Annotated in this window: 118 protein-coding genes, 2 pseudogenes and 1 riboswitch (1 of these 121 running past the window's edge); of the genes and pseudogenes, 108 read left to right on the top strand and 12 right to left on the bottom strand. The window is 33.4% G+C overall.

Annotation, left to right across the window (positions count from 1 at the left end; genetic code table 11):
• The 15 genes from fur to BN349_RS23745 form a co-directional block, all read left to right on the top strand.
• Positions 1–301, top strand: partial view of a ferric iron uptake transcriptional regulator gene (gene fur, locus BN349_RS09760; protein ID WP_019242115.1) — the 3' portion only. Its footprint begins 158 nt before the window's first position; 301 of the gene's 459 nt are visible here — the last part of the coding sequence; the start codon falls outside the window, past its left edge; the stop codon is at positions 299–301.
• A 165-nt stretch (positions 302–466) separates the two neighbouring features.
• Positions 467–694, top strand: a complete 228-nt coding sequence (locus tag BN349_RS09755) for a YqzK family protein (protein ID WP_019242114.1) — start codon at positions 467–469, stop codon at positions 692–694.
• A 5-nt stretch (positions 695–699) separates the two neighbouring features.
• Positions 700–1,593, top strand: coding sequence for a site-specific tyrosine recombinase XerD (gene xerD / locus BN349_RS09750; RefSeq protein ID WP_019242113.1), 894 nt, complete (start codon positions 700–702; stop codon positions 1,591–1,593).
• 425 nt (positions 1,594–2,018) lie between these two features.
• Positions 2,019–3,206, top strand: a complete 1,188-nt coding sequence (gene deoB / locus BN349_RS09745; protein WP_019242112.1) for a phosphopentomutase — start codon at positions 2,019–2,021, stop codon at positions 3,204–3,206.
• Between the two features lie 12 nt (positions 3,207–3,218).
• Positions 3,219–4,031: a purine-nucleoside phosphorylase gene (locus BN349_RS09740; RefSeq protein WP_019242111.1), complete on the top strand. Its 813-nt coding sequence runs from the start codon at positions 3,219–3,221 to the stop codon at positions 4,029–4,031.
• A 20-nt stretch (positions 4,032–4,051) separates the two neighbouring features.
• On the top strand, positions 4,052–5,356 hold the full coding sequence (locus BN349_RS09735) for a pyrimidine-nucleoside phosphorylase (RefSeq protein WP_019242110.1): 1,305 nt from the start codon (positions 4,052–4,054) through the stop codon (positions 5,354–5,356).
• Positions 5,357–5,548: 192 nt separating this feature from the next.
• A complete protein-coding gene (locus tag BN349_RS09730) occupies positions 5,549–6,676 on the top strand; it encodes a D-alanyl-D-alanine carboxypeptidase family protein (RefSeq protein WP_051024227.1) in 1,128 nt (375 codons plus the stop codon).
• A 119-nt stretch (positions 6,677–6,795) separates the two neighbouring features.
• Positions 6,796–7,146 carry an anti-sigma F factor antagonist gene (gene spoIIAA / locus BN349_RS09725; RefSeq protein ID WP_019242108.1) on the top strand — a complete coding sequence of 117 codons (351 nt, stop codon included), beginning with the start codon at positions 6,796–6,798 and terminating at the stop codon, positions 7,144–7,146.
• A gap of 1 nt (position 7,147) precedes the next feature.
• Positions 7,148–7,588: an anti-sigma F factor gene (gene spoIIAB / locus BN349_RS09720; RefSeq protein WP_019242107.1), complete on the top strand. Its 441-nt coding sequence runs from the start codon at positions 7,148–7,150 to the stop codon at positions 7,586–7,588.
• Positions 7,589–7,601: 13 nt separating this feature from the next.
• On the top strand, positions 7,602–8,360 hold the full coding sequence (sigF, locus tag BN349_RS09715; protein WP_019242106.1) for an RNA polymerase sporulation sigma factor SigF: 759 nt from the start codon (positions 7,602–7,604) through the stop codon (positions 8,358–8,360).
• Between the two features lie 349 nt (positions 8,361–8,709).
• A complete protein-coding gene (locus BN349_RS09710; protein ID WP_187370316.1) occupies positions 8,710–10,029 on the top strand; it encodes an NCS2 family permease in 1,320 nt (439 codons plus the stop codon).
• A gap of 222 nt (positions 10,030–10,251) precedes the next feature.
• Positions 10,252–11,373 carry a GAF domain-containing sensor histidine kinase gene (locus BN349_RS09705; RefSeq protein ID WP_019242104.1) on the top strand — a complete coding sequence of 374 codons (1,122 nt, stop codon included), beginning with the start codon at positions 10,252–10,254 and terminating at the stop codon, positions 11,371–11,373.
• Positions 11,374–11,393: 20 nt separating this feature from the next.
• The gene (locus tag BN349_RS09700) at positions 11,394–12,035 is read left to right on the top strand and encodes a response regulator (RefSeq protein ID WP_187370318.1); all 642 of its coding nucleotides are present in this window, start codon (positions 11,394–11,396) and stop codon (positions 12,033–12,035) included.
• 125 nt (positions 12,036–12,160) lie between these two features.
• Positions 12,161–13,372, top strand: a complete 1,212-nt coding sequence (locus BN349_RS09695; RefSeq protein ID WP_019242102.1) for an MFS transporter — start codon at positions 12,161–12,163, stop codon at positions 13,370–13,372.
• Between the two features lie 391 nt (positions 13,373–13,763).
• Positions 13,764–16,496, top strand: coding sequence for a dynamin family protein (locus BN349_RS23745; protein ID WP_019242101.1), 2,733 nt, complete (start codon positions 13,764–13,766; stop codon positions 16,494–16,496).
• Positions 16,497–16,763: 267 nt separating this feature from the next.
• Here the strand turns inward: BN349_RS23745 and BN349_RS09685 are convergent, their stop codons facing one another.
• Entirely contained in the window at positions 16,764–17,675 is a 912-nt protein-coding gene (locus BN349_RS09685) for a pseudouridine-5'-phosphate glycosidase (RefSeq protein ID WP_019242100.1), read from the bottom strand.
• A gap of 14 nt (positions 17,676–17,689) precedes the next feature.
• Complete coding sequence (locus tag BN349_RS09680; protein ID WP_019242099.1) at positions 17,690–18,787, bottom strand: carbohydrate kinase; 1,098 nt, start codon at positions 18,785–18,787, stop codon at positions 17,690–17,692.
• 322 nt (positions 18,788–19,109) lie between these two features.
• Between BN349_RS09680 and BN349_RS09675 the strand changes: the two genes are divergently transcribed.
• The 5 genes from BN349_RS09675 (at position 19,110) to lysA (ending at position 23,678) form a co-directional block, all read left to right on the top strand.
• Positions 19,110–19,739, top strand: a complete 630-nt coding sequence (locus tag BN349_RS09675) for a stage V sporulation protein AA (RefSeq protein WP_019242098.1) — start codon at positions 19,110–19,112, stop codon at positions 19,737–19,739.
• Complete coding sequence (locus tag BN349_RS09670; protein ID WP_019242097.1) at positions 19,720–20,142, top strand: stage V sporulation protein AB; 423 nt, start codon at positions 19,720–19,722, stop codon at positions 20,140–20,142. The genes BN349_RS09675 and BN349_RS09670 overlap by 20 nt, the downstream gene beginning before the upstream one ends.
• A gap of 23 nt (positions 20,143–20,165) precedes the next feature.
• On the top strand, positions 20,166–20,744 hold the full coding sequence (locus tag BN349_RS09665; RefSeq protein ID WP_019242096.1) for a stage V sporulation protein AE: 579 nt from the start codon (positions 20,166–20,168) through the stop codon (positions 20,742–20,744).
• On the top strand, positions 20,728–22,209 hold the full coding sequence (locus tag BN349_RS09660) for a spore germination protein (RefSeq protein WP_019242095.1): 1,482 nt from the start codon (positions 20,728–20,730) through the stop codon (positions 22,207–22,209). Before BN349_RS09665 ends, BN349_RS09660 begins: the two co-directional genes overlap by 17 nt.
• A gap of 149 nt (positions 22,210–22,358) precedes the next feature.
• The gene (lysA, locus tag BN349_RS09655) at positions 22,359–23,678 is read left to right on the top strand and encodes a diaminopimelate decarboxylase (RefSeq protein ID WP_019242094.1); all 1,320 of its coding nucleotides are present in this window, start codon (positions 22,359–22,361) and stop codon (positions 23,676–23,678) included.
• 129 nt (positions 23,679–23,807) lie between these two features.
• Here lysA and BN349_RS09650 read toward each other — a convergent pair whose 3' ends face one another.
• Complete coding sequence (locus BN349_RS09650; protein WP_019242093.1) at positions 23,808–24,116, bottom strand: hypothetical protein; 309 nt, start codon at positions 24,114–24,116, stop codon at positions 23,808–23,810.
• Between the two features lie 254 nt (positions 24,117–24,370).
• Positions 24,371–25,246 carry a DUF1002 domain-containing protein gene (locus BN349_RS09645; protein WP_019242092.1) on the bottom strand — a complete coding sequence of 292 codons (876 nt, stop codon included), beginning with the start codon at positions 25,244–25,246 and terminating at the stop codon, positions 24,371–24,373.
• A 471-nt stretch (positions 25,247–25,717) separates the two neighbouring features.
• On the opposite strand from BN349_RS09645, the gene BN349_RS09640 reads away from it, so the two are divergent.
• A complete protein-coding gene (locus BN349_RS09640) occupies positions 25,718–26,086 on the top strand; it encodes a GNAT family N-acetyltransferase (protein WP_019242091.1) in 369 nt (122 codons plus the stop codon).
• 282 nt (positions 26,087–26,368) lie between these two features.
• Here the strand turns inward: BN349_RS09640 and BN349_RS09635 are convergent, their stop codons facing one another.
• Both BN349_RS09635 and BN349_RS25350 read right to left on the bottom strand, forming a co-directional pair.
• The gene (locus BN349_RS09635) at positions 26,369–26,902 is read right to left on the bottom strand and encodes a DUF309 domain-containing protein (RefSeq protein ID WP_019242090.1); all 534 of its coding nucleotides are present in this window, start codon (positions 26,900–26,902) and stop codon (positions 26,369–26,371) included.
• 414 nt (positions 26,903–27,316) lie between these two features.
• Complete coding sequence (locus tag BN349_RS25350; protein ID WP_019242089.1) at positions 27,317–27,418, bottom strand: YjcZ family sporulation protein; 102 nt, start codon at positions 27,416–27,418, stop codon at positions 27,317–27,319.
• 174 nt (positions 27,419–27,592) lie between these two features.
• Between BN349_RS25350 and BN349_RS09625 the strand changes: the two genes are divergently transcribed.
• The 17 genes from BN349_RS09625 to BN349_RS23740 all read left to right on the top strand — a co-directional run bounded on the left by BN349_RS09625 (position 27,593) and on the right by BN349_RS23740 (position 44,602).
• Positions 27,593–28,351: a segregation/condensation protein A gene (locus BN349_RS09625; RefSeq protein ID WP_019242088.1), complete on the top strand. Its 759-nt coding sequence runs from the start codon at positions 27,593–27,595 to the stop codon at positions 28,349–28,351.
• Complete coding sequence (gene scpB, locus BN349_RS09620; RefSeq protein WP_019242087.1) at positions 28,344–28,910, top strand: SMC-Scp complex subunit ScpB; 567 nt, start codon at positions 28,344–28,346, stop codon at positions 28,908–28,910. Before BN349_RS09625 ends, scpB begins: the two co-directional genes overlap by 8 nt.
• Before the next feature lie 62 nt (positions 28,911–28,972).
• Complete coding sequence (locus tag BN349_RS09615; protein ID WP_019242086.1) at positions 28,973–29,422, top strand: hypothetical protein; 450 nt, start codon at positions 28,973–28,975, stop codon at positions 29,420–29,422.
• A gap of 51 nt (positions 29,423–29,473) precedes the next feature.
• Positions 29,474–29,962: a DUF3907 family protein gene (locus BN349_RS09610; protein ID WP_019242085.1), complete on the top strand. Its 489-nt coding sequence runs from the start codon at positions 29,474–29,476 to the stop codon at positions 29,960–29,962.
• Positions 29,963–30,526: 564 nt separating this feature from the next.
• Positions 30,527–31,390, top strand: coding sequence for a superoxide dismutase (locus tag BN349_RS09605; RefSeq protein WP_019242084.1), 864 nt, complete (start codon positions 30,527–30,529; stop codon positions 31,388–31,390).
• Positions 31,391–31,559: 169 nt separating this feature from the next.
• Positions 31,560–32,705, top strand: coding sequence for a D-alanyl-D-alanine carboxypeptidase family protein (locus BN349_RS09600; protein ID WP_019242083.1), 1,146 nt, complete (start codon positions 31,560–31,562; stop codon positions 32,703–32,705).
• Positions 32,698–33,291 (top strand): nucleoside recognition domain-containing protein, encoded by a 594-nt coding sequence (locus BN349_RS09595; RefSeq protein ID WP_019242082.1) that lies wholly within the window; start codon positions 32,698–32,700, stop codon positions 33,289–33,291. Before BN349_RS09600 ends, BN349_RS09595 begins: the two co-directional genes overlap by 8 nt.
• 2 nt (positions 33,292–33,293) lie before the next feature.
• A complete protein-coding gene (locus BN349_RS09590; RefSeq protein WP_019242081.1) occupies positions 33,294–33,827 on the top strand; it encodes a spore maturation protein in 534 nt (177 codons plus the stop codon).
• A 308-nt stretch (positions 33,828–34,135) separates the two neighbouring features.
• The gene (gene rluB, locus BN349_RS09585; RefSeq protein ID WP_019242080.1) at positions 34,136–34,867 is read left to right on the top strand and encodes a 23S rRNA pseudouridine(2605) synthase RluB; all 732 of its coding nucleotides are present in this window, start codon (positions 34,136–34,138) and stop codon (positions 34,865–34,867) included.
• Positions 34,868–34,957: 90 nt separating this feature from the next.
• The gene (resA, locus tag BN349_RS09580) at positions 34,958–35,488 is read left to right on the top strand and encodes a thiol-disulfide oxidoreductase ResA (RefSeq protein ID WP_019242079.1); all 531 of its coding nucleotides are present in this window, start codon (positions 34,958–34,960) and stop codon (positions 35,486–35,488) included.
• An 18-nt stretch (positions 35,489–35,506) separates the two neighbouring features.
• A complete protein-coding gene (gene resB / locus BN349_RS09575) occupies positions 35,507–37,129 on the top strand; it encodes a cytochrome c biogenesis protein ResB (RefSeq protein ID WP_019242078.1) in 1,623 nt (540 codons plus the stop codon).
• Between the two features lie 14 nt (positions 37,130–37,143).
• Positions 37,144–38,322, top strand: coding sequence for a c-type cytochrome biogenesis protein CcsB (gene ccsB / locus BN349_RS09570; RefSeq protein ID WP_019242077.1), 1,179 nt, complete (start codon positions 37,144–37,146; stop codon positions 38,320–38,322).
• Positions 38,323–38,646: 324 nt separating this feature from the next.
• The gene (locus BN349_RS09565) at positions 38,647–39,363 is read left to right on the top strand and encodes a response regulator transcription factor (protein ID WP_019242076.1); all 717 of its coding nucleotides are present in this window, start codon (positions 38,647–38,649) and stop codon (positions 39,361–39,363) included.
• Positions 39,363–41,165 (top strand): ATP-binding protein, encoded by a 1,803-nt coding sequence (locus BN349_RS09560; RefSeq protein WP_019242075.1) that lies wholly within the window; start codon positions 39,363–39,365, stop codon positions 41,163–41,165. The genes BN349_RS09565 and BN349_RS09560 overlap by 1 nt, the downstream gene beginning before the upstream one ends.
• A 348-nt stretch (positions 41,166–41,513) precedes the next feature.
• Positions 41,514–42,074: an RNA polymerase sigma factor SigX gene (gene sigX / locus BN349_RS09555; RefSeq protein ID WP_019242074.1), complete on the top strand. Its 561-nt coding sequence runs from the start codon at positions 41,514–41,516 to the stop codon at positions 42,072–42,074.
• Positions 42,040–43,278, top strand: a complete 1,239-nt coding sequence (locus tag BN349_RS09550; protein ID WP_019242073.1) for a hypothetical protein — start codon at positions 42,040–42,042, stop codon at positions 43,276–43,278. Before sigX ends, BN349_RS09550 begins: the two co-directional genes overlap by 35 nt.
• Before the next feature lie 529 nt (positions 43,279–43,807).
• Positions 43,808–44,602, top strand: coding sequence for a peptidoglycan DD-metalloendopeptidase family protein (locus BN349_RS23740; RefSeq protein WP_019242072.1), 795 nt, complete (start codon positions 43,808–43,810; stop codon positions 44,600–44,602).
• Positions 44,603–44,674: 72 nt separating this feature from the next.
• On the opposite strand, the gene serA is transcribed toward BN349_RS23740, so the two are convergent.
• On the bottom strand, positions 44,675–46,249 hold the full coding sequence (gene serA / locus BN349_RS09540; RefSeq protein ID WP_019242071.1) for a phosphoglycerate dehydrogenase: 1,575 nt from the start codon (positions 46,247–46,249) through the stop codon (positions 44,675–44,677).
• 203 nt (positions 46,250–46,452) lie between these two features.
• Positions 46,453–46,590: riboswitch (FMN riboswitch) on the top strand.
• A gap of 161 nt (positions 46,591–46,751) precedes the next feature.
• On the opposite strand from serA, the gene BN349_RS09530 reads away from it, so the two are divergent.
• Positions 46,752–47,321 carry an ECF transporter S component gene (locus BN349_RS09530; RefSeq protein WP_019242069.1) on the top strand — a complete coding sequence of 190 codons (570 nt, stop codon included), beginning with the start codon at positions 46,752–46,754 and terminating at the stop codon, positions 47,319–47,321.
• 229 nt (positions 47,322–47,550) lie between these two features.
• On the opposite strand, the gene BN349_RS09525 is transcribed toward BN349_RS09530, so the two are convergent.
• Entirely contained in the window at positions 47,551–47,799 is a 249-nt protein-coding gene (locus BN349_RS09525) for a ferredoxin (protein ID WP_019242068.1), read from the bottom strand.
• A gap of 253 nt (positions 47,800–48,052) precedes the next feature.
• On the opposite strand from BN349_RS09525, the gene BN349_RS09520 reads away from it, so the two are divergent.
• From BN349_RS09520 to BN349_RS09475, 10 genes are all read left to right on the top strand, one after another.
• Positions 48,053–49,123: a helix-turn-helix domain-containing protein gene (locus tag BN349_RS09520; RefSeq protein WP_019242067.1), complete on the top strand. Its 1,071-nt coding sequence runs from the start codon at positions 48,053–48,055 to the stop codon at positions 49,121–49,123.
• Positions 49,120–50,640 carry a RecQ family ATP-dependent DNA helicase gene (locus BN349_RS09515; RefSeq protein WP_019242066.1) on the top strand — a complete coding sequence of 507 codons (1,521 nt, stop codon included), beginning with the start codon at positions 49,120–49,122 and terminating at the stop codon, positions 50,638–50,640. The genes BN349_RS09520 and BN349_RS09515 overlap by 4 nt, the downstream gene beginning before the upstream one ends.
• The gene (locus BN349_RS09510; RefSeq protein ID WP_019242065.1) at positions 50,627–51,220 is read left to right on the top strand and encodes a CPBP family intramembrane glutamic endopeptidase; all 594 of its coding nucleotides are present in this window, start codon (positions 50,627–50,629) and stop codon (positions 51,218–51,220) included. Before BN349_RS09515 ends, BN349_RS09510 begins: the two co-directional genes overlap by 14 nt.
• A 78-nt stretch (positions 51,221–51,298) precedes the next feature.
• Positions 51,299–52,027: a LysM peptidoglycan-binding domain-containing protein gene (locus BN349_RS09505; protein ID WP_019242064.1), complete on the top strand. Its 729-nt coding sequence runs from the start codon at positions 51,299–51,301 to the stop codon at positions 52,025–52,027.
• A 76-nt stretch (positions 52,028–52,103) separates the two neighbouring features.
• Positions 52,104–52,565, top strand: coding sequence for a YpbF family protein (locus BN349_RS09500; RefSeq protein ID WP_019242063.1), 462 nt, complete (start codon positions 52,104–52,106; stop codon positions 52,563–52,565).
• Positions 52,566–52,586: 21 nt separating this feature from the next.
• Positions 52,587–53,219 (top strand): CBS domain-containing protein, encoded by a 633-nt coding sequence (locus tag BN349_RS09495; RefSeq protein WP_019242062.1) that lies wholly within the window; start codon positions 52,587–52,589, stop codon positions 53,217–53,219.
• A gap of 415 nt (positions 53,220–53,634) precedes the next feature.
• Positions 53,635–54,405 carry a metallophosphoesterase gene (locus BN349_RS09490; RefSeq protein WP_026089258.1) on the top strand — a complete coding sequence of 257 codons (771 nt, stop codon included), beginning with the start codon at positions 53,635–53,637 and terminating at the stop codon, positions 54,403–54,405.
• A gap of 404 nt (positions 54,406–54,809) precedes the next feature.
• Entirely contained in the window at positions 54,810–55,391 is a 582-nt protein-coding gene (locus BN349_RS09485; protein ID WP_019242060.1) for an adaptor protein MecA, read from the top strand.
• A gap of 179 nt (positions 55,392–55,570) precedes the next feature.
• Positions 55,571–56,842, top strand: coding sequence for a Glu/Leu/Phe/Val family dehydrogenase (locus BN349_RS09480; protein WP_019242059.1), 1,272 nt, complete (start codon positions 55,571–55,573; stop codon positions 56,840–56,842).
• Between the two features lie 310 nt (positions 56,843–57,152).
• Entirely contained in the window at positions 57,153–58,142 is a 990-nt protein-coding gene (locus tag BN349_RS09475; protein ID WP_019242058.1) for a YpdA family putative bacillithiol disulfide reductase, read from the top strand.
• A gap of 207 nt (positions 58,143–58,349) precedes the next feature.
• Here the strand turns inward: BN349_RS09475 and BN349_RS23735 are convergent.
• A pseudogene (locus tag BN349_RS23735) lies at positions 58,350–58,838 on the bottom strand (asparaginase); the annotation flags it as partial.
• A gap of 194 nt (positions 58,839–59,032) precedes the next feature.
• On the opposite strand from BN349_RS23735, the gene BN349_RS24860 reads away from it, so the two are divergent.
• From BN349_RS24860 to BN349_RS09450, 4 genes are all read left to right on the top strand, one after another.
• Entirely contained in the window at positions 59,033–59,977 is a 945-nt protein-coding gene (locus BN349_RS24860) for an ABC-three component system protein (RefSeq protein WP_019242056.1), read from the top strand.
• A gap of 31 nt (positions 59,978–60,008) precedes the next feature.
• Positions 60,009–60,227 carry an ABC-three component system middle component 6 gene (locus BN349_RS09460; protein ID WP_148335222.1) on the top strand — a complete coding sequence of 73 codons (219 nt, stop codon included), beginning with the start codon at positions 60,009–60,011 and terminating at the stop codon, positions 60,225–60,227.
• Positions 60,218–61,948, top strand: a complete 1,731-nt coding sequence (locus BN349_RS09455; protein WP_019242054.1) for a DUF2326 domain-containing protein — start codon at positions 60,218–60,220, stop codon at positions 61,946–61,948. Before BN349_RS09460 ends, BN349_RS09455 begins: the two co-directional genes overlap by 10 nt.
• A gap of 286 nt (positions 61,949–62,234) precedes the next feature.
• Positions 62,235–63,200: an asparaginase gene (locus BN349_RS09450; protein ID WP_019242053.1), complete on the top strand. Its 966-nt coding sequence runs from the start codon at positions 62,235–62,237 to the stop codon at positions 63,198–63,200.
• Between the two features lie 486 nt (positions 63,201–63,686).
• On the opposite strand, the pseudogene BN349_RS23725 reads toward BN349_RS09450, so the two are convergent.
• A pseudogene (locus BN349_RS23725) lies at positions 63,687–64,178 on the bottom strand (asparaginase domain-containing protein); the annotation flags it as partial.
• A 173-nt stretch (positions 64,179–64,351) separates the two neighbouring features.
• Between BN349_RS23725 and prsW the strand changes: the two are divergent.
• The 10 genes from prsW (at position 64,352) to fni (ending at position 72,457) form a co-directional block, all read left to right on the top strand.
• Entirely contained in the window at positions 64,352–65,020 is a 669-nt protein-coding gene (gene prsW, locus BN349_RS09440) for a glutamic-type intramembrane protease PrsW (RefSeq protein WP_019242051.1), read from the top strand.
• 161 nt (positions 65,021–65,181) lie between these two features.
• Positions 65,182–65,985: a spore cortex-lytic enzyme gene (gene sleB, locus BN349_RS09435; protein ID WP_087960624.1), complete on the top strand. Its 804-nt coding sequence runs from the start codon at positions 65,182–65,184 to the stop codon at positions 65,983–65,985.
• 14 nt (positions 65,986–65,999) lie between these two features.
• Positions 66,000–67,352, top strand: a complete 1,353-nt coding sequence (gene ypeB / locus BN349_RS09430; RefSeq protein WP_019242049.1) for a germination protein YpeB — start codon at positions 66,000–66,002, stop codon at positions 67,350–67,352.
• 199 nt (positions 67,353–67,551) lie between these two features.
• On the top strand, positions 67,552–67,770 hold the full coding sequence (locus BN349_RS24855) for a flagellar brake protein (RefSeq protein WP_232423544.1): 219 nt from the start codon (positions 67,552–67,554) through the stop codon (positions 67,768–67,770).
• 23 nt (positions 67,771–67,793) lie between these two features.
• On the top strand, positions 67,794–68,201 hold the full coding sequence (locus tag BN349_RS24850) for a flagellar brake protein (protein WP_051024222.1): 408 nt from the start codon (positions 67,794–67,796) through the stop codon (positions 68,199–68,201).
• 46 nt (positions 68,202–68,247) lie between these two features.
• Entirely contained in the window at positions 68,248–68,433 is a 186-nt protein-coding gene (locus tag BN349_RS09420; RefSeq protein WP_019242048.1) for a YpfB family protein, read from the top strand.
• A 432-nt stretch (positions 68,434–68,865) separates the two neighbouring features.
• The gene (gene cmk, locus BN349_RS09415; RefSeq protein WP_019242047.1) at positions 68,866–69,540 is read left to right on the top strand and encodes a (d)CMP kinase; all 675 of its coding nucleotides are present in this window, start codon (positions 68,866–68,868) and stop codon (positions 69,538–69,540) included.
• Between the two features lies 1 nt (position 69,541).
• Positions 69,542–70,129, top strand: coding sequence for a lysophospholipid acyltransferase family protein (locus tag BN349_RS09410; protein ID WP_019242046.1), 588 nt, complete (start codon positions 69,542–69,544; stop codon positions 70,127–70,129).
• 157 nt (positions 70,130–70,286) lie between these two features.
• Complete coding sequence (gene rpsA, locus BN349_RS09405) at positions 70,287–71,417, top strand: 30S ribosomal protein S1 (RefSeq protein WP_019242045.1); 1,131 nt, start codon at positions 70,287–70,289, stop codon at positions 71,415–71,417.
• A gap of 14 nt (positions 71,418–71,431) precedes the next feature.
• Positions 71,432–72,457, top strand: coding sequence for a type 2 isopentenyl-diphosphate Delta-isomerase (gene fni, locus BN349_RS09400; protein ID WP_019242044.1), 1,026 nt, complete (start codon positions 71,432–71,434; stop codon positions 72,455–72,457).
• Positions 72,458–72,835: 378 nt separating this feature from the next.
• On the opposite strand, the gene BN349_RS25345 is transcribed toward fni, so the two are convergent.
• On the bottom strand, positions 72,836–72,973 hold the full coding sequence (locus tag BN349_RS25345) for a YpzI family protein (RefSeq protein ID WP_019242043.1): 138 nt from the start codon (positions 72,971–72,973) through the stop codon (positions 72,836–72,838).
• A gap of 106 nt (positions 72,974–73,079) precedes the next feature.
• Here BN349_RS25345 and BN349_RS09390 point away from each other — a divergent pair, with 106 nt between their 5' ends.
• From BN349_RS09390 to BN349_RS09200, 38 genes are all read left to right on the top strand, one after another.
• Entirely contained in the window at positions 73,080–73,673 is a 594-nt protein-coding gene (locus BN349_RS09390) for a YphA family membrane protein (RefSeq protein ID WP_019242042.1), read from the top strand.
• Positions 73,674–73,676: 3 nt separating this feature from the next.
• The gene (locus tag BN349_RS09385; protein WP_019242041.1) at positions 73,677–74,567 is read left to right on the top strand and encodes a YIEGIA family protein; all 891 of its coding nucleotides are present in this window, start codon (positions 73,677–73,679) and stop codon (positions 74,565–74,567) included.
• Between the two features lies 1 nt (position 74,568).
• Complete coding sequence (locus BN349_RS09380) at positions 74,569–74,754, top strand: capping complex subunit for YIEGIA (protein ID WP_019242040.1); 186 nt, start codon at positions 74,569–74,571, stop codon at positions 74,752–74,754.
• Between the two features lie 197 nt (positions 74,755–74,951).
• The gene (der, locus tag BN349_RS09375) at positions 74,952–76,262 is read left to right on the top strand and encodes a ribosome biogenesis GTPase Der (RefSeq protein WP_019242039.1); all 1,311 of its coding nucleotides are present in this window, start codon (positions 74,952–74,954) and stop codon (positions 76,260–76,262) included.
• Positions 76,263–76,278: 16 nt separating this feature from the next.
• Positions 76,279–77,322 carry an NAD(P)H-dependent glycerol-3-phosphate dehydrogenase gene (locus BN349_RS09370; protein ID WP_026089257.1) on the top strand — a complete coding sequence of 348 codons (1,044 nt, stop codon included), beginning with the start codon at positions 76,279–76,281 and terminating at the stop codon, positions 77,320–77,322.
• 401 nt (positions 77,323–77,723) lie between these two features.
• Positions 77,724–77,924 (top strand): DUF2768 domain-containing protein, encoded by a 201-nt coding sequence (locus BN349_RS09365; RefSeq protein ID WP_019242037.1) that lies wholly within the window; start codon positions 77,724–77,726, stop codon positions 77,922–77,924.
• Between the two features lie 15 nt (positions 77,925–77,939).
• On the top strand, positions 77,940–78,656 hold the full coding sequence (locus tag BN349_RS09360) for a hypothetical protein (RefSeq protein WP_019242036.1): 717 nt from the start codon (positions 77,940–77,942) through the stop codon (positions 78,654–78,656).
• A 282-nt stretch (positions 78,657–78,938) separates the two neighbouring features.
• Positions 78,939–80,417: a stage IV sporulation protein A gene (gene spoIVA, locus BN349_RS09355; protein WP_019242035.1), complete on the top strand. Its 1,479-nt coding sequence runs from the start codon at positions 78,939–78,941 to the stop codon at positions 80,415–80,417.
• A gap of 823 nt (positions 80,418–81,240) precedes the next feature.
• Entirely contained in the window at positions 81,241–81,513 is a 273-nt protein-coding gene (hbs, locus tag BN349_RS09350; protein WP_019242034.1) for a non-specific DNA-binding protein Hbs, read from the top strand.
• 445 nt (positions 81,514–81,958) lie between these two features.
• Positions 81,959–82,162, top strand: a complete 204-nt coding sequence (locus BN349_RS24845; RefSeq protein WP_019242033.1) for a hypothetical protein — start codon at positions 81,959–81,961, stop codon at positions 82,160–82,162.
• Between the two features lie 30 nt (positions 82,163–82,192).
• Positions 82,193–82,381: a hypothetical protein gene (locus tag BN349_RS24840; protein ID WP_019242032.1), complete on the top strand. Its 189-nt coding sequence runs from the start codon at positions 82,193–82,195 to the stop codon at positions 82,379–82,381.
• Between the two features lie 324 nt (positions 82,382–82,705).
• Positions 82,706–83,272, top strand: a complete 567-nt coding sequence (gene folE, locus BN349_RS09340) for a GTP cyclohydrolase I FolE (RefSeq protein ID WP_019242031.1) — start codon at positions 82,706–82,708, stop codon at positions 83,270–83,272.
• A 30-nt stretch (positions 83,273–83,302) separates the two neighbouring features.
• Entirely contained in the window at positions 83,303–83,527 is a 225-nt protein-coding gene (gene mtrB, locus BN349_RS09335) for a trp RNA-binding attenuation protein MtrB (protein ID WP_019242030.1), read from the top strand.
• A gap of 340 nt (positions 83,528–83,867) precedes the next feature.
• Positions 83,868–84,686, top strand: a complete 819-nt coding sequence (locus BN349_RS23710) for a heptaprenyl diphosphate synthase component 1 (protein ID WP_019242029.1) — start codon at positions 83,868–83,870, stop codon at positions 84,684–84,686.
• Between the two features lie 3 nt (positions 84,687–84,689).
• A complete protein-coding gene (locus BN349_RS09325) occupies positions 84,690–85,394 on the top strand; it encodes a demethylmenaquinone methyltransferase (protein ID WP_019242028.1) in 705 nt (234 codons plus the stop codon).
• A gap of 39 nt (positions 85,395–85,433) precedes the next feature.
• A complete protein-coding gene (gene hepT, locus BN349_RS09320) occupies positions 85,434–86,396 on the top strand; it encodes a heptaprenyl diphosphate synthase component II (RefSeq protein WP_019242027.1) in 963 nt (320 codons plus the stop codon).
• A 105-nt stretch (positions 86,397–86,501) separates the two neighbouring features.
• Entirely contained in the window at positions 86,502–86,948 is a 447-nt protein-coding gene (gene ndk / locus BN349_RS09315; protein ID WP_019242026.1) for a nucleoside-diphosphate kinase, read from the top strand.
• A gap of 477 nt (positions 86,949–87,425) precedes the next feature.
• Positions 87,426–88,199, top strand: coding sequence for a CheR family methyltransferase (locus tag BN349_RS09310; RefSeq protein ID WP_019242025.1), 774 nt, complete (start codon positions 87,426–87,428; stop codon positions 88,197–88,199).
• A 102-nt stretch (positions 88,200–88,301) separates the two neighbouring features.
• On the top strand, positions 88,302–89,474 hold the full coding sequence (gene aroC / locus BN349_RS09305; protein WP_019242024.1) for a chorismate synthase: 1,173 nt from the start codon (positions 88,302–88,304) through the stop codon (positions 89,472–89,474).
• Between the two features lie 3 nt (positions 89,475–89,477).
• Positions 89,478–90,557, top strand: a complete 1,080-nt coding sequence (gene aroB, locus BN349_RS09300; RefSeq protein WP_019242023.1) for a 3-dehydroquinate synthase — start codon at positions 89,478–89,480, stop codon at positions 90,555–90,557.
• A gap of 225 nt (positions 90,558–90,782) precedes the next feature.
• Entirely contained in the window at positions 90,783–91,160 is a 378-nt protein-coding gene (gene aroH, locus BN349_RS09295) for a chorismate mutase (protein ID WP_019242022.1), read from the top strand.
• A 198-nt stretch (positions 91,161–91,358) separates the two neighbouring features.
• Positions 91,359–92,474, top strand: a complete 1,116-nt coding sequence (hisC, locus tag BN349_RS09285; RefSeq protein ID WP_019242020.1) for a histidinol-phosphate transaminase — start codon at positions 91,359–91,361, stop codon at positions 92,472–92,474.
• Positions 92,475–92,488: 14 nt separating this feature from the next.
• A complete protein-coding gene (locus BN349_RS09280) occupies positions 92,489–93,592 on the top strand; it encodes a prephenate dehydrogenase (RefSeq protein ID WP_019242019.1) in 1,104 nt (367 codons plus the stop codon).
• A 21-nt stretch (positions 93,593–93,613) separates the two neighbouring features.
• A complete protein-coding gene (aroA, locus tag BN349_RS09275; protein ID WP_019242018.1) occupies positions 93,614–94,906 on the top strand; it encodes a 3-phosphoshikimate 1-carboxyvinyltransferase in 1,293 nt (430 codons plus the stop codon).
• A 503-nt stretch (positions 94,907–95,409) separates the two neighbouring features.
• Complete coding sequence (locus tag BN349_RS09270; RefSeq protein WP_019242017.1) at positions 95,410–96,273, top strand: hypothetical protein; 864 nt, start codon at positions 95,410–95,412, stop codon at positions 96,271–96,273.
• Between the two features lie 32 nt (positions 96,274–96,305).
• Positions 96,306–97,565 carry a tetratricopeptide repeat protein gene (locus tag BN349_RS09265; protein WP_019242016.1) on the top strand — a complete coding sequence of 420 codons (1,260 nt, stop codon included), beginning with the start codon at positions 96,306–96,308 and terminating at the stop codon, positions 97,563–97,565.
• Positions 97,566–97,680: 115 nt separating this feature from the next.
• Entirely contained in the window at positions 97,681–98,226 is a 546-nt protein-coding gene (locus tag BN349_RS09260) for a ReoY family proteolytic degradation factor (protein ID WP_019242015.1), read from the top strand.
• A gap of 192 nt (positions 98,227–98,418) precedes the next feature.
• Positions 98,419–98,877: a YpiF family protein gene (locus BN349_RS09255; RefSeq protein WP_019242014.1), complete on the top strand. Its 459-nt coding sequence runs from the start codon at positions 98,419–98,421 to the stop codon at positions 98,875–98,877.
• 165 nt (positions 98,878–99,042) lie between these two features.
• Entirely contained in the window at positions 99,043–99,555 is a 513-nt protein-coding gene (locus BN349_RS09250; protein ID WP_019242013.1) for a ubiquinol-cytochrome c reductase iron-sulfur subunit, read from the top strand.
• A gap of 3 nt (positions 99,556–99,558) precedes the next feature.
• On the top strand, positions 99,559–100,233 hold the full coding sequence (gene qcrB, locus BN349_RS09245; RefSeq protein WP_019242012.1) for a menaquinol-cytochrome c reductase cytochrome b subunit: 675 nt from the start codon (positions 99,559–99,561) through the stop codon (positions 100,231–100,233).
• A 64-nt stretch (positions 100,234–100,297) separates the two neighbouring features.
• Positions 100,298–101,065: a menaquinol-cytochrome c reductase cytochrome b/c subunit gene (locus tag BN349_RS09240; protein ID WP_019242011.1), complete on the top strand. Its 768-nt coding sequence runs from the start codon at positions 100,298–100,300 to the stop codon at positions 101,063–101,065.
• 435 nt (positions 101,066–101,500) lie between these two features.
• A complete protein-coding gene (locus tag BN349_RS09230; protein WP_019242010.1) occupies positions 101,501–102,178 on the top strand; it encodes a response regulator transcription factor in 678 nt (225 codons plus the stop codon).
• Complete coding sequence (locus BN349_RS09225; RefSeq protein ID WP_019242009.1) at positions 102,175–103,560, top strand: HAMP domain-containing sensor histidine kinase; 1,386 nt, start codon at positions 102,175–102,177, stop codon at positions 103,558–103,560. Before BN349_RS09230 ends, BN349_RS09225 begins: the two co-directional genes overlap by 4 nt.
• Before the next feature lie 304 nt (positions 103,561–103,864).
• Positions 103,865–104,959: an ABC transporter permease gene (locus BN349_RS09220; protein WP_019242008.1), complete on the top strand. Its 1,095-nt coding sequence runs from the start codon at positions 103,865–103,867 to the stop codon at positions 104,957–104,959.
• Positions 104,959–105,651, top strand: coding sequence for an ABC transporter ATP-binding protein (locus tag BN349_RS09215; protein WP_019242007.1), 693 nt, complete (start codon positions 104,959–104,961; stop codon positions 105,649–105,651). Before BN349_RS09220 ends, BN349_RS09215 begins: the two co-directional genes overlap by 1 nt.
• Before the next feature lie 232 nt (positions 105,652–105,883).
• On the top strand, positions 105,884–106,474 hold the full coding sequence (locus BN349_RS09210; RefSeq protein ID WP_019242006.1) for a DUF1405 domain-containing protein: 591 nt from the start codon (positions 105,884–105,886) through the stop codon (positions 106,472–106,474).
• Between the two features lie 74 nt (positions 106,475–106,548).
• Entirely contained in the window at positions 106,549–107,328 is a 780-nt protein-coding gene (gene ypjB, locus BN349_RS09205; RefSeq protein ID WP_019242005.1) for a sporulation protein YpjB, read from the top strand.
• Between the two features lie 71 nt (positions 107,329–107,399).
• A complete protein-coding gene (locus tag BN349_RS09200) occupies positions 107,400–108,080 on the top strand; it encodes a zinc metallopeptidase (RefSeq protein WP_026089253.1) in 681 nt (226 codons plus the stop codon).
• A gap of 244 nt (positions 108,081–108,324) precedes the next feature.
• Here the strand turns inward: BN349_RS09200 and BN349_RS09195 are convergent, their stop codons facing one another.
• Positions 108,325–109,197 carry a YitT family protein gene (locus BN349_RS09195; protein WP_019242003.1) on the bottom strand — a complete coding sequence of 291 codons (873 nt, stop codon included), beginning with the start codon at positions 109,195–109,197 and terminating at the stop codon, positions 108,325–108,327.
• 443 nt (positions 109,198–109,640) lie between these two features.
• On the opposite strand from BN349_RS09195, the gene BN349_RS09190 reads away from it, so the two are divergent.
• The 7 genes from BN349_RS09190 to BN349_RS09160 are packed head-to-tail and all read left to right on the top strand — an operon-like array spanning position 109,641 to position 115,211.
• Positions 109,641–109,982: a nucleotide pyrophosphohydrolase gene (locus tag BN349_RS09190; RefSeq protein WP_019242002.1), complete on the top strand. Its 342-nt coding sequence runs from the start codon at positions 109,641–109,643 to the stop codon at positions 109,980–109,982.
• Position 109,983: 1 nt separating this feature from the next.
• Positions 109,984–110,784 (top strand): 4-hydroxy-tetrahydrodipicolinate reductase, encoded by an 801-nt coding sequence (gene dapB, locus BN349_RS09185; protein ID WP_019242001.1) that lies wholly within the window; start codon positions 109,984–109,986, stop codon positions 110,782–110,784.
• Between the two features lie 13 nt (positions 110,785–110,797).
• Entirely contained in the window at positions 110,798–111,190 is a 393-nt protein-coding gene (mgsA, locus tag BN349_RS09180; protein WP_019242000.1) for a methylglyoxal synthase, read from the top strand.
• Positions 111,191–111,206: 16 nt separating this feature from the next.
• A complete protein-coding gene (bshB1, locus tag BN349_RS09175; protein WP_019241999.1) occupies positions 111,207–111,917 on the top strand; it encodes a bacillithiol biosynthesis deacetylase BshB1 in 711 nt (236 codons plus the stop codon).
• Positions 111,917–113,059 carry an N-acetyl-alpha-D-glucosaminyl L-malate synthase BshA gene (gene bshA / locus BN349_RS09170; protein ID WP_019241998.1) on the top strand — a complete coding sequence of 381 codons (1,143 nt, stop codon included), beginning with the start codon at positions 111,917–111,919 and terminating at the stop codon, positions 113,057–113,059. Before bshB1 ends, bshA begins: the two co-directional genes overlap by 1 nt.
• Positions 113,056–114,249, top strand: coding sequence for a CCA tRNA nucleotidyltransferase (locus BN349_RS09165; protein ID WP_019241997.1), 1,194 nt, complete (start codon positions 113,056–113,058; stop codon positions 114,247–114,249). The genes bshA and BN349_RS09165 overlap by 4 nt, the downstream gene beginning before the upstream one ends.
• A complete protein-coding gene (locus BN349_RS09160; protein ID WP_019241996.1) occupies positions 114,234–115,211 on the top strand; it encodes a biotin--[acetyl-CoA-carboxylase] ligase in 978 nt (325 codons plus the stop codon). The genes BN349_RS09165 and BN349_RS09160 overlap by 16 nt, the downstream gene beginning before the upstream one ends.
• The last annotated feature ends 132 nt before the right edge of the window (positions 115,212–115,343 follow it).

Genomic DNA, 115,343 nt, shown 5'->3' with positions numbered 1-115,343 from the left:
AATTGGATTAGCTACTGTATATAGAACATTAGAATTATTAACAGAATTGAAGATTGTTGACAAAATTAATTTTGGTGATGGAGTATCTCGCTATGACCTTAGACAAGAAGGAGCTGCTCACTTTCATCACCATCTTGTTTGTATGGAATGTGGATCGGTGGATGAAATTCAAGAAGATTTGTTAGAAGATGTTGAAGCAGTTGTTGAGAAAAGATGGAAATTTAGAATCAAGGACCATCGTCTTACCTTTCATGGCGTTTGCCATCGTTGTCAGTCAAATGATGAAAGTGAAGGTATGTAATAACATAAGAAGATGCTGATAAAACTTTTAGGTGATAATAATCATCACCTTGTTTCATGAGCATCTTTTTTGTATGGAAAAGCACAATGAAAATACAAATTGTATGTATAGTTTTCTAAAAGATTGGCATAGATTGAAATAGATATGTTAATTCGGAGGGAAATTATGAAATCTCTAGTTTGGGAATTTGTACATGCACTGAAAATATTTGTTTTATTTGTGAGTTTTACCATACTCTTTTATATAGGGATGGTATGGTTGAACCGTGAATATGAAGACTATAATCGTTATGATCAACCTGATGGAACATCTTTAAAAGTATCCACGAATCAGGAAGATATGGATATAACCTGGTTTGAGAGGCTAAAGTTGTTTTATTTGAACGGAGAGTAATCAGTATGGAAGATGGATTAAGAGATTTTATTCACTTTTTAACAGTGGAAAAAGGCCTAGCAAAAAACACACTAGTTTCGTATGAGCGAGATTTAAGATCCTATTTAAAGTATATTCAAACAGTTGAACAAATCACTACATGGAACGATGTACATAGGGTAACAATTATTCAATTTTTAGCTAAACTTAAAGAAGAAGGAAAATCTTCGAGAACGATTGCGAGACATATCGCATCGATACGATCTTTGCATCAATTTTTGTTAAGAGATAAACAGACTGAGCAGGATCCTTCCGTACATATTGATACGCCTCAAAAAGAAAGAACACTACCAAAAGTATTAAGTATGGAAGAAGTTGAAGCCTTGATGGAATCTCCAAAAGGTTCAGATGGATTTGGATTACGTGATCAAGCTATGTTAGAAATTATGTATGCCACTGGAATGCGCGTCAGCGAGCTAATTCAATTAAACCTATCGGATGTTCATAGTGCTATGGGTTTTGTCAGATGTGTTGGTAAAGGGAATAAGGAAAGAATTATTCCAATTGGGCAAACAGCATTAAAGGCAGTCGATCGATATTTATCGAAAGGGAGACCTATGCTCGCAAGAAAGCAATATACGACTGATGCATTATTTTTAAATCATCATGGGCAAAGACTATCTAGACAGGGATTTTGGAAAATATTAAAAAGATTAGCTCAAGAAGCAAATATTCAAAAGGAATTAACACCACATACCTTTAGACATTCATTTGCCACACATTTATTAATGAATGGTGCTGATTTACGTTCTGTCCAAGAAATGCTTGGCCATGCAGATATTTCAACAACACAAATATATACACATATTACAAATACTAGACTTAAGGATGTTTATTCAAAGTATCATCCAAGAGCCTAATAGGTTAATAGAATTAGTGAACAAGGCATGTAATAGATGAGAATCATCATTATACATGCTTTTTTATTAGAAAATAAGTTGCTATAAGTTGGAGAGCGTAGAAATGATAATCTAAACATTAGCATAACAAGGTAATGTCGTATTAGAATAAAAGTACATCTTTTGTATTAGCGGTTTGATAGCATATTATTACAATTATTAATGGAACGTGAAAAGTACTTTAATAAAGTAGAATTTTTATATTGTGCAGTCGTCAGACATCTGACTATAATAGAGTGTATCTTATATATAAAGCATAATTAAAACTTTATGTGTTGGGTAATATATGTATATTATGAATGGTAGATGGTCTATGGGTTTAGTAAAAATTTGCTTTTCGTGATATGGACGACAGTAGTGGTAGACAGAGTATAGGAGGATTAACAATGAGTGAAAAAAATAAATTTAATCGTGTATTTTTAGTGGTCATGGATTCAGTGGGCATTGGCGAAGCTCCTGATGCGAAGGAATTTGGCGACGAGGGATCACATACATTATTACATATTGCAGAAAAAATGAATGGTTTAAACATGCCGAACATGGGAAAATTGGGTTTAAGTAATATTGAGCAAATTCCTGGTGTAGAAAAAGCAGAAAAGCCATTGGCTTACTATACAAAAATGCAAGAGGCTTCAAATGGGAAAGATACAATGACTGGTCATTGGGAAATTATGGGCCTTAATATCCCTACACCATTCCGAGTATTTCCAGACGGTTTCCCTCAGGAATTACTTACCGAGTTAGAGGAAAAAACAGGTCGAAAAATCATTGGAAACAAACCTGCTAGCGGAACAGGGATATTAGATGAACTTGGTCAAGAACAAATGGAAACAGGAGCAATCATCGTCTATACATCAGCTGATTCTGTTCTGCAAATTGCTGCGCATGAAGATGTTGTACCTCTTGAAGAATTATACTCTATTTGCAAAATTGCTCGAGAATTAACATTACGTGAAGAATATATGATTGGTCGCGTCATCGCACGTCCGTTCGTGGGTGAACCAGGAAACTTCACAAGAACGCCTAACCGTCATGATTATGCATTAAAGCCATTTGAACGTACTGTAATGAATGAATTAAAAGATGGTGGCTACGATGTGTTAGCAATTGGTAAAATCTCAGACATTTATGATGGAGAAGGGGTTACGAAATCTCTACGAACTGTATCTAATATGGATGGAATGGATAAGTTAATGGAAACTTTACATACAGATTTTACAGGTTTAAGTTTTCTAAATCTTGTAGATTTTGATGCTATGTATGGTCATAGAAGAGATCCAATTGGTTATGGAAAAGCATTAGAAGAATATGATGCACGTTTAACACAAGTACTTGATGAATTAAAAGAAGATGATCTATTAATTATTACTGCAGACCATGGAAATGATCCTGTACATCATGGAACAGATCATACACGTGAATATGTACCTTTATTAGTGTACGGAAAAAAATTAACAGACCCAAAACAACTACCTGTTAATAAAACATTTGCTGACATTGGAGCAACAATTGCTGACAATTTCAATGTAACAATGCCAAAACATGGGGAAAGCTTTTTATCACAATTAAAATAAGGGGGAGCAAGAATGTACGATCGTGCGAAACAATCAGCAGAATTTATTAAAGGAAAAATTACAGAAATTCCTGAAATTGGTTTGATTTTAGGATCTGGTTTAGGTATTTTAGCCGACGAAATAGAAGATGCGGTGGCTATTTCTTATAGTGATATCCCGAATTTTCCAGTTTCTACCGTTCAAGGGCACCGTGGCCAATTAGTAATTGGAAAAATTGCAGGAAAAGTAGTACTGGCTATGCAAGGTAGATTCCATTATTATGAAGGTTATTCTATGGAGACGGTTACGTTCCCAGTTCGTGTAATGAAATTATTGGGTATTGAAAAATTAATCGTTACCAATGCAGCTGGTGGTGTAAATGAAAACTTCACACCAGGTGATTTAATGTTAATTACAGACCATATTAATTTTATGGGTGATCATCCTCTTATCGGACCTAATGATGAGAGATTTGGTCCTCGTTTTCCGGATATGTCAAAAGCCTATGATCCTGAATTCCAAGCGTTAGCAAGAAGAGTGGCGAAGGAATTAAATATATCGATTCAAGAGGGTATTTATTTAGGGTTAACAGGTCCTACATATGAAACTCCTGCAGAGGTAAGAATGGTAAGAACATTAGGAGGGGATGCTGTAGGTATGTCGACAGTTACAGAAGTAATTGTGGCAAACCATTGTAGCATGCGTGTCCTAGGAATTTCTTGTATTACGAATATGGCTGCTGGTATTTTAGATCAACCTCTTAATCATGAAGAAGTTATTGAAACAACAGAAAAAGTAAAAAGCACTTTCCTTCAATATGTTAAAGAATTAATTAAAAATCTGTAAGAAATCTGGGTGGTGTTAGTATGAGAATGGTAGACCTCATAGCTAAAAAAAGAGATAATCATGAATTAACTACAGAAGAAATTCAATTTATCATTGAAAATTATACAAATGGTACAATTCCAGATTATCAAATGAGCAGTATGCTTATGGCTATATATTTTAATGGTATGACAGAAAAAGAACGAGCAGATTTAACACTTGCAATGGTTCATTCAGGTGACGTTATCGATTTAAGTGCGATCGAAGGAATAAAGGTGGATAAACATTCTACAGGTGGGGTAGGGGATACTACGACATTAGTATTGGGACCACTTGTTGCAGCAGTGGGAGTTCCTGTAGCGAAAATGTCTGGAAGAGGTTTAGGACATACTGGAGGAACTATTGATAAATTAGAATCAGTAGCTGGTTTTACAGTTGAAATTTCTAAAGAGAAATTTATCGAGATAGTAAATGACAGTAAATTAGCAGTTATCGGACAGACAGGAGACTTAACACCGGCGGATAAAAAGCTATATGCTTTGCGTGATGTAACAGCTACTGTTAATAGCATCCCATTAATTGCAAGCTCAATTATGAGTAAGAAAATTGCTGCTGGAGCCGATGCCATTGTTCTTGATGTTAAAACTGGAGCAGGCGCTTTTATGAGAGAAGAAGAAGATGCTGTAAAACTTGCTGAAGCGATGGTAAGCATTGGGAATAATGTGGGGCGTAATACAATGGCTATCATTTCTGATATGAGTCAGCCGTTAGGATTTGCGATAGGTAATGCATTAGAAGTTAAAGAAGCGATAGACACATTAAATGGACATGGACCAGAAGACTTAACAGAATTATGCTTATCATTAGGTAGCTATATGGTTTATTTAGCTAAAAAAGCATCCTCATTAGAGGAAGCTAGAACAATGCTCGAAGAAGTTATTGCTAATGGAAAAGCATTGCAATCGTTTAAGACCTTTTTACAAGTACAGGGTGGAGATGCATCAGTTGTAGATCATCCTTCTAAGTTGCCAACAGCTTCTTATACTTTTGAATTACCAGCTAAAGAAAGTGGTTTTGTAAAAGAATTAATTGCTGATGAAATTGGAACAGCAGCTATGATGCTAGGTGCTGGTCGTGAAACAAAAGAATCGATTATTGACTTAGCAGTAGGAATTGTTCTTCAAAAGAAAATTGGCGATGCTGTAAGTGAAGGAGAATCACTACTAACCATTCACTCAAATACAGAAGATATAGAGCGTGTTAAAGAATTACTATATAAGAGTATTGTTATCAGTAAAGAAAAGGTGGAAGCACCTAAATTAATCCATAGTCATATTACTAAATAGAAGGATATGTAAAAAGTAACGAGTCATTTTCTGAAAAGAGAAAGGCTCGTTATTTTTTTTTCTGTCCTTATGGAATTATTTGTATAAAAGTATAATGTTTGGAAAAAATGAAAAATATAAAGATTGGAGGGTTTGGGCTTGAAGAGTAAACAAATTTCTATCACCATTTTACTAACTTTCATCATTTTTAGTATGACAATACAACCGAGCTATGCTGCTGAAAAACAAAAATCAGAGCTTGAGCTAGCAGAAGAAGCAAAATCCGCAATTTTAATTGAGAGAGATACAGGAGCTGTTCTTTACGGGAGAAATCAAAATGAAAAGCTTTCTCCAGCGAGTATGACAAAGATCATGACGATGCTCTTAATCATGGAAGAAATAGATAAAGGAAAATTATCATTTAATGAGAAAATACGTACTAGTGAATATGCAGCGTCGATGGGTGGTTCACAAATTTTCTTAGAGCCAGGTGAAGAAATGACCGTTCATCATATGCTACAAGGTATTGCAATTGGTTCAGGAAATGATGCTTCGGTTGCAATGGCAGAGAGAATTGCAGGTTCAGAAGAGGCATTTGTAGAAATGATGAATAAAAAAGCGAAGTCACTAGGATTGAAGAATACTTATTTTGAAAATGCTACAGGTTTGCCTGCAACTAATCATTATAGTACGGCCTACGATATGGCGATGATTGGTAAAGAATTATTAAAGTATGGTGAAATTACTAAGTATACAGGTACTTATGAAGCATTTTTACGTGAAAATACAAAGAAGAAATTTTGGCTAGTTAATACTAATCGATTAGTTAAATTTTATCCAGGTGTAGACGGATTGAAAACAGGTTTTACGAATGAAGCGAAATATTGTTTAACTGCTACAGCAAAAAAAGGAAATATGAGAGTTATAGCAGTTGTTTTTGGTGCTCCAAATCCTAAAACAAGAAATGCTGAGGTAACGAAAATATTAGATTACGCTTTTTCACAATATATGACACATCCCGTATATAAAAAGAACCAAACTCTAAAAAAAGTAATGGTTAGCAAAGGAACAGAAAAAACGGTTACTGGTGTAACGAGTGAGCCAATCTCACTTTTAACAAAAAAAGGTGAAAATACAAAAGATTATAAAGTAAAGGTTACGACAAATAAGAAAGTTGCCGCACCGATTCAAAAAGGTGACCAAATTGGGACATTGACTGTTAAAAAAGATGGAAAAACAATTGTAAGTTCACCTATTGTTGCTAAAGAAACAATTGATAAAGCTACCTGGTGGCAATTATTTAAAAAATCGATGGGTCTATTTACACATGGTGGAAAATAGGAAATAACTCGAATCATAAGGGAAAAATAAGAATAACCACTAGTTTTGTCAAGAGGAAGGAAAAGGCAATCTATTTATAGAAAGACCTTATACAGAATATTGAAGGGAGCTGTATAATTTTGAGTCTTGCTATAAATATTGAAAATAAAGGAGCAGTTCTTTGTATTAGACTGATGGGAGAGCTTGATCATCATTCAGCTGAGGAGCTAAAGGATCAAGCTACAAATGCAATAGAAAAATATAAAATCAAACATATTATCTTAAATCTTGAACAACTGACATTTATGGATAGTTCAGGTCTAGGTGTTATTCTTGGACGTTACAAACAAATTAAACAAAAAAAAGGTGAAATGATTGTGTGTTCGATTTCACCTGCTGTGAAAAGATTATTTGAAATGTCAGGTCTGTTTAAGATTATTGCGCTTGAATCTTCAGAAAATAGTGCTTTACAAAGATTGGGGGCTGCCTAAATTGAGAAATTCAATGTCATTAGAATTTTCCGCGTTAAGTCAAAATGAGTCTTTTGCAAGAGTAACAGTTGCAGCATTTATCGCACAATTAGATCCGACTATGGATGAGCTAACAGAAATTAAAACGGTGGTTTCAGAAGCGGTTACAAATGCCATTATACATGGATATGAAAGTAATCCAAATGGAACCGTGAAAATTGAAGCAAGTATTGAAGATAACGTTATTGATTTAATGATTAAAGATGAAGGTGTTGGTATATCTGATATAGATGAGGCTAGACAACCGCTATTTACAACAAAGCCTGAATTAGAACGATCAGGTATGGGTTTTACGATTATGGAAAATTTTATGGATGAATTAAATATCGTATCGCATCCCGGTGAAGGAACCATTATTCGATTGAAGAAACATGTAACTAATAGCAAAGCCTTGTGCAATTAAGGGAGACATGTGTATGGATGTGGAGGTTAAAAACAATAAGAATGCTGTTCAGTTGAAGGATCATGAAGTAAAAGCCTTGATCCGAAATAGTCAGGATGGCGATCAGGAAGCAAGAGACACTATTGTGCAAGCTAATTTACGACTTGTATGGTCAGTCGTTCAAAGATTTTTAAACAGGGGATATGAACCCGATGATTTATTTCAAATTGGGTGTATCGGTCTGCTGAAATCAGTTGATAAATTTGATTTGTCTTTCGATGTTAAATTTTCCACATATGCTGTACCAATGATTATCGGAGAGATTCAACGATTTTTAAGAGATGACGGTACTGTAAAAGTAAGTCGTTCGATAAAAGAACAAGGTAATAAGATTCGACGAGCTAAAGAAGAATTATCAAAAGTATATGGAAGGGTACCTACAGTCAATGAAATAGCAGAGTACCTTGATATGACTGCTGAGGAAGTTATCTTTGCTCAAGATGCTAGTAGACAACCATCTTCTATTCATGAAACTGTTTATGAAAACGATGGAGATCCTATTACATTGTTAGATCAGATAGCTGATAATAATGAAACGAAATGGTTTGAAAAAATTGCGCTAAAAGATGCTTTAGAAGAACTTGATGAGAGGGAGAAGCTAATTGTGTATTTGAGGTATTTTAAGGATCAAACACAATCTGAAGTAGCTGAAAGATTGGGTATTTCACAAGTTCAAGTATCAAGATTAGAGAAAAAAATATTGAATCAAATCAAAATCCGTATGAATGAATAATTCATATGGTTTTTTTGTTTATCTATTATTACTTAAATAGTTATTATTTCTGAATGTACAATATATTTAAAATCAGGAAATCGTGTGTACAAACAAGCAGTCGAAAGTGAGTCCGTGCACATCATAAAAACATTATGTAAAGAACCCTTTGAATAAAAATAAAAGTAAGGTAAAAGTTAAGAGTAAAGGGGATTTCTTAAGTAAACACAGTCGGAAATATCAGAAAGAACAAAAGAGTTGGAAATTATAACTGGAAAAAAATACGGAGAATTATAGCTTGAAAATCAATTTAAAAACGAATATTATAATATAGTTCGTTAAAAAACATTCGTCATTTTAACTTTGAGAAATGACTAGCTACTCGGAGGTTAAGATTTTGTTAGACAAATTTTTTGGTATTAAGAAACATAATTCAACAGTAAAAACAGAAGTTTTTGCAGGGATTACAACCTTTTTTACAATGGTTTATATCATTTTTGTAAATCCTGCTATTCTTTCATCAGTTGGGGTACCATTTGATCAGGTATTTATGGCTACCATTATTGCTACTGTAACAGGTACTTTAATAATGGGTCTTTTAGCTAAATATCCAATAGCTATCGCTCCAGGAATGGGTTTAAATGCATATTTTGCTACAATTGTTGCTACTCAAGGTTTAAGTTATCAAACTGTGTTTGGCGCCATTTTTATTGCAGGTATTTTATTTATCATATTAAGTGTAAGCAATCTTAGACAAATGATTCTAGAAGCGATTCCATCAACAATTAAATATGGAATCACATCAGGTATTGGACTATTTATCGCCTTCTTAGGTTTTAAGCAATCGGGTATCATTGTGGGGAACGAAAGTACATTAGTAGCAATTGGAGATTTAACTGCGCCAGTAACCATCCTATCTATTGTTGGATTATTCATTACTTTAATTCTAATGGTAAGAAGAGTTCAAGGGGCATTTTTCATCGGAATGATCATTACGACAATTATTGGCTTCTTCTGTGGAATGCTTGAGTTTAATGGTCTTGTAAGCTTACCACCAATGCCAACGTTTTTTGATTTAGATCTTGGTGGGGTATTTACGAATGGTTTATATGCAGTTATCTTTGCTTTCTTATTAGTTACTATTTTTGATACGACGGGCACAATGGTTGCTGTTACTGAGCAAGCAGGCTTAATGGAAAATGGAAAAATTGTAAGAGCGAAAAAGGCATTTATGGGAGATTCGATCGCAACTACTGTAGGAGCTATGTTCGGAACAAGTCCATCAACTGCTTATGTTGAATCAACAACAGGTGTAGCTGCTGGAGGAAGAACTGGATTAACAGCAGTAATCGTAGCTGGTTTATTCATCCTTTCTATGTTCTTTTCACCGATTATATCAGCTATTTCTAATTTACCTGCTATTACAGCACCAGTATTAATTATTGTAGGTTGCTTTATGATGGATGGCCTTACTAAAATTAATTGGAAAGCTTTTGATGAAGCATTTCCAGCATTCGTTATTATTTTATCGATGCCATTAACTTCAAGCATTTCAACAGGAATTGCTTTTGGTTTCATTACGTATCCAATATTAAAAGTATTTAGTGGAAAAGCAAAATCCGTACATCCTATCATTTATATTTTCAGTGTACTATTTTTAATTCAAATGATCTTCTTCCCTGCACATTAAAAGAAAAACCGTCACCGGTCCTTTGAGGAAGATTGTAAGAAAAAGCCGATTCAAGCATTTTACGTTTGAATCGGCTTTTTTCTTTAGGATAAATTGATCTTACTTTTTTAGAGTGTCATCCTAAATGGGTCAGTCAATAGAAAGGTGATGTTTTTTTTGGTACTATTAAATTAATTTGGAATCAATGCTAATTATTGTAATTGTTGGTGAAGAGGTGTACTGATGAAGGAGCGTAGAGATTATTTGTCCAATTTACTTCTATTAAAAGAAATTGCAGAAATATTAAATAATAGTATCAGCTTGCAAGAGGTATTAACAGAAGCGTTACCTCGTTTATTAAAAGTCACTAAATTTGAAAACGGTTGGATTTTTTTAATGAATGAAAAAGGTGATTTAGAGCTGAAAACATCTGTGCATTTACCTCCTGCTTTATTAAATGAAAAGGAAAAGCCGATGTGTGGGCAAGATTGTTATTGTATTGAGCGATTTCAGGATGGACGATTACAAAAGGCAGTTAATGTAGTGGAATGTAAGCGTCTGAAAAGAGCCAAAGACAATGATTGGGGTAATACATATGGATTAACACATCATGCATCTGTAGCACTTAAATCAGGTAATGAAAATTTTGGAATCTTAAATGTAGCATCAACTGGGAAGGAATATTTCAAAGAGGAAGAATTAGCCTTACTAGAAGCGGTGGCCTTTCAAATGGGTACTACTATTAAACGAATTCGATTATCGGAAAAGAGTCGTAGATTAGCGGTTCATGAAGAAAGGAATAGGCTAGCACAAGATTTACATGATTCAGTTAACCAGCTTCTATTTTCTGTTAATCTCCTGGCCAAATCAGGTCTATCAAGTAAGAAACGTGAGAATTCGTTAAAGTTATTTCAAGAAATACATATGATTGCAGAAAAAGCTCAAACAGAAATGAAGACTTTAATATGGCAACTTCATCCTAAAGGACTAGAAAAGGGACTAGTATGCGCTCTATCTGCATATGGGGACATGCATAAAGTGAATGTGAGAAGCAATGTCGAAGGTACAGCAACTATTCCAAAACATATTGAAGAACATCTTTGGAGGATTGGTCAAGAAGCGATCAATAATTGTAAAAAATATGCGGGGCAAATGGAAATTACAATCAATTATTACTTTCATGAAAATAAAATTGAAATGAGCATCGAGGATAATGGAAATGGGTTTGATTATAATCCTAATATCGAAATTCCTACTAATGGAATAAGTAATATGAAGAGTAGGGTAAAGGTTTTGCAAGGAGATTTTCAATTTTTTTCAAAGCTTGGTAAAGGCACGCTTATAAAGGTTTCTATTCCTTATTAGGAGGTTAAGTGATTTTGAGAATAACAGTAGTCGTTGTTGATGATCATCCAATTGTAAGAAAAGGATTGGTTACTTTTTTACAAACATATGAGGATTTTGAAATTATCGGGGAAGCTGAGAATGGACAAGAAGCCGTAGAATTAGTACGTAAATTAAATCCTGATATCCTATTAATGGACTTATTAATGCCAGTGATGAATGGTGTGGAAGCGACGAGAATAATAAGTAAAGAAAACAAGCAATTGAAAATACTAATTTTAACAAGCTATTCAGATCAAGAATATGTAGTACCGGCAATAGAGGCAGGGGCGAATGGCTATTTATTAAAAGATAGTGATCCAGAAGCAATCGCGGAAAGTATTATCAACATATCTCGTGGTGTTCAAGTTTTGGATTTAAAGGCAACCTCGCAGCTTATGGATCATGTAAGAAAGAAAAGAGAGAGTTCCCTAGTAAATTCACAAAATGAGAGACTAACGAATCGTGAAAAAGAAGTGTTACAAGAAATAGCGAAAGGTAAAAGTAATAAAGAAATAGCAGATTCCCTTCAAATTACAGAGAAAACAGTAAAAACACATGTCTCTAATATATTATCTAAACTGCAGCTTCAAGATCGTACACAAGCAGCTATTTATGCGCTAAAACAAGAACTGCATGAATAGCTATCTACGACTTAGGATGTAGGAACGATAGAGATTTGTCGATATAAAGAATGAAATAAAATTCAAAATAAAGACTGATGTGTTAAAAAATTTCTTCCTTATAATTATAAGCAAGGAGGGAGAAAATGACATCAATTTACCAGAGTAAGAAATTTCAGTATATTATTGCAGCAAATATTGCATCTTCAATAGGATCAGGAATAACAATGATTGCTGTGCCGTGGTTACTCGTTACATCGAAAGATGGGAATGAGATATTTGGATATGTTACGTTAGGTATGACGATCTTTAATTTCTTTATTACACCTTTTACTGGTGTATTAATTGATAAAATATCTAGAAAAAACTTGTTGATTGCAGGAGAATTGTTAAGTTTTATTATTATTTTTGCTTTTATGGTTGCCGGTTTTGCTAATATAGATTATGGCTTGTGGCAATATATCGTGATCTATGTAACCGGAAGCTTATATTACACACTTTTCTTTCCGACGATGTTTGCCTTTAATCAAGAAGTATTTACAAGTGAACAATATAAGCAACTTAACGGAGCTATGGAAGTGCAGAGCCAATTCTCTAGTATGGTAGCTGGAGGTATTGCAAGTATACTTATTACAAGGTGGAATTTAGAATATATCTTATTCTTAAATTCTTTAACCTATTTAGTTGCTATATATTATTTCAAGAAAATTCAATATAAAAAAACAAACTCAAGTTGTGAGGAGGAAACTAATCCAATTAAACTGACAGAAGGTATAACTTTTTTAATGAAACGCCCGATTATGTTTATCTTTTTATTAGCGTCTTATATCCCATTTATAGGTGTTATGGTAACAAATTATTTATTTCCGGTCTATATAAATGAGGTTTTACAAGGCGAGGGCTGGGTTTATGCATTAGAAAGTGTTATATATTGCATAGGCGCTGTTTTCGCTGGAATTATGATTCCAATAATGGTTAGAAGAACTAAAAATGAAATCGTTATTATATTTGGTGTAATTTGTTATGCTGTGGCCATCTCACTTATTCTTTTTGCTAATCTACCCTTATATCTATCTCTTATGTTTTTTCTTGCTCTTGGAAATGCTGGTGTTAGGGTGGCGAGAAATACATTATTCATGAATAGTATTCCGAACGAAATTATGGGGAGAGTAGACAGTGTATTTCGATTAGTGGGTCTATTAATGAGAGTAATTATACTATCTTTTTTTACAAAAATGGTCTCAGAAGAGAATATTGCTATTTGTTTGATTGTATTAAGCGTTATTTCCTTATTTGCGGTATTAGCTGTGTGTGTTTCTTGGAAGAAAGGAATTTATATTAGTGTTAAGCCAGAATGAAACAGTACGTTTTTTGTAGTGGCCTTGCATGGACTTCAATTTTTATGAGTCGCAGGGCTCTTTTTTGTTGATAGAATTTTGTTTAATATCAAATAAATTACAGAAATATCTCGAAATGTCTCGTAATTGATAGCAATTTGAAATTAAATGTGTAAAAATGTTTGTTAAAATAGAAATATAGGGTAAAAGTAGAGGAGGCTTGATATGGCTTATTCTTTATTAGTTATTTGAAGATACTAGTATATTGATTTATAAATAGTTGTGCATTTTCAGTTATCAAAATAAAGAAAAAGTGTATCGTAAAAAAGGGTAAATATACATAGAAAAACCTTTTAAGATAGCCACTTACATAATTGTTCTATTAAAAAGTAAATTTAAGGGGGTTTTCAATATGACATTAGAGAACCATTTAAGTAAGAAAACATATTTTAAAACATTATGTAATGAAGAAAATACGGCTACTTCAATGGAGAAGTTAGGTCAAATGTTTCTTGAGGAAAATAAAAAAGAATTTGCAGATTTATCATATATACGCTTTGCACAAGGTGAGGTTTATTATCAATATCGAGATTATGAAGCAGCCATTTTTAAATGGGAGAACATATCAAATGAGCTGGAATCTTGGGCAAAGAAAAACGTAGGAGATGCCTATTTTGAATTGAATTTATTACCTACGGCCATTGAAACATTAAAAACGATTCAAACAGATAATATCACACTTCAAACAGAAATAGACTTAAAGCTTTTTCAAATATATATTGAACAAAGCAATCATGAGCTAGCTGTCAAGCACATTAAGGCTGCTGTTTCATTGAATCCAGAATATCAACATATTACTGAGATTGCTAGAGCATACTTTGAGCAAAATAAAGATTGGGAAAACGCTGTAGAATTGGCTGTATCAGAGGCAAATCGTACGGATGATGTTTATTGGATTGATATATTAATTGATTATGCTCAAAATGGTAATACACAAAAAATTAGTCCATCCTATTTTACTTCCGTATTAGAAAATGTGCATAGAATCGACGATACACGTTTTGAGAAATTAACGTGTTCTTTATGGAAAAGTTATCAGTTTGATGATCAATATGTGCAATGGATTATAACCATTAATGAGCTATTAGCAAGTATATCTAATAATGAGTCTTCCATATGGAAAGAGCTTTCAAAAGTTTTTGAGGAAACTTTTATTGATTTAATTAGTGGTGGAAGATATGAATTAAAAGAATTGACAAGCTTTTTGCCGATGGCATTGGAGAATTGGGTAGATATAGTAAAACCTTCTCAAGGCTTAATGGCATATTCCGCATTGCTAGCTTGGAATGAATTCTTCCCTGATACGATCTCGCAACGTGCTGTTCAATTCTCAGAAAATAATATTTGGGAAAGTGCGAATAACCCTCATGTCTTAGAGGACAGTCTAGAGCTATTCTATGAACTAACTGAATGGGCTAGTGAGCAAAATGTTGAGATCACAACACGATTACGCTGGTTAATACAAGAAATATTAGATCTTACGAAACAAAATGTTTTAGTAATTGGTGTTAATAGAACGGGAAAATCTACATTTATTAATTCGGTATTAAAAGAGCAATTATTCTTAACGGAAACGAAAAATACCGTAAGAGTCAAGCATGGAGAACATATAGAAATGAATCTAGTGTCCGATCAAGAGGTGTATACAGATTCAGATTTAAACCATGTTCAAGAAATGATAAATCAAGATGAAAAACTTCATTCGACTTTTATAACTGATGTAGCTATTCCGTCAGATTTGCTTGAAAAGTATAGTGTGACTCTGATTGACACACCTGGCTTTAGAGGGAAAAAAGACGAAGAGGAAGTAACGGATTTTTTACCTTTGGCAGATAGTCTATTATTTGTGTTAGATGCTGAGGATCCATTTACAGAGCAAGAAAGAGATATATTATTAAATATTAAACAACAGGCTCCCCATCTTCCAGTTTCGTTTGTCGTGACAAAACTAGATACGATTTATAATAAACAAGAAGCTAAGAGAATGGTAGAAGAAACAAAAGAAAGAATTGCTCAATACGAGCCAAATGCGAAGGTCATTTCTTTTTCGTCTAAATATGAAATAGCAGGTCAAGAAAATGAAATGACTAATCTATTCGCTTCTCTAGTAGTACCTTCTAATCAAAAAGAAAAACGTGCAATTAAGTTGCTCCAAGTTATTCGAAGAACAATTTTTTATTTGTTACAAAAGCGTCAGGATAAAGAAATTGGACTCGAGCAAGCAATTCTTTGGAATGAAGATATGCTTAAAAAGTTAAATGGGGCCATTAATCAATTGCAGGATTACGAAAAAGAATCAGCGGATGTGGTTACGAGTAAGTATCGTCTTTTAAAATCTGATATGAAAACTGAGATGGAAGAATATATTCCGAAAATGCTCAAAGATTGTGGAGAATTGTTAAAAGAAGATAGTGACTTTAGAAAAGTTCATTTACAATTAAATGAAGAAATGAATTCAAAGATTCAACTATATATGGAAGAGCGTCTTGCTCCAAGGTTTTATCAATCGCTTCAAGAATGGATTTTAGATGCAACATCCGAATTAGAACGCTGTAAATTATTTTTTGAAGAAATGTCAGAAAGCTTTAATGGCTTATATAATGAAGAAAAAGTCAACTTGCAAGGTGACTTTAGGGTTTTAGATGATTGGAATAGAGATATTCGTCGTATGACAAGCGGAGTAAGAATTGAGAGAGAAAATATTCTGTTACGTCATACCCCATCACAATTTTTATTAAAGAGTGCAGGTAAGCTTTTTGGAGCTTTACCACAAAATAAAACGATGCTCTATAATCAATACAAGAAATTTATTGAAAATGAAAATTATGCTGAAACTACTAACTCTGTTATTTCTAAATTTATGCTTTCGTTTGAGATGTTTGAGAAAGCGATTGAAAGAGATATTCATTTATTCTTCTCGACTGCTATTAAAGAAATGGAAGATCGAGTAAAAGAAGCTCATGTGGAAATTAATACAAACGAAGAACTATTAAACGAGATGAGAGAGACTCCTGAAATTTATAAGAATGCTCTTACATTGTTTGAAATTAGACTTCGTCAATATGAATGGATGATAGGGGATTAATGATAAAAGAGGGTCCACTGAAAAGTGATAATAAATCACTTTTCAGTGGACCCTAATGTGTTTATGGGGTGAATCTTTGAGTTAAAGTAAGCCTGTGTGCTGAGGATGAAAAGTCGAGTATCCTTAACAGACTTTGCGAAAATAGTCAAAAAAGCCAATCTATCCATAGGTTTCTGGATAGATTGGCTTTTGCTAATCAGGATTCCTTATAAAGTGAAGAATAAGCAAGTTTTCTGTTCTTCTTATAGTAAGGAGTATTTACAATTTTTATTTTTGTAAAGAAGCAGCGATTTTTGCTCCAACTTCTGCATTATGCTTAACAAGAGCGATATTAGCAACTAAGCTTGTTCCCTCAGTTAATTCTTTTACTTTACCTAAAAGGAAAGGTGTTACTTTTTTACCTGTGATATTGTTTTCTTTTGCTTCTTGAAGAGCTGTTTCAATCACATTAGTAATATATGCTTCATCTAAAGCATCTGCTTCAGGAATAGGATTTGCGATGATTACTCCGCCTTCTAAACCTAAATCCCATTTTGTACGAATCATATTAGCTGCTTCTTCTGCTGTATCAACACGGAAGTTGACATTATAAGGACTAGTTCTAGTGTAGAATGCTGGAAGTACATCCGTTTCAAACCCTACAACCGGAACGCCGTATGTTTCTAAATATTCAAGAGTTAATCCGATATCTAGGATTGATTTAGCGCCTGCACATACAACAGCCACATTCGTTTGCGCTAATTCTTGTAGGTCAGCTGAGATATCCATAGTGTTTTCAGCTTCACGGTGAACCCCACCAATTCCACCAGTAACGAATACTTCGATATCAGCTAATTGAGCACAAATCATTGTAGCAGCAACTGTTGTTGCGCCATGTTTCTTTTGAGAAATAAGGTATGCAAGGTCACGACGACTAGCTTTTTCAATTTCTTTACTTTGTGCTAAAAACTCAAGTTCTTCCTCGTTAATCCCAATTTTGATAACGCCATTAATAATAGCAATGGTTGCAGGAACTGCTCCATTTTGACGAATGATCTCTTCTACTTCTTTTGCCGTTTCAACGTTTTGTGGATATGGCATACCATGTGAAATAATCGTTGATTCTAAAGCTACGATTGGTTTATTGGCTTTTTTTGCTTCTAAAACTTCTGCAGAATATTCAATATAATTTTTTAACATAAGTAATGATCTCCCTATTTAAAGTATTGTTGAACAGCATCTAAAATTAACTGTTCAGATAGATTTGAATGAACTGTTTCCTGAGACTGAAGAGTAAGTGCTGAACAAGACATACCAAGTTTACACGCTTCTTCAATGGATAATGAATGTAAATGACCATATATAATGCCTGAAACAAGTGAGTCTCCTGCTCCAGTTACATCCTTAATGTTAATCGATGGTGGTGAAAGAGTACCTGATTGCCCGTTTGAGCTGACGAAATATAGTCCATCTTTTCCTCGCGTAATCACTACATTTTCTACACCTTTTTTTAAAATAATTTCCCCAGCAATAGCTAAATCATTTTCATTAGAGATGCTCATTTTCGAAAGAGCTTCCGCTTCATCTCGATTTAATACCAACCAAGTGACCCCATGTAAATCTTCTGGGAGTTTTTTAATTTTGGGAGATGATACTGGTGTAATGCATAACGGTATGTTTGATGTATGACAGCGTTCAATAATATGCTTTAAAACAGCTGCTGGAAAATTTGTATCAAGTACAATTATTTCTGAAGAGGCGAAATATCCCCACTTTTTCTCAATATAGTCTGTTTCAACATCGTCATAAATAAACATATCAGCTAATGCTATAGCCATTTCACCATTCTTATCTAATACCGCCGTATAGGTCCCCGTGGAGGCATTAGGCTTTATGTGAGACGGTGAGACATCAACAAAGGCTTTTGTGTAATCTAAAAGCCACTCTCCTTCTTGGTCTTTTCCAACGACAGTCAATAGAGCCGTTTGACAACCTAATTTTCCAAGGTTTTCAGCAATATTTCGAGCAACTCCACCTGGTGATTGAGAGCTTTCAGCTGGATTAGATGTTCCAAATTCTAATGTTTCTAGAGCATGTATCTTTCGATCGACATTTGCTCCACCAATACAAAGAACTTCTTTTTTGTTAGGAAGTATGTAGGCCCTGCCTAGTAAATATCCTTCTTTTGTTAAAGAAGATATATAGCCGGCAACAGCTGAACGTGAAAGTCCAGTTTTTTCTGAAAGCTCATTTTGTGTAACAAAAGGATTTTCCTTAATTAATTGCACAATGAGAGATTCTTTTTCATTCATTGGAAATTCCGCCTATCATTAAACTTTTGTTTTAATAATAAACATTTGTTTGAAAATTTGCAAGTGGATATATATGGTTGTATGTTGTTTTCCTTCTCTATCCATACTAGACATATAAAGTTATACATGTAGTTTTTTCTTGATTTCTTTAAATGCCATTTTTTTATGAATGGAAGCTCTGTAAAAGGGAACAGCTAGCACGAGAATGAAAGCTGTCTCCATTACCTTGGTTTTTCAGAGGTCTACATCCATACCACTTCAAATGCACCATTACTCTTTTATAACAATGCTTAAGAATAAGAAATGTTAGTGGGGTGATAATATGGAACAAATTATATACCTAAGAATGCGGAACCGAATCAAAGTAAATGGTGGGCAACAAATATTTATCAAAGACGTTGCAAAAATTATTGGTCCTAAAGAGAAATTATTAGCGATAGGAGATATTCATTTATATGAGATAACCAAAAAGGATCGAAATATTGTCATTATTGATTTTATCCAGGTAATAGAAAAAATTTTAGAAGTATATCCACAACTTGAAGTTCAGGGGATTGGTACTGCCCAATCTATTATTGAAGTAAAAGTAAAAAAGCGGAATTTTGATGTCATATTTTTTATTTTAGTATGGTTGCTTTTGTTTATTGGAGCTGCTTTAACAATTATGAATTTTCATGAAGATGTCAGTATGCCAGCAGTGCATAAAAAATTATACACATTATTAACTGGAAAAGTTGTCGAGAAACCGCTGATTTTACAAATACCATATAGCTTAGGTTTAGGTGTAGGTATGATCTTATTCTTTAATCATTTTTTTAAGAAACGCTTTAATGAGGAGCCAAGTCCGTTAGAGGTAGAAATGTTCAATTATCAACAAGATTTAGATCAATATGTCATGATGAATGAAAATAAAGAAAGTATGGTTGAAATCGATGACCATTCTAATCGTTAGTATTCTTTTTATTGGTCTATCTGGTGGTTTTGCTGTTGGAGCTGGTTTTGTTGCTTTTTTAACCGTTTTAGGTGTCATCCCTCGCTTAACTCAATTGACAAAAACACAATCTAAAATTCGTTATTATGAATTTGCTGTCGTACTCGGAGTTGTAATGGGTGGTTGGTTTAGTTTAAATGAAGCGTACTTTTCAATCCCGCTATTATTGATTGCCTTTATAGGGGCATTAAGTGGCATTTTTAATGGTATGTTGGCAGCAGCTCTTACCGAAGTTTTAAATGTATTACCGATATTAGCAAAAAGAATTGGCGTTCAAGAAAAAATCATTTATTTATTGATGGCGTTAGTTTTAGGGAAAATTTTTGGTTCATTATTTCAATGGCTGTATTTTGTCGATTTGTAAACAAAATGAAAGGAATAACCATAATGAGCAAGAAGTCTAAGGTCATATTAATTACGGATGGCGATGAATATGCAAAACGTACAGTAGAACTTGTTGCTAAAGAAGTAGGAGGAAGATGTATTTCTCATTCACAAGGAAACCCAACCCATATTACGGGACCAAAGCTTGTGGAACTAATTAAACAAGCGAAACATGATCCGGTATTAGTTATGGTAGACGATAGTGGTTTTGTAGGTGAAGGCTCTGGAGAAAGAGTTATGAAATATTTAGTGAAGAATACAGAAATTGAAATATTAGGCATTATTGCTGTTGCATCAAAAACAAGGCAAAGAGAATGGACAAAGGTAGATGTCTGCATTGATCGAGATGGTAATTTAACACCGTATGGAGTAGATAAGTATGGTTTAGCTGAAATGGAAATCGGTCGAATTACAGGAGATACGGTATATAACATTGATTCTCTACATGTTCCTATTGTTGTCGGGATAGGAGATATCGGTAAGATGGCGATGCAAGATGATTATAAAAAAGGATCTCCTATAACAAAGCTTGCTGTTGAATTAATTCTTGAAAGGAGCGGATATAATGACAACAAAAAGTGAAGAGAAGAAACCCTTACCTAAGAAACTAGAAGAAACTGAACAATTCATGAAAGAACATGTTGGATTAGGGGTTAGTTTTGATTTAGGAGTGCGTAAATTCAAAGTATTAAAAAAAGATGTCAATTTATACTATGTTAATGGACTATGCGATACGAACTTCATCATTCATCTTTTAGAAGAATTAGTAGAATTAAATGATCATGAAAGAATGAATCACAATATTTTTTCCATCATAGAAAACCGTTTAGTAAATCAATCTGTTGCAACGATACATACAATAGATGAATTGGTGGATCAAGTATTAACGGGTTTGGTTGTTTTCTTGGTAGAAGGAGAAACAAAAGGTCTAGTAGTCGATGTTAGAAGTTATCCAGGGCGGACACCTCAAGAACCTGACACAGAAAAGGTTGTAAGGGGGTCTCGAGATGGTTATGTAGAAAATATTATTATTAATACAGCTTTAACAAGAAGAAGAATACATGATGAAAGACTACGTTTCGAAATTATTAAAGTAGGAGAACGTTCTAAAACCGATGTAGCAATAGGGTATATTAAAGACGTTGCAAACCCAGATCTAGTAGAAACGATACGGAAAAAAATTGAGTCAATAAAAGTTGATGGTTTAACGATGGCGGATAAGACGGTAGAAGAATTTATGGTTAAACAAGGCTATGACCCGTATCCACTAGTAAGGTATACAGAGAGAGCGGATGTTGGAGCGACTCACTTATTAGAAGGACATGTTTTAATTTATGTAGATACTTCTCCTAGTGTTATTATCACTCCTACTACGTATTTTCATCATGTTCAGCATGCGGAAGAATATAGACAATCACCTGCTGTCGGAACGTTTGTTAGATGGATTCGTTTTTTAGGGATTTTTACATCGGTATTTTTACTGCCATTATGGTATTTATTTGTGATAGAGCCAAATATGCTTCCAGCGAGTTTATCTTTTATTGGACCGAATGATGAAACAAATATTCCAATACTTATTCAAATTATTATCGCGGATATTGGTGTGGAATTTTTAAGGTTAGCCGCCATTCATACGCCTACACCACTTTCAACTGCCATGGGCTTAGTTGCAGCTGTTTTGATAGGTCAAATTGCTATTGATGTAGGTCTTTTTGTTGGAGAGGTTATTTTATATGTAGCAGTTGTAACGTTAGGAACATTTGCAACACCAAGCTTGGAATTAAGTGTTGCGAACAAGCTAGCAAGGTTATATTTAGTTTTTTGTGTCGCTCTTTTCCATGCACCTGGATTTGTTGTAGGTACTACCATTTATATCTTGTATTTGGCTCGGATTAAATCATTAGAAACACCGTATTTATGGCCATTACTTCCATTTAATCCAGCTGCCTTTATGCAAATCTTAGTAAGAAAATCAGTACCAGGTTCTAAAATTCGCCCAAGTATAGTACATCCGAGGAATCGCTTCAAGCAACCTGAAAATTCGTAATCCATCCCTTGAAGTTGTATTAATATTATGTTAATTTAATAATTATTTAGCAACTATTAAAAAGGCAGGTCATCGTGATTTCTGCCTATTTTCTTTTACATTTGTCAAATTATCTAATGAATCAAGCGTTAAAAGAAGGGATGAGGATCATGTATTTTTACGGAACAAGTAGAACAAACAGCAAAGGACATCTTGAAATAGGGGGAAAAGATACTGTTGAGCTAGCACAAAGCTATGGAACGCCATTATATGTCTATGATGTAGCCCTAATTAGAGAAAGAGCCAAAGGATTTAAGCAAACTTTTGAGAAATTGGGAGTATCATCACAAGTAGCATACGCTAGTAAAGCATTTTCATCCATTGCAATGATTCAATTAGCTGAAGAAGAAGGCTTATCATTAGATGTTGTTTCTGCAGGAGAATTGTATACAGCGCTTGCAGCCGGTTTTCCAAAAGAAAAAATTCACTTTCATGGAAATAATAAAAGTGAAGAAGAGTTATTAATGGCAATAGAAGAGAATATCGGATGTATAGTAGTTGATAACGATCGTGAATTATTCGTATTAGCAGAAATGTGTGAAAGAAAAAATAAAAAAATGTCTATATTACTGCGAGTAACACCAGGTGTTGAAGCCCATACCCACGATTATATTGTAACAGGTCAAGAAGATTCTAAATTCGGCTTTCATTTAGAAAATGGACAAGCTGAAAAAGCAATGTTATTCGCACAAAATCATCCATTTATTGATTTATTAGGTTTGCACTGTCATATTGGTTCGCAAATTTTTGAAACAGCTGGCTTTTTATTAGCAGCCGATAAATTAATGGGGAAATTAAAAGAATGGTTCAATCAATACCAATTCCAAGCAAAAGTTCTTAATTTAGGTGGCGGATTCGGTATTCGATATACTTCAGAAGATTCACCTCTACCTCCAGCAGATTATGTAGAAGAAATTGTGAAAGAAGTTAAGAAGCAATCTGAAAGCTTAGGGATTCCTGTACCCGAAATATGGATTGAGCCTGGTCGTTCGTTAGTAGGGGATGCAGGTACAACTCTTTATAAAATAGGCAATTATAAAGAAATACCTGATGTAAGAAAATATGTAGCGATTGATGGTGGAATGAGTGATAATATTCGTCCCGCATTATATGACGCAAAGTACGATGCTGTGCTAGCAAATCGTATGGAAGATGAAGTCGAAGAAACAGTATCAATTGCTGGAAAATGCTGTGAAAGCGGAGATATGCTCATATGGGATCTTCCACTTCCTAAAGCAAAAGCAAATGATATTTTAGCTGTATTTTGTACAGGTGCGTATGGATATGCTATGTCGAATAATTACAATCGAATTCCGAGACCGGCAGTTGTATTTGTGGAAAATAGTGAAGCAAAACTTGTGATTAAAAGAGAAACACTGCAAGATATCATTAAACTAGATTTGCCATTAGGGGAAAAAGTCAATAAATAACGGATTTGAAAGTGTTCAAAATAATAGAGGTGTCTAAAAGTGATTAAACAAACGTTTTAGACACCTCTTTATTTTAATTTACGATATAAATGTTACGAAAATCGATAATCTAATCTACTTTAAATGAGTTTATCTAACGGTAAACTCCGTAATTTCACGAATACTGATTATTACTTCTGCGAACGTTTCCGTTTGTGTTTGATTGTTACAAGTACAAATTTGTTTAGCAGGAGTATTTGGGTTACCTGGAGTATTTCCTAAAATAAGAACATTGTTCCTTACTTCTCTTATAGTACCGAAAGCACGGTTACCATTTCTTTCATAAATAACAACGTCAAGTCCTATTCTATTTCTTAGTTGTCTTGCTAATCCTTCGGAACTTTGAGAGTTACTTTCTTGACTTGCAAGATAATCCTCGTAATCATTAATTCGAGACATTAAACATCAACCTACCTTTAAGAGTATTTTAATAGTATTTGTAAGTTAATATATTCACAGAAATTCGATTTAGCTTATACATTTGTCTCTGATGAAGAATATTTTTTACTATATTAATGATCTTTCAGAGTTTCACAATATGAAAAGTAGCCGACATAGTTTTTATTTATACCAAGCAGTATGTATAGATAAGCAAAACCCCAGGATCATATATTATCCTGAGGTGTGATTGTAAAGCTATAATAGTTTTCTATTTAAGAAAATAATGATTTGATTGCATCGATAATGCTTACAAAGAAAGCTTTCACTTTATCAAGAAAGCCTTGACCTTCTTCAGATTGGAAAAACTCAGTTAGTTTTTCCTTGGCTTTATTCAATTGGTCACCAACAGCGTTCCAATCAATATTTAAATCTTTTAACTTGTTAAATAAATCTACTAAGCTTTGTTTTTGTTCGTCTGTTAATGAAATGTTTAAATCCTGTGCTGCTTGATCTACTACTTCTTTTACTTCAGCTTCCGTCTGTGGCTTGTTTTCTGAAATGCCTTCTTTAATTTTTGTCATTAGAGCTGAAGCTTCATCAGTTCCAATTTGATCTCCAAGTTTTGCTGCTGTAACCATTTCTTCATTTGCCGCTTGTTTGACCTCTTCAGGAATAGCTTTATCTGCCGTTACTTCATAGGCTTTAATAATACCTGTTAAAGCTGCAGTTCCTGAAACTTCAAATGGAGCTGTTACATATATTTCAGCATCTTTAACACCTGCGGTAGCAAGGGCATTAATAAACATTTCTTCACTAACCCAGTTAATGTTATTTGTTTTTACAATTAAACCAGAGTTCTTTTTACCTAGAGTAATTTTTGATGATGAAATAGCTTTTGTGCCAATTAATCTTTTAGAAATGTAATCTCCTAAATATTCATGTTCTTCAGCATTTGAAACTGTTACGATTTCAACATCCGCAGGAACATCCATTTCTTTTAGCAACTGATCCTTTTGTTGAGCCGTTAAATTTTCTCCTAATGTGACGATAACATCGCCAGCTTGAGCATCAGCGAATGCTTGTATTGGAAGAAGTAATAGACATAACATCGTAATTGTTAATATAAATTTTTTACTCATTCGTTTCATGTATTTAACCTCCTATTACCTTATAGACGAATGTGATTAGAAAAAAGATGCACTTTGTCAAAAAAAGTTCATCTTTTTTTGAAGTAGACAATCACTAATCAAGCATAATGAATTGAACCTAATAAATCAATATGGCTGTAGATGTATTATTTCCTAAACTCTCTACATAATTGATGAAATATTTATTTTTTTGATATTATTTTTTATATTCAGTTATGGTAGTATTAAATTGTTGTGATAATGAAGTAAGCGTTTTAACAATTACTATTGTTTATGTCTTATTCTATTGATTAAGTGACTTATTTGTTGTGAAAAGTATGGATAGTAGTATTTAATGTATGATAATAGGTTATGAATAGAATACCTAAAAGAGTACAAGTTGATTGAAGGTCTTTTTTTTTGTAAAATGTATACATAATATTAAATCAATTATGTACTAAAAAATGTTCTTCAATATAAAGAGGTAAGAATATGCTGATACGATATAAAAAGAATTTAGAGAAAATAGCCATGGGTTTATTATCATTTATGCCGAATGAAAAAGATGTTAAGAAACTTCAAGCTACTATAAAGCAATATGAGTCTTTAGACGATTGGCAGCTGTTTTTATGGAAAGAAGACGATGATATTATTGGTGTGATTGGGATCATTCTTGATTCAAGTAACAAAATTACTATACAACATATTACCGTTAATCCTTCTTTTAGATATCAAGGAATCGGGAAAAAGATGCTTCTTCAAATTGAAGAGATGTATAGTGATAAACAAATAGAAGCGACAGATTTAACAACGGGCTTCTTGGAAAAGTGTTTAGTCGATGAAGAAAGAGAACCAAAATAGGCTGGTTTAAATGTCAGGCGAAATCTTTATGATTTCGCCTTTTTCTTGTGTAGATCTGACATATATTACTGTTAATTTATAAGAAATAATAAACGGGTGGAATTCTGTGAAAATCCTATATGAACTAGTAGGCTAGGCATTCGTCTATGAAATAAGAAAAGACAGCATTGGCAACAATGACCAGGAGATTGAGAAGTCAGTTTCAGGCAAACCTCATGACGTATATAAAAATATATAAAAGCCCTCCTAGTGAAAACATTTCAGGAGGGCTTTTACTGTCATTCATTTAAAATGGCTGTTTTCTTTTCGTAGTTCTTTTTGATATTCGCGCTCTTTAATTACTTCACTTCGATCTCTTAACATATGACGATGAATAATCCTATCATCTATTATGTGCTGCTTACTCCATGGCAAGCCTTTAGAATTACATTCTATTCGGCATAATTGTAATAATTGATCATTGTTTATTGGAAGGTTAAAGCTTTCGTAGCTTTTCCCATTTTGTATATTTAATAAGCAAGCATTCATACATGTAAGAAGTTGAGCATAACTAAGACCTAAGGATGTAATAATCTCTGGAGTGATATTTTCCATTATGGTAATAGCTTTTTTCATCGATTTTTCTGCACCAATAAAATTTTCTCTTCGATGATGATAGGCGGAAACAGCAAGTAAAATAAAACCTACCCAATGAGATTTTTTGTTTCGAGGATCAACCTCTTTCCAATATTCTTCTAAAATTTCATGACACTCAAAATAGTCACGACTTCCATGGAATTGTACAAGGTATGAGACAAATTCTGCTGGGAAAGTCATATTATCACTCCTCTCCTTGAAATTGTAGCAAATATTTACCTGTAAAGAAATAAATTTACTGTAGAAGGTGTCATATCAAACGCGCTGGTCATTCACTTGATATACTCAGGACATAAGCTACCCGTTTTCGACAATCAAACACGAAGTTGTTCCAGCATATGAATGATGCTGATCGAGAATTACAAGCCACTGTAGCATTTGTTTTGTGTGGCTGTTTTCTAAAAGTTTGTTGTTATCAATACCATATGGAGAGAGCGGCTAGACAAGTGAGACGCAACAGCTTATGAACCAAGAATCCGCCTCTCTGCGGTATTCCACTCGGTTCTCAGTCTATATTTGTTACTGGTTCATAGGCAACTTTAAAAATAGCCTTATGTAAAAAGACCCGGTTATTGTTTACCGGGTAAAAAAGAGTTAGCAAATCCAAGCTGCACCAACAATTATTAAAAGAATAAAAAGTGTTACAATAAGCGCAAATCCGCTTACGTTACCTCCACCACAACATCCATCACTCATATAAATACCTCCTTAAAAGGTTTACTTCTCTGTCAGCATATGAATCAACTCGATAAAACGTATAGGCTATTGCCTATAATATAATGATTTCTCTTTGAAATTATATTGGATAAACGATGGAAATCATCTATACTAAGATTTATACAGTAATAAAATGTAATGGTGGTATAATTAATGATTTATAACGTGAAAATTGATGCTTTCGAAGGTCCGCTTGACTTACTATTGCATTTAATCCACACATTGGAAATTGATATATATGATATTCCGGTTGCTGAAATAACCGAACAGTATTTGTTATACATTCATACTATGAAGGAACTAGAGCTCAATGTTGCAAGCGAGTATTTAGTAATGGCAGCCACTTTATTAGCAATCAAAAGCAAAATGCTTTTACCAAAATATGAAGATGAACTAGAAGAAGAAAATGATTTTTCATATGAGGAAGATCCTCGAGATGAACTAGTAGAAAAACTAATCGAGTATAAAAAGTATAAACAAGCAGCAGTTGAATTAAAATCGCTTGAGGAAGAAAGAAGCCTTATGTTCTCAAAACCACCAAGTGATTTAACTTATTTATTGAAGGAATTAGAACCTCAAAAGGTAGATATTAATGTCTCGATATATGATATGCTTGGCGCTTATCATAAGTTATTACGTCGAAAAAAATTACAAAAGCCATTACATACAAAAGTGGCAAGGCAAGAAATATCTATTGAAAATAGAATGAATGAAATTCTACATGAAGTACGTTCCATTTCAGGAAGAGTGAGTTTTTTTAAGCTGTTCCCATATCAAGATAAAGAGCATATTGTCATTACATTTTTGGCGATATTAGAATTGCTTAAACGCGATGAAATATACGCTGAACAAGAGAATAATTTTGCTGATTTATTTATTGCTAACAAGGAAGGTGTAATGACAAATGGATAAAAAAGAAACCTATGGAATATTAGAAGCATTGTTATTTGCTGCTGGTGATGAAGGTATCTCGTTACAACAAATAACAACTGTGCTAGATGTTACCGTGTTGGAGGCAACAAGCCTTTTAGAATCATTAAAGGAACAATATAAAAAGAAAGAAAGAGGCTTAATGATTATAGAAGTTGGTGGTGTATTTCAGCTCGTTACAAAAAAGAAACACTCAGGTTACTTAAAGAAGCTAGTTGAATCACCAGGAAGCGCTATTCTTTCACAGGCAGCTTTAGAAACGTTAGCAATCATTGCCTATAAGCAGCCAATTACAAGAGCTGAAATCGAAGAAATTCGAGGTGTGAAAACGGATCGATCACTACAAACCTTAACTGCAAAAGCATTAATTAAGGAAGTAGGCAGAGTAGATGGTCCCGGCAGAGCCATTTTGTATGGAACTACGAAAGAGTTTTTAGATTGTTTCGGGTTAAATACTATTCAAGAATTACCTCCGTTAGATGATTTGCCAGACGATTCAACTGATGAAGAAGCAGATTTGTTTTTCGGATTGCCTAATTAAACAGATAACGTTTACTAGAAATTATAGGTATGACAGAACTTTCCATCTTGTGGTAATATGAGATGGAAAGTTCTATTCATCTAGAATATTTTCTTCGTTCTATCATTCTTTTCGTATTAGAAAGTAATGTTGGAGGGATTTTATTGTTAATAAAGGAATGTAAGGGATATGAGTTAGAAAAAGAAAAAACAAATTCTCCAGAAGATAATTTTACTAGATCAGAAGTTATTTATATGGAAAATGGTCAAGAAAAAAAGCTACATGTACTATATGTTAGATTTTTTGAAGAATCATTTGAACAGTATGTACCTTATACGTCCAATCCGCTTTTTAAAGTGGGTGAAAGAGATATTTACTTTAAGGACATAGTGGCGTTAGTTTGTTTATTGCACAATCCGAGTAATTATCAACGTAAGAGAATTTTTATTAGTTCACAGCTTGAATTCGCGAAATATTTTAAAGATATAGATTTTGAGAAAGTTGAATTATTGGTCAAACAAACTGTAGACTAAATAATAAAGATATAGGAAAATCAATTATCATTTTAAGTGGGGGAATTCAAAATGGGAAATACAATCGTTAAGACACAGCTTGAGGAAGTAACAAAGTTTTTAGCATCTACTGTAACTGTTTTAGAAGAGTATATCAATAAAACGACAATCAGTAGCCTTCAAGAAGAGCAAAGTGGAGATGAACATTATTATAAAAGCTTACTTGCAAATTTGCGAAGATTAGAAGTGTTTTGTGCTGAAGGCTATGAAGCTTGTAAAATCATAGTGAGTAACGAAGTATTTCATAAAGGTGCAGCTGAAAAAACACTTTATAAGATATATCATCAGTGTATTGAAGAATTTTTCTCTCCAAAAAATGATGCATGGTTTGAAGATAGTCGTTCAGCTTATACAGGAAGAAATTCAATCAAATTTCATAAAGAAATTGCTGTTTCATTTTCAACATTGATTAAACAGCTTGAAAGTGGATTTCAGACTATACGAGAAGAACTAGAGTACTACGAAACAGATTATCGAACAAAAATGTTACAGTCTAAGTAGAACAAAATCATTTTAAATAGGTTGTCTAATAAAACTTACATTTGAGACGTAGTTCTAAGAGTGAATATTTTCTTTAAGAACTACGTCTTCTTTGTTAGTTAAAACCCGAATGATAACGATCACTATTTATAGCGCATAGCAGAGGCTTTTCTAAGAAATGAGAAATACATCAATAAATGAAGTGTTTTCAATATATAAGCGTCTTATAAAGCATAGGAGACTCAGCGCCCGTGCAGTGGAAAATGAGCATTCTGAGCGGAATTCAATTCAGCCCATATTCGTTACTTGTTCATAGGCAACAAAGCATGTGAAAACAGTCTTTTGTGAAAGCAAAGATATAAAGCTAAACACATAATATAAACGCGAAACATCCGCTTTTATTTAGAAGTAAGAATAAACGTAAAACAAAACATACTTTTTTAAAATCATACAAAATGAAGCGTAGAGGCGTTTAAAAAGGGATTGAAAAGCCCTTTTTAAACAGCCTCTTTTTTTTTCTGGAAGAACTTATTTATTCATGTTTTTTTCTTTCCTTTCATAAAAGTAGAAAAGGAGGCTGATATTATGATGTATTTTATTGAATATGTGAAACAAGTAAAAAGTTGGATTACTGAGGTTAAGCGTTATTCCGGAGGAAAAGATGTTAAAAGTGAAGAGCTTGAAAGAAGTATAGAAGGGGTTGAGGCCTGCATTAGCCAATTAAATGAAGACGACTTGCGAGAAATGGATATTATCCATTTGCAATCTTTAGTTAACCAAACAAATACATTTTTAATGGATGATGACGAAACGAGACAATTATTTGTTCCAATTGGTCAACATACCTTACCTCCACTGCCCTATGGATATAATGCTCTAGAGCCATACATTTCTGAAGAAATTATGAGGTTACACCATGACAAGCATCATCAATCTTATGTAGATGGCTTAAATAAGGCCGAAAAGAAAATGCAGGAAGCTCGCCAAACAGATGATTTTTCACTGTTGAAGCATTTGGAACGAGAAGCGGCTTTCCATGGTTCTGGCCATTATTTGCATACGATTTTTTGGGAGATTATGAGACCGAACGGTGGCGGTGAACCAAAAGGAGCATTGTTGCAGCAAATCATTAAGGATTTTGGAAGTTATAAAGCATTTAAAAAACAATTCTCTGAAGCAGCCAAGCAAGTAGAAGGGGTTGGTTGGGCCATACTAGTCTGGTCCCCTCGTTCTAGAAGGCTTGAGATACTTCAAAGTGAACGGCATATGCTCTTAACTCAATGGGATACTATTCCACTACTAGTTTTAGATGTATGGGAGCATGCCTACTATTTACAGTATAAAAATAAGCGTGGAGATTATGTGGACCAATGGTGGAATATTGTGAATTGGCCAGCTGTCGCAATTCGTTTTCAAAAGGCACAGAAGTTACAATGGTCTCCATATTAAAAAATTTTTAGTCTGTTAAAAAAGGCTTCTTTTCTCTTTTGACAGACTATTAGTTTTTAAGGTTTTTTTAATTTTAAAAAAAGTGATTGATTTTTTACAGTAACCTCTTGTCATAACACTTGTCCTTTTGCATAGACTTGTACAAAACAAGAAAAGGATGAGGTCCTTCATGCACATAAAAAAGCTACTAATTATGCTGGTTACTTCACTATTAGTTTCCACGCTAATCCCCATCATACATACAAAAGCAGCTTCTGTAAGTGCGGTTAATGCTGTCTTAATGGAGCAAGTAAGTGGGAGAGTACTGTTCGAAAAAGAAGCACATCAAAAGCAGCGTATTGCGAGTATAACAAAAATTATGACAGCTATTTTAGCAATTGAATCTGGTAAGCTAAATGACATGGTAACAGTAAGCGGAAACGCATTTGGTACCGAAGGATCTTCATTGTTTTTAAAGCAAGGTCAAAAAATGAAGCTTGAAGATTTGGTCTATGGTTTAATGTTACGATCCGGAAATGATGCAGCAGTAGCAATAGCAGAGCATGTAGGAGGAAGCTTGGATGGATTTGTCCTTCTAATGAATCAAAAAGCTGAAGAAATTGGGATGGAAAATACATCATTTACCAATCCTCATGGTTTAGATAATACTAAGAATCATTATTCCACTGCCTACGATATGGCTCTATTAACAAGGTATGCCATGAATAATCCGAAATTCGCTGAAATATCTGGAACAAAAAATCATAGAGCACCAAACTTAGAAGAAGACTGGAACTACTCTTGGACAAATAAAAACAAAATGTTGAAATTATATAAATATTCCACTGGAGGAAAGACGGGATTCACGAAATTAGCGCGACGCACACTCGTTTCTACAGCTGAAAAGGATGGATTATCTTTAATAGCGGTTACTTTAAATGATTCAGATGATTGGAATGATCACATGAATCTATTTGATCAAGGTTTCAAAAAATATCAATTAACAGAAATTCTACCTTCGGGGCAAATGAAAAAAATTAAGAATCGTTTTTATAAGAATAAGATTGCAATTCACTCTGCTTTTTTATACCCATTAACTAAAAAGGAACAAAAGCGAGTTAGTATTGAAATTCAATTGTTTAAACCAAAAAAGAGCTGGAAAGATGAAAATCATATACCTGAAAAGGTTGGAAAAGCTTATATCATGCTTGGAAGTAAGGTAATAGGTCAACGAAATATATTTTATAGTGAAAAAAAACATGCTGAACAAACGAGTTTTATTCAGCATTGGAGCAATATTTTGTTTATGATGTTGGATTTGAAGCACAATGGTTAATTATATATGGGTAGGCATGTTAATAATAGGTTTCGTTTTTGCTCTTTTCAATGGAACAATTGATCAAGTGAATGTTGCTCTTTTTAAAGCGGCAAAGGATGCTGTAACTATATGTTTTGGATTAATTAGTGTTTTGGTATTTTGGCTTGGCTTAATGAAAATAGCTGAAGAATCGGGGCTGTTAAAGAAGATGACCTCTTTATTTAAGCCGTTTATCGCGAAGTTATTTCCTGATGTTCCTTCGAATCATCCAGCTCTTGGCTATATCCTATCAAATATGATGGCAAATATATTTGGATTAGGGAATGCTGCAACACCTCTTGGAATTAAGGCAATGGAACAATTAAAAGTCTTGAATAATGGTAGAAATGAAGCAAGTCGCTCTATGATCACCTTTTTAGCGATCAATACTTCATGTATTACATTAATACCAACAACGGTAATCGCTATTAGAATTACTCATCATTCAGCTTCCCCGACGGATATTGTACTGCCAACTATCTTAGCGACTATTATTTCTATGATTGGTGGTATATTAATTGATCGTTTATTTTATTTGCGAAGGAAACGTAAGGGAGGTGGCTAAATGTGCAATGGTTTATTTCAATCTCAGCGTGGATTCTACCCGTTTTAATAGCAAGTATATTGCTATATGGTTTAATAAAGAAAGTTCCTACTTATGAAACTTTTGTAGAGGGTGGTAAAGAAGGAATTACGATTTCATTTGAAATTATTCCATATCTAGTAGGTATGCTAGTGGCCATTGCCGTTTTTCGAGCTTCTGGAGCAATGGATGCATTTGTTCATTTGGTAAAGCCAATCTTTTCGATATTCGGAGTTCCTTCAGAAATTGTTCCTTTAGCAATCATTCGCCCTATTTCAGGAAATGCCGCCTTAGGTTTAACAAGTGATTTAATGGCAACCTATGGCGTAGATTCATACATAGGTCGTTTAGCGGCAACTATACAAGGGAGTGCCGATACAACTTTTTATGTTTTAACAGTCTATTTCGGAGCAGTAGGAATCAAAAAAATGGGAGATGCACTAAAGGTAGGATTACTAGCTGATTTAGTAGGGTTTATTGCTGCTATTGTTGTTGTAATTATCATTTTTGGTTATTAAAAAGGATGTCTCAAAGATGCTACTTTTGTTGACATCTTTTTTTATTGTCTGAAAAATTCAATCAGGTAGATTAGTATGAGGTAGGTTAAAAGGTAATGCTATAAGAGATAGCTTATTTTTTGTTGTTCTTAAAAATTCGTTATCTTTTACTCTTTACTTTGAACAATCGAACACGTTAAAAAAGATAGATTATTCTGTCTTTTTGTTTATTTGAAAGAAAACTTTTTCTTTTGTGTAGGAATATGACATAATTGTATATCGCTTGTTTATTTTTCTGGCAACAAGTAATATGTAAGAGGTGATAAATAATGGAAAGATTACAAAAAGTAATTGCACACTCTGGAGTAGCTTCAAGGAGAAAAGCAGAAGAATTAATAGTTGAAGGTAAAGTTAAAGTGAACGGACAAGTAGTTCGTACTTTAGGTACGAAAGTTGGTCCAAATGATAAAGTAGAAGTAAATGGTGTACCATTAGAAAATGAAGCACCAGTATATTTTATGCTAAATAAACCTAGAGGTGTTATTTCAGCTGTTCAAGATGATAAAAATCGAAAAGTTGTTACGGATTTCTTTCCGATGATAGAAGAAAGAATATACCCGATTGGTCGATTAGATTATGACACATCGGGCTTGTTGTTATTAACAAATGATGGCGAGTTTGCTAATCAATTAATGCACCCTAAGAATGAAGTAGAAAAAATCTACATCGCCAAAGTGAAAGGAATTCCTTTAAGAGAGCAGCTGAAGAAGTTACAGAAAGGTATCAAGCTTGAAGATGGAATGACTGCGCCTGCTAATGTTAAGTTTATTTCAGCCGATAAAAAGAAAAATACGGCAATTATTCAAATTGGCATTCACGAAGGAAGAAATAGACAGGTTAGAAGAATGTTTGAAGCAATTGGGCACCCAGTTATGAAACTTAAACGAGAACAGTATGCATTCCTTACTTTGAAAGGTTTAAAACCTGGTGATGCAAGAGAATTGACTCCTCATGAAGTTAAACAATTACGCGTATTAGCTACAAATATTCGTAAAAAATAGAAAATTTTCACATAAGGTTCATTATTGTAAACAATTTCATGATGTTGTTAAATGATATAATGGGGTTAACTGGTAATAAGGGGGAGAAGAATGGGGGCAAAGAAACGACGGCTAATCATGAGAACGGTGATTCTTGTCGTATTAGGGATGGCACTTGCGTACACTTTTTATGCTAAATTAACGAAAGATGAAAATAAAGTCGTACAGATTGACAAAGAAGTGCCTGACTTTGTTTTAACAGATTTAAATGGAGAAACACATCGACTCTCGGATTACAGAGGGCAAGGGGTATTGTTAAATTTCTGGGGCACGTGGTGTAAACCATGTGAAGCAGAAATGCCATACATAAATAATCAGTATAATGAATATAAGGACAAAGGTGTACAAGTTTTAGCAGTCAATATTGGAGAAACTGAGTTGGCAGTGAAAAATTTTGCAAATAAATACGGCTTGGAATTTCCTATCGTCTTAGATAAAAAGAAAGAAGTGATGGAATATTACGGCGTTGGTACTCTTCCAGCAACATATTTAATCGACCAAGATGGAAAACTAGTGGATATTATAGTGGAAAGTCTGACAGAAGATAAAATAAAGGGGTTAATGGAAGCAATTAAACCATAAACAATGGGGAGTTAAAACATGAAAGAAGTGAAATGTGAGTGCGGGCATGTAAATCCACACGGAACGATTTTATGTGAATCATGTGGAATATTGCTAGCAGAAGACAAAGATAATCAACTTGTTGACATGCGCTACGAGGGGACAGCAAGGAGATCTCAAACGTATAAAAAAACAATCATTGATCAAATATGGAATTTTTTTTCGTCTGTTAAAGTCGGAGTTTGGCTTATTATTATTACACTTATCGCATCAGCGTTAGGAACTATTTTTCCTCAAGAAATGTACATACCTTCAACCATACCTGCAAAAGATTATTATCAACAAGAATATGGATTTTTAGGAGAAATCTTTTATACTTTAGGTTTCCATAATTTATATGATTCTCTATGGTATAGAACTTTGGTTTTCTCTATAGGTGTTTCTTTAGTAATCTGTAGTTTAGACCGTTTTATTCCTCTATATCGAGCGTTAAAAACACAAAGAGTAGACCGAAATGAGAGCTTTTTAAAGAGACAAAGAGTATATGGTGAAACAATAGTAGAAGATCAAGAGATTGATTTAGAAGCGTTTAAGGCTCGTTTAAAAGAACGCAAATACAAAGTGAAAGAAGTTAATAATAGTATTCTCGCAGAAAAAGCAAGATTTTCTCGTTGGGGTCCATATGTGAATCATATTGGATTAATCATTTTCCTTATAGGAGTGCTTTTACGCTCTGTTCCTGGTATGTATTATGACAAGCTTCTCTGGGTTAGGGAAGGAGAAACAATGGAGATACCTGGAACTAAGGGGAAATATTTTGTAGAAAATAAACAATTTACATTAGAAGTATATGATAAAGAACAAGAAAAAGAAGTCTTTGCAGAAGCGATCGATAAATCCGGATCAGTAGCAAAAAACTTTCAAACAGATGCCATTTTATATGAACGAGTTGGCAAACAAATACCAGGTGAAAAGCCACAATTGAAGAAAGTAAAAGAGCATTTTATTCGTGTGAACCAGCCCTTAAAGGTAGATCGCATCGCTTTATATCAAGTTACATACAAGTTAGATGAGCTAAGTAAAATGTCTTTCCATCTGACTGAAAAGAAATCAGGGAAAGACCTAGGCTTAGTTACCATTGATTTGAATAATCCAGAAAAAAAATATAAAGTTGCCAATGACTATTCTATAGAACTAGTAAATTATTATCCGGATTTTGAAATGGATGAAAAAGGGGAGCCTAAAACAAAATCACCTGTACCTAATAATCCAGCATTTGTCTTTAAGATGATGGGACCAGAAAATCCAAAAGGTGATGTAAGTTTCGTAGCTATCCAGAAAACAGTAGAAGCATCCAATGATAATACATATAAAATGGCTTTTGCTGGAGTTGAAACGAAAAATGTAACCGCTTTGACAGTAAGAAAAGATTTAACAATTCCAATATTGTTCGTTGGTGGTTTTATATTCATGGTAGGCGTAATCCAAGGAGCCTATTGGAATCATCGTAGAATTTGGATTCAAAGACGTGGTAATCAAATATTGATTGCAGCACATACGAACAAGAACTGGCACGGATTAAAAAGGGATCTTTCGAAAACAATTGAGGGAATGGGTTTAAATGAACCTGTAGACCGGACAGAGAAGACCGAATCTTCGTAATAGGGGGAATTTTAATGGCTGAACTTAGCGGTAATCTTTTATTTTTAGCGTTTATTTTATATTTAGTTGCAACGTTATTTTTTGGCGGTGCTATTAAAGGCAAAAATAAGGATGCTATGCAAAACTTAAGTAAATGGTCGTTAATTGGTATCATTTTAACTATCATAGGTTTTATTTCACAACTCGGTTATTTCATTACAAGATGGATTGCTTCGGGACATGCACCAGTAAGTAATTTATTTGAATTTACGACGTTTTTTGGGATGATGCTTGTTGGAGCATTTATTGTTATTTTCTTCATCTATCGAGCAAATATATTAGGGGTTTTTACATTACCAATTGCAGTGTTAATTATTGCTTTTGCAGCTATGTTTCCAAGAGAGATTACTCCTCTTGTTCCATCATTACAAAGTCATTGGTTGCAAATTCACGTTACAACTGCTGCAGCAGGCCAAGCTATTTTAGCAATTAGCTTTGCAGCAGGTCTTATTTATTTAATCAAAACTATTGATCAATCAAAAAGTAGTAAGAAAACATTCTGGCTAGAAACTACGGTGTTTTTCCTAGTCATTACTTTAGGATTTGTTATTATTTCATCGATTTTTTCGATTGATGGCTATAAAGCTGAGTTTAATTGGATAGATAAAAATGACAAGGAAACAAAAGCAGAGTACCGTTTGCCAGCACTTGTTGGTCCACATCAAGGTGAATTATTAACAGCAGGTAAAATGGAACCATTAATTGAAATGCCGGCCTTTATAAACGCAGTTAAACTAAACACTGTTGTATGGTCATTTTTTGTAGGAACAATCATATACGGATTAATAAGAATTATTTTCAGAAAAAGAGTTAGTCAGCTCCTGCAACCATTAGCTAAAAAAATCAGCCTTGATTTAGTAGACGAAATTAGTTACCGCTCGGTTTTAATAGGTTTTCCAGTATTCACTCTTGGTGCATTAATTTTTGCGATGATTTGGGCACAAATAGCTTGGACTAGGTTCTGGGGATGGGATCCGAAAGAAGTATGGGCATTGATAACATGGCTTTTCTATGCAGCCTTTTTACATTTACGATTATCGAAAGGTTGGCATGGAGAAAAATCTGCTTGGTTAGCAGTTATTGGTTTTGGAATAATTATGTTCAACTTAATTTTCGTAAACTTAGTAATAGCAGGTCTTCATTCATACGCTTAATACGAAAATCAACTATTCTAAAAAACCTTCACCATTTATACTGTTGAAGGTTTTTTGTTTATAATATTGTAAATTAAATTTCACTTTATTTTAATAGAAAAATAATAAACTCAATTAGATTTTGAAATAATATTCATAATTTCTTATATGAATATGTTTTATATAGTAAGAAGTGAATAAAGGTTATTTCTATTTTGTCACTTTTTATATATAATAAAAGTGTTCAATACATAGAAATATTATTTTTATATTACTTAGCACTTCAAAATTTGATGAAACTTATAACCAACATTTTGTAGTTTGTACAAAAGGGGAGGAAGTTAGATGGAGAACGAAATTAAAATTTTAGTAGTGGATGATGAGGAGCGTATTCGTCGATTACTAAAAATGTACCTTGAAAGAGAAGAATATGTAATAGATGAAGCAGAAGATGGAAATGAAGCTTTATTAAAGGCTACAGCAAATGATTATGACTTAATTCTTTTAGATATTATGATGCCAGGAAAAGATGGAATAGAAGTATGTAGAGAATTAAGAGAGAAAAAATCTACACCTGTTATCATGTTAACAGCAAAAGGTGAAGAGATTAATCGTGTACAGGGCTTTGAAGTCGGTACAGATGATTATATTGTAAAACCATTTAGTCCGCGTGAAGTTGTTTTACGAGTAAAAGCTTTATTAAGACGTTCTTCTAAAACAAATTATGTTCAGTCTGATACTACTACGAAAGACGTAATCGTTTTACCACATTTAACGATTGATAATGATGCTCATAGAGTTACAGCTGATGGGAAAGAGGTTTCCTTAACACCGAAAGAATACGAATTATTATATTTCCTAGCTAAAGCACCAGATAAAGTATTTGATCGTGAGCAACTTTTAAAAGAAGTATGGCATTATGAATTTTTTGGTGATTTAAGAACGGTTGATACGCACGTGAAACGCTTAAGAGAAAAGTTAAATCGTGTTTCTGAAGAAGCTGCTAAAATGATTGTGACTGTATGGGGAGTGGGATATAAATTTGAGGTTGTGAATGAATAATGATCTTCCTGAGGAGTGTCGTTGGTAAGCTTTGGTTTACGATTTTACTTTTAGTTTCATTTGTGTTGCTAATTTTAACGGTGCTCCTTCTTGAGTTTTTCGAGAATTATAATGTACATCAAGTAGAAGATGATTTACTTCTTACGGCAAATCGGATAGTGAATATACTTGAAATTCATGATGATCCTGATGATACGTTAGAAATATCATCACAACTTCTGGGGCATTCGAAAAATATTCTCGTTTTTCAAGGAGAAAATCAAATATTTCCTTCTGAACCGTCAAATTCTGATTTTGAATTATCCATTGCCACTATAAAAAAAGATAAAGATCTTTATCGAGTTTTCACTGACGGCAAAGTTGTATCAAAGGAGCTTAATCTTAAGGAGACTGGAAAAGAGTTACATACATCATCCGTTAAAATAGTAGGTGTACCATTAACATCGTATCATGGTAAGAGTGGTGTTGTATTCGTGTTTCAATCGTTAGAGACAATGAAAGATTCTGCTCAATCGACAACGAAGTTCATTTTGTTGGCAGCGGGTGTTGCAATTATTTTAACGACAATCTTTGCATTCTTTCTTTCGACACGGATTACAGCTCCTTTACGAAAAATGAGAGAAGCTGCGTTTGAGGTAGCAAGAGGTAAGTTTGATACTAAGGTTCCTATACTTTCTAATGATGAAATTGGGGAATTAGCTACGGCTTTTAACCAAATGGGTAAACAATTGAAGTTTAACATGAATGCCCTTAGTCAAGAAAAAGAAAATTTATCTAGTATTTTAAGCAGTATGGCCGACGGAGTTATTACCATAAATATTGATGGGACTATTCAAGCAACAAATCCACCAGCCGAACAATTTCTTCAATTTTGGTATACTGAGGTGAGGGAGAGAGGTGCTCAATCACCTGAAGCTCCAATGGAATTGATGAAGCTGTTTCATCAGTCTGTTGAAACAGAGCAAGAACAAATTGGGGAAATTAATTTAGGAGATCATTATTGGGTTATAATTGTCAGTCCATTATACAATAATAAAAATATTCGTGGTGCAGTTGCAGTACTTCGGGATATGACAGAGGATCGTAAGCTAGAAAAAATGCGGAATGATTTTATCGCAAATGTATCTCATGAATTACGCACGCCTATAAGTATGTTACTAGGCTATAGTGAAGCAATCATTGATGATATTGCGAAGACTGCTGAAGAGAAAAAAGATATCGCTAGAATAATAAATGATGAGTCTTTACGAATGGGTCGCTTAGTAAATGAATTATTAGACTTAGCAAGAATGGAAGCAGGTTATACTAATTTAAATTATGAAAATATTCAATTAGGTCCATATATAAATAGAATTACCGGAAAATTTTCAGGATTAGCACAAGAGAAAAATGTGAAAATCCATTCTGAGATTCATGATTATTCTGTTTTCTGGGCGTTTGATGGAGATCGTATCGAACAAGTACTTACGAATTTGATTGACAATGCATTACGCCATACACCAGATGGCGGTACTATTTCAGTGATTGAATATATTAATGATCAATCACAACTAGTAATATCAGTTAAAGATACTGGTGTTGGCATTGCACAAGAGGATTTACCATTTGTTTTTGATCGCTTTTATAAAGCAGATAAAGCAAGAACTCGAGGAAGGTCAGGAACAGGGCTTGGATTAGCGATTGCTCATAATATTGTGAAAGCTCATAGTGGAGAGATATTTGTAAATAGTGTTGTGAACGTTGGAACGACATTTACATTCCTTATACCTCAAAATACGAGTTTTGTTGATAAAAATAAATAGAATTGACGAAAAATATTGTTACATGAGAAACAAAAAGGGAACTAGCAAGTAGATTAGTGTAATATATAGAAGCTGCTGTGTAAAAAGTATATCTAAAGCACGAATTCTGTTTTTTTACTGAGAGAATTCAGTTAAAATAGAATTTAATATGTAGATGTGCTTTAAGACATAATCTCTTCTATGAATTTCCATTTGAATCGAATCAAAGAGAGTGTCATAAAAACGATAATGATTTTATGGCACTCTTTTTCTTTGTATCAATAGAAATTGTAAAAATTGTATAATGTATCATGTAACTTTTTACAAGGGAATTTCGACAAATAATAAACGGAGGAGGAGGAGAATTAGATGGACTCCGTTTTTCAACGGCTGTATGAACAGTATCACCAAGATGTTTTTCAGTTTTTATTTTATACAGTAAAAAATAGAGAAACTGCTGAGGATCTGATGCAGGAAGTATATATAAAGGTTTTAAATTCGTATCATCGATTTGAAGCCAAAAGTAGTGAACGAACGTGGCTTTATTCGATAGCGAGAAATACCGCTATAGATCATTTTAGAAAGCAAAAAAGTTGGAAGCAAAGAATTTTTGAAAATTTTGATTGGAGTAGGGAAACGATTCCTGATGTTCAGCCTCTTCCAGAAGAAATTGCTGAATTAAATGATGAGATGAAATTGATTTATCGTAGTTTAGAAGAATGTAGTATTGATCAGAGAATGGTATTAATTTTACGTTATATACAATCATTATCCATTAATGAAACGGCTGAAATACTTGGTTGGACTGTGAGTAAGGTGAAGACAACTCAACATCGAGCATTAAAAGCTGTAAGGATAATATTAGAATCTAATATAGGAAAGGAGGAAAGTTATAATGCGAAAGCCGGAGGAGAAAGAAAAAGAAATTGAATGGTTGCTTTCTAAATTGCCAAAAGTTAAGGATGAGCGAGATCCTAACATCATATACTCGCAAATACAAAGTCGACGTGTTCAAAAAAGAAATAGAAAGATTCGCTGGATGCCTATTATTACTTCTGCTTGTGCATTGTTTATATTTTCAATTCTTTCCGTTTCCTACCTATTCGATGAAGAAAAAACGTTTAATAAGGATCAGCAAGACCAGAAATCAATGGATATAACAATGAATGAACCAGAAGCTACAAGTGAAAAAAAAGAAGCAAGTCATAAAGAAGAAGTAGTAAAAAATAATGCTCGTTCAAATGAGCCTTCAAAGAAAGAGTATACGAATGATAAAGGAATAAATCGAAGTAAACCATTTACCACTGCTTCCTCTTCCAAAACATCTCTATTATTTTCGGACTCTTTAGCAGACGAAAGTTATTTTACAGTTGCTATTCCTGACGAACAGTCTCAATACATTGTACCTGTTACATTTTTAACTCAAAAGGGAAATTTTGATGAAAACCTTATGGATATGATGCAAGTATCGACATCTTTTAATGAAACTGAATACGGATTGAGTGACTTTTTTCCTTTACAAGCTTCGTTAAAATATATCCCGGAAAATAAATCAGTCAATATAGATGTTGCAATGAACAGCCCGTATATTCAACAAGATCGGGTATTTATCGATGTATTAAGCAGAAGTTTTGCATATCAAAATAAGGTGGAGAAAATCACTTTATCAACAGATGGCAAAGCTGGTGTTGAGTTCGCAGATTATGGACTTGAAGAGCAAATAGTAATAGATAAAAATCCAAAGCATGCTATGTTAGTGTACCAATTAAATGATACTTCTCCACAGTTCTTTGTACCTTCAATCAATAGCTATCCTTCGATAAGTGAAGCATTGGATGCAATGAGAGTGGATGATGAAAGCTTTCATGTAACAGCTGCAATCCCTTCTACAATGACTTTTGAGAAGATTGAAGATAAACAAGGTCAACTAGTGCTTTATCTTGCGGCAGGAACGGTGTTAGAGAATAATGAAACGTATATTCAAGCGATAGAAGCTATACTATTAACAGCAAAAGAATTTGGTTATGAGACAGTATTATTTCAAAATGCCAATATATTGGAAGTGGGTTCATACCGTTTGGATCAAATATTACCAGTTCCATTAGCTCCAAATGTAATTCGGACAATAGATTGATTCCTATCGGTTGGATTTTGGTTGAATAAAAACATATCTAATAAACATCATTATATATAAGCAATCTATATAAGATTTCTTCATTATGATGATGTTTATTTTTTCTGTTTTCTAAGTGATTTATAGATAAGTTTGGAGAATAAAATGAGCTGCTAAAGCGGTTGATCATTGAACGTAATGTTGCCGCCAGATTCCTATGGAAGGCAAAGGCTATAACGGACGGATAAGTGCTGATAAGGCTCTCGCCGGCCCTAGCGGAAAGCTAGCATCCTTGAGTAGAATCAGTCATACCAACTCCTTGATAATAGTCATGAAAAGTTTATATAAATAAAAAAACTCCGTAATAAGCATTTTCTGAGTATACAGTATGCAAACATATTTTTATCCTTTATTAAATGCATAAATTATTATTGGATAGTGAAGTCTAGATAAAGTGACTGTTAAAGGAGGAAAGATTTTCTTTTAATACAGTTCTACAGTCAGGCTAGTCCACATAAAATATGAAAACAATGTCAATAGGAGGATTAATATGCTTGATTATGGAAAACGAATACTAATTGTATTAATTATAGCAGTTTGCATTGGAATTATGTTTTTAGGTGGCACACATAGTAGAGCAGCTGCGAGTGGTCTACCTGAAGGATGGATTTGGCCAACGAAAGGGAGTATTACAGATCATTTTGGTGCTCGAAATGGAAAACATAAAGGAACCGATATAGCGAATGCTTTACATACGAATATTATGGCTGTTAGTGATGGTGTTGTAAGTAAATCTTATTTATCAAGTAGTTATGGAAATGTAATCTTTATAGATCATGGACCAGAAGGTTATGAAACCGTTTATGCTCACTTAAACAGTAGATTAGTAAATGAAGGTGAACATGTTAGAAAAGGACAGGTTATTGGGAAGATGGGCAATACAGGTAATTCTAGAGGGGTTCATTTGCATTTTGAAGTTCATAAAAACCATTGGACCGTCAATAAAGAAAATGCCATAAATCCACTAATTGTCTTAGGAGAACAGCGTAGTGTTGAAGTATCCGAAAATAAAAACAATCGAGTAGATCAGAAGGTGGTAGAAGTTGTATCTCATGCAAATGACAATAAGGGAGAGGTGATACAAGGGTATTATACCGTTAAAAAAGGCGACACTTTATGGGAAATAGGCAAAAGGTACGGTGTAACGGTAGAGTTTTTAAAAGAAAATAATCAGCTAACTTCAGATCTTATTTTTATAGATCAAAAGCTTTCTGTGAAAAAAAATGTGACGATCAGTATGGTGCAAATGAATAAACAAAAAGTCATAGAGGAGTATTTAGATTGATATTGGGGATATTTTTCTCTTAAATGAAGAGAAAAAGGGAATCCTATAATAGGACTCCCAATATAAGATTCATTATAAGGAAATACGATACATAAAAGAAATATCATCTAATGCCAGCATAGCATCATACATTTCATCTGAAAGTGGCTTATCGAATGATAATACCATAATGGCTTCTCCACCAACTTGTTTACGACCTACCTGCATAGTAGCGATATTAATGCTGTTGTCTCCTAGAATTTTACCAACTCGTCCAATAACACCAGGACGGTCAGTATGTTGGATATAAAGGAAGTCTCCTTCAGGAGTGAAATCGATATCGAAGTTATTAAGACTTACAATACGTGGGCCATAATGGTCGATGTACGTACCTTTTACTTCGAGTTGACGATTATCGCCTTTCACACTAACAGTGATTGTATTACTATAACCAGAAGTGTTTTGAGAAATCTTTTCACCTGTTGTAATACCTAGTTCTTTAGCAACTAACATTGCGTTAACTTCATTCACAGGCTGATCAATTCTTGAATTTAGAAATCCTGATAATAGAGCTTTCGTAAGAAGGCTACTATCAAATTCAAGTACATTACCTGCATAGGTAACAGATATTTCACGGACTCCTTCTTTCATACATTGAGAAGACACACTACCTAATTGTTTCGCTAAACTATAAAATGGTTGGATCTTTTCGAAAACTTCTTTAGAAATCGCTGGTAGATTAATAGAGTTTGACACTGGATTTCCATTTAAAAACGTTAATACTTCTTGAGCTACTTGTGTAGCGACATTTAGTTGAGCTTCCTTCGTTGAAGCACCTAAATGTGGTGTTGCGATTACTTGATCTAATTCAAGTAATCTGTTACTAGTTGCTGGCTCTTCAACAAATACATCTAATGCAGCACCTGCAACATGACCTTCTACAATACTCTCGTAAAGTGCATCTTCATCAATGATACCTCCACGAGCACAGTTAAGAACGTAAAGTCCTTTTTTAGCTTTCAATAGACGATCTTTATTGATAAGTCCTTTGGTTTCTTTTGTTAATGGTGTATGAACTGTAATAATATCAACTTTTTCCACTAGTTCATCTAATGGTAATGCAACAACGTTCATTTGCTTCGCTCTTTCTGCTGTTAGGAAAGGATCATATACAAGAACATTCATACCAAATGCTTTAGCTCTTTTGGTAATTTCCCCTCCAATTCTTCCCATACCAACAATACCTAGTGTTTTACCGTTCAACTCAGTACCTGAAAACGAAGAACGTTTCCATTCGCCATTTTTTAATGAAGCGCAAGCTTGAGGGATATGTCTCATTAATGAAGCCATCATGGCAAAAGTATGCTCAGCAGTTGAAATGGTATTTCCATCTGGAGCGTTAACAACAACTATACCCCTTTTAGTAGCTGCCGGTATATCTACATTATCAACTCCAACTCCAGCACGAGCAACAATCTTTAAGTTAGGCATTTTGTTCATCAATTCTTCTGATACCTTAGTAGCACTTCGTACTAAAATGGCTTCAATTTCATGTAGTTTGTCAGCTGCTTCTTCAACTGTTTCTTGAATTAATTCAATTCCAGAAGCGTTTAGAAGAGGAGTAAGCCCTTCAGGTTTAATCGCATCAGCTACTAATATTTTATACACCAATAACACCATCCTAATTAATTTTATAAAATTTTAAATATTTATTAAATTATCGCTTATTCTACAAAACATTGCAAGAACTGTCAATTTGCTAAGCGCTTACAAAAAATTAATTATGAAATAATGTTAAAAAATTATGAAATAAGTAATTTTTCTTCACTTCCTTAAACTTTTCCGATATAATTTAGGTATAAATTAAATAGATCTATCTTCGGGGCAGGGTGAAATTCCCGACCGGCGGTGATGAAGATGTTTTTCTAAGCCCGCGAGCTGTGATTTTTGCAGCAGGATTTGGTGTGATTCCAAAGCCGACAGTACAGTCTGGATGGGAGAAGGTGGAGGTTCGAGCGTTTGTTCTATTTTTATAATAGCTACAATAAACGTTTATTTGACCTTGGAATTTTTCTCCCTTTAGCGTATTTGCTAAGGGGTTTTTTAATGCCATTGTCAGAACCAATCCTCTTTTCGTGGAGTAGATCTCACAAAAGAAGGAGAGATTGAAATGAAGCAAGGAAATTTAAGAAAATTTGTAGCAATTGGGATGTTTAGTGGAATAGCGTATATTCTTTCGCTACTCAGTTTTCCATTCCCAGGGTTCCCACCGTTTTTAACAGTAGACTTCAGTGATATTCCAGCGGCTATTGGAGCGATTGTTTTTGGCCCTATAGCTGGTATTACGATTGAACTGTTAAAAAATATTTTAGATTATGCAATGACTGGAAGTGAATCAGGTGTCCCTATTGGACATATAGCGAATTTTATTGCGGGTATTGCATATGTATTGCCAACATACTACATTTACAAAAAAATCAGCTCTAAAAAAGGTTTGATTATTGGTTTAAGCGTAGCTACAGTTTTCATGGCAGTATTTATGTCGATTATGAATTACTTTTTCATTCTGCCAGCTTATGCACTATTTATGAATTTAAACTTCGGTGACGCTAAACAACTAATAGCTACAGGGATTTTACCATTTAATATAATAAAAGGTATTTTAGTGGCCATTGTATTTGTTTTGTTATTTGGGAAGCTACAAAATTGGTTAACAAAGCTTGTACCTGTAAAACAATAATATAATAAATATAAAAAAGGTATGGAGAAGACTTTTTCTCCATACCTTTTACTATTTGGTAGATTTCGGATATTCAAATAGAGAAATCTCTATAATGTATATAAAAGAAAAAAGACTATAGAAAAACTCAGAGAAATTCGAGTTTGTCTATAGTCTGAAACGGCGTATTTTATCGCCGTTTTTCTAATATGTTATTATCGTTGTGTGATAATTCACATATAATGGTTTATTATTCAAATTTTAATGCATCGCCATCAAATGGTTCATCAGCAATTTTGATTGATTCTGTTGGGCAACCTTCAAAGGCATCCATCATATCGTCTTCTAGCACATCAGGAATTTCAACAATACCTTGATTATCGTCTAGGGTTACAAATGCAATACCTTCATCATCGTAATCGTAGATATCTGGTGCTGCTGCTCCACAAGCTCCACAAGCGATACATGTATCTTTGTCGACAATAGTATACTTAGCCATAATATAACCTCCCCTTACTTATGTATTATAAACAGCTCTTACTTTTTCAGAAAGAAACCTTTTACTAAATCTTATTGTATACATCGCTGATTAACTTTTCAATAGTATTTCCATTATGAATTTGATTACACTTAAAAAGAGTGTAATTGGTATAAGCCACAAATTGGAATGATAAATGTTTTTCAGCAAGAAACGGCAAATTCTGATAAGATATAAGGTAGGAATAAGTATTATTATAGGAGTGTGATTCGAATTGTTATGCTCTTATCTTGAAGCGATTATTTTACACTGTTTATATAAAATTAATGAAGAAAGAACGGTATATTCAGTATATCATTTGATAAATGGCAAAAAATCCTCTCAGACTATACAAGACAGTCATATTTATAAAATTTCTCAATATTTTCGGGTTTATCCAATGCTTACACGTGACAAATTCCAACAGGTACTGACTCATCTGGATGAGGAAGGACTTCTATTATTTATTGATCGTGAAAAAGGGACATATAAATGTACGGTAAAAGGTAAAGAAGCTTTACAAATAGTTGAAATGACACATAGAAAGCTACCAAATATAAATGGTATACAATATCATATGCTAGCGCCATTGTTTTGGAGACGATTTTCTTTACTTTTTCAAGTTCTTTCTAACGCGGTCTATAATAATTCAAGATATTATTGTGTTCAACGAGATTTAGCGATTCAAAATTGGGTAAAGGTATATCTATCACAGAATAATAAAAAGAAAACTCTTGCAAAGGCTGTCCATGATGAGTTACACCGTTTGTTATCAGAACTCCCTAACAAACAAGCACAAATCTTTATGTTAAAACTTACTGGTTATGAAAGAATAGGGTATAGTGATCGACAAATTGCAGAATGTCTACAATTAAATGAAGAAGATATTTATTTTTATTTCATTGATACGTTGCATTTTTTATTGAATTCAGTGAAACAACTACGAAATGACTTCTCTACCTTATATTCTGTCTTTCATGATATTCAAGAAAATCATGCATTACCTGTTACGCAAAGCAGTTTAATTACATTAGGTTATTTAAGACAGGGATTAACTATAGATGAAATCTCAGCGGCAAGAAATTTGAAGAATAATACGATTGAGGACCATATTGTGGAGTTGGTACTTTACACAAATGAAGTAGACCTTTCTTCATATGTAAGTGATGCATTAGTGAAAGATATAATACAAGCGGCAATCAAATCGAAAACAAAGCAGCTAAGAATCATTAAAGGTGCACTATCTGAGCAAGTTAGTTATTTTCAAATTCGTCTAGCTCTAATAAAAGGAGGTTTGTTGTCTTGAATTTAGAAGAGCACTTATCCAAGTATTTTGGTTATGAATCCTTTCGAGATGGACAAGAAGAAACGATTCGTTCTATTTTAAATGGACAACATACACTAGCAATGCTAGCAACGGGTACCGGGAAATCAATTTGTTATCAACTTCCCGTGTATATTATGAAGAAACCGGCCATTATCATTTCTCCACTTGTCTCATTAATGCAAGACCAGGTAGAACAATTAAAGTTAAATGGAGAAAAAAGAGTAATTGCTATTAATTCCTTTTTAAGTCATGAAGAAAAGATGAAAGCATTCAGAAATATAAACAGTTATAACTTTATCTTTTTATCTCCTGAAATGCTCGCTTTTTCAAATATGATAGAGGTTCTGAAAAAAATTGATATTGGTTTATTTGTAGTGGATGAAGCTCATTGTATATCACAGTGGGGGTTTGATTTCCGACCAGATTATTTACGCATAGGAGAAATGAGAGAGCAGCTGAATAATCCTTTAACACTTGCATTAACGGCCACAGCAACGAAAGAAGTCCGTCAAGATATTCAACAGTTTTTACATCTCGAACAGGTGCATGAAGTAGTTACAACAGTTAATAGAAGTAATATTGGAATTTTTACGGAAACCTATGCTACTTATGAAGAAAAAGAAAAAAGAATGGTTGAATTGGTAACAAAGTTGAAAAAGCCAGGTATCATCTACTTCTCAAGTAAAAAAACAGCGGAGTTAGCCAGTGAGGTTCTACAAGCAAACGGTATAAAAGGTGTAGGCACTTATCATGCAGGAATAGATCAAGACCAAAGAGTACTCATACAGCAACAATTCTTGCAAAATCAGTTACAAGTTATTTGTGCGACCAGTGCTTTTGGAATGGGCATTAATAAGGAAAATGTTCGTTTTGTTATTCACTTCCATATGCCGACTAGTTTAGAAGCTTATTTACAAGAAATAGGTAGAGCTGGTCGTGACGGAAAACAAAGCGCTGCAGTTCTTTTGTATTGCCAAGGTGATGAAGGCTTACCACTTTTTCTACTTGAAAATGAAACCCCTTCTGAACAACAATTATCTCATTTGTTCGAAGAACTAGTTGCTCACTATGGTGAACAACTAGTAGATATATCGAGAAAAGAGTTACAAACGGTTATTTTAAGAATGGGGTTTACCGATAATCAAGAACGATTATTGAATTACGCCTTGGAACAAAGGAATGGAAATATTAAAGAAGCTATTCGCTTTTTAAGCAAACATATTGACGATGTTGTAGAAAAAAAACGAATTCAGTGGGCAAAATTTTATAATTGGCTTTTTCGAAAAGAGTGTTATCGAAAAGGGATTACAGAGTATTTTAATGAGCAGCCAACAATAGACCAAGAAATATGTTGTAGTAACTGTGACTGTAATCTTGAGATTTATTTCACAAATGGTGAAGAATATAATCCATTTCCTTATGAAGAAGAGTTAGATTGGCAAAAAGTATTATCTGATTTTCTACTAACGAAAGATGCTGAATATGATGAAAAATAAACAAGCGGAATTAATTAAAAACATGGATGATAAGGTTTTAGTATTAAATGTTTGGTTAACTCAATTAATCTTATTGGTCATTTCAGTCGTATTGGGATTTTTTTTATTTGATCATTTTAACGATTTTTGTTCACTTTTTGAGTGGAATGACCGAAATATTATTATATGGGGAGTATCTGTAGGAATAGGTATTGTATTAATAGATTTGCTACTAATGAAAATTATCCCTTCAAGCTGGTACGATGATGGAGGAATTAACGAGCGAATATTCAGCTCTTTGCCGATTTGGCATATCTTTCTCGTCACATTAGCAGTTGCTGTTGGAGAAGAGATTTTATTTCGTGGTGTTATTCAACACCACACGAATATTTGGATAGCAAGTATTATATTTGCTATAGTTCATTACCGATATCTATTTAAACCTTATCTATTTATAAATGTAACGGTTTTAAGTTTATTTATTGGGTTTATTTTTCAAGAAACGAATAATTTAATGGTTACTATTACAGCACATTTTTTAATAGACTTTCTTTTAGGTTTATATATAAGGTTGAATTATTTACATAAAATAAAGAATTAATGCTTAACGAGTATCACTGTATATCGTTGAGATAGAAAAGAATTATATTGGTAGAGTTAGAAAAAGTGAGGGATATATGTGAAAGATTTAGAGTATAAAGATCAAGCTGATTCTTTACGAAATGAAGTTAAATCAGCAGAAGAAGATACTTTTGAGTACAGTACTTCTTCATTACCTTCGAGAAAAGAAATACATAGTAAAAAGAAACAGAAGGTAGTTTGGAAAGTAAAATTTTCTTTAGTGAAAATTTTAGCGGTATTCTTTATTCTATTGATTATAACTACGTTTGCTATTTATTCTCATTTAACAAAAGGAAATAAATCAGACGGGATACTAGCGAATAGTAAACCAAGTTATTCAGAAGAAATAAAAGGGTATGATTCGTATGATAGTGAAGATAAAGAAAGTATCGTTACGGATGATGAAGAAGAGCAAGATAAAAAACCTGAAAAAGTTGAAAATAATAAGACGCAAGTCAATAAGCAAGAAGAAGATCCTAAGAATAGTCAAGCAACAAAAGATACTGAATCAAATCCTTCTAAACCAGCAGTAACGGAACCAAAGGAAACCAATAAGGTGAGTAAGCCAACGACAAATACAAATAAGGTAGAAGATAAAAAAGAAGAAAGTCAAGAAAGCAATAAGGGGAAGGTAGTTCAACATACAGTACAGCCTTCGGAAACTGTATACCGAATTGCTATGAAATATTATTCTTCAACATCTGGTATTGAAAAAATTAAGCAATACAATGGTTTGAAAGATAATAATATTCATGTTGGACAGGTATTACAAATTCCACTAGATTAGGAAAAATAAAATTTGGTTCTGCAAAAGGGCTTATCCTCATACACTTTGTATTGAAAGTAGTAGGAGGTGAGTGTTTTTGGATCAGACAATTGTTGCATTGGATAATCAAATAACAGACCAAGCTACCAAAAGAATGTTGCAAAATGTTATCGATCGAAAAAGAAAGTTCGATTTACTAAAGAAAAAGCATTTTTGGACAACAATAGTTGCTTTAGTTCTTGGTTTGTTATTTGTTATTTATATGTATTATTTGGTTGTACAACCTTATTCATACTCGTTTTTTGATATGTTGACATTTTTTATCAATAAATCTAATTCTCTCCTATATTGTGGTGTAGTAGTTGGCTGTTATGGGTATATGTTAGTACTTAAAAAAAAGACAGATAAAGCTGAAAAAGAATATCATGCACTTCGGTGTGAAATTGTAGATCGAAGTAAGGATTTATGGAAACAAGAGTACGCATGGAAGGAAAGACATAAAATTTTTTTAATTATGAAAGAAAAATATGATATTAATCTCTTTCATGAAAATAAATAAATTAAGAGAAGGAGCCACCATATGTTTGTAAAAAGTATCATGATTCCGAAATTCAAATGTTATTTTGTCACCGTAGAAGATACTCTCGAGTATACTTTACAAACCCTTGAAAAGAATGGTGTTGATGGTGTACCTGTTTTAAAAGATCAGCAATACGCAGGTATTGTAACTCGTAACAGTATTTATAAGCATTATTTTGAAACTGGTGGAAACCGAGATTTGTATTTAACAAGCACAAAAGCAGGTGAAATTGCCACCCATAAGGATGATGTGCTTAAAGGCGATGAAATAATGGAAAAAACATTGCTAAAATTAAAGCAATTTCCATTATTAGCTGTAGTTGATGAGCAAAATGTATTTTTAGGAGTGGTTACTCGTTTTGATGTATTAGAGCAATTCCAAAGTGCCTTTGGAATGCAAAAGAAAGGTATTCGAATTGCTTTTACTTCAGTAGAAACTGAAGGAAGAATTGCTAAATTAGCTGAAATCACTCGTCATTATCATGAGCATATTATATCATTAGTTACCTTCGATGAAAGCGATCAATTATTACGACGAATTGTTATGAAAATTGAGCCGACTTCCAATTTAGAAAAGTTTACAAAAAAACTAGAAGAGTCAGGATTCCGAATTTTAGATATAACAAAAGATTAATATATACATAATACAAAGCGTAGGGCCTCCAAAAAGTGATTAGAAATCACTTTTTGGAGGCCTATGCTTTATTATGGAGGTCGATTTTTGAGTCACTTGATTTGTTCATGTTTTATGCATTTCTTTAATAAAGCTGATGTTATGTATTTTAGATAGTGATCAACATCTATTTTAAGATTTTTACTAATAATTAGGAGGTATTCTAAAAAAGAAAAAACACTCATAGAACGATCTTTTTAAATTAGGATTTATTGGACAGCTCTTTTTTCTATTAATAATAAGAAGGCAGGTCAAGATCTCAGTAGCGGATTGTTAGTGAGAGATAGTTTGCATACAATCAAATATATTTTTCCAAATACTTGTGGTATGATTTTTCTATGTCTTTTCATTTAATTCGTAAATACAAGGAGTTTTTATGTTGTATATTGTGTTATTGTTTGTTTTTCTATTACTCTTATTACTTGTTTATATGTGGAGTTTAGCGAATGAAAACAATGTAATTAAACATGAAATAGTGTTTGATGAGTTGCCGAATAGCTTCGGAACAATTCGTATATTTTTTATTTCTGATATTCATAAACGTATGGTTAATAATGAGGTTATAGAAAAGACAAAAGGAAAAGTTGATCTGGTTATTATAGGTGGAGATTTGGCTGAAAAAGGAGTACCTTTTTCAAGAATTGAAGCTAATATCAAAAAACTAAGAGGGTTAGCTCCTTGTTATTTTGTTTGGGGTAATAATGATTATGAACTAGATTATCATCAACTTGATGCCACGTTGTTAAGTTTGGGCGTCAAGGTTTTAGATAATACAGCGGTATTGTTTGAGTCAAACACTGGTGATAAATTATCGTTGTTAGGTGTAGATTATTATAATCATCAAAGAGATCGATTAGATTTAGCATTGAGTGATAGTGACCCTACAGCATTTAAGATTTTAGCTAGTCATTGTCCTAGAATTGTCAAAAAAATTAAAGAAGAACATCAAATTTCTCTTGTCCTAAGTGGACACACTCATGGAGGACAAATTCGAATATTCGGATTAGGTCGATATAAAAAAGGTGGTATTGTGAAAAAAGGACGTACCGTTGTTTTAACGAGTAATGGATATGGTACTAGTTTGGTTCCGTTCCGATTAGGTGCGAAATCAGAAACGCATCTAATAAATATATCATCGAGTAAATGAGTGGCAGTTGCAGTTTGATTCTAAACTTATATAGCAGTCGGGAATTCCAAATGTTTATCTTGTGTAAGATAAGATTCTCTCTTACTATTGTTTCGGAATAATGAAAATCTCAGATTGTAGCAACTTGAATTTCTTCGAGTTGTCTACAGTCTTTTTTCTTTTACATGATGATATTGATAAGTTTGTTGATATCTGCTACGAGCGGACTTTTTCGTGGGTATGAACGAGCGCGAAAGGAGATCGACTGTCCCTGCTTTCTGATTCATTCAACTGATTTATGTTTCTGATTATTTCTATTTTCGTATCTTAAGTTACGGTTGGTTTTTCTAAAAGGATATGCACAGGAAATAGGATGTTTCATATGATGATGTAGGGAAAATGTTTTCATCGTAGGAGGCATTTAAGTGATAGTAGAAAGATTGGAAGAAAATAAAATAAAAATGGTTTTAACGAATGAAGATTTGTTTGAAAATGGATTAACCGTTGAAGACATCAAATCAAATTGTATAAAAATTCATGTGATTATTCAAAGATTGGTAGAAAAAGCATGCGATGAGCTTGAGTTTAAAATGAGTGGTGCTATTGAAATTGAAATTTATTCTTTGCAAGCCCAAGGAATCATTATGATTATTACAAGAGATGAGTATTTAAATTGCTTGGCTGATGACGATTTATTAGATTTACAAGTAATGATGGAGAATAGGCAGCAAATGATTTATAAACTCGAATACTTTGAGGACCTGATTCAATTGTGTCAGGAACTAAAAAATATGAATTTAATTTGTGATAGTGTCATTCTTTATTATAAACATGCTTATTTTATATCGATTAAAAATATTGGATTGCATCAATACGATAAAATGCATTTAATTCTATCAGAATACGGAGAAAAAAGTTCCTTATCTGATGTTTACTTACAGGAAAATGGAAAAGAAATAATATCGAGTCAAGCGATACAATGGATGAATATTTATTTCCCAAACTGAAAATTTATGTGTTTTGGTTGGATTTTTTTATGAGAGAGAGCGTTTATGATAATTATTCGAAATAACCATTTATTTCATAATATTCGTATTCTTACTTCAATTTTCAATTTTTGAAGTGTATACTAACACTGTGAAATAGAATATTTCAATTTAAATAAGTCTCTCTAGGAGGTCCATAAATGGTTTCCGAAAATAGTGCTGAATCAAACAAAAAAATGAACAATGTGCTTACCTCAACCCAGACTGTTATCCATCAGGCTCTTGAAAAATTAGGTTACCCTGATGAAGTTTATGAGCTATTGAAAGAACCTTTAAGAATGTTGACGGTTAAGATACCTGTAAAAATGGATGATGGTAAAGTTAAAATTTTTACCGGTTATCGTGCGCAACATAATGACTCTGTTGGTCCTACAAAAGGCGGAATAAGATTTCATCCAGAAGTAACTGAGACAGAGGTTAAAGCTTTATCGATTTGGATGAGTTTAAAATGTGGAATTGTAGATTTACCATACGGTGGTGGGAAAGGTGGGATCATTTGTGATCCTCGAACAATGTCCTTTAATGAATTGGAGAAACTAAGTAGAGGATATGTTCGTGCAATAAGTCAAATCGTTGGTCCAACTAAAGATATACCAGCTCCGGATGTTTTTACAAATTCACAAATTATGGCCTGGATGATGGATGAATACAGTAGAATAGATGAGTTTAACTCTCCTGGCTTTATTACAGGAAAACCTTTAGTGCTTGGAGGCTCTCATGGTAGAGAATCTGCTACTGCTAAAGGAGTAACCATATGTATTAATGAGGCTGCCAAAAAAAGAGGGATGGAAATAAAAGGGGCAAAAGTGATTGTTCAAGGATTTGGCAATGCTGGTAGCTTTTTATCGAAATTTCTATATGACGCTGGAGCAATAGTTGTTGGTATTTCTGATGCTTACGGAGCACTTTATGATCCAAATGGTTTAGATATTGATTATTTGTTGGATCGTAGAGATAGTTTTGGAACGGTTACAAAATTGTTTAACCATACATTAACGAATCGAGAACTACTTGAGCTAGATTGTGATATTTTGGTTCCAGCTGCTATTGAAAATCAAATAACGGAAGAAAATGCTCATAATATTAAAGCAAAAATAGTGGTGGAAGCAGCTAATGGTCCAACAACTCTGGAAGCGACACAAATATTAACAGATCGTGATATTTTATTAGTGCCAGATGTATTAGCATCTTCAGGTGGAGTCACAGTTTCTTACTTTGAGTGGGTACAAAATAATCAAGGATATTATTGGTCCGAACAAGAAGTCGAAGAAAAATTAGAAAAGATATTAGTTAAATCTTTTGACACCATTTATCAAACAGCACAAAATAGACGAGTAGACATGCGCTTAGCGGCATATATGGTAGGAGTAAGAAAGATGGCTGAAGCATCTCGTTTTCGTGGATGGATTTAACAAATTTTCGATTTTCATATGTTTTTTATTGAATTATATTACGAAAACTTCTATCTTTAAGGTAGAAGTTTTTCTTATACATAGTAAAAAAGTAATTGTTTGTAGGAAAAATTGCCGTTTCAAAAGATCAAAAATGTCGAATTATAAAGTTTGAATTTCTCTATGTGGATTTCAAGTTTTAATCGTAATGGTAAGCCTATGTATCCGGATGACATAGTGCTTTCATTTTTGTTCTTTAATGAAATCATTGGTAGGATTAAGTATATATTTAATGGTAAATTCTATAAGTGTCATGTAAGGAGAGGTTTGTATGCTTAAGAAAGAAGCAATCGTAATAGGAGGAGGCCCTTGTGGCTTGTCAACAGCAATTGCCTTACAGGAAATAGGTATGAATCCTTTAGTTATTGAAAAGGGCAATGTGGTAAATTCTCTATATAATTATCCGACACATCAAACTTTTTTTAGTTCTAGCGAAAAGCTTGAAATTGGCAATGTTGCATTTATTACGGAAAATCGTAAGCCAGTTAGAAACCAAGCTTTAGCCTATTACCGTGAAGTGGTTATAAGAAAAAATATAAATGTACATGCTTTTGAAAGAGTGGAGAAAGTAGAAAAGAATGGAAATGGTACTTTTATTGTTACAACGAGTAAAGAACAATATGAAACGCCATATGTTGTAGTAGCTACTGGTTATTATGACCAGCCGAATTTATTAAATGTACCTGGGGAAAATTTACCTCATGTATTTCATTATTTTAAAGAAGCACATCCGTATTTTGACTGTAATGTTACGGTATTAGGCGGAAAAAATTCTAGTGTAGATGCGGCCTTAGAGCTTGTAAAAGCTGGTGCGAGGGTTACGGTACTATATCGAGGTAGTGAGTATTCTAAAAGCGTGAAACCTTGGATTTTGCCAGAGTTTGAAGCGCTTGTTAGAAATGGTACGATTAAAATGGAATTTAATGCTGAAGTTAAATCGATTTCAGAAGGTCATGTAGTATATACGGTGAATAAAGCAGTTGAAAAACAAATTGTTGCACAATTTGTTTTTGCGATGATTGGCTATCATCCTGATCATCAATTTTTGAAAAATATGGGCGTTCTGATTGATGAGGAAAGTGGTAGACCTTGTTTTAATCAGGAAACGATGGAAACGAATGTATCAGGCTTATTTATAGCTGGTGTGATAGCAGCTGGTAATAATGCGAATGAAATTTTTATTGAAAATGGAAGATTTCATGGTGAACTGATTGCTAAACGTATTGACGAAAGTAAGCAAGCTGAATCATGTAAAAATTAATCTGGGATTTCATTAATAATACAATTAGAAAAGGTGTCCATTTATTCAATAGATGGACACCTCTTTTTATATACATGGACAACTAAGCTGTTGAAACAGCCTATTGAAAATCAAATTGAAGGTTTTAACTTGTTATTATTAGGAATGAAATCTTAAAATATAAATTAACTGATTTAATTAAAAAAAGCTATTTTTAATCTATGAATTTTAGCTATTGAATAGCTTATCAATATTTTGAGTATTGCCTTCTTCTAAGATTGCTAATAATTTCAAACGAGCTTTTTGACCATTTAATCCATTAGAGAAAATGACACCTAACTGTTTCAAATGTTTTCCTCCGCCTTCATATCCGTAAACATCCTGTGTAATACCATTAAAACATCTAGAAACAATAACGACTGGAATATTTTTATCGAGTAAGGATTGTATTCCTGGTAATGTTTTCGGAGGTAAGTTACCTTGGCCAAGAGCTTCAATAATTAGTCCGTCAATTTGTAATTGGTTTAAAGCATCAAGGATTGTAGAATCCATTCCTGCATATGCTTTTAGCAGAGGAACGTTTTTCGTAATGCTATGGACATTAAATTTTCTCGAAAGAATTGGTAGGTGGTGAAAGACGATTCCTCTTTTTGTCACAATTCCAATTGGTCCATATTGTGGACTTTGGAAGGTGGAAACGTTACTACTATGTGCTTTTTAAGACATATATAGCATAAGAAGTTAAGTCGGCCTATCCCCAAGAAAGAAAATAATGAATAACAAACAATGTTTTGAAGGAATAATCTCTCTGTATTAGTTATCATGCATTTTAAAAAAGTTTGAAAAAATGTTAAATAGTGCTAATATATTATATGATAATTTCGAAAATTCTACTATTAAGGTGGATATAAATGAAACCAACTGAAAAATATATAGCTAAAGTACTATTTAAATTAAAAGTCCATGAGAATGATGGACAATCATTTGAAAATCTTTTTTCGAACATTATGATCAGGCATAATGAAAATTTTAGAAAAGTTAAACCTTATGGCAATATAGGTGATAGAAAAAATGATGGTTTTGATAAAACTAAAGGGATATATTATCAGGTTTTTGCACCAGAAAATATTGAAAAAACTAGAACAGTTAGTGATGCAGTAAAAAAATTAAATGATGATTTTGAAGGATTAAAAGAATATTGGGATGATGTATGCAAAATCCAAGAGTTTTATTATGTAGTAAATGACAAATTTAAAGGTCTTCCTCCAACTGTGGAGAAAGAAATTATCGTGTTAGGTAATTCGAATCCAGGTGTTATCTGTGATACCTTTCCAGCAAATAGTTTAGAAGTGATATTTTTAAGTTTGGGAGAAGAAGATATTATTGATATTGTTGGTATTCTACCTAATGATGAAATTAGTTTTATAGATTATCATTTCTTGAATGAGGCAATAGATTTTCTCATGAATTCTGAAAGTGATTTTTCTCCAGATGCTTATGTAGAAGATCCTGATTTTGAAAAGAAAATCATATTTAATAATTTGGGTTCTACATGTAAAAATATGTTGAATGTAGCCAGTTATCAGATAGGTGATTTGGAAGCGTATTTTATGGAAAATGGAGATTATGTTAAAGAAGAACTAAAGAAACGGTTTAGATTACTGTATAATCAATCAAAGGACATGATTACTGAAGAAATGGAAAACTACGCTGATCAGAGGTTTTTTTATATTCTTAAAAATGCATCACCTAATGGGAAAAAAGCAGTAAAAGACGCAGTGTTAGTTCTAATGGCTTTTTATTTTGAGTCATGTGATATTTTTGAAATACCTGAAGATGAAGAAGTAGAGGTGTAATCGGGTGATTTTACCACAGAAGCATATAAAAATGTCTGAGTCAATTTTTGGTTTAGGTGGCTTTATAATTGGATTAATTAACAAACCTAAGCGTTTTGATGAGTTATGGATTGACTTTCAAAAAATAAATAATACAAATTATTTACCTTCACAACATAATTTAGATAACTTTTTACTAGCTTTAAACTTCTTATATATAATAGGTGCGATAAATGAAAATGAAAGGGGGTATATAGAATTATGCGATTAATTAGTTTAAGTTCAAATAAGAATTCCTTTCATGAAATCAAATTTAAAGAAGGATTAAATTTAATTATAGGAAAACAAGCAAATCCAGAGGATAAAAATAAAAAAAATACATATAACGGTGTAGGTAAATCCTTGATGATATACCTTATCCATTTTTGTTTAGGTTCTAATAAAATTGCTGCTTTTGAAGAAAAGCTACCTGGTTGGGAATTTATATTAGAGTTTTCTATTGATAATGATCTTTATAAAACAGTTCGAAATACATCTAAACAAAATAGAATAATCTTAAATGGAGATAACCTAACTTTAAAAAAATTCCGTACTATTATGGCAGAAAAAGTGTTTGGGTTAGACGATACGATAAAATATTTAACTTTTAACACTTTATTTCCTCGATTTATTCGTAGAGATAGAGAATGTTATGTAAGGTATGATGAATTTATTAAAGATGAACAAGATTATGGGAAGGTTTTGAATAATTCTTACCTTCTCGGTCTAGAATCGAAATTAGTTACTGAAAAACAAAGGCTTAGGAGTCTATTTAATAAAACCAAAGACTTAAAAGCAGGTATAGAAGATGATCCAATAATTAGAGAACATTTCAGTAATAATGAGGATACTGAAATTGAAATTTTAGATTTGGAATATAATATTAAAAAATTAGAAGATGAAATATCTGAATATAAAATATCAAGTAATTACAATGAAATAGAGAAAGAGGCAGACGAAATAAAATATTCCTTGAAGGAATTAGAAAATAAAAGAGTGTTAATTAACAACCATATTAGAAGCATAAATAAATCTTTAGACATTCGGCCAGATCTTTCTGAACAGAAAGTAATTAATTTATATAAGCAATCATTAATAGAAGTACCAGAAATGGTAGTTAAAAAAATAGAAGAAGCTGTTAATTTTCAAAAGAATCTTTTAAAAAATCGTAATCAAAGGCTTGTTAAAGAAATATTAAAGAAACAAGAAGAATTGAAACAGATAGAAATTGAAATGGCGGAAACAGGAATAAAGATGGATCAAATTCTAAGTTTTCTCGATACCCATGGTGCCTTGGATAATTTTAATGCTCTTAATAAAAAGCTAAATGAAATGAAAAACAAACTCAATCGTCTTAATGAATATCAAGAGATACTTCGAACATATAAAAAGAAATTAAAAAATGTTCAAACAGATATGGTAAGTGAAAATGACAAAGTAGATACATATTTGGAGAATATTTCACAATTACTAGAGGAGATTATGACAACCTTTCGAGATCTTTCGAAGGAATTTTATGATAAAAAGCCTGGAGGATTAACAATTAGGAATAATGAAGGTGATAATACTATCAGATTTGACATCATAGCTAAGATTCAAGATGATTCATCTGATGGTGTTAATGAAGTTAAAATATTCTGTTTTGACATGACTCTTTTACTTTTGAAGCAAAATCATAAGTTTGGTTTTTTATTTCACGATAGTCGTTTATTTAGTAATATGGATCCTAGGCAAAGATATACGTTATTTAAAGTTGCACACGAAAAAGTTTCTGCTAAAGGGTTACAATATATAGCTACCATTAATGAAGATACATTATTATCTTTTAAAGACTTAATGACTTCAGAAGAATACCAGCAAATTATAAAAGATAACACAAGACTAGTATTAACGGATGAATCTGATAAGAGTAAATTATTAGGTATACAAGTTGACATGAATTATGAGAAGTAACAGTAGAGATGAAAAGTAGAAAATATAAAGTTATTGATTTGATTTTTACCAGACTAAGGATTATTAAGATAACAAATGATTTAGGTATAATTATTATTATTATTATTATCAAGTCACTATCTATATAAAATGAAGTATGCTGAAGAGACCAGAATTTGGTCTTTTTCTATAATATTTTATTTAAATTATTATAGAAAACATAGGTGTACATTGATTTGAGGAAAATGTTTTACATATTTATTTCAAGTAAATCTTATAGTAATATTATTGGATATGAGGTGAAAAAATGTCTAAAAAAATTACAATTATTACAACTGGTGGAACAATAGCAAGTAAGGAAGTAGAAAAAGGATTATTAAAATCAGGAGCAATAAGCGGTGAAGAGTTAGCTTCTATGTGTGACCTTCCTCAAGGATATCAGATTAAAATAATTGATTTGTTACAGTTACCATCCATGCACATTGATTTTGAAGCAATGGTTAAAATTAAGCAAGAAATTGAAAAAGAATTTAAAGATAATAACGTTGATGGAATTGTAGTTACTCATGGTACTGACAGCTTAGAGGAAACAGCTTATTTCTTGGATATAACAATTAACGATCATAGACCTGTTGTTGTAACAGGATCACAGCGTTCTCCTGCGGAAGTGGGAACAGATGTATTCTCTAATTTGAAAAATTCTATTTATGCTGCTTCAAGTGAATTGCTACATGATGCAGGAGCAGTTGTTGTATTTAATGAACGTATATATTCAGCAAAGTATGTTAAAAAGGTTCATGCTTCAAATTTACAAGGTTTTGAATCATTTGGATATGGTTATCTAGGCATTATTGATAATGATGTTGTAAGTGTTTATCAAAAGCCAATTAGAAAAGATAATTTTAACATATCAAGTGATTTACCACGAGTTGATATTATTAAATGCCACACAGGATCAGACAGTATATTTATTGAAGCATCTGTTCAAGCTGGTACAAAAGGAATAGTACTTGAAGGTGTAGGTAGAGGGCAAGTTACACCAACAATGATGGAAGCAATCAAAAAATACGCAAATGAAATAACTTTTGTCGTTACTACAAGTGCGGAAGAAGGTAAAGTATATCCTTCATATGGTTATAAAGGTAGTGCAAATGATCTCAAAGAAAATGGAGTTATTCTTGGAGAGGACTACGATAGCAAAAAAGCACGAATCAAATTAGCTGTTATTTTAGCAAGTAAAAGTACAGTTAACCAAAAGGATTTCCAATACTAAAGAGGAGTTTTTAAAGCCATTCATTAATTTGAGTGGCTTTTTCTACGAGTGTAATATTATTTTTCTATTTTCGTATGTATTACATTTATTAGGGAATTAAGAAATAGTATGCATCTATAGAGGGCTATTATCACTGTTTCTTAATATAATAGCGCAACATGAATTAAATAAGGACATATTCATATTTTTAATTGTACAGTTATCTTGCTGTTTTCACGGAATGAAAGAAAGTAATTTAGTGTTAGTGAATGTTTGATAATGATCAATGGTCACCTTTATTGGTGGCCTTTTAAATTTTAGAGGAAAAGTTGATGCGCATAGATTCATTATTCTATCTGGCTATATAAACTTAAGGAAAATAGTGTTTATGTGTGTAATATTTTAACGTTCTTTTCAAAAATAATAAATTAGTCTATAGCTTGAAAAAATGATTAATACATAGACTAAATTAACGGTTTAATAATGTGTCATAAAATAGTTTCATCTATGTGTTTTTGTAACATTAATAGCCGTGTGGATTTCATCATTTAATACAACGAGCACACCTTTATTATGTGCTTGTTCACAACAAGCAACGCGAATGGCTGAAACGAAGTTATGTAAGCCGTCAAATCCAATTTCATTACTCGAGCGCATAGCGCCTGTTAATACTATTGGAATTGTTGTGTCAATTAACAAATCTAAAAAATAAGCCGTTTCTTCTAAAGTATCAGTTCCATGAGAAATAACTACACCATCAATTGTTGTTTCTTCCATCTTTTTAAGTATAATGTCACGAATGATAAGCATTTCGTTAGGCGTTATATGAGGAGAAGGCAATGAAAAGGGTTCCTCAATAATTAATGAAACAGTTTCTTGTAACTCGACGGGAGCAATGGATATAGGATTTTTTTCTGAGGGCTTAACAGCACCTGTTTCTTTATCTTCAAACATGGATATTGTTCCACCAGTGTGAATCGTTAGGATATTTTTTTTCATAACAATCCTCCTTTTACATAATAAATAGTTACTGAAAAAATGGATAACAAAGAAATGTAAACATAGTTTTCTAATAAATGCAATGAACTTCTTATAATTTGCCTCTAAAGAGTACTGCATTTTTTAGAATATCGTGATACGATTATATAAAAATAAAGAAAAGAGGTCAGCAAATGCTGGTCATTATTACAGCTGGTATTGCTCCTGGCCTAGCATTACTAAGCTATTTTTATTTGCGTGATTATTATGGAACGGAGCCCATACTTATTGTATTAAGAACGTTTCTACTTGGGGCTATTCTTGTTTTTCCTATTATGTTTATTCAATATATATTGGAAGTTGAACATATCATCACTAGTGATTTAATTTCCTCTTTTGTTGCAACAGGTTTTTTAGAGGAATTTTTTAAGTGGTTTATTATCATGTACACTATTTATTATCATGCCTCTTTTGATGAGCCTTATGATGGAATAGTTTATGGATCAGCAGTATCATTAGGTTTTGCAACGACAGAAAATATTTTTTACTTAGTAGCTAATGGTGTAGAATATGCATTTGGTCGTGCATTGCTACCTGTTTCAAGTCATGCTTTATTTGGTGTGATTATGGGCTATTATTTTGGTAAAGGGAAATTTACAAAGGAAAAGAATAATAAGTATCTTTTTCTAGCTTTCTTTATCCCATATAATTTACATGGTCTTTATGACTATATTTTATTAAAGCAATTCTATTGGTTATATTTTATCGTTCCGTTTATGATCTTTCTTTGGTGGTTTGGACTTCGAAAAATTAAGAAAGCAAGACAGCTTTCTGATATACACGCTTCTGAAATGATGAATTAAAACTATGCTTTCGCAATTGAAAAGCATAGTTTTTTTATTTGGAATAAAAATCACTAGATTGAAAACACTAGGGTTACTTCCATTTTTTAAGTTAGGAGTGTTATTGCTTGAGAAAAAAAATCTTAAACGGTTATGCCGTTGCTATTGCATCAATACTTGTCATGTTGTTTACAGCATTTCCAACTAATGTACATGGATTCACAGAGCAAGTAATCCAGAAGGGAGCGGTTGGTGATGACGTAATTGAATTACAAGCTAGGTTACAAAATATCGGCTTTTATAATGGGAAAATTGATGGAGTCTTTGGTTGGGGCACTTATTGGGCATTACGAAATTTCCAATATGAATTTGGAATGCCAATTGATGGCTTAGCTGGTGAAAAAACAAAAAGTAAACTGGTTAAAGCATCAAATTTCAATAAAGAATGGGTACATGAACAAATAAATAAAGGAAATACTTTTACGTATTATGGAAACGTTCCAATCGAAAAACAAGTGAAGCAGAATAATCAAAAAGCGACTCAAAAATCAAATAAGAACAATAATGTCGCTAAAAAAGAGACGAATACTAATACGCAAAAGACAAAAACAGGCAATGTGCCTAATGGTTTTTCAAATAATGATATTAATTTATTAGCACAAGCTGTATATGGAGAAGCACGAGGAGAGCCGTACGAGGGACAAGTTGCTGTTGCAGCTGTCATTTTAAATCGTCTGGAAAGCCCTTCGTTCCCTAATACAGTCTCTGGTATCATATTTGAACCTCTTGCCTTTACTGCTGTTGCAGATGGACAAATTAACCTTACACCTAATGAAACTGCTAGGAAAGCTGTTATTGACGCGATTAATGGGATGGATCCATCAGGTAATGCGACCTATTATTTTAATCCGGAAACAGCTACTAGTAAGTGGATTTGGTCACGTCCACAAATCAAAAAAATTGGTAAACATATATTCTGTGAATAGAAAGGAGCAGAGAAATGATAAGAGGTATTATCATAGCCGTCTTGGCTATTGGTGTAGCTGGAACTGCATATTGGGGTTATCAAGAGCATCGAGAAAAAAACGCGATCCTTGTTCAAGCGGAAAATAATTATCAGCGCGCCTTTCATGATTTAACCTATCAAGTTGATTTATTAAATGACAAATTAGGTACTACATTAGCGATGAATTCAAGAAGATCATTATCACCGGCATTAACGGATGTGTGGAGGGTAACATCTGAAGCTCAAAATGACGTTGGACAGTTACCGTTAGCTTTACTACCTTTTAATAAAACAGAAGAGTTTCTAGATGAAATTGGTGATTTTACCTATAAAGCAGCGGTAAGAGATTTAGAGAAGGAACCTCTTTCTGATCAAGAATATAAACTATTGCAGCAATTATATGCTCAATCAGGTGATATTCAAAATGAATTGAGAAAAGTTCAGAACACAGTAATGAAGAATAATTTACGATGGATGGATGTTGAATTAGCATTAGCATCAGGTGATGAAGCGAAGGATAATTCCATTATTGATGGTTTTAAAACAGTAGAAAATAAAGTAAATGGATTTTCAGAAGCTTCACAGTTAGGTCCAACACATGTTTCTCATAGGCAAAAAGATCAGAAATATCGTTATATTAAAGGTAAAGAGATTTCTAAAGAAGAAGCAATTGAAATTGCTAAAAAGTTTGTCTCATATGATAAAACTGCAAAATTTTCAGTGAAAGAAAATCGAGCAGGATCAGATTTTGAGTTTTATACTGTAGATATTAAAGATACTAAATCCAATAATTATGCGACATTAGACTTAACGAAAGTTGTTGGTTATCCTATTATATTTATGAATAATCGAGAAGTAAAGGAAGCTAAAATTAGTCTAAATGACGCTGAGAAAAAAGCAAAACTATTCTTAGATAAACAAAATTATAAATCAATGGAGATGTTTGAGAGCTCACAATATGATTCTGTTGCCATTTTTAACTTTGTTCAAGTTGAAAATGGAATAAGAATATATACGGATTCTATAAAAGTAAAAGTAGCTTTAGATACAGGTTCTATTATTGGCTATTCGGCAGAAGAGTATTTACAAACAGATAAGAATAGACAATTAAAAAAACCTGAAAAATCAATGGAAGAAGCGAAGAAAAAAATAAATCCAAAAGTAAAAGTAATGGAAAATCGATTAGCGATTATTACTAATGATCTAGGTGATGAAATTCTTTGTTATGAGTTTTTAGGTGTACTTGGAAATGATACGTATCGCATTTTTATTAATGCAGATAATTTAGATGAAGAAATGGTAGAAAAAATGGATGAAGCTGAGCCGTCTTATGATAATACTATTTAGCTAAGAAAAAGGCATTCAAAAGTAATATTTGTATACTTTTGGGTGCTTTTTGTTTATTTTATAACAAAAAATAGGTATATGGTAAGAGTTCTTATATCTTAAAGCTATTTGAGTCTTTCTCTTTTATAGGTATTCTGTCATAATATAAGTAATTTATTAATTCGTATATTTCATAAAAGTGGGAGTATGGTGATTGTTCATGAAAATAGGGGATAGTTTAGTACTAGAAGAAAAACTTACAAATCAGTCAGAAAAATTTAAAACAAAAATTTTAGATATCAATAGTCATTCTGTTTTCATTGATTTTCCAATTAATTTATCAACTAATAAAACTGTATATGTAGCAGATGGAAAGCATTTTAAGGTAACTTACGTTAGTCCAGATGGCACAGCATATGTTTTTTTACTGAAGTATTAGGAAAAGTAAAAGGAACGATACCAATGGTTAGATTAAAGAAGCCTGATGAGGATGATTTCATTAAGATTCAACGAAGAGAATTTGTTAGGATTGAAACAACTATTGATGCTGCTATTCATAGTTCTAATATGGAATTTACACCTTTTACAACTGTAACGGAAGATATAAGTGCAGGTGGTACAGCGATTCTAATTCCTAAAGATATCACGCTATCACCTGATTCATCTATCAATACTTGGTTAGCTCTTCCGTTGAAATCTGGAATTATTCAATATTTAAATATAAAAAGTCGGTTTGTGAGATTGATAGAGAGAGAAGGGAGTACTAAAAACATTGCTTCAATCAAATTCACTGATATTTCAGATAGTGATAGACAAATAATCATTCGATTTTGTTTTGAAAAACAATTAGAAAATCGAAATAATGTATAAAAAAACATCATTTGCCTATAATGTGAGATAAAAAATGGTGGGAGTTATGAAAAGAATAGAAGGAATTATTATTAAGTTACTTGTTATTCAAGCGATATTTTTATTGTTTTTTCAGGTAGTATTTCATCGTGAAGACTCATTTCTTGAGCTTAAAAAGTTAGCAAAATATGAAGGAGTCTACTTCAATAATTATGATCGTATAGTGGATGTGTTACAAAACAACAGTAGATAATGATTCTTTTCATTTAGTAAAGCATTTGATGATTTTGCCTCATTTTATTGTGAGTATATGAAATGAAGTGTCTTAAGTACGGAATAATGAATGAAATCATTGAGTAGCGTAAACGAATATCAGGCAAAGTATAAGGGCGTTTAAAAAGTAATAAAAGATTACTTTTTAAGCTGCCCTTTTTTTATAAAAGGTCGAACTGTAGTTGTTTCGAATTTATGGTAAAATAGACATTGATTGATTATTTTAAGATCAGAAAGTATAAATGCTCAAATTAGATATATGTCTAGTTTCTATACACATTGCCTACTAATATTCTTTTTATATGTTGCGTAGGGTATTATTACTATTACATCCAATGCTTAGCTAATTTACCGCATAGTTGAGGCGTGTGTGATTTACTTATACGATCGATTTGTATTTACAGGAGGAAATATGGATAAAAAAATTTCAGTAGCTATTGATGGTCCTGCAGCAGCAGGTAAAAGTACTGTTGCAAAAATAGTAGCGGAACATTTCTCATATGTATATGTTGATACGGGGGCTATGTACCGTGCATTAACATTAAAGGCTATTCAAAACAATATAGATGTTAACAATGAAGATGATTTATATGAAATGCTTTTGAAAAGTTCATTAATTTTACAACCTAGTCCAAATGGACAATTGGTCTTTTTAGATGGAGAGAACGTTACCGAAAAAATTCGAACTGCTGAAGTTACAAATAATGTTTCAGCTGTAGCTAAGCATTCATTAGTCAGAAAAGAAATGGTTAAAATTCAGCAGGAACTAGCAGCTAAAGGTGGAATAGTAATGGATGGAAGAGATATTGGGACACATGTTCTTCCTTCAGCAGAATTGAAAATCTTTATGATTGCTAGCGTTGATGAAAGAGCTCAAAGAAGACATAGTGAAAATATCTCAAAAGGATTTCCTTCTGATTTACAAACATTAAAAGAAGAAATTGCTGCTCGTGATAAGTTTGATTCTGAAAGAGAAGTAGCACCGTTAAAAAAAGCGGATGATGCTATTGAAATTGATACGACTTCATTAAGCATTCAAGAGGTGGCAAATGAAATTATATCTTTAATTAAAGAAAGGGCTTTGTAAAATGAACTTATATCCATTTGCTAAAACAGTCGTATATTCTGTTTTAAAGCCAATCTATCGATTTGAGGTCATTGGTAAGGAAGACTTTCCGAAAGAGGGAGGAGTTCTCCTATGTTCTAACCATATTGATGCACTAGATCCACCAGTAGTAGGTATAAATGCACCAAGACCTGTGCATTTTATGGCTAAGGAAGAACTTTTTTCTGCACCGATACTTAAACATCTATTACCTCATTTAAATGCGTTTCCTGTAAAGAGAGGTATGAGTGATCGTGAGGCTTTAAGAAAAGGGATAAATGTTTTAAAAGAAGGAAAAGTTTTAGGATTATTTCCTGAAGGCACAAGAAGTAAAGATGGTACGTTAGGTAAAGGTATGGCTGGTGCAGGATTTTTTGCTATGAGAACAGATGCAGCTGTCGTACCATGTGCGATCATTGGACCGTATAAGCGTTTTAAGAAGTTGAAAGTTGTATATGGTAAACCAATTGATTTCTCTCTTTATAAGAAAGAGGATAAGCGATTATCTGCTGAGGAAGTAACAGATATCATTATGGAAAATATTTCAATGCTTATTCAACAATATAAATAAGGCAGATTACTTGACAAATGTTCTAAAGTATAAGAGTTTTATTTAGAGGATGTTTATTCCGAATAAAATCTGGTAGCTATCGTGTTTTTGCTTTTCTTCTATAAAACGAAAAGTAAATAATAACACTTTCAGCAGTCATGGGTAAGGAGGAGTACATATGATTGAAGAAGAATATGAAGTAAAAGACTTTAAAGTGGGCGACACAGTAAAAGGAATCGTTACAAAGGTTGAAGATAAACAAGTAATTGTAGATGTTCAAAACAGTAAATGTGACGGTATTATTCCAATTAGTGAACTTAGTAGTTTGCATATTGAGAAAGCAGCAGATGCTGTTTCTGAGGGTGACGAACTGGAACTAGAAGTTACTAAAGTGGAAGAAGAAAGCTTAATCCTCTCAAAAAGAAAAGTAGATGCTAAAAAAGCTTGGGAATCACTGAATAAACAATTTGAAGCAGGCGAAGTATTTGATGCTGAAGTAAAAGAAATTGTTAAAGGTGGTTTAGTAGTTGATATAGGAGTAAGAGGCTTTGTCCCTGCTTCACTAGTAGAAGATTATTTTGTAGAAGATTTTTCTGATTATCTTGGAAAAACAATGAAATTTAAAATTGTAGAAATTGATCAAGATTCAAACCGTATCATTTTATCACATCGTGCAGTTGTTCAAGATGATAAAAATAGAACTAAACAACATAGACTTGATGAAATTCAAGATGGTCAAGTATTAACAGGTACTGTTCAAAGATTAACTGACTTTGGTGCATTTGTTGATATAGGTGGAGTAGATGGTTTAGTTCACGTATCTCAGCTATCACATGAACATGTAAACAAACCTTCTGACGTAGTTAAAGAAGGTGACGAGGTAAAAGTTAAAGTTCTTTCTGTTGATCGTAATAATGAAAGAATTTCATTATCAATTAAAGAAACTCTTCCTGGACCTTGGGTAAATATCGCTGAGAAAGCTCCAAAGGGTGCAGTTCTTGATGGTACAGTGAAGAGACTAGTATCATTCGGAGCATTTGTTGAAATTTTCCCAGGTGTAGAAGGACTTGTTCATATTTCTCAAATTGCAAACAAACACATTGGTACACCGCATGAAGTATTAAGTGTTGGTGAACAAGTGCAAGTTAAAGTTTTAGATGTTCATGAAGATGAGCATAGACTGTCTTTAAGTATAAAAGAGCTTCTAGAAGATTCTGCAGAAGATGATTCTTATGAACTTCCTGAAGAGACAACAGGATTCCAATTTAGTGATGTAATTGGAGATCAATTGAAAAATTTTAATAAATAATTTGGTGATTAATATTGTCAAGAATAAGTCGTAAGTTAGAACATATCGAATATGCATTAAAAACAGGACAAAATAGAACTACTGGATTAGATGATATTACCTTTGTTCATAGAAGCTTACCTCAAATAGCTCTTGATGATGTAAACCTTGAATTAAAAATAGGTGAACTTTCTTTAAGTTCACCTATTTTTATAAACGCGATGACTGGCGGAGGCGGAATAGAAACGGAAATGATTAATCGTGATATCGCAATTGCAGCGAGAGAAAGTGGCATTGCCATGTCAGTCGGTTCGCAAATGTCAGCGTTGAGGGATGAAAATCAAAAGTCGACGTATCAAGTTGTCCGTAAAGAGAATCCTCAAGGTTTTATCATGGGAAATATCGGTGGAGAAGCTACTGTTGATGAGGCGAAAAGAGCAATTGATATGATTGAAGCTAATGCTCTACAAATTCATCTTAATGTGATTCAAGAATTAGTTATGCCTGAGGGAGATCGAGATTTTCGAAATGTTTTACACAAAATAGAAGAAATATGTTCCCAGGTGTCAGTGCCAGTTATAGTAAAAGAAGTTGGATTTGGAATGAGTAAAGAGACTGTCACTACTTTAGCAAGTGTCGGTGTGACATGTGTTGATATTAGTGGATCTGGAGGAACGAACTTTGCTGCTATAGAAAATGAACGTCGAAGCAGATTGTTAGATTTTTTTAATTCTTGGGGAATTACAACCTCAGCATCCATTATTGAAGCAACACATGTACCAAACATGCATGTTTTAGCTTCCGGGGGCATTCAGAATGGTTTGGATGTTGCTAAATGTCTTTCTCTTGGAGCAAAAGGAGTAGGCGTTGCAGGACATTTATTGAAAAAATATAAAGAATTTGGTTTGCAAACATTAATCGATGAAATTAACATTATACAACAAGAATTGTCAATGGTTATGACAGCTCTTGGCGTAAAACGAATAGATGAACTTTCTACGGTTGAGAAAGTCATTACTGGAGATACATTACAGTGGATTAAGCAAAGAAACTTAAAATGAAAAAAGATAGTTGACTTAAAAGCAAACTTTTAGGACAGCTATCTTTTTTATTGTTAATGTGTCAAGCACCTCGATCAAAAGGCAAACTTTTGGATAGCTCATCTTATGTTGGTCGGAGGCCTACTGGATGTAGGTCACAACGCTGTTGCCACAAGAAGTGGCGTATTTAACCGTTGATTAAGGCTATTCAATATCTAGCCTTATACCTATGTTCGGAAATAATCCATCTCTTTTCAGAAGTCAAACCCCGACTTCCAATAAGATCTGACTACATGTCTCCTTTTAGATTGGAAAATCAATCATTGATGTATAGTGTTATTTATAAAAGAAGAGTTACTTCATAGATAACTAAAAATCAAAGGACCGGTAACGGTTTTTTTAGTTATGTTGATTTAGTTTTCTTGCTTCTTCGGGTGTATCTAGTCTAGTAGCTCCGTCATAATGTAGCGATTGGTCTCTGTCTGATTCTACTCTTCTACTTTGTTTTAATTTTTTTTCTTGACGATCTCTTCCCACTTATGTCACCTCCCTAAACGTTTATTTCTGATTTTCAGAAAAATAAATGAGTTAGTTTGATTCAATGTAATAGTGTCGATACTGTGAGATGAAAGGAGTTATCAGTATGGACGGACTATTGTTTATATGGATTAGTTGGATATTTATTATTATTTATGCCTTTTTTTCGAGTTCTTCTTCTCGTAGCTCGTTTATTTGTCATTTATTAATTGTTATTTTCCTTTCGCAGTATGCAGTCCCATTTGGGGAGCTAGACATCAATATAACCATTTTCTATATGATGACCATTACATGCTACTACATGGCTAAGGCAACATTTATGAGACAAATATATATTATCTTTGCTGCTTTTATTATGGCCCTTTGTAGAGCAAGTTATGAGTTACTTTTTTCTTTGGAACCATTATGGTTTTTGTGGGTTCCTTCCTGGTGTATATTTATTATTTTTACCTATTTAGCGGTTATCTTAATTAAACCAAATCAAGAGCGTATGATGTGCCTAATTATGGGAATGGTAATTAGTGATGTTTTAATTTTTATTGTGCATCAACAATCGGCCTTATTGTACTCTATGTTTTCGTTAAATTGGTTAGATCAAGTAGCTATAGTTTTATGTATGCTATTTGTTTGGAAAAAGGTTGAGGAATTAGGGAAATACTTTAGCGAACCTAATAAATATTCTCATAAGAAAGAGGTATAAAAGATGGATGACTATTTTTTACCAATTGTAGTAGGGGGAATCACTGGAGTTATTACTAGACTGTCTATGCTAAAGAGTGATTATCGTCAATATCCTACTTATCTTCATGGGAAGATTATTCATTTGGCGCTTGGAGTCATAGCTGCTGGATTAGGAAGTATAGTTGTACCTGCGCTTTTATTAAAGGAATATACTGCTATCACCTTTCTAACTGTTGCAGCCTCACAATTTAGAGAAGTACGGAATATGGAAAGAAACACATTGACTGGGCTTGATCAATATGAACTTGTAAAACGAGGTAATACATACATTGAAGGAATTGCAATTGCTTTTGAAGGAAGAAACTATTTAGTTATTTTTACGTCAATGATTACTACAGCGGTGTATTTGTTTTTTAATATATGGGCAGCTATTATTACTGGTGTTATATGCATTATTTTAAGTAAAGTATTAATGTCAGGTTCTACTTTAAAAGACATTGTGGACATTGAATATATGGAGCCGAGATTTGATGGTGCTGGCTTATATGTAGACAATATTTATATTATGAATATTGGTTTACCTGATCGTCAAGAAGAAATATTACGTTATGGTATGGGTTTTATTTTAAAACCGAAAAATTTTAATGTGCGGACAACAATTGCGAATTTGGGTCAAAGACAGGCTATTCTGCATGATACAGCGGTGGCGCTAGGGGTATATAGAGATTCAGGTACTCCAGCACTTGTTCCTTTGGCTAAAAGAGATTTAGACGATGGGAGAGTGGCGGTTTTTATTTTGCCTCAAGAAAAAAATATTGAAAAGGCAATAAAAGTAATTGGAAATGTACCTACTTTAGAAAATGCTATTCGATTGCCAAGTAAAATTGACGCTGATGAGAAAGGAATTCTATAAGATGGTCTTAGAAAAATATATTTTAGCAGCTGTCACAACGAATAAAGAAAAGGTTCCCTTCGCCCCATCAGTGTTTTACTGTGATACAATAGAAGAAATGAATACTTTTGGAGCAAATTTAGAGGCGATTCTTGATGGAATTGCACATAAATTGAGTGAAGATGTGTACATCATTGTGAAGCATTAATGAACGCATATTGTTGGATAGAAGAAAATTTGGTACTATAGGATAGTTGCACCCTTCTTATTTTAAGAAGGGTTGTTTTGCAGTAATGAAGAATTTGATTAAAATATTTACTAGATACTTTATAAGGGTAAAACGAAAAGCAAACAAATATAAAGCATTATTCTCATAGTGGGAAATTACAAGAAAGGGTGATGATAATGCCGAAACCAGTTATTGCGATAGTAGGAAGACCTAATGTCGGAAAATCTACTATTTTTAATCGTATTGTAGGAGAACGAGTATCGATTGTCGAAGATATTCCTGGAGTAACGAGAGACCGAATTTATAGTTCAGGCGAGTGGCTTACTCATGATTTTAATATTATTGACACAGGTGGAATAGATCTAGGAGATGAGCCTTTCTTAGAGCAAATTCGTCAACAAGCTGAAATTGCAATTGATGAAGCAGATGTAATCATTTTCATGACTAATGGGAGAGAAGGGGTTACAGGAGCAGATGAAGAGGTAGCAAAAATTCTCTTCCGTTCAAAAAAACCAGTCGTTTTGGCGGTAAATAAAGTTGACAATCCGGAAATGAGGGATCAAATCTATGATTTCTATGCACTAGGATTTGGTGAACCATTCCCAATCTCAGGAACTCATGGACTTGGACTAGGAGATTTGCTTGATGAAGCAGCCAAGCACTTTCCAAAAAATAATGGACAAGAGTATGATGAGGGCGTTATTAAGTTTTCATTAATTGGAAGACCAAACGTTGGTAAATCATCATTAGTTAACGCTTTACTAGGTAAGGAACGAGTAATTGTTAGTGATGTTGAAGGGACCACTAGAGATGCCATTGACTCACCTTATAAATATAACGGAAAAGAGTATGTCATCATTGATACGGCTGGTATGAGAAAGAAAGGTAAAGTGTACGAAAGTACAGAAAAGTACAGTGTACTACGTGCATTACGTGCGATTGAAAGATCGGATGTTGTTTTAGTTGTTTTAAATGCAGAAGAAGGTATTCGTGAACAAGATAAGAAAATCGCAGGCTATGCTCATGAGGCTGGTCGTGGTGTTATTATTGTTGTGAATAAATGGGATGCTATCGAAAAAGATGAGAAGACAATGAAAGAATTTGAAACAAATATTCGTGAACATTTCTTGTTCTTAGATTATGCTCCAATCGTCTTTTTGTCAGCTTTAACAAAAAAACGTATTCATTCTGTAATGCCAATTATTGATCGTGTTAGCGAAAATCACTCATTACGAGTTCAAACGAACATCCTAAATGAAGTAATTATGGATGCAGTGGCTATGAACCCGACACCTACACATAAAGGACAAAGATTAAAAATTTATTATACAACTCAAGTAGCAGTTAAACCGCCTGTCTTTGTTGTCTTTGTTAATGATCCTGAATTATTACATTTCTCTTATTCAAGATTCCTTGAAAATCGAATTCGTGAAGCTTTCGATTTCGAAGGAACACCGATTAAGATTTTTGCAAGAAAAAGAAAATAAGAAAGTAGGGATAAGCATGGAAAAGCATCAAAAAGTGGCAGTTGCAGGAGCAGGTAGTTGGGGAACAGCTTTAGCAATGGTTCTTGCAGATAACGGGCACGATGTAAGATTATGGGGTAATCATCAAGCACAAATCGATGAAATAAATAGTAGTCATACAAATAAGACGTACTTACCTGAAATTCTTCTTCCTGAAAGTGTAATTGGATATACTGATCTTGCGGCGGCATTAGAGGGTGTTAAGACACTTATTCTAGCGGTTCCTACAAAGGCGATTAGAGAAGTAGTAAAGAAGATTAGTTCAACTTCAAAACAGCCGCTAACAGTTGTTCATGTTAGTAAAGGAATTGAACCGGATACGTTAATGCGTATTTCTGAAATGATTGAACAAGATGCAGATCCAAAAATTATTACAGATGTTGTTGTTTTATCAGGGCCAAGTCATGCTGAAGAAGTGAGTTTAAGACATCCTACAACAGTTACCGTTTCTTCGAAAAATATGGCAGCTGCTGAACAAGTGCAGGACTTGTTTATAAACCAAAATTTCCGTGTTTATACGAACTCTGATATTATTGGTGTTGAAATTGGAGCAGCGTTAAAAAATATCATTGCATTGGCCGCAGGTATTACAGACGGATTAGGCTATGGTGATAATGCTAAAGCTGCTTTAATGACAAGAGGATTAACTGAAATAGCTAGATTAGGTACTGTAATGGGTGCAAATCCTTTAACATTTGCAGGACTTACTGGTGTTGGTGATCTTATTGTTACATGTACAAGTGTGCATTCACGAAATTGGCGAGCTGGAAATATGCTAGGAAAAGGACAAAAGCTTGAAGATGTTTTAAACAATATGGGTATGGTTGTTGAAGGAGTGCGTACAACTAAAGCAGCTTACCAATTAGCAGAAAAATATCATGTGAAGATGCCAATTACAGCAGCATTATACGGCGTTCTATTTGAGAATGGTAATGTTAAAGATGCGGTTGATTCTCTTATGTCAAGAGATAAAAAATCTGAAATGGACGATCTAGTCAATATTTTAGAAGCTTCAAAATAATATTTAATTATTTCCTTTAAAAATAGGCATATGATGATACGATTCTTAGGGATTTATCATACAATGCATTGTAATATACAAGACTCATAAACCTATAATGGGTAATTTAGTCAAAAAGAGGGTACTTGAAAGCTAGCTTTCCGTCCCCTCTTTTTTATTTGTCGTTTCTCCTTTATATTTCTTCCTGTCATCATTCACTCTATATTCAAAAAAACTACAAATTTCATTAGAAATTTTCGGAAAATGGACATTTCTTTGCTTAATAATCAGAAAATATTAATTTTTCATTCCTTAAAATAGTGGGGTTGTACTATAATAAAAAAGTGTAAAAAAATACTAGAAAAGTAAGAAAAAGTGGGAATTAACACTTATTTCATCAAATGAAGGGGGAGTGGAGAGGAATGACACCGGGATTACAGAAAATGTGGATTTCATTTGCAGCCATGTTTTTTATGAGTTTTTCTTTAGTTTCCATTTATTTCAGTCGATATAAATTAAAGGGATTTTTCAAAGTGATTACGGCGATTATAGCCTATACATTAATGATTTTGGCTGGATTTATTATTTTTATAGTCGTGTTTAGTGGACCGATAAACGAATAAAATGGGGCAGAAGATATGAGCAGAAAACAATTACTTATTTTTGTGAGTTGTATTTTATTAATTTCTTTATCTGGTTGTATGTATCCGCAAAGTGAAAAATCAGAAAATCGAGTACCGCTGGATAGTCAAATACAAACCGTTCAGAGTGCAGTTAATCAATTTAGAAAAGACCAAAATGGCTTATTACCAATAAAAAATCAAGATACTACTGTAGATATTTATCAAAAATATCCGATAGATTTTAAACGTTTAGAGAAATATTTGCCCGATCCACCTGGCAATGCCTTTGAAAGTGGTGGAGTTTTTCAATATGTACTAATTGATGTTGAAACAAATCCAACAGTTAAAATATATGATCTTCGTATCGCAGAAACAATACAAGATTATAATTTAAGATTGTCCATGTTTCGTGATGAACATACATATCCTCCATTTAAAGAACAGCTTCATACAGACGTGTATACATTAGATTATAAAAAAATTGGCTATAAAGAGCAGCCAGTAGTTGATAGTCCATATTCTGAAAGTCAATTGTCTATTGTTATTGACACTAAAGGTAAGCTTTTTGTAGATTATACACCAGATTTAGTCAAAGCAGTTGAAGGGAAAGATAAGTTAACAGAGGGAGAGGACATACGTAAAAAACTTACGGATGATTCTCCTTTTGTTCCAGCCTTTTCATTGCCTTATACTGTAGATGAAAACAATAGACCGGTTTTTATGACAAAATAGGAATAACCCTTCTCTTACAAAATATATTGTAGGAGAGGGGTTTTTTTGTAGGAAAAATGATTCGCACCATATTAGTCAGTGCTTTAGCATCATATTTTGACAAGCTCTGAAAGACAAATTGAAAATTACGCAAATGCTGGCTCGATAAAAAAATTGAAAAAAGGAAGGGTGAGTTTAATTTTATAGCATATTTTCATAGGACAACATCATAGATATATAGTGTATAAATCTCAAAATTTGGATTTTATATCCCAAGCACTCTAATAATCGGGAGGGAATCTCGTGGAAAAAGTAGATATTTTCAAAGATATAGCTGAAAGGACTGGCGGTGACATCTATTTAGGTGTGGTGGGAGCAGTTCGCACAGGTAAATCAACCTTTATAAAAAAGTTTATGGAACTAGTTGTTATTCCAAATATGGATAATGAATCAGATCGTCAAAGAGCTTTGGATGAACTACCTCAAAGTGCAGCAGGTAAAACAATCATGACGACTGAACCGAAATTCGTTCCTAATTCTGCTGCTAGCGTAAAAGTTGATGAAGGCTTAGAAGTTAACATACGTCTTGTAGATTGTGTTGGATATACTGTTCCTGGCGCAAAAGGGTATGAAGATGAGAATGGACCTAGAATGATTAATACACCATGGTATGAAGAAGCGATTCCGTTTCATGAGGCAGCAGAAATTGGAACAAGAAAAGTAATACAAGATCATTCGACAATAGGAGTTGTTGTAACAACGGATGGTACTATAGGTGAAATTCCACGACGGGATTACTTGGAGGCCGAAGAACGTGTAATAGAAGAATTAAAAGAGGTTGGTAAACCATTTATTATAGTGGTTAATTCTGTTCAACCATTTCACCCAGATACAGAAGCTCTCAGAAATAAGCTTCAAGAAAAATATAATATTCCTGCACTTGCAATGAGTGTTGAGAGTATGCGTGAGTCAGATGTTTTGAATGTTCTAAGAGAAGCTCTCTTTGAGTTTCCAGTATTAGAAGTAAATGTGAATTTACCTAGTTGGGTAATGGTATTACGCGATAATCATTGGTTAAGAGAAAGCTATCAGGAAGCTGTAAAAGAGACGGTAAAAGATATTAAAAGACTTCGAGATGTTGATCGTGTCGTTCAACAATTTAAAGACTTTGAATTCATAGAGGATGCTAGTCTAGCAGGAATGGAAATGGGGCAGGGAATAGCAGAAATTGATTTATACGCTCCTGATGAATTATATGACTCCATTTTGAAGGAAATTGTAGGTGTAGAAATTAGAGGGAAAGATCATTTGTTAGAACTAATGCAAGATTTCTCCCATGCAAAGGCTGAATATGATCAAATATCAGATGCGTTAAAAATGGTAAAGCAAACAGGTTATGGAATTGCAGCACCATCATTAGTTGATATGAGTTTAGATGAGCCGGAAATTATTCGCCAAGGTCCGAGATTTGGTGTTAGGCTAAAAGCGGTCGCTCCATCCATTCATATGATTAAAGTGGATGTGCAGTCAGAGTTTGCTCCAATTATCGGAACTGAAAAGCAAAGTGAAGAGCTTGTACGTTATTTAATGCAGGATTTTGAGGATGATCCATTATCTATTTGGAACTCAGATATTTTCGGAAGAAGTTTAAGCAGTCTTGTTAGGGAAGGTATCCAAGCGAAGCTTTCATTAATGCCAGAAAATGCTCGATATAAACTAAAAGAGACGTTGGAAAGAATCATTAATGAAGGTTCAGGTGGATTAATTGCTATAATTCTTTAATGAAAATAATCCTAAAATTTTATATAAAAAAAGACTGTCTTACATGTGTAAGTCAGTTTTTTTATGTGTATTATGTTTTTTGTAAATGTAAAGCGTTATGTTGGAGTTTTTCGAGCTTCTTTATCGATTCTTATACAGGAAAAGTAGCCAATAAAAACCATTGTATTTTTAATAAAGTCTGTGCTATATTTCATTGTTGAAAATGGTTTTAATCCGGTCACATCATACATAGTGCTTGCAAAACTTTCTCACTTCTTTCGTAGGAGTCTCACGGATTTTCGCTTAATTATTGCTTGTTAAATATCACCATCAACGGATATCAAAGCCTTAATAAATGTTAATTTTTCTGAGCAATTTAACAAATTTCATTGCGTATTTTTAAAAAATAAGGTAGATTGTTATGTACTTGCATTTTTAGTCACAAAATATTAATCCAATCGGGTTTATATGTTGTATTTATGGGAAAAATGGCAAGTAAATGCTTAAAATTCAAATAATATGCAACAATTCGCTAAAAGATTACCATTATTTATTGAATTCTCTTGATAACGCTAAATGATTATGATAATCTACTTACAGTAAACGAGTTAAGCGGTTGCCATTCTTCGGTTTCACTTTAGTATTTTAGCTTTTCGTTCATACATTTCTCGTTATTATACTTGATTTCTTCTGTAAGATAGAGTAGGATAAAGACTGCTTTTGAAGTAGTTGTATGTTCAAAAGTTATTATAAATTTATAAATAATAAACCTTCATTGTACAACATGTATACAGAGTTTTACGAATGTTGAAAATGAAATTCCCTTTGGGAGGAGGTGAATGGCATGAACAAAACAGAACTAATTAATGCAGTTGCAGAAGCTAGCGAGCTTTCAAAGAAAGATGCAACGAAAGCTGTTGATGCTGTTTTTGATACTATTCTAGATGCTTTAAAATCTGGTGATAAAGTTCAACTTATCGGATTTGGTAATTTTGAAGTACGTGAACGCGCTGCACGTAAAGGTCGTAACCCACAAACTGGGGAAGAGATCGAAATCGCTGCTAGCAAAGTTCCTGCATTCAAACCAGGAAAAGCACTTAAAGATGCTGTAAAATAATCTACATATTAACCAAATATGTATGAGTGAGATGATGATGATAAATTATCATGATTCGCTCTAAAGAAAACAACCTTTAATTTATGTGTAAACATAAATTGAAGGTTGTTTTTATTTGAATGAAATATAAAGAAAACTATGGTGAGATTCAAGACTATAATAGTTTTCGTGAGGACTTTTTATATTTTTTACTAGTAGTCTTTCTAGCTTCTTGCAGATCACACAAGTTTTTTTGCTTTGTGCAGTGGTATAAGAATCGTTGTTCTTTTACCTCAAGATATTCTGTTCTATCAGCAAAAAATCTTTATCAGTAGATAAAATCTTGGAATATTTTGTTTCTTTTTGTCGAATTTCCTATTAAACTATGGAGAAGTTGCTGCTATCTTTTGATTCAAAAGTTTTATTGGGGATATTTGAAACTTTACTAAATAGGGGAATTTTTTTGTTGAATGATGTAAATCCAGAAGCTATTGGTGTGTTTGCTTTGATTGTAACCGTTTTCGTGTTCGGCTTGGAGCAATTAGGGATAGGGGTAAGTAAAAATAGTGACATGCAAAAGGTATCGAGATCTTTGGCTAATATCGCTTTAGTATTTGGTGGTTTTTGTCAGTTGTTCACAGCATTCGCATTATGTTTTTTTGATATTTGAGCAGATCCAGCGACTAGGCAGTTTCTAGGAGTGATTTTCGCAACGTACGGTGCATTTTGGATTGTAGTAGCTATGCATTTCTATAATCATGGAGATAAAAAGGTTTATTCGCATTTCTTTTTAGTGATATTCGGTATTACAGCTATTTTTGCTTATAAAGCCTTCATGACTGAGTATGGATGGCCATTAGGAGTAGCGTTACTACTAATAAATGTATAAACGAAATTATTCAGAAAAAGGGTATTCTCAAAAGTATTACTTTTGCTGATATCCTTTTATAATACATGTTACATAAGAAATAATAGGGAAAGTTGGAATTAGGAGCTTGCGATTTTCTAATTGGACTATTTATAATTTATATTTGGTTAAAAAATGCTAGTAGATATTGGACAAATCAGTTTAATGTATTTTTATAAATGTGTTAAGATATATGTATTATATTTCCGGCCAATAACAGTATAAAAGTAGTTATTATGTAGAAAACTTTTATCTTAAATGTTGTGGAAAAATTATTCAGAATAATCATATTGGGGGAAGAATCAGTTGGAGAAAATCAATCATTCAAAAATAGAAGAAGCTGTTAAAATGATATTAGAAGCGGTGGGAGAAGATCCAAATAGAGAGGGATTGCTAGATACTCCTAAAAGGGTTGCTAGAATGTATGAAGAAATCTTCTCTGGACTTAAACAAGATCCAAAAGAATATTTTCAGACCGTTTTTGGTGAGGAGCATGAAGAACTAGTTTTAGTAAAAGATATTCCATTTTATTCAGTATGTGAACATCACTTAGTACCTTTCTACGGAACTGCTCATGTTGCTTACATTCCTAGAAATGGTAGAGTAACTGGCTTAAGTAAATTAGCAAGAGCTGTAGAAGCAGTTGCTAAAAGACCTCAGCTTCAAGAACGCATTACATCGACGGTTGCTGACAGTATTTTAGAAAGTTTAGACCCACATGGCGTAATGGTAGTGGTAGAAGCTGAACATATGTGTATGACGATGAGAGGTGTAAAAAAACCTGGTGCTAAAACAATAACCTCTGCCGTTCGTGGGATTTTTGCTACAGATTCTAGATCAAGAGCAGAAGTATTATCTTTGATAAAAAATTAGTATGAATGATTACGAAAAGAGGTAAGTGTAGTGGCAGAAAAAAATTCGGAGTATATTATTATTAAAGCAAAAGAAGATGGAGTGAATGTAATTGGACTTACAAGAGGTTCAGATACTAGGTTCCATCATTCTGAAAAACTAGATGATGGTGAAGTGATGATTGCACAATTCACTGAACATACTTCAGCTATAAAAGTGCGCGGAAATGCTCAAATATATACTCCATTTGGAGAGGTTGAAAGTACACGAAAATAAGCAGGGGAAACCTGCTATTTTCGTGTCAAAAAGAATTTTTATGGAATAGCTGATCCTGTTGCTCAATCTTCCGCTTTTAAGTATATCGTTACGTGCTTAAAGCAGATGGAGAATTTCTTATGAATCAATATAGGAAAATGGAACTAGTGAGAAACTGGCTAGTTTTGAGTTAATGGGATTACTTGGGAAGTAAATACCAAACAAAGATTATCAATATTTTTTATGTTATAATATTTGTGTTATTCTATATGGTGATGTAGATTGTGGCATTACGTAAAGTGATGTTCATTTAGATTCAATGTTTATACTTTTTACTTTAAGGAAATAAGGGTGATTGATAGTGGAAAATATATATAATTATAGCAAGGATATAAAAAGTCACATTATTTCAAAAGCGTATCATCCTTATCTTCGTCGATTTTTAAAAGAGCCTGTGATTGAAGAAAAAAAGATATTATTGCTTATTTTACTATTACAAGAATTAAAAATTACGGATGAAGAAAGAGATCAATACATAACAGCAACAATGCTAGTTCAAACGGCACTTGATATTCATGATGAGGTTTCATCTTCAAAGAAACTAGAAGATCCAGAAGTGTTGAAACAACGTCAATTAACTATATTAGCAGGGGATTATTACAGCGGTTTATACTATTACATACTCTCTCAATTTGAAAGAATTGATTTAATTCGATCATTAGCCGAAGGAATTAAAGAGATTAATGAAAAGAAAATCATATATATTCAAAACCAGTTTGCTACAGTTGAAGATATGCTTAATACGGTAAAAGTGATTGAGTCTTCTTTAATTGTAAAAGTAGAAGAATGCTTTGGTTCACAAAAATATAAACATTTCATAGAAGATTATTTGTTGCTACATCGTTTACAAAAAGAATATGCAACCGTAAAAAATGGTAACAAGTCTCTACTATGTAATGGATTCTCCAAAATTAGATATTCAAAAGATATGGCTGATTTAACACAAAGTGAAACAATTCAATTAATAGAATATATCGATATACAAATTAAAGCATTAAGAGATACATGTGTAAACGAGTTAAAGTTGTTATTTCCTCATGATGTAAGCCTATCAAGTATATTCAAAACAACTCTTGCTGAAGACGGATTAACAGCTAACTCATTTGTGGAAGAAGGGTAAAAAATGACACAGTCAAAAGAAGAAAAAGTACATGATGTATTTGAAAATATTTCAACGAACTACGATAAAATGAATTCTGTCATAAGTTTTCAACAACATGTAAAATGGCGTAACGAAACGATGAAAATTATGCAAGTACAACCAGGAACGAAGGCTTTAGATGTATGTTGTGGGACTGGAGATTGGACGATTGCATTAGCTAATGCGGTAGGGCCAAAAGGGCATGTGACTGGCTTGGATTTTAGCAAAAATATGCTTTCTGTTGGAGAAGAAAAAGTAAAGAAGCTTCATTTAAATCAAGTTGAGCTTATTCATGGAAATGCAATGAGCCTACCATTTGAAGATAATTCTTTTGATTATGTAACAATAGGATTTGGTTTACGGAATGTACCAGATTATATGAAAACTCTTGAAGAAATGAATCGTGTACTAAAGCCTGGTGGAATGGCTGTCTGTCTTGAGACGTCCCAACCCACTTTATTTGGATTTAGACAAGGCTACTATTTTTACTTTAAATATATCATGCCGCTATTTGGAAAATTATTCGCCAAAAGCTATAAAGAGTATTCTTGGTTACAAGAATCTGCAAGAGAGTTTCCAGGAATGAAAGAATTAGCGGAAATGTTTAAAAAGGCTGGATTTGAAAATGTAAAGTATAAATCGCATACTGGTGGGGTGGCTGCTACCCATTATGGATTTAAGAAATGATATGAATTCTTTAGATGAATATAGAGCTGGGTGGAATGTATGAAATATAAAATGTTATCCTCTTTTTTAAATGGTGATTTACAGACAATTGAAAAAGAATTAGAAATAAGTATTAAAGCAGAAGATCCCCTTTTACAAGAGGCTTGTTTACATTTATTACAAGCAGGTGGAAAACGTATACGCCCAGTTTTTGTGTTGTTAGCTGCAAAGTTTGGGGAATATGATATTCATGTAATAAAAAAAGTGGCAGTTGCATTAGAGCTTATACATATGGCATCACTAGTTCATGATGATGTTATTGATGAGGCGGCAACTCGTCGTGGTGCGCCTACTATCCAGGCAAAATGGAATAATTCAGTAGCGATGTATACAGGAGATTACATTTTTGCTAGGTCTTTTGAGCTTATTACAGAATTAAAAATTCCAGCTCTACATCAACTGTTAGCGAAAACAATAGTTGAGGTTTGTTTAGGGGAAGTAGAACAAATTCGAGATAAATACAATTTCGAACAAAATGTACGAGTATACTTTAGAAGAATTAAAAGAAAAACAGCGCTATTAATTGCTTCAAGCTGTCAATTAGGTGGAATTGCTTCTGGTGTAGAGGAAGAAATACATAAAAAGTTATATCGTTTTGGATATTATGTGGGTATGTCCTATCAAATCATCGATGATATTTTAGATTTTACAGCTTCAGAAAAAGTGCTGGGAAAACCTGCGGGCAGTGACTTAAGACAGGGGAATATTACCATGCCGGTTTTATTTGCTATGCAGAATCCAGAATTAAAGAAACAAATCGAAACCGTCCACGAAGGAATTGATCCAAAGGAATTAAAGCCAATTATCGAGAGTATTAAAAAATGTGGAGCAATTGAACAGTCTATTGCAATTAGTGATCGATATCTTAAAAAGGCTTTTGAAGAACTAGAGGGCTTACCAAATATTAGAGCTAGAAAAGGATTACATGATATTGCCAAGTTTATTGGTAAACGAAAATTCTGATATTTAATTTTGTGACAGTTGCTAATTTTCTCAATCAATGTTACTATTTTTTTGGCTTGTAAATTAAATAAGCTTAAATCACATACTTATAGGAGTGGAGTTAACATGGAGAAAACTTTTTTAATGGTTAAACCTGATGGCGTTCAACGTCAATTAATTGGAGATATAGTTGCACGTTTTGAAAGAAAAGGCTTCCAATTAGTAGGGGCTAAATTAATGCAAATCTCAAACGAATTAGCAGAGCAACATTATGGTGAACATAAAGAGCGTCCTTTCTTCGGAGAGTTAGTAGAATTTATTACTTCTGGACCAGTATTTGCTATGGTTTGGGAAGGTGAAAACGTAATTTCTACAGCTCGTAGTATGATGGGAGCAACTAATCCGAAAGATGCAGCTCCTGGTACAATTAGAGGAGATTACGCAGCTACTGTAGGTAAAAATATTATCCACGGTTCTGATTCACCTGAAAGCGCTGAGCGTGAAATCGGTTTATTCTTTAAACAAGAAGAATTAGTTAATTATACAAAATTAATTAATGAATGGGTTTATTAATTGATTTGAATTAGAAAATAATAGTTAAGACCTACACTTTTGTTGTAGGTCTTTTTTTGTGGCAGTTTTCTAATTGTTATTATTTCTAAATAAGTTGGTGATGATAACTTGTTTGAGAGGAAGTGTATTGATAGAACAGTGGGACTCATGTGGAAGGAAACGGGTATCGAGGAGGGGAATTCAAGCTATAATCCCCACTTGTCCATAGGTGGTAGCAAAGCGAAAATAGCTTTTATTATCAATAATTATCTTTACATATTCTATTTAGAAAGGACTAGCCTCTTTAGAGCTTATCTAATACACTATAAAGTATAAATTATTATTTCTATAAAACCTTTTGTAGAGTTTTGCGACATATACTAGTACAATTTAATTACAAGACAATTAATTGAAAATTAAAACATATTAAAGCTATGATGAGTTAGATTTGCTAATTAGAAATGTTATAGCATAGTAATAGGGAGCAGGGATTGATTTATGTCTAATGAATATCGTGAATTTGCTATTAAGGTAAAAGGATTAACAGGAATAGATCTGCAATTATATAAAGAAGCGCAGATGAAGAGACGATTAACATCATTGTATGAAAAAAAAAGGTTTAAAAACTTTTATGAATACTACCAATTTATTTCAACAAATAAAGAAGGATTGAATGAATTTTTAGATCGAATGACCATTAATGTATCTGAATTTTATCGAAATGCTAAGAGATGGGAAATTTTGAATAATAAAATCATGCCACAATTATTGAAAGAAAACTCACGTTTAAAAGTATGGAGTGCAGCTTGCTCTACTGGAGAGGAACCTTACACATTGGCGCTAATACTATCTCAGCACTTACCTTTATCAAATATTTCAATCTTAGCTACTGATATTGATGAAAATGTCATTGCTCGAGCGAAAATGGGAGTATATCATGAAAGGGCATTAAATGAAATGCCTGTTGATATCAAAAAGAAGCATTTTGATAAAGAGGGTGAGTATTATCGTCTTCATGATAAGATTAAAAACACCGTTACATTTAAGAAGCATAATCTATTGGCTGATTCATATGAGAAGAATTTTGATCTAGTTGTTTGCAGAAATGTGCTTATTTACTTTACGGAAGAGGCTAAAGATATGTTATACGAGAAATTCAGTCAGTCGATGCGAAAAGGCGGAATTTTCTTTGTAGGAAGTACAGAGCAAATATTTAGTGCGACAAAATATCAATTTGAAGTGGAAGATACTTTCTTTTATAGAAAAATGTAATTCATATTATTGGATAATTTTTTCGTTTTATATTACATACCAGCTTGTTTATGATATATTGTTACATAAAAGCTTTAAAGTGCTAAAAAGGGGATGAAGAGATTGCGTTATTTAACATCTGGAGAGTCACATGGACCTCAACTAACAACGATTATTGAGGGTTTACCTGCAGGAATGCCTATAACGGCTGATGATATTAATCAACAACTAGCCCGTCGTCAAAAGGGACACGGTCGTGGAAGAAGAATGGTTATTGAAAAAGATACTGTAAATATTACAGCCGGAGTAAGACACGGAAGAACTTTAGGATCACCTATATGTTTAGTTGTTGAAAATAATGATTGGAAACATTGGACAAAAATTATGGGTATTGAACCGATTAGTGAAGAAGAAGCGGAGAACATTTCTAGAACTATTTCTAGACCACGACCTGGTCATGCAGATTTAAATGGTGGATTAAAGTATGGGCATCGTGATTTACGTAACGTATTAGAACGTTCATCAGCACGAGAAACAACAGTTCGAGTCGCTGCAGGAGCATTGGCTAAAACTCTATTATCACACTTAAGCATAGAAATTGGTTCACATGTACGTAAAATTGGTGGTATTGAAGCTTCTTCTACATCATTTGAAAGTATGCAGGAATTACAGAGAATTACTGAGGAATCTCCTGTACGGTGTCTTGATCCAGAAGCTGAAAAAAAAATGATGGCGGCAATTGATGACGCTAAAGCAAATGGTGACTCAATTGGTGGGATTGTCGAGGTTATAGTTGAAGGAATGCCAGCAGGGGTTGGAAGTTATGTGCATTATGATCGCAAAATTGATGCTAAGCTAGCAGCGGCAATTTTAAGTATAAATGCTTTTAAAGGTGTAGAAATAGGTATGGGCTTCGAGGCTGCTGACCGCTTTGGCAGTGAAGTTCACGATGAGATTGCATGGAGTAAGGAAAAAGGATATTATCGTCTAACCAACCGTCTTGGTGGTATTGAGGGTGGTATGACTACTGGTATGCCAATTGTTATTAAAGGTGTAATGAAGCCTATTCCAACTTTATATAAACCTTTAAAAAGTGTAGATATTAATACGAAGGAAGTATTTACAGCTAGTATTGAACGTTCTGATAGCTGTGCTGTGCCAGCAGCAGCGGTTGTAGCTGAAGCTGTAGTTGCATGGGAATTGGCGAATGCCATAATTGAGCAATTCCCTAGTGATACATTTAACGGCCTTGTTGAATATATTGAACAATATAGAGAAAAATTAAAGGAGTTTTAAAATATGAAAAAGCTAACGATTGAGACAACATCCAAAACTTATCCTGTTATAATCGGTAGCGACATATTAAAGGAACTGCCAATTTATATCCAATCTTCTTTAGACCCTGTATCGAAAATATGGATTATTTCTGATCAAACTGTATCAGAATTGTACTTAGAACATTTGAAGAGTATTTTAGCACCATCTTTTAATGAATTAGTCGTAAGTATTGTTCCATCTGGTGAATTTGCCAAAACCTTTGCTGTATTTGAACAATGTCACCAAGATGGGTTAGAGCATAATGTTAATCGAAAATCATTAATATTGGCTTTAGGTGGTGGAGCAGTTGGAGATTTAGCTGGATTTGTTGCAGCAACCTTCATGAGAGGGATTCGTTTTATTCAAATACCTACAACTCTTTTAGCGCATGATAGTGCAGTTGGAGGTAAGGTTGCCATCAATCATAAGCTAGGGAAAAATATGGTCGGTGCTTTTCATCAACCAGAAGCAGTGTTTTATGATTTAAGTCTTTTACAAAGCTTGCCTGAAAAGGAGATACGTTCAGGATTTGCTGAAGCTATTAAGCATGCATTAATTCAGGACGATTCCTTCTATCAATGGATGTTACAAGAGATAAAAAGTCTAAAAGATCTACAAGCTGAAGTGTTATCTTACGTAGTGGAAAGAGGGATTGCGATAAAGGCAGCTATTGTAAAGGAAGATGAAAGAGAAACGGGAATACGTGAGTATTTGAATTTTGGACATACATTAGGGCATGCAATTGAAGCAAATGTAGGCTATGGTAAAATTACACATGGTGAAGCTGTGTTAATTGGAATGATATTTGCTCTGAAATTAAGTGTGGACAAGGCTCAATTACAATTCGATGTTAAGAGCTTTGAAAATTGGGTGGAGCATTTAGGCTACGAAACAAACCTTCCGAACTGTAATTTTGAGGATTTATTGTGTAGCATGAAAAAAGATAAAAAAACAACGGGTAACGAAACAACTTTTGTTGTATTAGATGCTATAGGTAAACCAAATAGAATATTAGTTGATGATGAAGTTATATTGGAATCATTAAGAAAATATTTTAATTAAAATAGCGATTAATAGAATTTTTAGTCTTTTAGAAAATAATAATGATTTTTGTGTATCATCTATTTAGGAAATTTACGAAGATTAGTCTAACTTCTAGCTTCTCTAGTGGGATAAAATGTCTGCTGAGAAGGTTAAAGCATTTAGATCACATGGGTGTTAACTTAGCTATTGTTCCATACATGCAAGGCGTTTGCACTTTTATTCTGAACAATTGGAGGAGAGGAAATGACGAGAGGAGTTCGAGGAGCTACTACTGTGGTGCAAAACAACGAACGAGAAATCATTGACCATACTGAAGAACTTCTTCGTGAAATGGTTAGTAAGAATGGGATAGAACCGGAAACAGTATGTTCTGTCATTATATCTGTTACAGAGGAATTAACAGCAACATTTCCTGCTAAAGCTCTTCGAAGATTAGAAGGATGGACTTATGTACCAGTCATGTGTTTTAGGGAAATTCCAGTGGAAAACGCGCTTGAAAATTGTATAAGAATCATGTTGCACTGGAATACGGATAAAGGTCAAAAAGAAATCGAGCATGTCTATCTTAAAGGAGCTAAGGTTTTACGACCGGACTTGTCTCGTATAAATAAATCAATTTAACTTAAGTTAAAGGATGAAAACACGTATGAAGGGGCTGTTTCAAAAGCACATGCTTTTGGTAGCCCCTTTTGTTCTAAATGAGGAATATGCGATGACAAAAGTGGAAAATCAAGAGATGTATCTTTCATATTGATAAAATTATGCTATAATAAAGAAAACTTTAATACTTTAATGTGATAAAAGATTGGGGCGAGTGGGATGAAATGGAAAAATACTATATTAAATTTAAAAGCTTATCAACCTGGCCGAACAATTGACCAAGTAAAAAAAGAATTCGGATTAAATTCTGTAGTTAAGCTTGCAAGTAATGAAAATCCATTCGGTTACTCACAAAAAGTAACTGAAACTTTAGATAAAATGACACGAAGATTTGAACTTTATCCTGATGGAAGTGCAAACGTTCTAAAAGAAGCTTTATCTAAGGAAAAAGGATTCACAAAGGAGCAGTTTATTCTAGGGAATGGTTCAGATGAAATTATTAATATTATAGCTAGAAGTTTGCTTAAACCCGGTGTAAATACAGTTATGGCAACTCCAACTTTTTCACAGTATAAGCATAATGCAATTGTTGAGGGAGCTGAAATTAGAGAGATTCCTTTAAAGGATGGTAATCATGATTTACTAGCGATGCTTTCAGCCATAGATGAAAATACAGCAGTAGTATGGATTTGTACACCGAATAATCCAACGGGTGTATATATTAAAGAAAATGATTTAATTTCATTTCTAGATGCAGTTCCTACAGATGTATTAGTAGTGTTGGATGAGGCCTACGCTGAGTATGTAGTGGCTGATGATTATTATCATACTTCAACATTACTTGAAAAATATCAGAATATAATTGTTCTTCACACTTTTTCTAAAATATATGGAATGGCCAGCTTTAGAGTTGGTTATGGCATATCAAATAGTGAAGTGATATCGAAATTAGAGCCAGTCAGAGAACCGTTTAATGTGAATACACTTGCGCAATTTGCAGCAGCGAGTGCATTAGAAGATCAAGAATTTATTGAGAACTGTAAAATAAATAATCGTCAAGGTATGGAGCAATTCTATGATTTTTGTAGAGAACAACAACTATTTTACTATCCTTCTCAAGCTAATTTTATTTTAATAGATGTTCAAGTTGATAGTGATGAGGTTTTTCAATATTTAATGGGCAAGGGATACATTATTCGTAGTGGTAAAGCGTTAGGATTCCCTACATTTGTAAGAATAACCATTGGAACGAAGGAACAGAATGAAGGCATTATTCAGCAGTTAAGAGGTTTCTTTTTAGAAAAGAAAGCTCCTACACAAAAAATGAATCGTTAAAGGGGAGAGTGAGTTTGCGAGGTAATGTATTCGTAATTGGTCTAGGTCTTATAGGAGGATCAGTTGCTTTAGCTATTAAAAATACTCATCCTGATACGATTATTTCTGGGTTTGATATTAATGATAGTAGTTTACAACTTTCTAAAGCATTAGGGATTATCGATAAAACATGTGAGTCTATACAGGAATGTGCGGAAAATGCTGATTTAATCATTATTGGAACACCGGTGAAACAAACAGAAGAATTGTTATCGCAATTAGCGACTTTTCATCTAAAAGAAAATACGATTGTAACAGATGTGGGAAGTACAAAAACAAAAATTACAAAAGCGGCTGCTAAGTTAATGGAAAGAGGAGTAACTTTCATTGGCGGTCATCCAATGGCTGGTTCACATAAAACAGGTCCTGCAGCAGCCAAAACACATTTATTTGAGAATGCCTTTTACTTATTAACACCTACAGAACAAGTGGAAGAAAAGCAAATTGCAATGCTAAAGGCGTGGTTACGGGGAACAAAAGCACATTTTCTCGTTGTAACACCAGAGGAACATGATCAACTTACTGGGGTAATTAGTCATTTTCCACATATCATTGCTGCTGGTCTTGTACAAAGTGCTTATAAATCCAATTTAGAGAATAATTTAGTTACTCGTCTGGCGGCTGGTGGCTTTCGAGACGTGACACGTATTGCTTCTAGTAGTCCAGAGATGTGGAGGGATATTCTGCTTCACAATCGAGAAGTATTGCTCTCGCTAATGAATGAGTGGATAAAAGAGATGGAAGAAGTAAAAAGTTACATTTATAATAATGATAGTCAACATATTTTTGATTTTTTCTCGAAGGCAAAAGAATTTCGAGATGAACTACCAATACGTTCTCAAGGTGCTATTCCAGCATTTTATGATTTGTATGTTGATGTACCAGACTATCCAGGTGTGATTGCTGAGGTGGTTGGATATTTAGCAGAGGAAAGAATAAGCTTAACCAATATCCGTATTTTAGAGACAAGAGAAGAACTATATGGTGTTCTTGTTATATCGTTTCAATCTGAAGGCGATCGTAAGCTAGCAGAGGAATGTTTAGAAAAGAAAACAAATTTTGGTGTTTATATTATGTAGATGAATAGTGAGGATTATCTTATGACGAATAAGCAGTTAATAACAAATGTACAGTCGTTAAAGGGTACAGTAGAAATTCCGGGTGACAAATCAATTTCACATCGCTCTGTTATGTTTGGTTCCATTGCAGAAGGAACTACAACTATTCATAACTTTCTAGAAGGCGAAGATTGTTTAAGCACGATTGAGTGTTTTAAAAAGATGGGTGTAGACATAAAACGAGACGGAACAAATGTCACTATAGAAGGTAAAGGCTTTAATGGCTTACATGAATCTAATGAACTATTAGATGTTGGAAATAGTGGAACTACTATCCGTTTAATGATGGGTATATTAGCTGGATTACCATTTCATAGTGTATTAGTTGGTGATGATTCAATCGCTAAAAGACCAATGACAAGAGTTGTAAATCCATTACGTCTTATGAATGCGAAAATTGATGGAAGAGAAAATGGTAAGTATACTCCTTTAAGTGTACGTGGTGGTAGTTTACAAGGTATTACATATGAATTACCTGTTGCTAGTGCACAAGTAAAATCGGCTATTTTACTAGCTGGATTACAGGCAGATGGAACAACTATTGTTGTTGAACCTACAAAAACAAGAAATCATACAGAAACAATGTTACAGATGTTTGGAGTAGATATTGAAAGTAAAGAAAATGAAATTAAGTTACGAGGCAATCAAACATTAACAGCAACAAATGTGATTGTACCTGGTGATATATCCTCGGCAGCTTTTTTCTTAGTAGCTGGAGCTATTGTGCCAAACAGTAGTGTAGTTTTAAAAAATGTAGGATTAAATAAAACAAGAACAGGAATAATTGATGTTTTGAAAGAAATGGGTGCCAATATAACAATTGAGGTGAATCCCGAGAGTCATCCTGCTGAACCTTATGGCGATGTTACGATTTCTACTTCAGAATTAAAGGGTATTGAAATCAAAGGCGATATCATACCAAGACTCATAGATGAGTTACCAGTTATTGCTTTAATGGCTACACAAGCAGAAGGAACTACGGTTATTTCAGATGCGAAGGAACTCAAGGTGAAAGAAACGAATCGTATTGATACAGTAGTAGCTGAGTTATCAAGGCTAGGAGCGAATATAGTTGCAACAGAAGATGGCATGATTATTCAAGGTAAGACAAAGATTTCAGGTGGTAAGGTTAATAGTTATGGAGATCATCGTATTGGCATGATGCTAGCAATAGCTGCATTGATTGCAGACGGCGAAGTTACTCTCGAAAATGCTGATGCAGTAGCAGTATCGTATCCAACTTTTTTTGAACATCTTCATCAGTTAATTCAGTAATTGCTGTCTAGTTATTGAAATCGGCAAATAGGAAATCTTGATAGATTTTTCATAAAACAGTGGTTAACTCAAAAAATTATAAGGAGCGAGACTTCTGGGGGAGAAGAGGAAAGGTGAGATCCTACAGGCACAATGTGCCGAGGAAGCTCACCTCCTACCTCGTGGAAAGAAAGTATCCTAGAATGGAATTGAACTCAGTCTATACTTGCTACTTATTCAATGACAACATTAGTATACGAAAGATAAAACACGATACATCAGCTTTTATTAAAAAGTAAGTATACATAAACATAACATTTAAATAATTCCATATGAAGTGTAGAGGCGTCTAAAAGGGATTGGAAATCCCTTTTAGACTGCCTTTTTTTATGAAGTGTAAATCATTGTGAATTTATTAATCTAGGTTAAAGATAAAAAATTATATATAATATAGATTAGATTTGCTATCATATTTGTCCGATTTTTCTCATACATTGACTTAAAACCACAGGGATGTGATTGGCTTGTCTTATATTATTGAGAAAATCGCTCTTTATGAAAACGCCAATATGCATGTGACAAATCTAGTTGTAAAGAATAATACTATTTATAGCCGAGATACAAATGTTGATCGTATGAAATTTATTCGTCTTCATTTGGACAAGCACATTATGATTGCTAGTGAAACTGTTTTAGGTAATATAGAACAATGGAAAAATGATGGGATAGAATATGCGAAAGAAGTAGTGCTGCTTGGAGCTACTACAGTGGTTTTTCCTATTGATGTTCAGTTTGTTTATCAGTTACATTCAAATGTAGAAGAAGCAAGAGAATTATTAAAGGGATTCCCTCTTGATTATGTAATTGTTCTTAGAATCCCTCAATCGATGATGAAACAGGAGGTTGTAAGATATTGTAGAAAGCATTCCATTTCAGCTGTTATCATCACAATTAAGGATGTTAGTGAAATTAAGCAAATATCGTGGAGTTGGATAAAAGACGCGATTTTTCCTTATCGATTAGTTTTTATTCCACAATTTCTAGAAAGTGATGAACATCAGCTTCGACTATGGAGACAACTTTTATCTCGAGAAAAAATATCACATTTTTCTCTGCCATTCTCTTACCATCGATCTTTATCAAAAGATGAATTAAAAAAAATGGGGGTATATCCTTTTAAAGGAATTATTCGTAGTGGTGGAGAAGTGTCGTACAATTTAATAAAGGAAATGAATCAGAAATGTTTAATTTATAATGAAGAAACATATTATGATAAAATAGAACTTACTATTTTTAAAAATGAAGTCATTCGTGTTGGAAATCTTGTTACATTTCCATCTTTTACAGGGAAGGAATTAAAGATAAAAGTACCAGGTTATTTTCAATAAATATTTTTGTTAGTATGACAGGAAGGAATATTATGATCAGTATAGAAAAAGTAATAGAAAAAATTAATAATGGAGAATTAGAAGAAGCATATCAACATATACATACAATACAAAACAGTGGTTTTGAAGAAGATATTTTTGTCTTAGCTGAAAAACTATCTGAAATAGGGTTTTTGGAACAAGCATTTGAGCTATACGAACATTTGCTAATTTCGCATCCTAATGAAGGAGAGCTATTATTGTCATTAGCTGAAATATGCATAGAGCTTGATAAAGAAGATGAAGCACTAGAACTTGTTCAAAAAGTCAAAAAAGATGATCCACTCTATGCAAGTGCATTATTGTTAGAAGCAGATTTATATGGACTTAATGGCTTGGATGAGGTTGCATACAAAAAATTACTCGAAGCCAAAAAAATCTATCCAGATGAAATTCTAATTGATTTTGCATTAGGTGAACAGTGTTATGTACAAGGAAGCTTTCAAGAAGCTATACAATATTATCAAACTGTACTTAACGAACAAGAAGAAATTGCTAATATCTCCATTCATCAGAGAATAGCAGAAGCTTATAGTAATTTAGGGCAATTTGAAGAGGCACTACCATTTTATGAAAAAAGCTTAGAACATAAAGTTGAACTCAACACATTGTTTCAATATGGTTTGACTGCGTACCAAGCGGGACATTATAAGACGGCGATTGATCAATTAATGAAATTGAAAGCAATGGACCATGAATTTCATTCCCTTTATTTTTATTTAGCTGCCTCTCACGAACAGCTAGGAGAGTACGAAACTGCATTCTCTATATTAAAGGAAGGAATTAAACAAGACGAATTTAATAAGGAGCTATACTTTAAAGCTGGTAAATTGGCACTTAAATTAAATGAGCAAGATCAAGCAGAAAACTACTTTAGAGAAGCAATAGCGATTGATCCAGGGTATTTAGAAGCGAGTATAACTTTATCAAAATATTTAATTCAAATGAATCGTCATGAAGATTGTATTGAAACGATTAATAGCGTAATGGAGTTCGGGGAAAATGACCCTCAATTCGATTGGTTATTAGCTACTTGTCATAATGAATTAGAGAATTATGAGGAAGCAAACAAATATTATACAGAAGCATATGAAGCGTTTAATCAGGATGAAGATTTTTTACATGAATATGGATATTTTTTATTAGAAGAAGGAAATACGAAGTTAGCAGTAGAACAATTTAATAAGCTACTTTTATTGAGCCCTTGGAATGAAGAATATTTATCCATTTTAGATAAGCTTCAAAATGAGTAAACATTTAAAAGTGAATAAATGTAGTTCTAATTTTTAGAAACATAAAATAAGTAAATTAGAAAAGGGATGCTTCACTATTGTGAACCAAAAATAAGCAACAGAGGAGGGAATTTTGATGGCTGCCCCTGTTACTGTAAACGAGAAAAAAGAGTTTATTCGTTGGTTTTTAAATCATTATCAATTAAAAAGACGTGAATGTGTTTGGATTTTAAATTATTTAATGAGTCATGACCAATTAATGAAAAAGGTCCATTTTGTAGAGGATGCCCAATTCTGTCCTAGAGGCTTAGTAATGGCAACTCATTGTGTAGACGAACCACCTTTTAAATTTTACAAGTCAAATATTATGACAACAGATGCAGAAAAATCATTTCACGATATTCGCTTGAATCGAGAAGAAGATATTTTCATTACATTACATTTCCGATCAGCTTATTCTTCTTATCAATATGCGGCAGTCCTTGAGAAAAATCCATTTGTTCCAATCAATGGGGTAAACAATGAGAAAGATAAGATTATTGCTGAACAAGTACTAGAAGAATCACTTTCTTCATTCCAAAGAGCAAAACTTTTAAAACAAATTGATGATGCACTTGATCGTCACGACTATGAAGCTTTTCTATCATTGACAGAGGCATTAAATAAATTGCAAAACAATTAATCAAAAAGACTATCCGAAGGTAAATTCTTTGAGATAGTCTTTTTTGTTTTGTCGAAACTCTTCTTCGTTCAATACCCTAAGATAATCTCGGTCTTTTTATCAATCAATAAAGTTCCTTTTTTCTTAATATCTACAAATGGAGAAAAATGTTATTATTGTATTGTTTATACAATAATTTAGGGGTGGAACAATATGAAGTGGATTGCGAAAGACATTGAAATGTTTGATGGAGCGAGAGAGTATGTGGATACAGCTTTAGTTCCTTTAGTTGGTATAAGTTTTTCTGAGGGAATCAAGCAAAGTGCATCAACATCTGAATATATAACTATACTATCCAATGAAATTGAAAAACAATTTAAAGGTAGAGTCATGCTTCTTCCTTCTATTATGTATAACTTAAATTGGGAGAAACAAGAAAAAACAGAACTATTAATAAAATGGAAGCGTATTCTTCAAGAAGAAAAATTCTCTCATATATTCTTCCTAACTGCAGATGGACAGATGAATGTAAATGATGAATTAAATGAAAGTATTCTTTGGTCAACATCGATTCCTTTGGAGCATTTAGAAGAAAAGTATAAAAAGCCAATGATGGAAGAACAAGTGAAGAATATGTTAAACACAATTATTGAAAAATGGAGAATTAAATAATTTGGTAATTTTGGATATATGACACATTTTTGCCATTACTTGAGCTATTGGAATATTGACCTTATTTCCATATTAGGATATTATTGGTATGTCTTAGTTTTATAGATTTGTTCCTTATATAATGTCCATTGGACTCAGCTATATTGATAGAGGGGGGGAAATTTTATGAGCAAACAGCGTGTTTCTAGACGTCAATTCCTTAACTACACACTAACTGGTGTAGGCGGTTTCATGGCTGCTGGGATGATTATGCCAATGGTGAGATTCGCAGTGGATCCAGTGTTAAAAGGCGGATCAGATGGTAGCTTTGTTCCAACAAAGGTAAAAGAAAGCGAACTGACGGAAGAGCCACAAAAAGTCAGCTTTACGGTCGAACAAAAGGATGGTTGGTATGACTCTGAAGAAACTAGGATTGCATGGGTGTTTAAAGATGACAAAGGTGAAATTGTAGCACTATCACCAATCTGTAAACATTTAGGTTGTGTAGTCGATTGGAATACGGACAAGAATAATCCAAATCGCTTCTTCTGTAATTGTCACTTTGGTTTGTATGAGAAAAATGGTAAAAACGTTCCGAATACACCGCCATTGGGACCACTTGATGTTTATGAGGTTAAGGTGAAAGATGGAATTTTAAATCTAGGCACTATTAAGCCAAATCCAGTTAAGGGGGCGTAATCATTGTTAAACAAAATCTATGATTGGGTTGACGAGCGTATTGAAATTACGCCATTATGGCGAGATATAGCCGATCATGAAGTTCCAGAACATGTAAATCCTGCCCATCATTTTTCAGCATTTGTATATTGTTTCGGAGGATTAACATTTTTTGTAACGGTTATTCAAATATTATCTGGTATGTTTTTAACAATGTATTATGTACCAGATATAAAAAACGCTTGGGAATCTGTATATTATTTACAAAATGAAGTAGCATTTGGACAAATTGTCCGTGGGATGCACCATTGGGGAGCCAGTTTAGTTATAGTTATGATGTTTTTACATACCTTACGTGTTTTCTTCCAAGGTGCTTACAAGAAACCACGTGAACTCAACTGGATTGTTGGGGTATTAATTTTCTTTATTATGTTAGGTCTTGGTTTTACTGGATATTTATTACCTTGGGATATGAAAGCGCTATTCGCAACAAAAGTTGGTTTGAATATAGCTGGTTCTGTTCCACTTATAGGGGAACAAATCAAGATATTACTAGCTGGTGATGGATCAATAGTTGGTGCGCAAACACTAACTCGTTTCTTCGCTATCCATGTATTCTTCTTACCAGCGGCATTACTCACCTTAGTTGCCGTTCACTTCTTAATGATTCGAAAACAAGGTATTTCAGGTCCTCTATAATCTTTTCAGGTTTAATTATTAGAAAATACTAATTTTTTCGAATAAAAAAGGAGGGATTTTTTCGATGCATCGTGGAAAAGGTATGAAATTCGTTGGTGACTCACGTGTTTCTGCAGTGAGAAAACCCAATATTCCAAAAGATTATTCAGAATACCCTGGGAAAACAGAAGCATTTTGGCCAAACTTTCTTTTAAAAGAATGGATGGTAGGTGCGGTTTTCTTAGTAGGATTCTTATGTTTAACAGTTGCACATGAACCACCGTTAGAAAAAATGGCAGACCCAGCTGCTTCAGGGTATATTCCACTTCCAGACTGGTACTTTCTGTTCTTATATCAACTTTTAAAATATTCATATGCTTCTGGTCATTATAATGTAGTGGGTACAATTGTTCTTCCGGGTCTAGCTTTTGGGGCGCTTATGCTTGCTCCATTCATTGATAGAGGACCTGAGAGACGACCATCAAAGCGTCCAATCGCAACAGGTATGATGTTATTAGCGGTAATAAGTATTTTTTATTTAACTTGGGCATCGGTTGCTCAACATGATTGGGATGCAGCTAAGAAACAAGGAGCTATTGTTTTAGGTCCAGAGATTGATAAAGAAGATCCTGGTTACAAAGTTTACGAAGCTCAAGGTTGTATTAGCTGTCACGGAGGTAACTTAGAAGGTGGAGCTGCTGCACCGAAATTATCTGGTACAGGCCTATCACCAGAAGAAGTAGCTAAAATTGCTAAAGAAGGAATTAAAACAATGCCTGCTGGTATTTTCAAAGGTACTGATGAAGAGTTAACTCAACTCTCAGAATTCATATCTAAATTAGAAGCAGAATAAAGAGATTGGGGCTATCTGAAAAGTGATTTTTAACATTTTTCGGAGGCCCTTAAGTTTTGTTATCGCCATTGGATATGGATTTGTTTTAGTAAAGGGAAACATAAAAATTAGATAAAATGTAAGAAGGTGTCCATCATTGTTATCTTTTTGGATACCTTCTTTTTTGGGTTGCTTTCTATAAATCGTTGTTTTAGATAAGTTACTTGATTGAAGAGTACGGCTCGAGAAGCTCGCTTTCACCGAGGAGGCTTACCAATCTCCCCTCTGAAAGCGAGCGCTTTGGAGTGGATTGTAATCTTGACAAAGAGGGACAAATTCGTTCGTATCATGTATTCTTGTTTCAAGAGAATATTTCACAAAGTTCAACTGAAATTGATATAATCTAATCGAAATGATGAATTTAAAACTTATTGAAAAAAGGAGTTGCAATCATCTATGATCAACATTTTAATTGCAGATGATGATACGAATATAAGAGTATTAGTTAAACACTATTTGCAAGGGGCTGGATATACTGTTTTTGAAGCGAAAGATGGAAAGGAAGCCTCTCAATTATTAACGGAAAAACAAATCCATCTTGCTGTCGTTGATGTAATGATGCCGAACATTGATGGTTTTCAATTATGCCAAGAAATAAGAAAGTTTTATGATATTCCGGTTATTCTATTAACTGCGAAGGACCAATTGGTGGATAAAGAGAAAGGATATGCAGTTGGAACAGATGATTATTTAACAAAGCCATTTGAGCCAAAAGAATTGTTATTTCGTATAAAAGCTTTATTACGACGCTATCAAATGGTGAATGCAGAAAAAATAATACTAGGAAATACAACCATTGATAGAAGAAGCTATGAGGTGCAATGTGAAGGGAAACTATTTATGCTTCCGATGAAAGAATTTGAGTTGTTGTCTCAGTTAGCAAGTTATCCAGACCGGGTTTTTTCACGAGATGAACTAATTCAACTTGTTTGGGGAGCAGATTTTGAGGGTGACGTTCGAACTGTTGATGTTCACATCAAAAGGCTAAGAGAACGTTTTGCTAATCGAAATTCCGGTTTTTCAATTGCAACAGTACGAGGTGTTGGCTATAAATTGGAGGTAGTAAATAAGTGAAAACACTATATTTACGTATTCTCGTTACGACGTTTGTTGTCATGATAAGTAGTAGTTTATTAGCATTTTTAATTTCAAATGCCTATTACCAATATAAATTAAAGCCTAGAAATGATAAGAAGATTACCAAAATGGCTCTGGATATAGTAGACTTTTATGAAAAAAATCCTGAGGTTAATGTCGGGAATTACTTACATAATATCGGGGATCTAGGATATCAGATATTCATGGTTGATGAATTAGGGAACGAAACAAATTATGGTGGACAATATCGGAAAAATGATTTAGATATTGATGTCATTGATCAGGTGTTAGACGGAGAGATTTATCATGGAGTGGCAGCGTTTCCTACAAGTGCTTTTATTACCGGATTCTTTGACAATGATATTAATAATTCAATCGGTGTACCTGTAAAAATCCACAATCAACAATATGCAGTTTTTGTTCGGCCTGATACAGAGGTTCAATTTGGAGAACTTAGAATCTTTTTTGCTCTATTAATGGTCATAACAGCCATAATTAGCTTTGGATTAATTACCATTAGTACTCGTTATATTGTCAAGCCTATTACCAAATTAACTGAAGCTACAAAGAAAATTGCAAAAGGAAAGTATGATATACAATTACATGTTTCTCGAAAAGATGAAATCGGTGTATTAGCGAATAATTTTTCTGAAATGGCAAAAGGATTGAGTCAACTAGAGGAAATGAGACAAGAATTCGTATCTAATGTTTCGCATGAAATTCAATCGCCACTTGCTTCAATTAAAGGATTTGCACAAACATTGCAAACAGAGGAAGTGACTTTTGAACAACGTCAAAAATATTTAAAAATTATTGAAAATGAAAGTACAAGAATGTCACAACTTAGTAAACAGTTACTACTATTAGCTTCTTTGGACAAGGAAGATACGATATTAGAAAAAAGTTCATTTGATGTAGCAGAACAAATTAAGCAAATTGTTTTTATGACAGAATGGAGTTGGCGAGAAAAAGATTTAGCCATTGACTTGGACTTGCCATCTACTATAATTTTAGGGGATCAGAAATTACTGCATCAAGTTTGGACGAATATATTAACTAATAGTATTAAATATACAGACAATGGAGGTTCTATTTCCATTACGATTAGAGAACAGAAGAACCAATGTCATATTGAATTTAAAGATACAGGTATTGGTATTTCTGAAGAGAATCAGTCTCAAATTTTTAATCGTTTTTATAAGGTTGATAAAGCTCGTAACAGAGGTGGGGAAAGCAATAGTTCGGGACTCGGATTAGCTATTTCAAAAGAAATTATAGATTTACACAACGGTCAGATCATCGTGGAAAGTCAAATAGGAAAAGGATCTATATTTCATATTTATTTACCTCTTGATTGAGTGTAATCTACATTTTATCCTCTGTTTTCTAAAAGTTTGTTGTTGCTAAATACGTTTAGCGTAACAAGGTTGATTGGATTGGAAGATGCGAAACTCCAGTGGCTCCAACCTTGTTTTTTATAGGAAGGTGCGTGTGTTTTTCTTTCTTAATACTACGTAATGATTTGTTCATATGCTGTTCATAGTAAACTCTTATACTGTAATCAAGTTAGAAAAGTTAATAAAGAATTATTACAAACCACCTTTTCTAATAACATCATTTGATTAATACAGTATGAATGAAAAGAACGGAGATGAATGAAAGATGTTTTTAGCATTAAGAGAAATGAAACACGCTAAATTAAGATATTTTATGATTGGCTTAATCATGGTCTTAATTGCTTGGTTAGTATTGTTTGTTTCAGGTTTAGCAAATGGGCTAGCTTCAGATAACGCATCATCAATTAAAAGGTTGGATGCGAATTATTTAGTACTACAAAAAGAAGCAGACCAACGTTTAACAAGATCATTACTTTCTAATGAACAAGTAGAAAATATCCAATCTTTATCAAAAGATGCAACACCTATTGGCATTGGAATGACTACGGTTCTAAATGGAAGTAATAAAATGGATGTCACTTTTTTTGCGGTTAATCCAAAAGAGCGCTTAATGCCTTCAGTTTCAAACGGAAAAGCATTTAATCAAACGACAAATGATTCCGTCGTGGTGGATCAATCATTACAAGATGAGGGAGTAAAAATAGGAGACATCATACAAGATGAGATGACTGGTAAAAAATTAAAAGTAATTGGGTTTACAAAAAATCAGTCGTTCAGTCATACTCCAGTCGTTTTTATGAATTATAAGACATGGGAAGAAATTCAAAAGACGAAAAGAAGCTTCGATGGTTCTTCTGTGATGAATGCTGTTGCATTATCAGTTGATAAAGATACTGCCAATAATATTGAAAAGACAGTGACAGGAATTGAAGTGTTAAGTAAAGATGCATCTCTTACAGGTATTCCTGGTTATTCAGAAGAACAAGGTTCACTGTTAATGATGATTGCCTTTTTGTTTATTATTGCAGCATTTGTATTAGCAGTTTTCTTTTATGTCATTACAATTCAAAAAATGAATCAATTCGGAGTCTTAAAAGCAATAGGAGCAAAGTTTAGCTATCTTGCTCGAGCTATTATTTCACAGGTGATTTTCTTATCTGTTATTAGTTTAATCATCAGTATTGTCTTTACTTATGGTTTATCGTATTTACTCCCAAGTTCCATGCCTTTTGACATTAGTTATCAGTTGGTAATAACTTGTTCGGTTCTATTTTTATCAGTAGCGATTATAGGATCGCTAGTTTCGTTATATCGAGTAGCAAAAGTGGATGCACTTGATGCGATTGGGAGGGTAGCATAATGAAAGACAAACTAATATTAGAACATATTACGAAAGAATTTAATGATGGAAATAAAACGTATCCTGTTTTAAAAGATATCAATTTAAATGTGAAGGCAGGAGAATTTGTTGCTATTGTTGGACCATCTGGTTCAGGTAAAAGTACATTGCTGTCTATTGCAGGCGCCCTTTTATCACCTACAAGTGGGAAAATTCAAATAGGTGATGCTCAGATTGGTAATTTAACGGAACAAGAATTGAATAAAATAAGACTTGAGAAGATAGGATTTATTTTTCAGTCAGCTAATTTAATTCCGTATTTAACTGTAAGAGATCAGTTACTATTAATCGGTGAACTTTCATCAAATCAATCAAAAAAAGTAATGGCTGAGCGTGCAGATGATTTATTAGCTCATTTAGGGTTAAGTCATCGAAAAGATCAATATCCTGAAAAGCTATCAGGTGGTGAAAAGCAACGTGTTGCTATCGCTAGAGCAATGATGAATGACCCTGAGATTATATTGGCTGATGAGCCTACGGCGAGTTTAGATTCAGAAAGAGGAAGAGAAGTTGTTAAAATGCTCTCTGATGAAGTAAAACGAAGTAACAAAGCAGCAATCATGGTAACACATGACTTAAGAATGCTAGATGTGTGTGATCGTGTTGTTCATATGGAAGATGGTGTACTTTCGGAGCTTGAAACAATAAAATAACATAATGGGAAGAGTGAATATGATGGTGATATTCACTCTTTTTTTGATTCTGTAAAAAGATCAAAAGTTACTATTGTATTCAATGATTTAATCGTTTTCTTGAGATTATGTACTAATTATAATTAATTAGAAAATGTTGGCTTTTCATAGTGTGGATTGTATGATAGAACGGTACATAAAAAACATTGTTTCACCTAATCTATTTTTATAACGAAAGAAGGGATAATTTAAAATGAATATCTTATATGCAATGCTCAGAAATAGAGCCTTTATTGTATTATTATTGATTATTAATATTTTCGGGACTATATATGGATACATTTGGTATGGTGGTCAACTAGCTGAAACAAAGACAATCTTCATTCCGTTTGTACCAGATAGTCCAACAGCTTGCTTGTTTTTTGTTATAGCCATTATTGGTTGGTTTTTGAAGAAGAATTGGGGATTATTTGAAGCATTGGCTTTAATATCACTATTTAAATATGGTATATGGGCTGTTGTCATGAATGTATTAACATTATTGGTTTCTGGAGATTTACATCCAACGGGTTATATGTTGATTGCTTCTCATTTAGCTATGGCTATTCAAGGCTTATTATACGCGCCTTTCTATCGGATTAAGATTTGGCATATTGTAGTTGCTGCAGTATTTACTTTACATAATGAAATCATTGACTATGTATTTGGACAAATGCCGATATATGGAGACTTGTCCATTTATATGAATGAAATCGGATATTTTACTTTTTGGTTAAGTATCGTTTCAATATTGTTATGCTATTATTTTGGAATGAAACGTCCTCGCTGGAGACTGGCATTGTAATTTTTATCTACGAGCTTGGTCTACTCTTATCTCTTCTCTCATATATGTAATATGAATAGAGGAGGGACAAGAGTATGTTTAATAAAGTAACAGTCATATTGGTTTTATTGTTTTTTTCTTTGGTAACGTCAACAAGTGCTGTAACCTCTTCGAATAAAGACAAGCTAGTTGGGAAAACTGATGAAGCTCTACAAATGACTAAATTAAAAAGGTACGGAGATAGTATAACGATTTTAAATAGCTTTTCAGACCAGTTTTTGCTTTCAGATTCAAATATAGCTAACTTACATGTGGACGAGCGTAGAATTGTAACGGCAGCGTATGATGAGGCAGTAAAAGCTTTAGAAAATGAAAATGTTACACACGATTATAAGGTTAATGCTGTAACAAAACTACGATTGGTTGTCGATGCAATATATTCACAGTATCAGCCTTTATGGACTGAAATGGAAGAGAGAATGATGTCTGCATTCAGTGAAACAAAAAAAGCGGTTAGTGATCAAAATTCGCAAAGCTTTAATAATGAATTAAATAACTTACTCGTTGATTATGATTTAATTTATTATAGTTTGAAAGTGGATTTGTCAGAAGAAACGATCCAAAAAATTGATTCTAAGTTTCAATATTTAGATCACTATCGACCTCAGGTGTTTGAAAATAGTACAAGCGTAAAAGATATAGAAGTGTTACAAAATGACATGAAAACGATATTCGAAGAGATGAAAGAAGATGAAGCAGACCCTTCCTTATGGTGGGTAATCATTTCAACCGGTAGCATTATAATTGGTACATTATCTTACGTTGGTTGGAGAAAATATAGAGGAGCGAAACAATCCATAAAGAAGAGAGAATAGAATGAAACGATCATTTCTGGGGGATTATGAATATAAGTTGAATGGAAGAAATCGTTTATTTGGAGGCTGATATGAGTAATTATTTCATTTATTTAGCGCTTATCGTTTTAATTCCAATATATGCTCAAATGAAAGTTAAATCGACGTATAATAAGTATTCTAAAGTTCCTTCATCTACCGCAATGACAGGTGCAGAGGTTGCCAGAAGAATTCTAGATGATAATGGTTTGTATAATGTGCGAATTGAAGAAACAAGGGGATACTTAAGTGATCACTACGATCCTAGATCCAAAGTTGTTCGACTTTCATCAGCAAATTATCATGGTCATTCATTAGCATCAACAGCTGTTTCCGCACATGAAGTTGGTCATGCTATTCAAGATCAACAAGAATATGCTTTCCTTCGGTTTAGACATTCATTAGTTCCAATTGCAAATATTGGTTCTAATCTTTCATGGGTGTTTATTCTAATTGGTATAATTGCTACTATTCCAAGTTTCATGTTATTAGGTATTTTCTTTATGCTTGCAGCTGTATTATTTCAAGTTGTTACATTACCAGTAGAGTTTAATGCCTCAAGCCGTGCTATGGACCAAGTTGTTGCGCTCGGAATCATCAGAAATGAAGAAGAAAAAGAAACAAAAAGCGTCTTAAATGCAGCAGCTTTAACTTATGTTGCAGCGGCTGCAGTAGCTGTTTTAGAGCTGGTGCGATTAATTTTGATTTACACAGGAATGACAAGGAATGATTAGTTTTCTGGAAGTGTGAATCGTTGGAATTGCTGCTATATTAAAAAAAGGGCTGTCCATAAGTGATTTTTAATAATCACTTATGGACAGCCCCTATGCTTATAAAAAAGTTGAATGGAACATAAGGTGTGAGACGCCTGCTAGAGCAGTGGGATAGGTGAGACCACATAAGCGCTTATGTGCTGAGGATACTCACTGCCTATATTCACTACTTATTTATAGTCTACAAAGTATGCGAAAACAGCCTTTATCTTTGAATTGGGTTTTTATTTTCGTCATGTGTAAATCCTTCACCTAAAACGTCATGGACAACACTAACCGAAACGAAAGCGTGTGGATCTACAGAGGTAATAGCATTTTTTAATCGTACAATTTCGTTTTTACCCACTACGCAATAAAGTACTTCTCGATCTTTTTTTGAGTAAGAACCATAACCTTTAAGAACAGTTACACCTCGTTCCATCTCTTTCATAATCACGTCGGCAATTTCGTTGTTTTTTTCACTGATGATCATAGCACCCCTAGCAGTATAGGCTCCTTCTTGCATAAAATCGATCAGTCTGGCTCCAATAAAAACAGCAATTAGTGTATACATACCTTGTCTGTATGATAAATAAGTTAGTAAAGATAGTGTGATTACGACAGCATCAAACATAAACATCGTTCTGCCCATATTCCAACCTACGTACTTTTGGACAAGACGTGCGATAATATCTACCCCACCTGTTGTACCACCATAACGGAATATAATCCCTAAACCAACCCCGATAAAGGCACCTGCAAATAAAGAGACAAGCATTAAATCATTTTCAAGTGGAATGTTAAATTGGTATCTTTCAAAAATCCATAACCATACGGAAAGCCCCACAGTCCCGATGATGGTGTATATAAATGAAGTTCTCCCTAAAAACTTCCATCCAATGAAAAATAAAGGTAAATTCAAAAAGATGTTGGAGTAGGAAGGATTGATACCCCACAATTGGTATAGTATCAGCGTTATTCCAGTGAAACCACCTTCGGCTAAATGATTTTGCATATTGAAATGGACAAGACCAAAACCGAAAATTCCAGCACCCAATAAAATGAAAAATATGTTTTTAATCTTTAATTGAAATGACATATGTATGACCTCCAGTAGACAGTTCTTCACTGCGCTCATAATTATATAAGATAAGAGAATACAAAGGCAAATCGCATATACATATTTCCATCAGACTATTTATTATTTAGGCTTCTATTATTGCAATTAATAGTACACCATGAACGAATGGGAGTCGTTTATTTAAGGATGTAAATCTATGTATTTGGATGACAGTTTAAAGGTAAATTATATCAATTTAATCTTTGAGGAGATATGTTAAAGCGAACTTTTGTTATAATAGTGATATTATGGTTTTTAATAAAGTGAAACTTCTATTAGTAGGTTTTTTATCCCTCACTAATGGTTAGTTGAATCAATCAGGTTTTTTCTGATGCTTATTTCTAACGGAAACTTCTATGAATATTTGTGGTTGGAAAGGGAGTATTAGCGTCAGTTTGAACGAGATAAAGGATGATGGATAGATGCCAAAAAGCATGAAGCATTTGCAGGAAGAAGTCGATCAATACATAGGTCAATTTAAAGAAGGCTATTTTAGTCCGCTAGCAATGTTAGCAAGGATGTCAGAAGAGCTAGGAGAACTAGCGCGTGAAGTAAATCATTACTATGGTGAAAAGCCAAAGAAAAAAAGTGAAGAAGAAAAGGAAATAAAAGAGGAATTAGGAGATATGTTATTTGTATTAATTTGTTTTGCTAATTCTTTAAATATTGACTTGGAAGAAGCACATGATTTGGTAATGAAGAAGTTTTATACGCGAGACAATAATCGATGGACAAGAATTGAAGATGAAAAGGGGCAGAAATAGTATGGAAAAAATAAAAATTGTTGTAGCTGGTCCACGTGGAAGAATGGGAAAAGAAGCTGTATTTCTTGTTAATCAAACGGAGCATTTTGAGTTAGTAGCAGTTATTGACCGAAAAAATAATGGAGGAAATTTAAAGGATTGTAGTGATTTCCAATCCATTTCAGCTCCAATTTATACGGATATCAATGAATGCTTTCAGCAGGTAAAAGCAGATGTGTTAATAGATTTAACAACTCCAGAGTATGGTATGCAGCACACGGTAGCGGCTTTAGAAAATGGAGTTCGACCTGTGGTTGGTACAACAGGATTTTCATCTGGAGATTTAAAGAAATTAGAGGATATGTGTAAAAATACAGGTTTAGGCTGTATTATCGCACCAAATTTTGCACTTGGTGCTATATTAATGATGAAATTCTCAGAAATGGCTGCTAAGTACTTTAATGATGTTGAAATTATTGAGTTGCACCATGATCAAAAATTAGATGCTCCTTCTGGAACAGCCGTGAAAACTGCTGAGATGATTTCAAAAGTACGTGAATCTAAGGAACAAGGTCATCCAGAAGAAAAAGAAACAATTAAAGGCGCTAGGGGTGCAAATGTTGATGGAATGCATATACATAGTGTACGATTACCGGGATTAATTGCACATCAACAAGTGATGTTTGGGGCTGATGGTCAAACTTTAACGATTCGTCACGATTCATATAATCGTACTTCTTTTATGTCTGGTGTTAAAATGGCTGTAGAGAACGTTATGAAATTAGATGCACTTGTATATGGACTAGAAAATATTATCGAATAGGAGTGGCATACAAATGAATATTGCTCTAATTGCACATGATCAAAAAAAAGAAGATTTAGTTGGTTTTGTTACAGCATATTTATCTATTTTTGAGAAACACACTCTATTTGCAACAGGTACAACAGGAACAAAAATTATGGAAGCAACAGGTTTAAACATTGAGCGTTTTCAATCAGGACCACTTGGTGGGGATCAACAAATAGGAGCACGTATTGCGAACGATGAAATGGATCTCGTTTTCTTTTTTAGGGATCCGTTAACTGCTCAGCCTCACGAACCTGATGTGACTGCATTAGTCAGATTGTGTGATGTATATAAAATTCCATTAGCTACAAATATGGGAACAGCAGAAGTCCTTATTCGAGGTTTAGAAGCAGGAAATATTGATTGGAGAAAAGAATATTAAGTAAGGTGAGAAGAAAATGCATTATGAGATAGACATCTTGGCTTTCGGAGCCCATGCGGACGATGTAGAAATTGGTATGGGAGGTACGATTGCCAAATTCGCCGAGAACGGAAAGAAAATTGTGATTTGTGATTTAACACAAGCAGAAATGTCATCAAATGGAACGGTAGAAACAAGAATAGTAGAAGCAAATAAGGCTTCTCATATACTAGGTGTAAATGAAAGAATAAACGCCTTTTTGCCTGATCGCGGCTTATTCATGAACGAGGAATATATTAGACGAATTGTATCTATCATTAGAAAGTATAAGCCGAAAGTGGTGTTCGTACCGTATACAGTTGATCGTCATCCAGATCATGGGAATTGTGCGAAGCTTGTGGAAGAAGCTTGTTTTTCGGCAGGTGTAAGGAAGTATAAGGATGAGAATGAATTAGCACCACATCGAGTGGCATCCTTTTATTACTATATGATTAATGGTTTTCATAAGCCGGATTTTGCAGTGGATATAAGTGAACATATAGAAGATAAAATAGATAGCTTGAAGGCATACAATAGCCAATTCGAAAATTCTAAAACTCAATTTAAAACACCTCTTGTTGATGATTATATTGATAGCATTGTTGCCCGCGAAAAAATGATTGGCAAAGAAGTTGGGGTCACATATGCAGAGGGATTTTTCTGTAATAAGCCCATTTTAATATCTGATGATTTAATAGGAGGAATGTGATGAGTTTAAATATTGGTATTATTTGTTATCCGTCTGTTGGAGGCTCTGGAGTAGTTGCAACAGAATTAGGAAGATTATTGGCAGATAAAGGGCATAACATACATTTTATTTCTAGTTCTATGCCTTTTCGATTGAAAAAAATTCATCCGAGAATCTTCTTTCATGCCGTTGATGTAAATCATTATTCAGTATTTCACTATCCTCCATATGATTTATCACTTGCTAGTAAAATAGCAGACGTTGTGAATCGTGAGAAGCTTGATATATTACATGCCCATTATGCGATTCCTCATGCAGTTTGTGCTATTCTAGCCAAACAGATGGTAGATCGTGATGTTAAGGTTGTAACAACATTGCATGGAACAGATATTACCGTATTAGGTTTAGAACATTCATTACAAGTACTTTTAAAGTTTGGGATAGAAAAATCAGATTATGTTACCGCGGTATCAGATTCATTAGTCGAGGAAACTGTTGAATTGATTCATCCAAAACAAGAGATTCATACGGTTTATAATTTCATTGACGAAAGAGTGTATAAAAAACAGTCAAGTGGTTCTCTTAAAGAGGATTTGGGTATAACTGATTCAAAGATACTCATACATGTATCTAATTTTCGGGAAGTAAAAAGGGTTCAAGATATTATCCGTGTATTCCAAATGGTTCATCAACAAGTCGATTCTAAGTTATTGCTAGTTGGAGATGGTCCTGAAATGAGCGTTATTTGTGAATTAGTAGATCAGCTAGATTTAAAAGAGCATGTTCTTTTCCTTGGGAAGCAAGATAATGTTCAGGAACTATATAATATTAGTGATTTAATGTTATTATTGTCGGAAAAAGAAAGCTTTGGGCTCGTATTATTAGAAGCTATGGCTTGTGGCGTGCCATGTATTGGGACAAACATAGGAGGAATACCTGAAGTAATTGATCATGGTGAAACGGGTTATATTTGTGAGCTAGGTGATATTGAGGATATTGCAAATCATGCTGTTAAGCTGTTAAATGATACAGAACTACATTCACAGTTTTCAGATGCCTGCTTGCAGGGTGTACACCATAAATTTCAATCAGCTAATATCATTGCTCAATATGAAGAAATCTATGAAAATTTGTTATCTGGAACAGAAAGGAACAAAAGATGAACCAACTTTTTGAGGAAGCTTTACCATTATTAAAAAAAATAGAGCAGCATGGATTTGAAGCGGTCTTTGTTGGTGGTTCAGTTCGAGATGATATTTTGCATAGAGATATACATGATGTTGATATTGCGACTTCAGCTACTCCTGAAGAAATTAAAGCGATTTTTCCTAAGACCATTAACGTGGGCATTCAGCACGGGACAGTTATGGTATTAGAACAAGGCCAATCATATGAAATTACCACATACCGCGTTGAAAGTGAATATATCGATTATCGTAAACCGAAAGAGGTTCGTTTTATTCGATCTTTAAAGGATGATTTACAACGGCGAGATTTTACCATGAATGCAATTGCTATGAATGCCAATGGTAGGATTATAGACCCCTTTAACGGACAAAAAGATATTGAAAATGGAATAATCCAAACAGTAGGAAATCCTAATGATCGCTTTACAGAAGACGCCTTACGCATGATGAGGGCATTGCGTTTTGTTAGTCAATTATCTTTTACTTGTTCAGAACAAGTCATTAAAGCATTAAGTGATAATAAATCGTTGTTAGAAAATATTTCAGTAGAGCGGATAACGATGGAGTTTGAAAAGCTCTTAAAAGGTTCTAAAGTTCAGTTAGCTATACAATTATTAATAGAAACTGGATTGTTTGCCTATTTACCAGGCTGTAAAGAAAAATTAAACCAATTAAAGATTATTTCTGAATATGATTTATCTAAGCTTAAGACATTGAATGAAAAATGGGCAATGATTATGTCTATCTTAATTGATACGGATGAAGTCGAGTCTTTCCTTCGATTGTGGAAGCTACCGATAAAGCAAATTCGCGATATTAAGTCAATCGTCAACGTGATAAATCGCAATCAGTTTACAAATAAAATGGAGATTTTTGAATCAGGAATAGAATGTATTATCAGTGCAATTCGGGTACAATGTTTGTTACAACATGAAATACCTGAAAATCAGATTCAAAAATCCAAATCGATATGGTCTTCTTTACCAATTTACAACCGTTCACAATTAGCGATTTCTGGTACAGATTTAATGCAGTGGACAACTAAAACAAAGGGACCTTGGATTAAAGAAGCCTTACAAATTATTATTGAAAAAGTACTAAATGAAGAGATAGCTAATGAGAAAGAAGCTATTCATTTGGAGGTTCAACGATGCAATCTCATATAAGAAAGAAACTACTAGATGCTTTTTCACAAGCGGGAGAAGAATTTATTTCTGGGCAAAAAATTGCTGAATTAACGGGTGCTTCTAGAACGGCTGTTTGGAAGCATATTGAAGATTTGCGCAAGGAAGGATATGAATTAGAGGCCGTACGTAGGAAAGGCTACCGATTATTAACGATTCCTGAAAAAATGTCATCAGATAGTATTCGTTTGCATTTGCAAACCAATACTTTAGGGCAACAAATTCATCATTTGGAAACAGTAGAATCAACACAAAGAATCGCCAATGATTTAGCCAATAAAGGTGCTGTGGAAGGAACAATTGTCATTGCAGATGAGCAAACTTTAGGTAGAGGTCGTTTAGCAAGACAATGGTATTCACCGAAAGGAACTGGAATTTGGATGAGTGTGATTTTAAAACCAAATATTCCAATTCAACAAGCGCCTCAACTAACATTAATGACAGCTGTAGCAGTCACAAAAGCGATTATTGAAACGACAGGAGCACAAGCAAGAATAAAATGGCCGAATGATATTCTTATTTCAGGAAAAAAAATGACTGGAATTTTAACGGAAATGCAGGCTGAGGCTGATGGAATACATTCAATTGTTATCGGTATCGGAATAAATGTAAATCAAAAAAGTGAAGATTTCCCAGAAGAATTGCGAGATATTGCGACTTCACTTCAAATTGAAACAAATCAAATTCATTCAAGAGAAATAATCATTTGCTCGGTATTGAAACATCTAGAACAGTTGTATGAATTGTATAAGCAAGCTGGTTTTTCACCTATTAAGACATTATGGGAAAATTATGCGATAAGTGTTGGTAAACGAATCACAGCTACGACAGCACAAAATAAGATAATCGGTAAAGCCCTAGGTATTACAAATGAGGGTGTATTGTTAGTTGAAGATGATAATAGGAAAATTCATTCTATTTATTCCGCAGATATTGAATTATAGTATAGAAATGAATAGAAGCGAATTAAGAATGAAACACCGACCCTGCGGAGAATGAGCATCCTAGAGCAGAATTCAACCTATACTTACATTATATTAATAGGAAAGGATGTTTACGAAAACATCCTATAAAAA

This window comes from Bacillus sp. AP8 (assembly GCF_000321185.1).
Lineage (GTDB): Bacteria > Bacillota > Bacilli > Bacillales > DSM-1321 > Bacillus_AD > Bacillus_AD massilioanorexius.
Note: the sequence above shows the minus strand (reverse complement) of the source record. Positions and strands in the feature narration are given on the sequence as shown.

Excerpts from the sequence above, each read along its gene's own strand:
- BN349_RS09755 (WP_019242114.1), top strand. The coding sequence starts at position 467 with ATGAAATCTCTAGTTTGGGAATTTGTACATGCACTGAAAATATTTGTT.
- xerD (WP_019242113.1), top strand. The coding sequence starts at position 700 with ATGGAAGATGGATTAAGAGATTTTATTCACTTTTTAACAGTGGAAAAA.
- deoB (WP_019242112.1), top strand. The coding sequence starts at position 2,019 with ATGAGTGAAAAAAATAAATTTAATCGTGTATTTTTAGTGGTCATGGAT.
- BN349_RS09740 (WP_019242111.1), top strand. The coding sequence starts at position 3,219 with ATGTACGATCGTGCGAAACAATCAGCAGAATTTATTAAAGGAAAAATT.
- BN349_RS09735 (WP_019242110.1), top strand. The coding sequence starts at position 4,052 with ATGAGAATGGTAGACCTCATAGCTAAAAAAAGAGATAATCATGAATTA.
- BN349_RS09730 (WP_051024227.1), top strand. The coding sequence starts at position 5,549 with ATGACAATACAACCGAGCTATGCTGCTGAAAAACAAAAATCAGAGCTT.
- sigF (WP_019242106.1), top strand. The coding sequence starts at position 7,602 with ATGGATGTGGAGGTTAAAAACAATAAGAATGCTGTTCAGTTGAAGGAT.
- BN349_RS09710 (WP_187370316.1), top strand. The coding sequence starts at position 8,710 with ATGACTAGCTACTCGGAGGTTAAGATTTTGTTAGACAAATTTTTTGGT.
- BN349_RS09705 (WP_019242104.1), top strand. The coding sequence starts at position 10,252 with ATGAAGGAGCGTAGAGATTATTTGTCCAATTTACTTCTATTAAAAGAA.
- BN349_RS09695 (WP_019242102.1), top strand. The coding sequence starts at position 12,161 with ATGACATCAATTTACCAGAGTAAGAAATTTCAGTATATTATTGCAGCA.
- BN349_RS23745 (WP_019242101.1), top strand. The coding sequence starts at position 13,764 with ATGACATTAGAGAACCATTTAAGTAAGAAAACATATTTTAAAACATTA.
- BN349_RS09685 (WP_019242100.1), bottom strand. The coding sequence starts at position 17,675 with ATGTTAAAAAATTATATTGAATATTCTGCAGAAGTTTTAGAAGCAAAA.
- BN349_RS09680 (WP_019242099.1), bottom strand. The coding sequence starts at position 18,787 with ATGAATGAAAAAGAATCTCTCATTGTGCAATTAATTAAGGAAAATCCT.
- BN349_RS09675 (WP_019242098.1), top strand. The coding sequence starts at position 19,110 with ATGGAACAAATTATATACCTAAGAATGCGGAACCGAATCAAAGTAAAT.
- BN349_RS09670 (WP_019242097.1), top strand. The coding sequence starts at position 19,720 with ATGACCATTCTAATCGTTAGTATTCTTTTTATTGGTCTATCTGGTGGT.
- BN349_RS09665 (WP_019242096.1), top strand. The coding sequence starts at position 20,166 with ATGAGCAAGAAGTCTAAGGTCATATTAATTACGGATGGCGATGAATAT.
- BN349_RS09660 (WP_019242095.1), top strand. The coding sequence starts at position 20,728 with ATGACAACAAAAAGTGAAGAGAAGAAACCCTTACCTAAGAAACTAGAA.
- lysA (WP_019242094.1), top strand. The coding sequence starts at position 22,359 with ATGTATTTTTACGGAACAAGTAGAACAAACAGCAAAGGACATCTTGAA.
- BN349_RS09650 (WP_019242093.1), bottom strand. The coding sequence starts at position 24,116 with ATGTCTCGAATTAATGATTACGAGGATTATCTTGCAAGTCAAGAAAGT.
- BN349_RS09645 (WP_019242092.1), bottom strand. The coding sequence starts at position 25,246 with ATGAAACGAATGAGTAAAAAATTTATATTAACAATTACGATGTTATGT.
- BN349_RS09640 (WP_019242091.1), top strand. The coding sequence starts at position 25,718 with ATGCTGATACGATATAAAAAGAATTTAGAGAAAATAGCCATGGGTTTA.
- BN349_RS09635 (WP_019242090.1), bottom strand. The coding sequence starts at position 26,902 with ATGACTTTCCCAGCAGAATTTGTCTCATACCTTGTACAATTCCATGGA.
- BN349_RS25350 (WP_019242089.1), bottom strand. The coding sequence starts at position 27,418 with ATGAGTGATGGATGTTGTGGTGGAGGTAACGTAAGCGGATTTGCGCTT.
- BN349_RS09625 (WP_019242088.1), top strand. The coding sequence starts at position 27,593 with ATGATTTATAACGTGAAAATTGATGCTTTCGAAGGTCCGCTTGACTTA.
- scpB (WP_019242087.1), top strand. The coding sequence starts at position 28,344 with ATGGATAAAAAAGAAACCTATGGAATATTAGAAGCATTGTTATTTGCT.
- BN349_RS09615 (WP_019242086.1), top strand. The coding sequence starts at position 28,973 with ATGGAAAGTTCTATTCATCTAGAATATTTTCTTCGTTCTATCATTCTT.
- BN349_RS09610 (WP_019242085.1), top strand. The coding sequence starts at position 29,474 with ATGGGAAATACAATCGTTAAGACACAGCTTGAGGAAGTAACAAAGTTT.
- BN349_RS09605 (WP_019242084.1), top strand. The coding sequence starts at position 30,527 with ATGATGTATTTTATTGAATATGTGAAACAAGTAAAAAGTTGGATTACT.
- BN349_RS09600 (WP_019242083.1), top strand. The coding sequence starts at position 31,560 with ATGCACATAAAAAAGCTACTAATTATGCTGGTTACTTCACTATTAGTT.
- BN349_RS09595 (WP_019242082.1), top strand. The coding sequence starts at position 32,698 with ATGGTTAATTATATATGGGTAGGCATGTTAATAATAGGTTTCGTTTTT.
- rluB (WP_019242080.1), top strand. The coding sequence starts at position 34,136 with ATGGAAAGATTACAAAAAGTAATTGCACACTCTGGAGTAGCTTCAAGG.
- resA (WP_019242079.1), top strand. The coding sequence starts at position 34,958 with ATGGGGGCAAAGAAACGACGGCTAATCATGAGAACGGTGATTCTTGTC.
- resB (WP_019242078.1), top strand. The coding sequence starts at position 35,507 with ATGAAAGAAGTGAAATGTGAGTGCGGGCATGTAAATCCACACGGAACG.
- ccsB (WP_019242077.1), top strand. The coding sequence starts at position 37,144 with ATGGCTGAACTTAGCGGTAATCTTTTATTTTTAGCGTTTATTTTATAT.
- BN349_RS09565 (WP_019242076.1), top strand. The coding sequence starts at position 38,647 with ATGGAGAACGAAATTAAAATTTTAGTAGTGGATGATGAGGAGCGTATT.
- BN349_RS09560 (WP_019242075.1), top strand. The coding sequence starts at position 39,363 with ATGATCTTCCTGAGGAGTGTCGTTGGTAAGCTTTGGTTTACGATTTTA.
- sigX (WP_019242074.1), top strand. The coding sequence starts at position 41,514 with ATGGACTCCGTTTTTCAACGGCTGTATGAACAGTATCACCAAGATGTT.
- BN349_RS09550 (WP_019242073.1), top strand. The coding sequence starts at position 42,040 with ATGCGAAAGCCGGAGGAGAAAGAAAAAGAAATTGAATGGTTGCTTTCT.
- BN349_RS23740 (WP_019242072.1), top strand. The coding sequence starts at position 43,808 with ATGCTTGATTATGGAAAACGAATACTAATTGTATTAATTATAGCAGTT.
- BN349_RS09530 (WP_019242069.1), top strand. The coding sequence starts at position 46,752 with ATGAAGCAAGGAAATTTAAGAAAATTTGTAGCAATTGGGATGTTTAGT.
- BN349_RS09525 (WP_019242068.1), bottom strand. The coding sequence starts at position 47,799 with ATGGCTAAGTATACTATTGTCGACAAAGATACATGTATCGCTTGTGGA.
- BN349_RS09510 (WP_019242065.1), top strand. The coding sequence starts at position 50,627 with ATGATGAAAAATAAACAAGCGGAATTAATTAAAAACATGGATGATAAG.
- BN349_RS09495 (WP_019242062.1), top strand. The coding sequence starts at position 52,587 with ATGTTTGTAAAAAGTATCATGATTCCGAAATTCAAATGTTATTTTGTC.
- BN349_RS09490 (WP_026089258.1), top strand. The coding sequence starts at position 53,635 with ATGTTGTATATTGTGTTATTGTTTGTTTTTCTATTACTCTTATTACTT.
- BN349_RS09480 (WP_019242059.1), top strand. The coding sequence starts at position 55,571 with ATGGTTTCCGAAAATAGTGCTGAATCAAACAAAAAAATGAACAATGTG.
- BN349_RS09475 (WP_019242058.1), top strand. The coding sequence starts at position 57,153 with ATGCTTAAGAAAGAAGCAATCGTAATAGGAGGAGGCCCTTGTGGCTTG.
- BN349_RS24860 (WP_019242056.1), top strand. The coding sequence starts at position 59,033 with ATGAAACCAACTGAAAAATATATAGCTAAAGTACTATTTAAATTAAAA.
- BN349_RS09460 (WP_148335222.1), top strand. The coding sequence starts at position 60,009 with ATGTCTGAGTCAATTTTTGGTTTAGGTGGCTTTATAATTGGATTAATT.
- BN349_RS09455 (WP_019242054.1), top strand. The coding sequence starts at position 60,218 with ATGCGATTAATTAGTTTAAGTTCAAATAAGAATTCCTTTCATGAAATC.
- BN349_RS09450 (WP_019242053.1), top strand. The coding sequence starts at position 62,235 with ATGTCTAAAAAAATTACAATTATTACAACTGGTGGAACAATAGCAAGT.
- prsW (WP_019242051.1), top strand. The coding sequence starts at position 64,352 with ATGCTGGTCATTATTACAGCTGGTATTGCTCCTGGCCTAGCATTACTA.
- sleB (WP_087960624.1), top strand. The coding sequence starts at position 65,182 with ATGTTGTTTACAGCATTTCCAACTAATGTACATGGATTCACAGAGCAA.
- ypeB (WP_019242049.1), top strand. The coding sequence starts at position 66,000 with ATGATAAGAGGTATTATCATAGCCGTCTTGGCTATTGGTGTAGCTGGA.
- BN349_RS24855 (WP_232423544.1), top strand. The coding sequence starts at position 67,552 with ATGAAAATAGGGGATAGTTTAGTACTAGAAGAAAAACTTACAAATCAG.
- BN349_RS24850 (WP_051024222.1), top strand. The coding sequence starts at position 67,794 with ATGGTTAGATTAAAGAAGCCTGATGAGGATGATTTCATTAAGATTCAA.
- BN349_RS09420 (WP_019242048.1), top strand. The coding sequence starts at position 68,248 with ATGAAAAGAATAGAAGGAATTATTATTAAGTTACTTGTTATTCAAGCG.
- cmk (WP_019242047.1), top strand. The coding sequence starts at position 68,866 with ATGGATAAAAAAATTTCAGTAGCTATTGATGGTCCTGCAGCAGCAGGT.
- BN349_RS09410 (WP_019242046.1), top strand. The coding sequence starts at position 69,542 with ATGAACTTATATCCATTTGCTAAAACAGTCGTATATTCTGTTTTAAAG.
- rpsA (WP_019242045.1), top strand. The coding sequence starts at position 70,287 with ATGATTGAAGAAGAATATGAAGTAAAAGACTTTAAAGTGGGCGACACA.
- BN349_RS09390 (WP_019242042.1), top strand. The coding sequence starts at position 73,080 with ATGGACGGACTATTGTTTATATGGATTAGTTGGATATTTATTATTATT.
- BN349_RS09385 (WP_019242041.1), top strand. The coding sequence starts at position 73,677 with ATGGATGACTATTTTTTACCAATTGTAGTAGGGGGAATCACTGGAGTT.
- BN349_RS09380 (WP_019242040.1), top strand. The coding sequence starts at position 74,569 with ATGGTCTTAGAAAAATATATTTTAGCAGCTGTCACAACGAATAAAGAA.
- der (WP_019242039.1), top strand. The coding sequence starts at position 74,952 with ATGCCGAAACCAGTTATTGCGATAGTAGGAAGACCTAATGTCGGAAAA.
- BN349_RS09370 (WP_026089257.1), top strand. The coding sequence starts at position 76,279 with ATGGAAAAGCATCAAAAAGTGGCAGTTGCAGGAGCAGGTAGTTGGGGA.
- BN349_RS09365 (WP_019242037.1), top strand. The coding sequence starts at position 77,724 with ATGACACCGGGATTACAGAAAATGTGGATTTCATTTGCAGCCATGTTT.
- BN349_RS09360 (WP_019242036.1), top strand. The coding sequence starts at position 77,940 with ATGAGCAGAAAACAATTACTTATTTTTGTGAGTTGTATTTTATTAATT.
- hbs (WP_019242034.1), top strand. The coding sequence starts at position 81,241 with ATGAACAAAACAGAACTAATTAATGCAGTTGCAGAAGCTAGCGAGCTT.
- BN349_RS09325 (WP_019242028.1), top strand. The coding sequence starts at position 84,690 with ATGACACAGTCAAAAGAAGAAAAAGTACATGATGTATTTGAAAATATT.
- hepT (WP_019242027.1), top strand. The coding sequence starts at position 85,434 with ATGAAATATAAAATGTTATCCTCTTTTTTAAATGGTGATTTACAGACA.
- ndk (WP_019242026.1), top strand. The coding sequence starts at position 86,502 with ATGGAGAAAACTTTTTTAATGGTTAAACCTGATGGCGTTCAACGTCAA.
- BN349_RS09310 (WP_019242025.1), top strand. The coding sequence starts at position 87,426 with ATGTCTAATGAATATCGTGAATTTGCTATTAAGGTAAAAGGATTAACA.
- aroB (WP_019242023.1), top strand. The coding sequence starts at position 89,478 with ATGAAAAAGCTAACGATTGAGACAACATCCAAAACTTATCCTGTTATA.
- aroH (WP_019242022.1), top strand. The coding sequence starts at position 90,783 with ATGACGAGAGGAGTTCGAGGAGCTACTACTGTGGTGCAAAACAACGAA.
- hisC (WP_019242020.1), top strand. The coding sequence starts at position 91,359 with ATGAAATGGAAAAATACTATATTAAATTTAAAAGCTTATCAACCTGGC.
- aroA (WP_019242018.1), top strand. The coding sequence starts at position 93,614 with ATGACGAATAAGCAGTTAATAACAAATGTACAGTCGTTAAAGGGTACA.
- BN349_RS09265 (WP_019242016.1), top strand. The coding sequence starts at position 96,306 with ATGATCAGTATAGAAAAAGTAATAGAAAAAATTAATAATGGAGAATTA.
- BN349_RS09260 (WP_019242015.1), top strand. The coding sequence starts at position 97,681 with ATGGCTGCCCCTGTTACTGTAAACGAGAAAAAAGAGTTTATTCGTTGG.
- BN349_RS09255 (WP_019242014.1), top strand. The coding sequence starts at position 98,419 with ATGAAGTGGATTGCGAAAGACATTGAAATGTTTGATGGAGCGAGAGAG.
- BN349_RS09250 (WP_019242013.1), top strand. The coding sequence starts at position 99,043 with ATGAGCAAACAGCGTGTTTCTAGACGTCAATTCCTTAACTACACACTA.
- BN349_RS09240 (WP_019242011.1), top strand. The coding sequence starts at position 100,298 with ATGCATCGTGGAAAAGGTATGAAATTCGTTGGTGACTCACGTGTTTCT.
- BN349_RS09230 (WP_019242010.1), top strand. The coding sequence starts at position 101,501 with ATGATCAACATTTTAATTGCAGATGATGATACGAATATAAGAGTATTA.
- BN349_RS09220 (WP_019242008.1), top strand. The coding sequence starts at position 103,865 with ATGTTTTTAGCATTAAGAGAAATGAAACACGCTAAATTAAGATATTTT.
- BN349_RS09215 (WP_019242007.1), top strand. The coding sequence starts at position 104,959 with ATGAAAGACAAACTAATATTAGAACATATTACGAAAGAATTTAATGAT.
- BN349_RS09210 (WP_019242006.1), top strand. The coding sequence starts at position 105,884 with ATGAATATCTTATATGCAATGCTCAGAAATAGAGCCTTTATTGTATTA.
- ypjB (WP_019242005.1), top strand. The coding sequence starts at position 106,549 with ATGTTTAATAAAGTAACAGTCATATTGGTTTTATTGTTTTTTTCTTTG.
- BN349_RS09200 (WP_026089253.1), top strand. The coding sequence starts at position 107,400 with ATGAGTAATTATTTCATTTATTTAGCGCTTATCGTTTTAATTCCAATA.
- BN349_RS09195 (WP_019242003.1), bottom strand. The coding sequence starts at position 109,197 with ATGTCATTTCAATTAAAGATTAAAAACATATTTTTCATTTTATTGGGT.
- BN349_RS09190 (WP_019242002.1), top strand. The coding sequence starts at position 109,641 with ATGCCAAAAAGCATGAAGCATTTGCAGGAAGAAGTCGATCAATACATA.
- dapB (WP_019242001.1), top strand. The coding sequence starts at position 109,984 with ATGGAAAAAATAAAAATTGTTGTAGCTGGTCCACGTGGAAGAATGGGA.
- mgsA (WP_019242000.1), top strand. The coding sequence starts at position 110,798 with ATGAATATTGCTCTAATTGCACATGATCAAAAAAAAGAAGATTTAGTT.
- bshB1 (WP_019241999.1), top strand. The coding sequence starts at position 111,207 with ATGCATTATGAGATAGACATCTTGGCTTTCGGAGCCCATGCGGACGAT.
- bshA (WP_019241998.1), top strand. The coding sequence starts at position 111,917 with ATGAGTTTAAATATTGGTATTATTTGTTATCCGTCTGTTGGAGGCTCT.
- BN349_RS09165 (WP_019241997.1), top strand. The coding sequence starts at position 113,056 with ATGAACCAACTTTTTGAGGAAGCTTTACCATTATTAAAAAAAATAGAG.
- BN349_RS09160 (WP_019241996.1), top strand. The coding sequence starts at position 114,234 with ATGCAATCTCATATAAGAAAGAAACTACTAGATGCTTTTTCACAAGCG.